The sequence below is a fragment of the Acinetobacter sp. 70_2 genome (assembly GCF_056736115.1).
Genome location: NZ_JBWZIP010000002.1, coordinates 57,672 through 172,210 on the forward strand (window position 1 = coordinate 57,672; position 114,539 = coordinate 172,210).

Consider the following 114,539-nt stretch of genomic DNA (forward strand, 5'->3'; position numbering starts at 1 on the left):
AGTCGCCGTCCCATGCAATACCCATATCTGCTTTATGCTCAAGAACAGCATTTCGAGTACTGTCACGGTTTTCAATTAAAATTGGGTTAGGAATGCCATTTGGGAAAGTACCATCTGCTTCATGGTGAATTTTAATAAATTCAACAGGTACGTTAAGCGCCTTAAATTTTTCTTCGATTGCATCAATCACGTGACCAGCTGCACCATTACCCGCGTTTACCACTAATTTTAGTGGACGGATTTTTGCTGGTTCAATATAGGTGATTAGGTGATCAACGAACTCAGGCAAAATGTTATAACTTTGAGTTGTACCTTTTTGACTAACTTCTTCAAAGTTATTGGTTTCTGCTAAAGCCTGAATTTCTTTTAAACCCGTATCGGCACTAATTGGACGAGCATTTTCTCGAACCAATTTCATGCCGTTATAGTCCATTGGGTTGTGGCTCGCAGTAACTTCGATACCACCTTGCACATCTAAATGGAAAGCGGCGAAGTAAACTTCTTCAGTTCCCGTCATGCCTAAATCAAGAACATTGACACCCGCATCATTTAACCCGCGGATGGTTGCTTGTTTTAAATCCTCACTGCTTAGACGAATATCACAACCTACAACCACAGTCTTTGGTTTATAGATTTGTCCGTAAGCGCGGCCAATTTTATAGGCGATTTCTTCATTCAATTCGGTGCCGAGTTTGCCTCGGATATCATAAGCTTTAAAACACGTTAAAGTAGTCATTATTCAATTCAATACATGTGGTTTGAGTTGTGTGCACATTATACATAGATCATGAATCAGGTATGTTTATAGTTTTATATTCAAATTTTTCACTTCATTTTGTTAGTTCATATCTAAATTTATAAGAAAGATTTTTACGACTTTAGTCTAATAAATAAATTTATAAATTAGGAATTACTTGATTTTACTTAATCATATTGGTCATACCAATTATAGTGATTATTTAATTATTGATCTTACCAATATCTGTGTTTATGATGCGATCTGCGGTTTAAGGAACAGCATTTGCACTTAAATTTTAATTGGTCATACCAATTGTGTTAAATGTTTAAAGATTTAAGGTACAAAAATTTCGCCCCGGCATTTCAAGGAGATGACAATGCTCAATATGTGGCAACAACTTTATGACCCTTTGAATAATATTTGGCTGTCTAGCGCGGTTGCATTAATCCCGATTATTTTCTTCTTTTTGGCGTTGGCTGTTTTTCGTTTAAAAGGCAGTATCGCGGGTACGGGCACAGTCATTATTGCATTATTGATTGCTCTCTTTTTCTATCAAATGCCGGGTCAAATGGCCTTTGCGTCAATCATTTATGGTTTCTTCTACGGTCTATGGCCAATTTCATGGATCATTATTGGGGCAGTTTTTCTATATAAAATTTCGGTAAAAACAGGCCAGTTTGAAGTTATCCGCTCAAGCATTTTGTCGATTACTGAAGACCAACGTCTGCAAATGTTATTGGTTGGTTTTGCCTTTGGTACTTTTTTAGAAGGGGCTGCAGGTTTTGGTGCTCCTGTCGCAATTACGGCTGCACTTCTTGTAGGTTTAGGCTTTAAACCTCTTTACGCAGCTGGTTTATGTTTAATTGTAAATACAGCACCAGTTGCATTTGGTGCAATGGGTATTCCAATTATTGTGGCGGGGCAGGTGTCAGGCGTAGACACTATGGAAATTAGCCAGATGGTGGGTCGTCAGTTGCCGTTTTTAACGCTGATCGTACTGTTCTGGATTATGGCGATTATGGATGGTTGGCGTGGTGTTAAGGAAACTTGGCCTGCGGTGTTGGTTGGTGGTGGTTCTTTTGCGATTGCCCAATATCTTACATCTAACTTTATTGGCCCTGAGTTACCTGACATTACCGCAGCAATTGCGTCATTGGTGAGCTTAACTTTGCTGTTCCGTGTTTGGCAACCAAAGCATATTTTCCGCTTTGAACCTGAAGCTGGTCAGACTTTGGCTCAGCAACCTACTACGGTTCAACGTTACAGTATGGGGAAAATTGCTAAGGCGTGGTCTCCATTTGCAATCTTAACGGTCATGGTGACGATCTGGAGTGTTAAACCGTTTAAAGCATTATTTGCAAAAGATGGTGCTCTTGAACACTGGATTTTTAAACTTGAAGTACCGTATTTGCATAAGTTAGTCGAAAAAATGCCACCGATTGTGGCAGAGATGAAGCCATATGAAGCGATTTATAAGTTTGACTGGTTCTCTGCAACAGGTACGGCAATTTTTATTGCTGCAATCATCACCGCTATTTTCTTAAAAATGAAAGCAAGTGAGGCAGTAACGACTTTTGGTGAAACACTCAATGAGTTGAAAACACCGATTTACTCGATTGGTATGGTGTTGGCGTTTGCTTTTATTGCGAACTATTCAGGTTTATCTGCAACTTTAGCTTTGGCTCTATCGCATACAGGTCATGCGTTTACTTTCTTCTCGCCATTTTTGGGCTGGCTTGGTGTGTTCCTTACGGGTTCAGATACCTCCTCAAACGCTTTGTTTTCGGCATTACAGGCGACTACAGCACAGCAAATTGGTATTCCAGAAGTGTTATTGGTTGCTGCGAATACCAGTGGTGGCGTGACAGGTAAGATGATTTCTCCACAGTCGATTGCGATTGCCTGTGCAGCGGTAGGCTTAGTTGGAAAAGAGTCTGACTTGTTCCGTTTCACGGTAAAACATAGCATCATATTCACTGTCTTTGTTGGCATCATTATTACGGTTCAGGCTTATCTGGTTCCGTGGATGATTCCATAACTCCAGTGAAGGAAACGCGATGAGAATCTCCGATCAAGTGGTCATGAAATTGCAGGCATTAATTGAAGAGCGTCACATGAAAAAAGGTGACCGTTTGCCTGCCGAACGCCAGCTTGCAACTAGCTTAGGGGTTTCTCGTCCGTCTTTGCGTGAAGCAATTCAACAGCTCAATAGTCAAGGGGTGCTCAGTAGCCGCCGTGGCGATGGGACTTATATTCAGCAGTTACCTGAACAGTGGCCACAGCAATTGATTGTGAACCCAATTAGTAACCTGATTGAAGAAGATCCTCTGTACCGTTTTGATGTGCAAGAGGCGCGGTTATTACTTGAAGGTGGCACGGCATGGTATGCCGCATTGCGCTCAACGCCCGAAGATCGAGCCAAAATTCATTATTATTTTAATGAAATTAGTCGCCACCAAAATGCGGGTGACTCAGCACAGGCCGCGGTGGCTGATGCTGAATTCCACTTAGCGATTGCAGAGGCATCTCATAATGTGGTGCTGATTCAAATGATGCGTAGTCTATTTGATTTGTTGCAATACAACGTCTTGTTGGGACGTAAAAAAGTTTATAACGACCCCATAAATGGTGACTTGCTAAGCGAGCAGCATTTTCAGGTGATGGATGCTATTGATCGTAAAGATCCCGAGGCCGCACGCCAAGCTGTTTGCGGTCATATTGAATTTGTGATTAATCATGTACGTTCTCTGAATGAAGACGAAGCTCGTCAGAAACGTGCGAACCGTTTAAATAGAGTTGATTCAAAATGATTATTTCTTCTGGCAATGATTACCGTGCTGCGGCACAACGTCGCTTACCTCCATTTTTATTTCATTACATTGATGGTGGAGCGTATTCGGAATATACCTTAAAGCGTAACGTACAAGATTTGTCAGAAATTGCATTGCGTCAACGTGTGCTCAACGACATGTCAGCGTTAAGTTTAGAGACAAAACTGTTTAACGAAACGCTGTCGATGCCGGTTGCATTGGCACCTGTAGGTTTAACAGGTATGTATGCACGCCGTGGTGAAGTGCAAGCCGCGATGGCAGCCGACAAAAAGGGCATTCCATTTACGCTTTCAACGGTTTCTGTTTGTCCGATTGAAGAAGTTGCACCTGCGATTAACCGCCCGATGTGGTTCCAGCTTTATGTATTACGTGACCGTGGTTTTATGCGTAATGCTTTGGAACGAGCAAAAGCAGCTGGCTGTTCAACACTTGTGTTTACTGTAGATATGCCTGTACCAGGTGCACGTTACCGTGATGCCCATTCGGGGATGAGTGGACCAAATGCTGCGATGCGTCGTTATATGCAGTCTATGTTCCATCCACATTGGTCGTGGAATGTCGGCTTAATGGGGCGTCCGCATGACTTGGGTAATATCTCTAAATATTTAGGTAAACCAACTGGGCTTGAAGATTATATTGGCTGGTTAGGCTCGAACTTCGACCCATCCATTTCATGGAAAGACCTTGAGTGGATTCGTGAGTTTTGGGATGGCCCAATGGTGATTAAGGGTATTTTAGACCCTGAAGATGCCAAAGATGCTGTGCGTTTTGGTGCTGACGGTATTGTGGTATCGAATCACGGTGGTCGTCAGTTAGATGGTGTGATGTCGTCTGCTCGTGCATTGCCTGCAATTGCTGATGCGGTAAAAGGTGAATTGGCGATTTTGGCCGACTCAGGCATTCGTAATGGTTTAGATGTGGTGCGGATGTTGGCGCTCGGTGCCGATACGGTTTTACTTGGTCGTGCGTTTGTGTATGCCTTGGCAGCAGCAGGTGGACAAGGTGTATCAAACTTGCTTGATTTGATTGATAAAGAAATGCGTGTTGCGATGACGCTTACGGGTGCTAAATCGATTTCTGATATTAATGCGGATTGTTTAGTACAGGCGATGAAGCTCTAATATTTTCGTATTAACTTTAATGATATTGGCACGACGGAGTCTTATTGGAAAAGGTTCAATGTAAGTAGCTAATTGACGTTACTTTTTTTAAAAAGTAACCAAAAACCTTTGTTTTGATGACGGTACGTCCTTGCTACCGCATCGAAACGGCGGCATCCCTGCCGCCAACCGCGATAGTAAATATAGGGCTGATTCGAATTAGAGAATGAGCTAATTAAATATAAATTAGAAACGGTAAGACTCCATCGTGTTGGTCTAATTTGATAAATGGATGACCAAAAGGAAACCATCATGCAAACATTTTCTCCTCAAGCAGTGATCGAACGCCTACAAAACATTGTTGGGCGTTCGCATGTTTTGACCGATGACCAAAGTACGCGTCAGTACCGCCAAGGTCGTCGTTTTGGTGAGGGGAAAGTGCTTGCTGTGGTGGTGCCGGGCACATTGCTAGAGCAATGGCAGGTGCTTCAAGCTGCTATTGAGGCAGACTGTATTGTGATTATGCAGGCGGCCAATACAGGACTTACTGGTGGTTCGACCCCATATGGCGATGATTATGACCGTCCTGTTTTAGTCATGAGTACGCGCCGTTTAAAGGGAATTCAAGTCATTCATGATGGTAAGCAAGTGATTTGTTTACCAGGTGCGACCTTAGATAATTTAGAGCAAATTTTAAAAGGTTATGACCGTGAGCCACATTCGGTAATTGGTTCATCTTGTATTGGGGCGTCGGTACTTGGTGGTGTGTGTAATAACTCAGGCGGTGCTTTGGTACGCCGTGGTCCTGCATATACTGAGCTGGCGTTATATGCTCAGGTGAATGTTGCTGGACAGTTAGAACTGGTGAACCACTTAGGGGTGAATTTAGGTTCGACTCCTGAAGAAATTTTGACTCGTTTAGAGAAACAGCAATACCAAACCTTAGATATTTTAGATGATAGTGAAAAACAGGCATCTGACCATCGCTATGCCCACGATGTGACGCAAGTGGATGAGGATACGCCTGCTCGTTTTAATGCAGACCCGTCACGTTTGTTTGAGGCATCGGGTTCGGCAGGTAAAGTCTGTGTGTTTGCGGTACGTCTTGATACTTATGAAAAAGTAGAAAGTAATGTTTTTTATATTGGTACGAATGATGCCGATGATTTAACAGCGATTCGTCGTTATTTACTGACCTCATTGCCAAGTTTGCCAATTGCAGGTGAATATATTCACCGAGATGCTTATTTGATTGGTGAAAAGTACGGAAAAGACACCTTCTTATTTATTGAGAAATTTGGTACAGCCAATGTTCCAAAAGCCTTTGCGATGAAAGATAAAGTTGATGGCTTCTTAGAAAGATTTAAAATTAAAGGCTTAACAGACCATATTTTACAGGCGATTACCTTCTTTTTACCGAGTCATTTGCCGAAGCGTATGACCGAATATCGAGATCGTTATGAGCACCATTTAGTTTTACGTGTTGAAAATAATTCAAAAGCTCAGACCGAGCAGTTTTTAAAAGAATATTTTGCAGTACATCAGTCAGGTAACTATTTCGTATGTAGTGAAGAAGAAGGTCGAAAGGCGTTCTTACACCGTTTTGCGATTGCAGGGGCGGCAATTCGTTATCGTGATACGCACCGTAGTGAAGTTGAAGATATTGTAGCGCTTGATATTGCGTTACGTCGTAATGACCGCGAATGGGTAGAGCAACTACCAGCCGAGATGGAAAAGAAAATCATCCATAAACTCTATTATGGGCATTTCTTTTGTCATGTGTTCCATCAGGACTATATTCTTAAAAAGGGTAATGATCCGTTAGAAATGGAACATCAAATGTGGAAGTTGCTGGATGCGCGCCGTGCTGAATATCCGGCAGAGCATAATGTTGGGCATCTTTACATTGCCAAACCTGCATTAGCCAATTTCTATCAAAAACTCGACCCAACCAATAGCTTTAATGTGGGTATTGGCCATACCTCAAAACTGAAATATTGGGGTAAGGCTAAATCTTAATATCGAGACATAAAAAAAGGCGCCGAAGCGCCTTTTTTTATAGATGTCTTATGCTGCTTCTACTGATTTAGCAAGCACTTCAGCCATTGCTTTAGCAACAGTGTAAACATTGTTCATGTTTAAACCTGCTACACAAATACGGCCACTACGTACTAAGTAGATTGCATATTCTTCACGCAAGATATCAACCTGCTCAGCAGTTAAACCTGTGTAACTGAACATACCTTTTTGGTTTACAAGGTAGCTAAAGTCACGGTCTGGTAACGCTTTAGTGAGTTCGTCTTTCAAGATGCTACGCATTTTAATAATACGCTCACGCATCTCTTTCACTTCACCTTGCCATTGTTGGTTAAGTTCAGCGTCATTTAACACTTCATCAACCAACCATGCACCTGTTGTAGGTGGGCTAGAGTAAATACGACGTACTGTTGCTTTTAACTGACCGAATGTGCACTGAGCAGCTTCTGCATCGTCACATACGAAAGTTAAGCCGCCAACGCGCTCGCCATATAAAGAGAAGATTTTAGAGAACGAGTTGCTCACAATGAAGTTTAGACCCGCTTGGTCTAAAGCACGGATTGCGTACGCATCTTCTTCCATACCATCGCCAAAACCTTGGTAAGCGATGTCTAGGAATGGAATAAGGTTACGGTCTTTTAATACTGCAATTACTTGGTCCCACTGCGCTGGGTTTAAGTCAGCACCCGTTGGGTTGTGGCAGCATGGGTGCAACAACACAATGCTTTGCTCAGGCAAAGTTTTAAGTGTAGAAAGCATACCGTCAAAATCTACACCACGTGTTTCGTTATCGAAATATGGGTAGAAATGAGTCTTGATGCCAGCGCCGTTGAAAATCGCAACGTGGTTGTCCCAAGTTGGTTGGCTTACCCAAACGTCTGAATTTGGGAAATAAGTTTTTAAGAAATCTGCACCAACTTTCAATGCACCTGAACCACCAAGCGTTTGGATGGTTACAGCACGGCCAGCTTTAACTGCTGGGCTGTTTGCACCAAATAAAAGTGCTTGAATTGCTTCACGGTAAGGTTTGAAGCCTTCCATTGGCAAATAAAGTTTGGTTTTACCGTTTTTAGGCTCAATACGCTTTTGCGCCTCGATAATGGTCTCTAACTGAGGAACAATACTGTCTTCGTTATAATAAAGACCAATACTCAAGTTCACTTTTCCAGAACGAGTATCAGCATTGAACTGTTCCATTAAAGAGAGAATTGGATCGCCTGCGTATGGGGGGATATGTTGAAACATCAAAAAAGTCCTTTCATTCAACAATATGCATAGTGCTGGGTTTTTTCTGTCTCGAAAAATACGCCACAACTATGTCGATGTTCAATAATGTATCAATAAAGCTACCGTGAAGCACCTGATAATTTCACTAATATCGATATTTTCTGGCTGAAAATAATAAAAAGTTTTAAAAGAAATTACGGTAAATAGATACTAATTTATAACTCATGCTTTCATTCAAGCAGATTGTCTACAATCTTGCTGTAATACATTGGTTGTAGACTAAAGTTTGAAACAAAAGTTTAATGACTACAAAGTAACTAAGAAAGAGTCATAAAACTATAGATAAATTGAAGCTAAATTATTGTTTTATAGATATTAAATTGCAGTTGGTTTAATGGTTTAAATATAAGGTGATATAAACGGTCAGACTATAAAAATTGACCTGATGCGTTCTGTAAAGTGTCAACAATCACCTTGATTTTTTTCATTCATACCGCTATAAAAGCCATAATTGATTAAAAATTGTCGACAATATGCAAGATTTGACCTTCGCACCAGAGCCACTACAAAGTCAGGGAAGAACACTGACCGAGAATGTATTTAAACAAATACAGACGGCGATTGTTTTGGGTCAAATTCCGGCAGGTAGCAAAATTTCTGAGCCTGAACTGGCACGGACTTATGGTATTAGCCGTGGACCTTTGCGTGAAGCGATTCATCGCCTTGAAGGGCAACGTTTGGTTGAGCGCACAGCTCATGTGGGCGCGCGCGTGGTTTCGCTCTCACTGCAACAGTTCAAAGAGCTTTACCAAATTCGTGCGTCTTTAGAAGGTTTGGCCTGTAATCTTGCTGCACAGCATATTGATAAAAAGCAAATCTTGGCACTACGTGATGTTTTGCGTATGCATGCTGAAGATGAAAACTTTAAAGCAGGTAAAGGATATTATTTGCAAGAAGGGCAGGACGATTTTCACTACTGCATTATCAAAAGTAGTGGCAATAAAACCCTAGAAAAAATGCTATGCGATGAGCTTTATCACCTTATCCGTATGTACCGAATTCAGTTTTCAAATACACCCGATCGTCCGAGCAAAGCTTGGGACGAACACATCCGTATTTTAGATGCAATTGCAGAAGGCGATGGTGAACTTGCCGAGCTGCTGATGCATCGACATATCAATGCTTCTTACAAAATTATTGAGCAAACACTGCTACAAGCACAAGGAGAACATAACAATGGCTAAACAATCCGCAGGTCAGCTATTTCGCGATGCAGTAGCCCAAGAAAAGCCATTACAAGTGGTTGGAACCATTAACGCCAATCATGCACTTTTGGCAAAACGTGCAGGTTATAAAGCGATTTACTTATCAGGTGGTGGTGTGGCCGCTGGTTCTTTAGGTTTACCTGATTTGGGAATTAGTAACCTTGATGATGTGTTGACAGACGTACGCCGTATTACCGATGTATGTGATCTTCCATTATTGGTCGATGCCGACACAGGTTTTGGTGCTTCTGCATTTAACATTGCTCGTACGACAAAAGCACTCATCAAGTTTGGTGCTGCGGCAATGCACATTGAAGACCAAGTGGGCGCAAAACGTTGTGGTCACCGTCCGAACAAAGCCATTGTGACTCAAGAAGAAATGGTTGACCGTATTAAAGCTGCGGTTGACGCGCGTGGTGATGACAGCTTCGTAATTATGGCACGTACCGATGCATTGGCAGTAGATGGCTTACAAGCTGCTATTGACCGTGCGGGCGCTTACATTGAAGCGGGCGCAGACATGTTGTTCCCTGAAGCAATTACTGAGCTTGATATGTACAAGCAATTTGCTCAGAAGACTGGCGCACCAATTTTGGCGAACATTACCGAGTTTGGTTCTACACCACTGTTTACCACTGAAGAATTGGCATCTGCCGATGTAAGCCTTGCGCTTTATCCGCTTTCTGCTTTCCGTGCCATGAACAAAGCAGCCGAAACTGTGTATGAAACCTTACGTAAAGAAGGTACACAAAAGAACGTGGTTGATATTATGCAAACGCGTAAAGAGTTATATGAACGCATTAACTACTATGCGTTTGAAGACTACTTGGACAACGCATTTGCTAAAAAGAAGTAATAAATTAAAAAGTTGATTAATTGGAATCTGATACTCGGAGGCGTCATCTGCAACTGTTTGAGACAGGGCTACATTTTTTAAAATTGGTTCTGCGATAGATAGGATATTTGATGGTTGTGGACGAGTTTTGCAGATGACAATGGTTTTGCCTACTTTTCCCGAAAGAAAAGTAGGTCGAACCGAAGGTTAATCCTGAAATAAGAAGTGAAAATGGTACGACTCCGTCGTGCTTAATAAATAAATTCAGATAGATAGGAAAGGACAATCTTATGAGCTCAAATGAAACAACAACAGGCTTCAAACCAAAAAAATCAGTTGCACTTAGTGGACAAGTTGCAGGCAACACAGCACTTTGTACCGTAGGACGTAGCGGTAACGACTTGCACTATCGTGGCTATGACATTCTTGACCTTGCAGCGGGTAGCCAGTTTGAAGAAGTTGCTCACTTGCTCGTACATGGCAAATTACCAAACAAAGCTGAACTCAAAGCGTATAAAGCAAAATTAAAAGCACTTCGTGGCTTACCAGCAGCACTTAAAACTGCTCTTGAGCAATTACCACCGTCTGCACACCCAATGGATGTGATGCGTACAGGTGTATCAGTGTTAGGTTGCTTAACGCCAGAACACGAAGACCACAACGAAGCTGGCGCAAAAGACATTGCTGATAAATTAATGGCAAGCCTAGGCTCAATGCTGCTTTATTGGTACCACTTCAGCAACAACGGTCGTCGTATTGAAGTTGAAACTGATGACGACTCAATTGCAGCGCATTTCTTACATTTACTTCATGGCGAAAAACCATCTGAAGAATGGATTCAAGCAATGCATACATCGCTTATTTTGTATGCTGAGCACGAGTTCAACGCGTCTACATTTACGTCACGTGTGGTTGCAGGTACAGGCTCTGACATGTACTCGGCAATTACTGGTGGTATTGGTGCGCTTCGCGGACCTAAGCACGGTGGTGCGAACGAAGTTGCATTCGTGATTCAACAACGTTACGACAACGCTGATGAAGCTGAAGCTGACATCCGTAAGCGTGTTGAAAATAAAGAAGTCGTAATCGGTTTTGGTCACCCTGTATATACAGTTTCTGACCCACGTAACGAAGTCATCAAGAAAGTTGCGCATGACTTGGCTGAAGCACAAGAGAACACCAAAATGTACCTCATCGCTGAGCGCTTAGAAGCAGTGATGAAAGAAGTGAAAAACATGTTCCCGAACCTCGACTGGTTCAGTGCGGTGAGCTACCACTTAATGGGTGTTCCAACTGCAATGTTCACACCATTGTTCGTCATTGCACGTACAGCAGGTTGGTCAGCGCACGTGATTGAACAACGTCAAGACGGCAAAATCATTCGTCCAAGCGCGAACTACACAGGCCCTGAAAACCTCGAATTTAAACCATTGGCGGAGCGTGGTTAATGAACACAAAATACCGTAAACCGCTGGCAGGAACCCAGCTTGAATATTACGACGTGCGTCAAGCCGTTGAAGATATTCAGCCAGGCGCATACGAAAAACTGCCTTACACCTCTAAAGTACTCGCAGAGCAATTGGTACGCCGTGCCGATGCCGAGAACTTAACTGCTTATTTAACGCAGTTAATTGAACGCCGTCAGGACCTGGACTTTCCTTGGTACCCTGCGCGCGTGGTGTGTCATGACATCTTGGGTCAAACTGCATTGGTTGACCTTGCAGGTTTGCGTGACGCGATTGCTGAGAAGGGCGGCGACCCATCTAAAGTTAACCCAGTCGTACCAACACAGCTCATTGTCGACCACTCTTTGGCAGTGGAATATGGTGGTGCTGACCCAGACGCTTTTGCAAAAAACCGTGCTGTTGAAGACCGTCGTAACGAAGACCGTTTCCACTTTATTGAGTGGACCAAAACTGCATTTAAAAATGTCGATGTGATCCCTGCGGGGAACGGCATTATGCACCAGATTAACCTAGAGAAAATGTCTCCGGTGATTCAGGCGCGTGATGGCGTAGCATTCCCAGACACATGTGTCGGTACAGACTCACATACACCACATACAGACGCTTTGGGCGTAATTTCTGTGGGTGTTGGTGGCTTAGAAGCTGAAAACGTAATGTTGGGCCGTGCATCTTGGATGCGTCTGCCAGACATTATTGGTGTTGAGTTTGTAGGTCAGCGTCAGGCAGGCATTACAGCAACAGATATCGTACTTGCCTTAACTGAGTTCTTGCGTAAAGAGCGCGTAGTCGGTGCATACCTTGAGTTCTTTGGTGAAGGTGCTGACAGCATGTCTGTGGGCGACCGTGCAACCATTTCGAACATGACACCAGAATATGGCGCTACGGCTGCGATGTTCTACATCGACCAAAACACGATTGATTACTTACGCTTAACAGGCCGTGAAGATGCTCAAGTGGCATTGGTTGAACAGTACGCAAAAGAAATCGGCCTTTGGGCATCTGACATGACCAAAGCAGAGTACCCTCGTGTACTACGTTTTGACCTGTCGACAGTAACACGTAACATTGCTGGTCCATCAAACCCACATGCACGTGTTTCAACTGCGGACCTAAAAGAAAAAGGCATTGCGGGCGTTGTTGAAAACCGCTCTGACGGCTTAATGCCAGATGGCGCAATCATTATTGCTGCCATTACTTCATGTACCAATACTTCTAACCCACGTAACACCGTGGCGGCAGGTTTGTTGGCACGTAAGGCAAATGAGCTAGGTTTAGTCCGTAAACCTTGGGTGAAATCATCATTTGCACCGGGTTCAAAAGCGGCTGCACTTTACCTCGAAGAAGCAGGTGTTCTAAAAGATTTAGAGCAACTTGGTTTTGGTATTGTGGCTTATGCTTGTACCACTTGTAACGGTATGTCTGGTGCATTAGATCCGGTCATTCAGCAAGAAATTATTGACCGTGACTTGTACGCAACAGCAGTACTCTCTGGTAACCGTAACTTCGATGGCCGTATCCATCCTTATGCAAAACAAGCGTTCTTGGCATCTCCACCACTTGTTGTGGCGTATGCAATTGCGGGTACGATCCGTTTTGACATCGAAAAAGATGCGTTAGGTCATGACAAAGAAGGTAAGCCGATTTACCTCAAAGACATCTGGCCATCTGACGCTGAAATTGATGCATTAGTAAAAGAAGCTGTGAAGCCTGAACAGTTCCGTAAAGTCTACATTCCAATGTTTGACTTGGGCGAAGTTGAACAAGCGAAGAGCCCACTTTACGACTGGCGTCCACAAAGTACTTACATCCGCCGTCCACCATATTGGGAAGGGGCATTGGCTGCACCACGTACTTTGGCAAACATGCGTCCGCTTGCGATTTTGGGTGACAACATCACTACTGACCACTTGTCGCCTTCAAACGCGATTTTGATGGACTCGGCTGCGGGTGAATACCTTCACAAAATGGGCGTACCAGAAGAAGATTTCAACTCATACGCAACCCACCGTGGTGACCACTTGACTGCACAACGTGCAACATTTGCCAACCCGAAACTCTATAACGAAATGGTGGTTCGTTCAGACGGTACCATTAAGCAAGGTTCAAAAGCGCGTGTAGAGCCAGAAGGCGAAGTGATGCGTATGTGGGAAGCGATTGAAACCTACATGAACCGTAAGCAACCGTTAATCATTATCGCGGGTGCTGACTACGGTCAGGGTTCAAGCCGTGACTGGGCTGCAAAAGGTGTACGCCTTGCGGGTGTTGAAGCGATTGTGGCCGAAGGTTTTGAGCGTATTCACCGTACGAACTTGGTGGGTATGGGCGTGTTACCGCTTGAGTTTAAACCGGGCGCAAACCGCAAGACTTTAAAACTAGATGGTACAGAGCTTTATAGCGTGATTGGTAATATTGCGCCGCGTTCGACTTTAACTTTAGTGATTGAACGTGCCACAGCGGATGGTAAAGAAGAGATTCTTGAAGTGCCTGTGACTTGCCGTTTAGATACAGAAGAAGAAGTTTCTGTATATGAAGCGGGCGGTGTATTACAGCGTTTTGCGCAAGACTTTTTAGAAGGCCAAGTGGCTTGATAGTTTAGTTAAATATTATTGATATTGTTAAAAAAACCCTATCTTGATGATGGGGTTTTTAAATTAAATATTAGAAGAATTGTATTTATCACAATTCCTTTTTATATAAAAAGTTAGTTGGGTATAGCAATATTTTTAATTAATAGTAACGGGAATTTTATGCCAGCAAATGGTTGTGTTTATATTCAAAGAGATGGAGTGGATTTACGAGAAGTTTTTGATCATGTAGAACGTGATAAAGGCTTGGAAGAAAATGCTTCTTATTATGATGTTGTATTGGGTAAGGATACTGTACGTTTTTATGTAATGCCTTCTCAAGAGATTCCAAATCATTTACAAGGTTTTCTGCGTTATATAGCTTCTTTAGATCACGATCAAAAACGCAAGGATGATACCTCTTACGCAATTAGTCATACAAAGGTAGTATTAGGACTTGTTACTGACAAAGAGTTTGATGAGAACCCTGCTATTTGGCAAAGTTTATTTAAGATAGCAGATAAATATGATGGCCTTATTTTTACATATGATAGTGTTTTACTCCCAAGTGGTACAATTCTTGTTGGTCCGCTATTAAATAATAAATAAAATAGCCATTTAAGCACCATAAAACATTTTGTATAACTAATAAAAAAGCCCGACATCCTGTCGGGCTTTTTGGTATTTGGTTGCTAGATATGACTCCTGTCGTATCTCACGCTCCTGATGCTTGAACCTATTATTGTTGTTTTATGTTCCGGAACATCCTGTTCCTGTATGAGTTCATCTTAGAAAAAAAGCAGGGGACAGCCAATCCGCTAAATCCCTAAATCTGTGTAAGATAAATCGTACAAATAACATTTTTTGCATTTATGCCATCATCATCGGGCGAAATGGACAATTGACATTCACTCTAACTGGGTTATATTCCTGTTTAATATATATACGATTATAGGAATGTAATCATGGTAACAGCTGGCGAAAAACCCGGAACAGGCTTCTATTTCTGTGCTCAGTGCGGACATAGAGTGTTTTTAGAAATTAATACCGACCCTTTACCACCGTGCACTAAATGCTACTGCACACAATTTAAACGTTAAGAATAAAATAATATTTGCGTTCGCATTTAACAAAAAGCCCTGTCACCCGATGGGGCTTTTTGTTAGTTTAAAAATAAGACTTACATAACAAGACCCGTGATGGGCATGAAAGGAAACCGTTATGGAAACAATATTAGGTTTATGTATTGGTGTGGGCCTGAGCGCTGCCTGCGGTTTTCGCGTGTTTGTGCCACTACTGGTCATGAGCATTGCCACCATGATGGGATGGTTTGAGCCATCGAAAGGTTTTGAGTGGTTAGCTCTGCCATCGGTGTGTTTGGCTTTAAGCGTGGCAACGGTATGTGAAATTGCAGCCTACTATATTCCGTGGGTCGATAACGCCTTAGACACAGTCGCAACTCCTGCGGCCATGATTGCGGGTACGCTCACCACAATGGCCGTGAGTAGTGGAGAAATGTCTCAGTTTGCTACTTGGGCCGCAGCCATTATTGTGGGCGGTGGTACGGCTGGTGTGGTGCAAATGAGTACCGTTGCTGCACGTGGTGTTTCAACTGCAACTACGGGTGGCTTGGGTAATTTTATAGTTGCGACAGGTGAGTGGATTGGCGCAATCTTACTTTCGGTTTCAGCAATGTTAGTGCCTGCGCTTGTGGCAATAGTGGTGCTGATTGCAGTTATTTGGGTGGTACGTTGGATACGCCAGAAAAAGCAAGAAAATATCAGTCATTCAACATCGTGAGTTTTTAAATTTAGTTGAATAAGAAAACTTAGACGTAATTTTATAATCTAAGTTTTCCATGTATATCACTACTTCACACGTTTTAATAAAATATCTTTATACATAGTAAAATCGCAGGTGAGGCCAAAGAACGGCTATTTAAAGGTTGCAGGTTTATTATGCTTATAAAAGATGGGCTTTTCAGCTCAAGTCCATTTCACCCAAACTTTACGCCGTATGGTGGATTTTGCGCCGTCGATGTTTAGAGCTAATACTAGTTTTATCAGCGATCGCTCTACAGAAAAATAAACCAAGCATTGAGGCAGTACGGTCAAAGTATTTCTAAGATTCGATGCTAAGCTTTTTATGAGTACTCAAAAGAATTACATATATGAAAATCGTTGCCATTCAGCCTGCATTACAGTTAGGAAAGGTTGAAGCAAATTTAAAAAAACTTGAACAATTGATTTTAGCTGCACATCAAGAGCATACGCCTGATGTGATCGTACTTCCTGAGTCGATGACTTCTCCAAACGTCTATTCACCACAGGCGTTGCTTACACCACAACCTTTAGAGGGCAAGCCCTTACAGCTTTTAATCCGCTTAGCTAAGCAATTAAATGTGGTGATCACAGGTGGATTTGTAGCGATACGTGATGGGCATACTTATGGCAGTTATGTCATGGTGGAGCGTAATGGCGATTATCATCTGCATGACAAAGATATTCCAACTGCATGGGAGCAAAACTTTTATCGTGGTGGTTCGGACGATGGGAAGGTGGATTCGACAAGCTTAAACTGTAAAGTTGCTTTGCTGTCGGGCTGGGAATGGGCAAGATTTCGCACAGCTAAACGTGTGCGAGAACAGCAAGCACAGTTGATTTTAGGCGGAATGTGTTGGTACTCCATGCCGATTAATTGGTATGGGTTTTTGGGTACATGGATGCGTCGTGAACATGAAATATATAAACATCAAAGTGAAGCACTGCCTGCACAAATGGCACGTTTAACAGGTATTCCAGTGGTACATGCTGCCCATGTCGGAGAAATCCTGAGTGATATGCCGATGTTACCTTACGTCAAATGGTTAACGGAAATGGTGGGTGAAACACAAATCTGTGATGCTACTGGAAATGTGTTGGCACGTATGAGTTTAGCGGATGGTGAAGGGTATATCGCCGCAGAGATTGAATTGGCTGAACCTAAACCTGTCTTACCCTTACAATCACGTTATTGGATTCCTGATATGACCCTGACTTCAAAATTAGCATGGCATGTCGGCAACCTGCATGGCGGATTGATGTATCGCGTGAGACATCGACTGAAAAAGTTTCCTTGGCAAAATTAGTTGAAGTAAAAATAGATTCCAATTAAACAAATAGTGATTAACAGGTCGTGAAGATGCTCACGTGGTATTGATTGAACAGTACGCTTTAGGGTAATGAAATTATTGGTGCATCGAACTTGCGCCTTAAACTCAATGAACAGATTCAATATTGTGGTGGACATATTGGGTTAGGTATTCGTCCTTCTAAACGGAAACAAAATTTTGGTTCAAAATTGTTGGAGCTTACAATTCAGGAGGCATGGAAGCTGGGCCTAACTGAGTTACATATACATTGTTATAAATCTAATTTTGCTTCTGCAAAACTTATTGAAGCAAACAAGGGCCGTCTTCATTCCGAAATTACCCTCGAACAAGTAGTTCAAAGATATATAGTGAATAAAACAATATGAAAATTTTCTTTCAAAGCATTTTTAAACAGCAATAAAAAAAGCCCAAAATCCTGTTGGGCCTTTTCGTATTTGGGTACTAGATATGACTCCTGTCGTATCTCACGATCCTGATGCATGAACCTATTATTGTTGTTTTGTGTTCCGGAACATCCTGTTCCTGTATAACTTCATATTAAGAAAAAAGCGGGGAGTCGCCAATCCGCAAAAACCTTAAAAGCTTGTAAGAAAAATCTTACATTGAAGAATGATTCAGCCGTTTAAACCCTAAAATTTTCTCTAAATATTCAGATATAAAAAAAGCCCAACATCCTGTTGGGCTTTTTCGTATTTGGGTACTAGATATGACTCCTGTCGTATCTCACAATCCTGATGCATGAACCTATTATTGTTGTTTTATGTTCCGGAACATCCTGTTCCTGTATGACTTCATATTAGGAAAAAAGCAGGATGTCGCCAATCCGCAAAAACCTTAAAAGTTTGTAGGTTAAAACGTACAAGCTACTATTCATTTTGAGGTAAAGGCCAAAGAATATCTTTATTTTTCTTGAATTTTTTGTACCAATATTGGCTTATCAGCGCTTTGTCATCTCTATCGAAATGATAAACGAATATATCTAAAGCTTCATTTAGGTCGAGGTCATAGCGAAACTTGGCAGTAGCTAAATGATCTTGTATTTCATATAACTGATTAAATATAGGCAAAGAATCTTCATAAGCTAACAATTGAATTTGTTGAAGAAGTTTTTTTATTTAAAGCTCATACGCATCTAAAACTCTTGTAAGATCAATCCTTACATCTCTATAGGTGATAAGTCTTTGCTCAAATTCATCCCATGTGTAGTTCATTCTAATAAATGTTTAAAAGTTGAATGTAAGCACAGCATAACTGGATTGGTCATAAAGTTAATGTGATTTTTCAAAATGCTAATTCGGCAAATCAAACAATTTAGGCCCCTATGCCACAACAGACTTTAATTTTTTGCGCTGATTTAAAGTAAAACACCATTGCGACACAGAGATAAAGCGCTAAGCCAACGCTTAGCCCAGACTACTTTTGTCACAACGCTGCATGACGCTGAAAAAAGTAGGGGCAAAGTCCTGTGGGAGAACAGGACTTTGCAAACTGACATATTCAAGGCGCTGCATGAGCTTAGGCGAGTAAACTTGCTCAAGTCGCTGGTAAATGCAGTCACAACTCGATTCGCTATGCCCACCTGACAGGCAAATTTTTTCAAACTCCTGATGAGTCTCTGGGTCGTAAACCGAAACGCCGTAGCTACCGACTATGAAACTTAAAGCCAAAAGCGGTTTATAAATTTTCATATTATTCTCATGATTATTTATGCGTATAACTAAAATAAAAATATAATGACTTTGAGATTTAAAATAATTTTTTAAATAATAATTAATCCTCCTAAAAGCACAGGAAAATAAAATAATTAAAATTTTAAAATAAAAATAGTTTATAAATTTAAAAAAATAAGGCGTGAAAACCCAAATTTTAAATCAATAAAATAGTTAAATAAGAGAGAAAACGAGATTAAAAAATGTCATGGTCAACTCCTTAAAAAATGGAGTCCTACCACCAGATTACCGCGAATTAATTTGGGTGGTAGAACGGAAAGGGGTTGACAGACTGGCCTCGTAGAACCAGCACGCGCGGGGCGTCCCCCTCCCGTCCTACCGCAAAGAAAGGGGACGCAAGGGTCTAACGATTTATAGATTGTACTATAAACCGCTACGAGGTTACGGTCTGTCAAAACCGTCTGGCAATGTAGGCCAGCAACGAAATAATAATCGGTGATTTTAAATACGTCAATTTAATATTTAAAATATTTTTGATTTAATAATAAAACTAAATAGATTTTAAAATAAAAATATTATTATTAACTTTTTATTTATATTCGATGAGAAAAAATAATAAATATAGAAATATTTTGCCAGTTCCAAAAAAGAACTTGGTTGTTAAGATCTATTTTTGTCGTTTTTATAGAGATAAGAATGGAACGAGTTGTCATCACAGGTATGGGAATTAATTCTTGTATTGGAAATACATTAGAGACAGTAACCGAGTCCTTAAAAGCAGGCCGCTCAGGCATTCGCTATAACGAAGTCTATGCAAAATTGAACTTTCGAAGTCATGTGAGCGCCACTGCCGAAATGAATTTTGAAAACATTGATCCAGAATTAAAAAAACACATAGGCGTTTGCGCGATGTATGCCTACAACTCGGCACTCGATGCTTTACAACACGCCGAGCTTAACGCAAGTGACATTGCCAACAACTCAAAATATGGCGTGATTGGGGGAACAGGCGGCACTTCAACAGCGTCTATCATCGACATGCTGCACACCTTAAAAGAAAAAGGCGCAAGCGAGGTATCACCCGATTTAGCGCCACGCTACCTAACAAATACCATTAGCTCTAATCTGTCACGTGCTTTTAACCTAAAAGGCGTATCTCAATCGATTGCGAGTGCCTGTGCGACTTCAGCCGATGCAATCGGTTATGCATATCACCTTATTGCCGCTGGTAAACAAGACCTCATGCTGGCAGGTGGCGGCGAAGAAGACCATTGGTCGCAAACTGCAATATTCGATGCAATGGGCGCATTATGCTCTAAATATAACGATGCACCAGAAACCGCTTCACGCCCATATTCAGTAGATAACGACGGCTTTGTAATCGCTGGCGGCGGTGGTATGGTGGTTTTGGAGTCTTTAAGCCATGCCCAAAAACGCGGAGCAAAAATTTTGGCAGAAGTGGTTGGCTATGCTGCCAATAGTGACGGTGTTGATATGGTGGCTCCAAGCGGTGAAGGCGCGACTCGTTGCATCAAACTCGCACTCGCAGAAGCCAAGCAAAACGGCTCTGAAACCATCGATTATATCAACACGCATGGCACTTCAACGCCAGCAGGCGATATTCCCGAACTATTAGCCATAGAAAGAGCTTTTGGCAGTGAAAAAGTACCGCCGCTCAGTTCAACCAAGTCGATGACTGGGCATAGCTTGGGGGCAGCAGGCGTACACGAAGCCATTTATTCTATTTTAATGCTGCAAAATAACTTTATCGCGCCGAGCATTAATATTACCGAACTACGCGAAGAAGCGAAAAAGTTCGATATTGTTCAAACAAGCCGAGAAACCGAGCTAAAAACCGTCATGAGTAATAGCTTTGGTTTTGGTGGGGTAAATACATGTCTGGTTTTTAGAAAATGGGAAGGGTAATTTAAAACTCGAAATATATGGGCGTGAGAAAAAGAATAAAATAGGTGGCCCATACAGTTTTATAACTAATGGAAATTTATGGTTAAATTGGTTTATATTTATTTTCTTTAAATAAAAAATTAATAGAATTATGAAAAAGCTTTTGGTTTTAGTCATGGCTGTCTTAAGTTCACAAGTTGGTTGTGCCCAAAAAACTGACAATAAAACCGAAATGAGTATTCAAAACTCTAACTCTATTGTGATTCAGCAATTAGAACAGTTTAAAACACAAGATCATTTTGCTGGAGATGGACAGCTATATACGGGTGTTCAAGAGCCTGCATTAGCTATAAGTTTAAATCGCAAAGTTGCTGATACTGCGCAAGCTTTTATTGCTCTCTATCAACAAAAGAATGAACCAACTAAAGCAGAACTTTTACATGTCCTTGCTCATGGAATCAGTCAAATCGATCCTGATACGCTTGATACAGAAGATCGAGAACAAGTGGCAACAACATTTGAAAGTTTTCTTGATATTGTAGGTCTAGAAAGTTCAGAAGGTATTTTAAATAAATGGGTATATGGTGAAGAAATTGGTAAGTTATTAGAGCAGGATAAACATTAAGTTTTAATACTTTATTCTAAATTTTAAGCATTTTTTTAGTATCTGAATCACCTACATTGACAGTTTGTTGGAACCATTTTTTGCAATTGTATGTCTTTCTAAGTAATTTCTCTATTTAAATATATTTATGAATTTCATTAATTTGAAAATTGGTTTTATTTTGTTGATTTTTAATAATAAATTTAAATTATATTCCGGTGTTTTATAGCAATTAAAAATAGTTTGGATTTACTGTTTAAATACTCATTTAATAAGTAGGTAACGTAAAAATAGCATATTTAGACTAGTTACATTTTGAAAATGAGTATATATAGACAGATTAGTCTTTTTTTAATTAAAATAGGGCTTAAATATAAGTTTGATTGATAATAAAAATGCAGATGAGTGTGTCGAGTATATTGGAACGTCTAGGCCTTGTTTCACAAAATCGTGCTGTTCATATCCAATTCTCAAATCAGTCTTTAAATCAGCAAGTCTTCTTGCAACGTATTGAAGGCGAACATACCCTTAATCAGGGTAGCGTTGCTGAATTATTGTGCCTGTCTACAAATGCGCATATTGCATTAAAACAATTTATTGGCTGTCAGGTTGCCATTGATCAGGTCACTGACATGGGCCAATTTTTTAGAACGACAGGTATTATTACCGAAGCGAGCCAAGGTCAAAGTGACGGCTCACTCACCATTTATAATTTAACTTTAAAAGACCCAACTGCACTCTGGCATAAACGCCGCAATAGCCGCGTATTTATGAATAAAAGCGTGCGCGATATTAGCGAAATTTTGTTTAAAGAATGGCAAGGCAAAAGTCCGTTATTTGCTTCAAGCTTAACCCTTGATACATCTGGCTTAACCAAAGACTACGATGTGCGTCCATTTGTGATGCAGTCTAACGAAAGCGATTATGACTTTTTAACCCGTTTGTGGCGTAGTGAAGGCATCAACTGGCTGGTCGATGAATCACAGCTTTTAATTGCTGACCCGAATGCGTCCATTCAGCCACAAGTGCTACGTTTGATTGATGAAAATCAAAACTATAAAGCCCTTGAGCGCCGTAGCCTACGTTACCAACGCAGCAGTGCCACAGAACAGTTCGATACCATTACCCAAGTTAAGGCAGAGCGAAGCTTGCAGCCAACGTCGGTACATATTCAACGTTGGCAAGCCGATGCATTACAACAAGAAGAAGGCAGTGGCAGCGTACAAGGCACCCAAAAGCACAGTGAACACTATGACAATGCTAGTCTAAACCTTGAAGATGCATGGCACGTTAGCCCCGCGTGGATGCAGGACTTAAAAGGCGAAGATCAAGCCACCGCTTCAGGCAATAACCAGATTGAACGGTTCAATCAGAACATCAATGCTTACCATCATCTGACTTCTAAACAATTTACCGTTTCAGGTAATGTCCGCGATGCACAGGTGGGTTACTGGTTTGAACTCAATGACCATCCGGAACTCGACCAGCATGACAGTGCCGATAAAGAGTTCTTGATCTTAAGCAAGCACTACTACAACCAGAATAATTTACCTAAAGAATTACAACAGCAAATCGAACGCCTATTACCACAAAACAAACTCAAGGCAACTGAACTCGACACGCAAAATCCTGAGCAGCGCCACTTTGCTGAGCTGAATGTCGTTCGACGCAACATTAAAGCTGTGCCTGAATATAACCCGCTAGAACACCGACCAGCAGCTTACCCACAGCGAGCTAAAGTGGTGGGACTAGAAGGCGAAAGCATTCATGTTGACCAGTGGGGACGTATTAAAGTCCGCTTCCTGTTTACCCGAGCTGACGACCATAGCCATGATGGTGGAGCCGGTAGTAACGACAATGACACCGATTCGGCTTGGGTGGATGTGCTGACCCCATGGGCGGGTGCAGGCTATGGAGCACGCTTCTTGCCACGTGTTGGTGAGATTGTGGTAATCGACTTCTTTGATGGCAACATTGATCGCCCATTTGTGGTGGGACGCATTCACGAAGCTGAACGCCATCCAACCCAGTTCGACCAGAAAGGTCAATTACCTGACACTAAAAAGCTTAGCGGCATCCGCTCAGAAGAAGTCGATGGCAAAGGCTTTAACCAGCTACGTTTTGATGACACGACAGGTCAAATCAGTGCCCAGCTACAAAGCAGCCATGCGGCCAGTCAGCTCAACTTGGGTAACTTAAGCCATCCAAAAGACAAGGCGGAAAGCGACGGTCGTGGAGAAGGTTTTGAACTTAGAACTGACCAGTGGGGCGCGGTACGAGCTGGCAGTGGTTTACTTATTAGTACCCATAAACAAGACCAAGCTCAAGGCGTACATCTAGACGCGGCTGAGGCCAAACAACAAATCGAAGGTGGGCTTAGCAATGCCAAGGCACTCAGTGGAGTTGCTAAAAATCAGCAAACTGACCCCTTAGAACATTTAGAAAACCTAAAATCGTTTATTGAAAAACTTGAGCAGCAAGACAACGCAAAAGCTAAAACTTTCAAAGATGCGATTATGCTGCTAGCAAGCCCAAATAGTGTCGCGGTCGCGAGTAATGAAGACATTCACTTAAGTGCAGATGGGCAGCTCAACCAAACTGCGGGCGATAGCATCAACCTATCTACACAAAAAAACCTGATTGCACATGCCCAAAACAAAATCAGTCTTTTTGCAGCGCAAGAAGGGGCAAGGTTGTATGCAGGTAAAGGTAAAGTCGAGATACAAGCGCAAGGCGATGGAGCAGATTTAATTGCCCGTAAAGCTGTTCAGGTGATTTCGACTGAAGACAAAATCGAAGCGACCGCATCCAAGGAAATTGTGCTCACCGCAGGTGGCTCTCAAGTCAGAATTACTGGTTCGGGTATTTTTATGACTACAGGTGGCAAGTTTGAGGTGAAGGCTGGGCAGCATAAATTTATGGGGGGCGGGAGTGTGAATAGTTCATTACCGTATTTACCTGAACAAGGAAAACAAAAATATGGTGTATGGTTTGATGTAATGGATAAACAAGGAAATAAACTGAAACCAGGTACGGGATATATTATTTTTGATGAAAATGATAAAGAAATTGAGCGCGGTAAGTTAGATAGAACAGGTTTGGTTAAGTTGGAAACTGAAGAGCCGAATAAGCAATATAAAATACATGTGGTGATAAACGATGGGCAATGAAGCACAAGCTTATGCTAATTTGGTTAAGACAACAATGGGAACGGTTAATCCTGTGCCAGCGATTGTACCAGTTAAACTTACAGTTTATACTCAAAGTTTTACAGCATTTATTGGTGGGGCTGCTGATAAATACCCTTTTATATATGGAGATGTAAAACTACCAGGTGTGGGAGATGCTTTAGGGCCTACAGAAATTGTTGGTAATTATGCAAAAAATTTTAATACGGGAAATACAAAAAATTTAAAACAATATTATGGCTATGAGGAGGCTTATAATAATAGAAAAGTAACTATTCCTGTAGCTTCCGGTAAAAGAAATGCTTTTAAAGATATTCTTGAGGTTTATACGAAAAATCCACAAACTCAAATTAATATTATAGGTCATAGTTTGGGTGGTTGGAATTCATCTGGTTTAGTTACAGAACTGAATAAAGCAGGGGTACCAGTCAATTTATTAATTACTATTGACCCTGTTGGAGTTTTATTATCAAAAACCACTCCTCCAAATATATTAACTACTCCAGCAGTAAGAGCCCAAATTTATTTACTAGCACCAGAACCTGTTGCAAATAATTGGATAAATGTTTTTTGTAAACCAAATAATAATGTTGTCAACGATATAAAGAATACGGTGGGATGGGAAGGCTATAAACCAAAATGGAAAGGGTATCATCCTAGCCCTACGAGTTATACAACAGATGATGCAATTGCTGATGCTGGAGGGCAATGGGATAGTTATCCAAAAGAACACAGCAATACATTTCATGAAACTAAATTTAGTCACGCTTGGTTTAGCAAAATGATGCGTGAAACAATACCTAGTATATCTAAATCACCAGAGCAAATATTGCAAGCCGAATTAAAAAAGGTTCAAGTAAAATGAAATTTTTATCATGTATATGGATATTTTTATTATTTGGTTGTACTTCTAAAAATATAAATTATCAATCTACCGATATTAATTTTGGAAAATTTAAGTATTTCCAATCTATGTATAGTGGAGAAAAAACATACCAAGGTTTTGTTACAAGCTCCTCTTCTTTAAAAGAAATTTCTGAAAAAAATGCATTTCCTATTTCTAAGCTAAATTGTTTGGAAAATCAATTTATGGTAAGAGGTGGAGTAGACTTAGATTCAGAAGAAATTAATAATAAATTATATAAATACATCGCACATGTCGAAATATGTAAAAATGATGATTGTTCAGTCGATATTAAAAAAGCAAAAATTGATACTGAATGCAGAATTGAATTAAGAAAAAATTACTCAAATGATGCTTATCAATCAAATAAAGCAAAGTTGACGAATGCTAATTTTGAATAAAATCAAGTGTTGGTGCTAAAGTTGATCTGTAATTTATTAAGTTGAGAACTAGAAATGTAATAAACCCACCAAAGCGGGTTCATTTACATGTTCGGGTAGTTTTGGATCACTGCCGCCCTAAATATTTCAACAGAATTTTATTGTGGTGGTGATGGTAAATTTAAAAAGGAATATACTTGCAAATTTGATTCTAAATAAAAATTTTTTACAGATTGATAAATAGTTTATGAGAAATGTTGTAATAATTATATCAACTCTATCATTGTTAGGTTGTAATCCTTTAGCCAAAAATGAGAAAGAAAATTTTAAGGATATAACTCTTAAGAATTTAACTTACTCACGTCTGGATGGTATGAGTGGTGATATTTTTAAATTTAATTTAGAAATAAATGATGATTTAAATAAGATTTATCAAGAGAATAATTATAAATCTTCAAATTTTAAATGCGATAATATTAAAAATTATCTTATTGTAGGCGCTATCTCGCTCGAGGGAGAGAAGTTAAAAAATGGAAAATATACTTCATCTGGGTACTTCAAAGTCTGCGAAGATGAATCCATGAATGTATGTATCGATAAGAATCAATTGGAAAAATTGTTAACTAGCAATATTTCTTGTAGAGTAGTTTTTGGGGGCTTATTACAAACTAGTAAAGTTGTAGCAGATAATATTTTAATATCAAAAGAAGCTATAAGAAAATCCAATTTCCAATAGAGTTTTTAATGAAAAAATTTCTTTACCTATTAGGGCTAATTTTTTTAAGTGGATGTAGTGAAAAAATTTCAAATTTCACAATAGAACATACTAGGAAAAGTAGTGAAAAATTAAACTTTGCTATGAAAATTAAAGATAAGGAAGTTCTAAATAAAATAAAAGAATCATCATCAAAAAAGTTTATTTGTGAAAATATGATTGATCATCAGCAAACATTAGATGCGGATATCGATAGATTTGAGAGTAACCAAATTGATGTATCTGTAGAATTCTGCTCAAATAATGATAATAGAAGCTGTGAACCTGTAGATATCAGTTCAGTTAAAAAAATTAATTTAGAATGCCAAGCCATTTTTTCTGCAATGATTGGTAATGTGTCTAAATCAGAAAAATTTTCAATTGTATGGGAAGAAAAATAACTTGTTTAAAAATCTGGAACTTAAATTAGTAACTTTGGGTGTGCTATTGTTAGTTATGACAGGGTGTGGTCACGAATATACAATTGAGCCTGAAAGGCTTCCAGTAGCGTATGTAGGAAAGGCATATAATCAGCAATTAAACATATCAGGTGGTAGAGTGATACCATATTCTTTTGAAGTTGAAACTAATTTCCCTAGTGATATGAATATCTCTATTAGCCCAATAGATAAAAATGAAGCGGATGCTTATAATAATTTAAAAATTTCTGGAGTTCCAAAATATAAGGGAACTTTTACTATTAATATATACGCTAGTTTTTATGCTGGGGGTGATGGGGAACTGGATAAGACCTATGAATTTGTAGTTAAAGAATAAAAGATATTTTTAATAAGAAGTGGATATGAAAAAGAATTTATTAATTACCGTACTAATTTTACTTTTTATCATACAGTCTTTATTGAATTATTACTTCTGGAGTCGTACAAAAGCACCCGAAATTCATGTTCTAGAGAAACCTCTACGAATAGCATCAAATTTCGATAACTATTCATCATATACAATCCTTCCTGCAGGCACAGTTCTATATGATGATAGTGACTCTCTAAATCGAAGAGTTATGGTCTATTTTAACTTACAAGGTGTAGATTTTAAGTTTGAAAAACAAGATCCAGATATTTTGAAACAACCTAGTGAAGTCAGTGCTATAAGGTCAGCAGACTTACCAGATTTACTAAAAGAAGTTCCTCTGACTAAAAAAGATATTTATTTAATTATTAAGCATGATGAAGAAATAAATGATTCTGTACGTTCTATTTTATTTAAAAAATATAAAATTGATCCTTCAGAGTATGAAAAAATTAAAGAATTCTAAAATATACAAACATAAATTTAAAAACGAGAAGAAGCCTAATTGATTACGCTTCTTCTCTCATCAGAAATAGTTTAAGCAGCTTGAATGGCTTCTCCACAAAGAGAAACTGTTTCTTGTTTATGCTGGTGTAAGTACCAGAATTGATCTGCAACTGTTTCAGGGTGTACCGCGTAGGTTTTATCCTTCGCTTCAGGGGTTCCATCTACAAAGCCATTTACAATCACTTGGCTCACATAAACATTTGAGTCAGCAAGACTATGGGCAAGCAAATTGGTGGCTTTATATTGAGCGGCAGCAGTAGTTGCTAACGATGAGTACTCTTTGGCAACCAAGTCGATGCCCACTGCATCGAAAGCAAAAATTCCATTTGTCGATAAAATACTACCGTGGTTCTTTTCTAAATCACCTAAGCAAGCTTGTACCGTCGCAATATAGCTCGAAACACGAATATGAAAGCTTTTAGTAAACTCTAGTGGAGGGGTTTTTAAGATATTGCCTTCAATATCATGGAAAGCGTTCCAATGAATATTTTTAATCTCTCCTAATTGATCTTTAATGCGTTTAATTAGGTTTGGTATATCTTCAAGAACTGCTAAATCACATGTAAAAGCGTAAGCTTCAATACCTTGTGTTTTAAGTTCTAAAATGGCTTTTTCGAGTTTTTCAGCATTACGCGCCACTAAACCGATTTTATAGCCTTCTTTACCAAACTTATGTGCTACGGCTTTGGAAATACCTGTTCCATAACCAAAAATTATAATATTGTTGTTCATTATAAAGTTCCAAAAAACCAATTATTTGGTTAGAAATAGTTTATAATATGTTTTTATAATGTATTCAAGCGAAAAAATTAAATCTAAAAATAATGCAGAAAGAACAAGACAAAAATATGAAAAACATTAATTAAGTCAGTTGGTTTTGAATGGGCTGGATGGGATACTTATTTAGGAAATAAAAGGATGAAAAATTTATATTTTTTCACTATAGCTAAAAGTAAGGTTAAGAATATTGTGAATGTAGGTGTTTGTAAATGAGGATTATTTTCTTATATTTTTTATTGGTTGTTCCTAGTCTTTCTTTTGGTAATACTGTGAGTGAATTTTTTTTAAAGTTTCAAGAAAAGAATAATTATTATATTTATAAGGATAAACCAGAGAAATGGATCTATGAGTGTGCGGTGGAGGTGAATAAGAAAGAAAGCTCTACGAATATTAATTCTGTAAGTTTTGATCAAAAGAATCAGTCCATTAAATTCTCATTTGATACCCCTGATCAACCATTTTATAAAGTAACTAAAATTTTGAAAATTAAGCCTAATGAGTATGAGGTGTATTTCCAAGATAAGAATATGGGAAGTAATTTTAACTTTGAGGTTATTTTAAAAAGTAATGGTATTTCAGAATGGATTTTTCATACACCTAATGAAGATACAGAAAACTTCATCGATAGAAGCTTTACCTTAGTGAGTTTCTATGAATCTCCAAAGTTTAATATAACGAACAAGTGTAAATAGCAGGAATGAAAAGTAGAGTTCTCTTGTGGTCTAAGCGCAAGAGATTCTACATAGACAAATCATACTTCACTGGCGTTAGATTCTTTTTATAGACTGGTGCCTAATTTCTCAAAATAGTTAATGAGTTGGTAAAATAAACCGTAAAATACAAATAAAGTGGAATTTAAATTTAACTAATTATGGTGAAATGGGAATAAATTCTTTTTAATTTACTTAATGGCGTAAAAATTTCCAAAAATAGTTAAAATTAGCTGTTCTTAGAAAAACAATCCCGCAGGGTGCTGGCTAAACTATATCTCAAGGGTGTGATAGGGATCGAAAAGAGTAGCATGCACCAAAACGTATAACGTTAGTGTGTACTCACCCAAAAGGTCTCGATTCGGCTTAGGACGCTATAGATCAAAAGTTTATAGGCATAAGGTTCTAACTTACAAAGTTATAATTGTTGAAGTAAACCATAGATGTTTTCCCTTGACACCCTAAAAAATTCTCTATAATAAAAACGATACTTTACAAGAATATAATTTATGAATAAGCCTTATCTTTCTGCCTTGCCGCATGACAGCCAAATCTCATCTCAATTGAACAATGCTTACTTCCACGACTCGTGGAGTATTGTGCTGGGTCAGCCCGACCTGAATGTATTTGGGCAGCTCATTAAATTGTTCCGGCATACTCCGCAGTGGATAGAGTGGAGCATGAATGTGCGTAATAAAATTACTTCTAAGATTGGCCTTAAAGATTTAGGAAGTTTTAAGCAGATTGATGCGCATAAAAAAGAAAATGAATATGTCGCAGGTGACCGAATTGGAATTTTTACCTTACGGCAACGTACCGAAAATGAGTTAGTGATTGGAGACGATGACAAGCACTTAAATGTGACTTTATCTGTTTATAAAAATGAAGATAGCCAAGTGCTTACAGTGACTACAGTGGTACATATTAAAAATTGGCTTGGAAGACTGTACATGGTGCCTGTGATTCCTGCCCACCGAAAAATAGTGCCAGCAACTTTACAGATATTGGGTTAGAGCACTATTTTTATTTACGATGTGTTAGGCCGAAATCGTTTATATACTAATCTTATTATCATAATAATGGGCTGAATAATATGGACAATAAAAATCAGTATCGCCAATGCGCCGTATGCGGAAAGAGTTTTCCCTTGAAAGATCTGGTCTCTGGTGAAGTCATTCGAGATGTCATTGGTGAAGAAATCTTGAAAGATTACCCAGAGTGGTCTTTTTCAACTTTTATTTGTCGTGCTGATTTGGCGGACTACCGTATTAAATATGTGCAGTCCCTATTGCGTTCAGAAAAGGGGGAGCTAACCACTTTGGAGAATGAAGTAATTGGTAGTATGCAACGGCATGAACTCATTACTCGTAATACAGAGACAGAGTTCGATCAGAATTGGACTTTGGGTGAAAAGTTAGCAGATAAAATAGCTTCATTTGGTGGAAGTTGGGTCTTTTTAACTTGTTTTGGGCTGTTTTTAGTGGCTTGGATCCTTTTTAATACCGTAGTGATGGTGGTGCATCCTGTTGATCCTTATCCATTTATTTTGCTTAACCTGATTTTGTCATGTTTGGCTGCAATTCAGGCACCTGTCATTATGATGAGTCAGAACCGTCAAGAAGCCAAAGATCGCTTACGTTCGCAACATGACTATCAAATTAATTTAAAAGCTGAGCTTGAGATTCGTCATTTACATGAAAAAATGGATCATCTTTTATCGCATCAGTGGGAAAGGCTTGCGCATATTCAAGAAATTCAGCTCGATCTTTTAGCTGAAATGAATAAAAAACGATAAAGCTTTCCCGAGTTTCACGTGGAACATGATGAGAGTTTATAGATTGTTTTGCGGTAGGTCTGAAATTTCTTTATGATTTGCCGCCATGCTCCATTGCTGTTTCTACGACCATGCCTTTAAACGACAACTTTGTTTATGCTCCGCCACAAGATCCGCTTTCAATTTTATTTGAAGATGACGATTTGATTGTGGTTGATAAACCTGCGGGTCTATTGTCGGTTATGGGGCGTTTGCCTGAACATCATGACAGTGCTTATTTAAGGGTGCTAGAAAAGTTCCCTTTGGCTAAAGTGACGCATCGTTTAGATATGGCGACGTCGGGCTTACTTATGTTTGCCAAGCACCGTGATGCAGAAGTCGCGGTAAGTAAAATGTTTCAGGCCAGAACAGTCAAAAAACATTATATTGCTTTGGTGCAAGGCCAAGTCACAGAAGAGGGCAGTGTTGAAGTTCCTCTCATTACTGACTGGGAAAATCGCCCAAGACAAATTGTACATTTTGAATTAGGCAAGCATGCTAAAACCTTGTTTCAACCGCTCGTTTATGACGAAAAAGTCGATCAAACTCGAGTGTTACTTGAGCCAGTCACAGGGCGTTCACATCAGCTACGTGTGCACATGATGCATATTGGACACCCAATTATGGGTGACAAGTTATATCATCCTGAGCCTAAACGTTTTCATTTAAGCCGTATGGCTTTACATGCTGCGTATCTGGCTTTTCAGCATCCATTGAAAGGCACAGATGTAGTCATTCAATCCCAAGTGCCTTTTTAAAATTTACATACAATTAAAAATTCAATTTGATGCAATTGGGAACGGAATATATACCCAAACTGCAATAAAAGTCGGGTATTCTAAGTCCGAATAATATTAATACTGCGACAACAACAAGGATCATTTTATGACTCGTGACTACGAACAATTTCCAGATGACGATAACGGCAATGTACTTTGGCAAATGGCTGAAGATGGGGATGATTTAACCGAGCTGCATGAAATTGAATTTTCTATTGCTTTTCAAGATCAAAAGAATGCAGAGCAATGTGCGCTGTATTTGCTTTACCAAGAACAAAAAGTTTCACTTTTCCAAGATGACTCTGTTGAGCCAAACGAATGGGTAATTACCATTTTCGTCAACATGGAACCTGAGTATTCAGATATTGTTGATTTGGAACAATGGTTTGCTAGCATCGCTGAAAAATTTCAAGGCGAATATGATGGATGGGGCTGTATGGCCTATGTCTTTGAGGAAGAAAGTGAAGAAGACGACCTCTTACAGTAAGGTCTAAAAAGAGTAGGAGATACTCATGCACTTATCTCAAAAACAAATTGCGGTACGGTTTTTAGAACTTGCCGCAGCAGGCGAAGTTGATGAAGCCTACAGCAATTACACTGCGCCTAACTTCAAGCATCACAATCCTTATTATGCGGGTGATGCAACTTCGTTGAAGGAAGGTATGCGTGAAAGCGCGGTTAAAAATCCCAACAAAGTCTTTGATGTTCAGCATGTCATTGAAGATGGGACTTTAGTCGCCGTACATTCGAAACTTGAAATGCAAATGAACGGCAAAGCCACCATTTTGGCTGTGGTTCATATTTGCCGTTTTGAAAATGGAAAAATTGCTGAGCTTTGGGATATCGGGCAAATGCAGCCTGAACCGCTTGTGAATGAAAATGGCATGTTCTAATAAAAAAGCCCGAAATAATTCGGGCTTTTTTATTTCATAGATGAATTAAAACTTCCACTGTGCCGAGATTGAAGCATTCAGTGGCTCACCCGGTTGAACCCATAAATCGCTGTAGCTTGAAACATAGTAAGTTTTATCAAACAGATTGTTTACGTTCAGCTGATAACGTAAGCGGTCCGATGGAGCATAGTAAGCATTTAAGTTCACGAGGGTATAGCTTGGTAAATTAAAGCCATTATCAAGGTTATGTCCGCTACGTTCGCCCACATAAGTAAGGTTGGCACCTACACCTGCTTTTGTTGAGCCTTCTTGTAGAAATTCATAATTGGTGCTTACCGCACCTTGGTGTTTTGGAACATTGCTTAAACGGGCACCTTTTGGCAAGTCTTGGTCTTTTTCAATTTGAGCATCGGTATAACTATAGTTGGCATTGACGAACCAGCGGTCAGTGATTTGGCTATTTAAGTCAAACTCAATTCCTTTACTGCTCACTTCGCCTGCGGCGGTTTGAAAGTTACTGTCGATCGGGTCTGTTGTGAGTACATTTCGTTTTTTCATTTTAAACAAAGCGAGACTCAGCACACTTTGGTCATTCACTTTATATTTGGTGCCGACCTCGTAGCTTTCGCCTTTTTCAGGGGCAAAAGTCTGACCGTTTCGGTTCATACCACTATTCATGGCAAATGAGCGGCCATAGTTGCTATAAAACGCCCATTGCTCAGAGGCTTTAAAATTTACTCCGAAACGCGGACTATTCTGGTGAAGCGTCTGGTTGCTTTCCGTCTGAGTCAGATGATTTTTAAAGTCTTGTTCGACCTGATCAAAACGGTTACCAAATAGTACACTCCACTGATCATTAAAAAAGATCTGGTCTTGAATGTTGAGTGCAAAGTAACGCTGCTGTTCTTTGGTATTAGTAAACGGAGCTAAGTTCGGTAAATATTTGCCATATTCAGGTTGGTAAATATCAATTGTGTTAGGCATGTTAGCACTGTGATTACGACGAAGCTGGTTTTGTTTATAGTCGAGTTGACCAAGCTCGGTTGAAAGTAAAATTTCATGGCGCGCCCACGAAGTATCAACCTTGCCAAGTAACTCTGTCTGAGCCAGCACATCTTGACTTGTATAATCACGATAGCGACGTTGACGCTCTAAAGTACGGCCATCGGCTTGCATACGACGAGGTTCGGTTGCAAAGCCGACCATTTTGGCATCTTTATAGCTGACTGCACTATTTAGCTTCCAGTCAGGGTTAAATTCGTGACTCAGACGTAATTGGTAAAAGTAATCTTTTATTTTCAAATCGCCGTCGTCAGGTTCACCTGTAAAGGTTTTCGGGTCCATCACAAACTGGTGATTGACTGTGCTGACACCACGGTCAAAGGTTCCTTTATGTTCTGTAAATTCACTGTCAAAGTCGAGTTGTGTCTGGTCTGAAATTTTCCATGTGAGCTGCGGTGAAAAGAACCAGCGTTCACTACTGACATGATCACGGAAGCTTTGATTATCTTCATGAGCCACTGCTACACGATAGGCCAGTTCATCGTTAATAGGCGCCGTGTGTTCCAGACTAATGCGATATTGTTCTTGGGTATTGGCACGTAGGTTAAGTTCACTTTCGCTTTCCCACTGTGGCTTTTTACTGTTGAGGTTAAGCAAACCACCAGTTTCGCCGCGACCATATAGAGCAGCCATTGGCCCTTTTAAAAACTCTAAAGATTCAATATTTACGACATCTTTTGGCGCATTAATCCCTCGGTTGACACTCAAGCCGTTTCGAATCATAGAAGCACCTAAATTGGGATCGGTACTAAAACCACGGAAAGAGTAGTTATCCCAAAAGCCGCCACCAAAACTGTTTTGATGAAAAACCCCACTCACCAAGCTTAATGCGTCATCAATCCGTTGAACGTCTTGTTGTTCCATCATTTGTTTTGAAACATAAGCACGGTTAAAAGGGACATCTAAAACATCGTGAGAAAATTTAGTCGCCGAGCTATTTTGGCTCACACCTTCTTGGGTACTTTCAGCCTGAACGCGTATGGTCTCAAGTACTGTTGAGGTTTCGTCTCCCCAAGAGAATGTTGATATAAAAGATAACCCTAACGAAGACAACAATCCTAATTTGTGTTGCATAAATAATCAGCCATGAAAGACAAAAGAACTATAATGTAATAGTATAACGTTACATTATTTTGTTTATTACCGCTATGCCTATAGAAAAAAATATTGAACGTTTACAGTCGATTGATGCATTGCGTGGTTTGGTCATTCTGATTATGTTGCTCGACCATGTGCGAGAAACTTTCTATTTACATAAACAGGTTACCGACCCAATGGACGTAACAGTAACAGAACCAGCATTATTTGGCAGTCGATTATTGGCACATATTTGCGCTCCGGTTTTTGTACTTTTAACGGGTATTTCTGCATTTTTATTTCAGTCCAAAAAACAGGACTTACAGCAAACACGTGCTTTTTTATTAAAGCGTGGCTTATTTTTAATTGTGTTAGAGCTCACGCTGGTGAACTTTGCATGGACTGCAACTTTTCCACCCGAAGTCATTTACTTACAGGTAATTTGGGCGATCGGTATTAGTATGGTGGTGCTGGCTTGCTGTGTAAGTTTGCCTTTGCCAGTACTTGCTGGTGTAGCGTTAGTCATTATTTTTAGGCACAACTTATTAGATTCTGTGCACTTCTCACAAGGCATCCTGCAGAATATATGGTTCGTTTTACATGAACGTGGCTGGCTTGAGTTTGCGGGTATTAAGCTTCGTACAAGTTACCCTGTTTTACCTTGGATAGGGGTAATTTTATTAGGCTACGTTTTAGGTCAGTTCTTTAGTTCTAAATATTCAGCCGAGCAAAGAGGCCGTGCTTTACTCAACCTTGGTTTAGCAAGTATTGGACTATTTGTTTTATTGCGTTTTATCAACGTCTATGGTGACCAACCGTGGCAGCATTTTGAGTCATTACAACTGACGTTAATGAGCTTTTTTAATCTCACCAAATATCCACCGTCTTTGTTATTTATTTTGCTAAATGTTGGGATCGGTTTGATTGTGCTCGTTGCTTTTGAACGTATGCAGCAATATTCATTTTTAAAACCATTGGTGGTATTTGGCTCGGTGCCTATGTTCTTTTACTTATTGCATTTATATGTGCTGAAACTGATGTATGTGTTTGCACTCAGTATAAGGGGAGCTAACTATGGAAGTTATTTGTCGGTCAGCCATGTGTGGATGCTGTGGTTAATGACAATTGTGCTGTCTTTTGCACTCTGTCCAGCAGTTAAATGGTTCTCTAAGTTCAAGCACCAAAACAAGCATATTTCGATTTTAAAATATTTCTAATTTTCAAACGTGAGTAAAGCAAGTTTAGAGAGAACTCGCTTTACTTACTCACATCTAGATATAGAGTTTCTTTAACTTCTTCCATGACCACATAACTGTGTGACGATGCCGAAGCGGGAAGTTTCTTTAATAGATCTCCCAATAAGCGGCGGTATGCGCTCATTTCCTTTAAGCGCGCTTTTACAAGGTAGTCAAACTCACCTGAAATAAGATGACATTCGAGTACTTCAGGAATCTCAACGAGGTCTCTGGCCACTTGGTCAAATACATCGCCTGATTTGGCAGATAACTTAATTTCTAAAAAGACGAGAAGGTTACGGTCTACGTAAGCTGGGTTTAGACGGGCGTAATAACCCATGATAATGCCATCGCGTTCAAGGCGTTTTACACGCTCTGAACAGGGGGTGGTAGAGAGGTTAACTCTCGATGCCAATTCACTAATCGCAATTCGTCCTTCACGCTGCAAAATGTCCAGAATCATGCGATCTATACGATCTAGGGGGCGCATAGATATTTCCTCTTTTTTTAAAATTCTCGTGAGAAAAACATAAATTTACCTAGATTATAGCCTGAAAAACAGTGAAATAAACTATTGAAGCAGAAATATACTAGTGAAATAAACTGGTGTGCGTGAGGGAATGGAAATGCGCGTAATTGTTTTAGGTAGCGGCGTTATTGGAGTGGCAAGTGCCTATTATCTAGCTCAACAAGGAGCTGAGGTCACTGTTCTTGATCGCCAGTCAGGTCCTGCTGAAGAAACAAGTTTTGGTAATGCAGGTCAAATTTCGCCTGGGTATTCGACTCCTTGGGCAGCACCAGGAATTCCTTTTAAAGCTGTAAAATGGATGTTCCAACACCATGCACCGCTTGCGATTAATTTAGATGGCAGCATGTGGCAGTTACAGTGGATGGCGCAAATGCTGAAAAACTGTAATCCACAAAGTTATGCGGTGAACAAAGAACGTATGATGCGCGTGGCTGAATACAGCCGTGACTGCTTACGTGAACTTAGAAAAGATACGGGCATTAACTACGAAAACCGTGCGAAGGGTACTTTGCAGTTATTCCGTAAAGAAGCACAAATGGAAGCGGTTCAACGCGACATTAGTGTGCTACAAGAGTGCGGCGTAAGCTACGAATTATTAAATGGCAACGAACTTGGTCGTGTAGAACCAGCGTTGGCAAATGCACAAGATAAACTCGTTGGTGGTTTACATTTACCAAATGACGAAACAGGTGACTGTTATTTATTTACCAATGCTTTAGCTCAAATTGCTAAAGAGTTGGGTGTTAACTTCCAGTTTAACCAAAACGTAGAAAAGTTGATTGTTGAAGGCGATCAAATTAAGGGCGTTCAGGTCAATGGTAAGGTCTTAACTGCAGATCGTTATGTCCTAGCGTTTGGTAGTTATTCACGTGATTTCTTGAAACCACTTGATCTACAGTTGCCTGTATATCCTGTGAAAGGTTACTCGTTGACGATTCCTATTGTTGACCCTGCTTTTGCTCCGCAATCTACAGTGCTTGATGAAACCTACAAAATTGCGATTACCCGTTTTGACCAACGTATTCGCGTAGGTGGAATGGCAGAGTTAAGTGGTTTCAATTTAGGTCTAAACGAAGACCGCCGTGCAACCTTGCAAATGGTGACTCAGGACTTGTTCCCGGGTGGTGATATGGCACAGGCGTCTTTTTGGACGGGCTTACGTCCAATGACTCCAGACAGTACCCCAATTATTGGTGCGACTCGCTTTAAAAATCTGTTCTTGAATACAGGTCACGGTACTTTAGGTTGGACCATGGCATGTGGTTCAGGAAAATTAATCAGTGACATCGTATTGAATCATAAGACTGATATCAGTACCGATGGTCTTTCAATTCAGCGTTATTCACACGCGCATGCTGCATAACGGACGTTAGGAAAGTAATCATGCCTCGTCCTATTACCGCAGTGATCCACCGTCAAGCCTTACAAAATAACTTGGCGGTGGTACGCAAGGCTATGCCAAACAGTAAGGTCTTTGCCGTTGTAAAAGCCAATGCTTATGGACATGGCATTGAACGTGTTTATGAAGCATTTAAAGCAGCAGATGGCTTTGCCTTACTTGATCTTGATGAAGCAAAACGAATTCGTGCTCTAGGTTGGACAGGTCCAATTTTATTGCTCGAAGGAGTTTTTTCTCCTCAAGATTTATTTGATTGTGTGCAGTATCAACTCAGTTTCACCATTCATAGTGAAGCGCAAATCGAGTGGGTAGAAAAGCATCCTTATCCAGCTCAATTTGATGTTTGCCTAAAAATGAACAGTGGTATGAACCGTCTTGGTTTTAAACCACAGCACTATGTTCAGGCTTGGGAACGTTTAAACAACTTGGCGAACGTATCCAAGATTACGCACATGATGCATTTTTCAGATGCAGATGGTGATCGATTTGGACAGCAGGGTATTGATTATCAAATTACTGCCTTTGAAGAAATTGTAAAAGATTTACCGGGTGAAAGGTCGGTAAGTAATAGTGCGGCAATTCTGCGTTATCAAGACCAGCTCAAATCAGATTATGCCCGTAGCGGCATCATGCTTTATGGCAGCTCGCCGGACTACCCGACCCATAGTATTGCGGATTGGGGCTTACAACCGACCATGAGCTTACGCAGTGAAATTATTTCCGTTCAGCATTTAGAGCCGAATGAAAGCGTAGGTTATGGCTCAAACTTTGTGGCAGAACAACCCATGACGATTGGGATTGTCGCTTGCGGCTATGCCGATGGTTATCAACGTATTTCACCCACAGGCACGCCTGTTTTAGTGGACTCAGTACGCACTCGTACAATTGGCCGTGTCAGCATGGATATGTTGGCAGTTGATTTAACAGGCATTGAGAGCGCCAAAGTCGGCAGTGAAGTTGTACTTTGGGGCCAATCAAGTACAGGCGTCGTTTTACCTATTGATGATGTCGCTGTTTCATCCGGTACGGTGGGTTATGAACTGATGTGTGCTGTCACTGCCCGTGTTCAATTTATTAATCAGGTATAAGGAAATCCGAATGTCTAATTCAGATATACAAAAGATTAACACTAACGAAGTCATGAGCGCCGTGACTGTTTTTAACAAAGTGGTTTATTTGTCAGGTCAGGTACCTAAAAATACCGAGCAAGACGTGGCAGGCCAAACTCGTGAAATTCTTGCAACGATTGATGAACTTTTGGCACTTGCTGATACCGATAAATCTCGTTTGCTTTCTGCGCAGCTCTATTTAAAAAATCTTTCTGACTTTTCAACCGTAAATGCAATTTGGGTTGACTGGTTAAAAGGGTGTGTTGCTCCATCGCGTGCCACAATTCAGGCTGATTTGGTCAATCCAAATTGGTTAATTGAAATTGCCGTGACGGCAGCACAAAAGTAATTCGTTTTTACTCCAAAAATGATGATGTATCTAACAGAAGGAAGATAGATACGGTTTATCCAGTCATTTTTTGGTGAACAGATTCAGTGACCTATGGCATACGGTTCGATTTTCGCCATAGGTTGCTGATCTTAACAAAGGAATTCAAAAAGGAATTTTAATATGACAACGGCTCGTCATTCAGATGCAGAAAATTCTCCTGATCATCTGCAACGAAAACTGTCTAACCGTCATTTACAACTGATTGCTATTGGCGGTGCAATTGGAACCGGCCTATTTATGGGCTCGGGCAAAACAATCTCCCTCGCAGGTCCTTCAATTCTTTTGATCTATATGATTATTGGAGGCATGTTCTTTTTCTTAATGCGTGCAATGGGTGAGTTACTCCTTGCAAATCTGCATTACAAATCTTTTGTTGATATGGCTCATGACCTGATTGGTCCTTGGGCGGGTTACTATTTGGGTTGGACTTATTGGTTAGGCTGGGTGCTGGTGGGTATTGCGGACCTTTCAGCGGTCATTAACTATTTGAGTTTCTGGTTGCCCGATGGTGCAAGTTTTTCCCCAATACAGCAGGCCATGATTAGTGCAGGTTGTGTGTTATTTGTGATGGGGCTTAACCTCCTAACAGTACGACTATTTGGTGAAATTGAATTCTGGTTTGCACTTATTAAGATTCTGGCAATTATTGGCCTGATCGGAGTAGGCGGCTATATGATTTTCAGCCATTTCCAAGCTCCACAAGGTGCTGTTGCCAGTATTAGTAATGTTTGGGCGCATGGTGGTTTATTCCCAAAAGGCACGGAAGGCTTTTTGGCAGGATTCCAGATTGCTGTATTTGCTTTTGTCGGGGTAGAACTGGTAGGTACAACTGCTGCTGAAACCAAAGACCCAGAAAAGAACCTACCGAAAGCAATTAATGCGATTCCGGTACGTATTATCCTGTTCTATGTACTGGCACTCTTTATTGTGATGTCAGTAACCCCGTGGGATCACATTCGTGCAGATAAAAGCCCGTTTGTTGAGTTATTCTTAAATGCGGGTATCCCAGTTTCTGCCATCATCATGAACTTGGTGGTGCTGTCTTCAGTGATGTCATCAATGAACAGCGGTGTGTTTTCAACCAGTCGTATGTTGTTTGGTTTATCGAAAGATGGTCAGGCACCAGGTGCATTTGGTCGTTTATCAAAACGCGCAGTTCCTTCAAATGGTTTAATTTTCTCTTGTACTTTTATTATGGGCGGAGCAGTGCTTCAGTACTTTGTTCCAAACACCATGGAGGCATTTACGTTAGCAAGTTCACTTTGTGTGATTCTATTCATTAGCGTTTGGAGTCTCATTATGGTGTGTTATTTACGCTATCGTAAATTACGTCCTGAATTACATGAAAAATCTACTTTCAAAATGCCGGGTGGCGTTTGGATGAGTTATGTGGTTTTGGCATTCATGCTTTTTACTTTGGTTATCTTGGCGCTAGAGCCAGATACTTTGAAAGCTTTATATGTGAGCCCAGTATGGTTAGTCATCTTGGGTGTGACCTATCATGTGTTATATAAACCACGCATGAAAAAGCTAGGACGTGAACTCGTTAACGATCATTAAGTTTTATTAAAAAGCCAATCGAACATGATTGGCTTTTTTTATTTTCTTTCTATTTTTTATCGGAATAATGTTGTTTATTTTTGAATCAATAGCACAGTTTAGAGGGGGGAAGAAAAGCGACATCAAGCATTATCGCATGCTACACTTCGGCTCATCTGGTGAATCGAGATTGGATAATTAAAATTGCCGTGAAGGCAGTACATAAATAATGCAATTTAAAAAAACAGGGATAAAAGATAGTTCAATTAAGGAAAAAATATACTTGAACATATTGTCCCGATGTATAGACTCAGCAACCCATGATATACGGTTCATTTTCTCCCTATATGTTGCTGATTGAAATTAAGCAAATATAAAAAGGACTTCTAATATGACAATGGTTCATCATCCCGATGAGGCAAGCTCCCCTGATCATTTACAACGGAAATTAAATAATCGCCATCTACAAATGATTGCAATTGGCGGTGCAATTGGAACCGGCCTATTTATGGGCTCGGGCAAAACCATCTCCCTCGCAGGTCCTTCAATCCTCGTGATTTACATGATAATTGGTGGTATGTTCTTTTTTCTGATGCGTGCATTGGGTGAACTACTGCTTGCCAACTTACATTACAAATCATTTGTTGATATGGCATATGATTTGATTGGACCATGGGCTGGCTACTACATAGGCTGGACCTATTGGTTAGGCTGGGTACTGGTCGGTATTGCTGATTTGTCTGCGGTCATTAACTATTTAAGTTTCTGGTTGCCCGAAGGCGCCAGTTTCTCACCAATGCAACAGGCCATGATCAGTACAGGCTGTGTACTATTCATTTTAGGGCTTAACCTTCTTACGGTGAAGTTGTTTGGTGAAGTTGAATTTTGGTTCGCACTCATTAAGATTTTGGCCATTATTGGCCTGATTGGAGTCGGTGGCTACATGCTCCTTACTCATTTTCAAGCTCCGCATGGTGAGGTTGTGAGTGTAAGTAATGTGTGGTCGCATGGTGGCATATTTCCAAAAGGCGTAAGCGGATTTTTGGCAGGTTTCCAGATTGCCGTGTTTGCCTTTATTGGCGTCGAATTGATTGGTACAACAGCCGCTGAAACCAAAGATCCAGAGAAAAATCTGCCTAAGGCAATTAACGCGATTCCTGTACGTATTATTCTATTCTATGTGTTGGCACTCTTTGTGGTGATGTCAGTAACACCTTGGGATCACATTCGTGCAGATAAAAGCCCATTTGTTGAGTTGTTCTTAAATGCGGGTATTCCTGTTTCAGCCATCATCATGAACTTGGTCGTACTGTCTTCAGTGATGTCTTCAATGAACAGCGGTGTGTTTTCAACCAGTCGTATGCTGTTTGGTTTATCGAAAGATGGTCAGGCGCCAAGTGCATTGGGGCGTTTATCAAAACGTGCCGTACCTTCAAATGGTTTAATCTTCTCATGTATTTTCATTATGGGTGGAGCAGTGCTTCAGTACTTTGTTCCAAACACTATGGAAGCATTTACTTTGGCAAGTTCACTCTGTGTGATTCTCTTTATTAGTGTATGGCTTCTGATCATGGCATGCTATTTACGTTACCGTAAGTTGAGTCCAGAGTTACATGCTAAATCGACCTTTAAAATGCCGGGCGGGGTGTTGATGGCTTATGTTGTCATTGCATTCTTCTTGTTTACTTTAGTGATTTTGGCACTAGAGCCAGATACATTGAAAGCACTCTACGTTAGCCCAGTATGGTTAGTGGTTTTAAGCGTAACTTACTATGCGTTCTATAAGCCGCGTATGAAAAAACTAGGCCGTGAAGTCTTTTAATTATCCTTTCTCGATTTACCAAAAAAGCCAATCATAATTGATTGGCTTTTTTATTGAGGTGTCTAATCGACCAGTAGGTGCTGATATTTATCGGCTTGTTTACGCAAATAATCCCAGACCAGTTTAATGCGCGGTTCATGTTGTAAATCCACAAAGGTCAGCATCCAGAAGGTATGGGTAAAACGAACTTGTTGCTCTAACACTTCTTCGAGTTCAGGTTTATCGTCTGCTAGAAACTTGGGCAAAATCGCAAGCCCTGCACCCGCACTGACCGCAATTTGCTGGGCCAAAATACTGCTGCTACGGAAGTTAGCATTGAGCTTCAAAGGTAACCGTTCTAAACAGTACAGCTCAGGGCTATACACCAGATCATCAATATAGTTCACAAAACGATGTTGTGTTAAATCTTCTAAACCGCGAATAGGTGGGTTTTGCGCTAGATAGTTTTGGCTGCCATAAATTTTCAAGCAGTAGTCTGATAACCGCGTAATGATGTAGGGCCCAGAAGTTGGGCGTTCAATTGATACTACAATGTCCGCTTCACGGTGTGAGAGCTTAATCATTTTTGGTACTGGAATTAGATCGATGGTCAGCAGTGGATACTGAATTGAGAACTCAGCCAGTAAGCGTGCTAAAAATGCAGTTCCAAAACCTTCAGGTGTGCCAATTCGCACACGACCTTGCAAAGGTTGATGTGGTTTTTCAATTTGTAAGAAGGCCTGTTCCATTTGCTCAACTCGAGGAACCAGTGCCATTCCTTCGAGCGTCAGCTCATAGCCCGTTGCCTCACGCTTAAACAAGGTTGTACCCAAAGCAAGTTCTAGAGCCTGAATTCGTCTAGCCACCGTACTATGCTCGACACCAATAATACGTGCAGCATTAGTTAAGGTTTTAGTGCGTGCTAAAACCAGAAAAAACTGTAGATGATCCCAATCCACTTTCATTTTTGTTATTGTCCCTGTGCATATTTGCACAACAATCGTGCATGAATTTGCGTTGGTGGTCAAAGCTTTCTTTGTTAGTCTCAAATGAAACCTGAATAAAGAAAATACATAGATCAGTATTTTCTAATAACTGAACACAATAAAAATATGGCCTACGGAGAGGTTATGAACACAATCCAAAAAATCGAATTGGACACCGCTAAATTACTCATTAACGGACAGTTTATCGAATCTAAAACACAGGAATGGCAAGACATTGTTAACCCTGCCACTCAGGAAGTGATTGGTCGCGTACCATTTGCAACGGTTCAAGAAGTTGACGCTGCTATTCAAGCCGCACAAGATGCTTTTGCTTCTTGGCGTCAAACCCCAATTCAGGCACGTATGCGCATCATGCTTAAGTTACAAGACTTAATCCGTGCCAACATGAAGGAAATTGCACAAGTACTAACGGCGGAACAAGGCAAAACCTTGGCAGATGCCGAAGGCGATATTCAACGTGGTCTAGAAGTGGTTGAACATGCCTGTTCGATCGGCACTTTGCAAATGGGTGAATATGTTGAAGGTGTAGCACGTGGTGTAGACACCTATACCTTGCAGCAACCTTTGGGTGTCTGTGCGGGTATTACGCCGTTTAATTTCCCTGCCATGATTCCACTTTGGATGTTCCCAATGGCAATCGTGTGCGGCAATACCTTCGTTTTAAAACCATCAGAACAAGATCCTTTATCGACCATGATGTTGGTTGAACTTGCGATTCAAGCAGGTATTCCGGCAGGTGTCTTAAACGTTGTGCATGGCGGCAAAGAAGTGGTTGACCGCTTGTGTACCCATAAAGACATTAAAGCGATTTCATTTGTAGGCTCAACTGCGGTTGGCACACATGTTTATAACCTTGCAGGGCAACATGGCAAACGCGTGCAATCAATGATGGGTGCAAAAAACCATGTGGTTGTGATGCCAGATGCCAATAAAGAACAAACGCTAAATGCCTTAGTCGGTGCAGCATTTGGTGCTGCTGGGCAACGCTGTATGGCATTGTCTGTCGCAGTCATGGTGGGTGAAAGTAAACAGTGGATTCAAGAGTTAGTCGAAAAAGCGAAAACCTTAAAAGTAAACGCAGGCCATGAGCCAAATACTGACATTGGCCCAGTCATTTCAAAACGTGCTAAAGCGCGTGTAATTGACTTGATTAATAGCGGTGTTGAGCAAGGGGCAGAGTTGTTACTCGATGGCCGTGATGTTCAAGTTCAAGGCTATGAATCGGGCAACTTTGTAGGTGCAACGATTTTTAGCGGCGTAAATACCGACATGCGTATTTATAAAGAAGAAATCTTTGGCCCGGTACTTTCAATTATTTGTGTAGATACACTCGATGAAGCGATTGCTTTGATTAATGCCAACCCATTTGGTAATGGTGTAGGCCTATTCACACAAAGCGGTGCCATTGCACGTACTTTCCAAAACCTGATTGATATTGGTCAAGTGGGTATCAACATTCCAATTCCTGTACCAGTGCCTTTCTTTAGTTTTACGGGTTCAAGAGGTTCGAAACTTGGTGACTTGGGGCCATACGGCAAACAGGCTGTCCAGTTCTATACCCAAACTAAAACGATTACCAGTCGCTGGTTTGAAGATAGCCATGAAGTTGGCAGTGTAAATACAACCATTAGTTTACGTTAAGGGGATCACGGATGAATATCGCCTTTATCGGACTAGGAAATATGGGCGGCAAAATGGCCCAAAACCTACTAAAAGCCGGGCTCAAAGTTTATGGTTACGACCTCAGTGAAATCGCAATTCAGCACTTCGCCGAGGCAGGTGGTGTGGTTTGCGACAGCCCACAGGACGCAGCTAAACAAGCAGATGTAGTCATTACCATGTTGCCTGCGGCGAAGCATGTTAAAGAGGTTTACTTAGGTGAAAATGGTGTATTGGAAGTGCTAAAAGCAGGTAGCTTATGCATTGATAGCAGCACCATTGACCCGCAAACCATTAAAGACATTGCTGCTGTTGCACATAGCAAAAATATTAAAATTTGTGATGCACCAGTCTCTGGTGGAACCATTGGTGCTCAAGCAGGAACCTTAACCTTCATGGTCGGTGCTGATGAACAAACCTTTAATGAGGTGAAACCTGTGCTCAGCCACATGGGCAAAAATATTGTTCATTGTGGTGATGTGGGTGCAGGTCAAATTGCCAAAATTTGCAATAACCTGATTTTAGGTATTTCAATGGCTGCGGTGGCAGAAGGCATGGCGTTGGGTGTGAAACTCGGCATTGACCCACAAGCATTGGCAGGCGTCATTAACACCTCAAGCGGTCGTTGTTGGAGTTCGGATGTATGTAACCCGTGGCCGCATATTAATGAAAATGCGCCAGCATCTCGAGGTTACCAAGACGGTTTTGCGACTCAGCTGATGCTAAAAGATTTAGGACTCGCTGTAGAAGCCGCGGGCCAAGTCAAACAGCCAGTTGTATTAGGTGGCATGGTACAGCAGCTCTATCAGCAAATGTGTATGCGCGGTAATGCCAATCTCGATTTTTCGAGCATTATTCAGCAATACCTGCCACAAGAGGCATAACGGTAAAGCCAAAGGATGGCTTTAAACCAATAAATCAAACCCTGTCGTGAATAACAACAAATCCGGACTGAGGGAAAAGATATGATGGATTATCAAAATGCTGCACAGGCTTTCGATTTGGAAAGTACTGCAAAACAGATGTTGTCAGGTTCACTTGATGCACTTAACGCATGTTATGAATGCTGTGATCGACATGCAAATGGCGACAAAATCGCGCTGTATTGGCAAGGAAAAGACGGACGAAAAGAGCAATATACCTTCCGTGAATTAAAAGAGTGGTCAAGTCAGTTTGCTAACTTTCTAAAATCACAAGGTGTAAAAGCAGGCGACCGTATTTCAGGTCTATTACCAAGAACACCTGAATTGATCGTGACTATTTTTGCAGCTTGGCGAATTGGTGCAGTCTATCAACCACTCTTTACTGCGTTTGGCCCAAAAGCGATTGAGCACCGTATTCAGCTTGCACAAAGTAAGCTGGTGGTGACCGATATGGGCAACCGTAGCAAGCTTGATGAAATTGAAAATTGCCCTGCAATTGTGACGGTGGCTGACGCACAAGGCACTCAGCTTAAAGCAGGTGATTTTAATTTCTGGGATGAAGTGAAGCAGCAGTCCGATCAATGTGATCTGGTGATGCGTAGCATCCAAGATCCTTTCTTGCTTATGTTTACTTCAGGCACTACAGGACCAGCGAAACCATTGGAAGTGCCACTAAAAGCATTGATTGCCTTTGGGCGATATATGCAAGATGCCATTGGTTTAACCGAAGAAGATTCATTTTGGAATATTGCCGACCCGGGTTGGGCGTATGGTTTGTACTATGCGATTACTGGGCCATTATTCTTGGGCCACGCTACTTTGTTTTATGAAGGTGGGTTCAGCACAGATAGCCTATGCCAAATTGTGAAAGATTATAAAGTTAACAACTTGGCAGGCGCACCAACTGCTTACCGCATGATGATGGCAGCTGATCCAGCGCAAATGGCGCCGTTAAAAGGGCAGTTCCGTGTGGTGAGTAGTGCCGGTGAACCGCTGAATCCAGAAGTCATTCGCTGGTTTAAACAAGTCCTTGATGCTCCAATTTATGACCACTATGGGCAAACCGAAGTGGGTATGGTGGTGTGTAATCATCATGGTTTAAAACATGAAATTCATGCTGGTTCAGCAGGTTTTCCAAGTCCGGGCTACCGTGTTGCGATTGTTAATGAACAAGGTGAAGAACTTCCGCCTGACACACCGGGAATTTTAGCAGTCGACATTAGCCAGTCTCCAATGATGTGGTTTGGTGGCTATAAAGAAAGCCGAAAATCACCTTTTGTTGGTCATTACTACTTAACGGGCGATACTGCAGAACTTCATGCCGATGGCAGTATGAGTTTTGTCGGCCGTAGCGATGATGTAATCACCACATCGGGTTATCGGATTGGGCCTTTCGATGTAGAAAGTGCTTTGCTTGAACATGATGCAGTGGTTGAGGCAGCAGTGATTGGTGTGCCTGACCCAGACCGTACCGAAGTGGTTAAGGCTTTCGTGATTTTATCCGCGACTACTCAACCATCAGAAACACTTGCTGAAGAACTCAGCCAGTTTGTTAAAAGACGACTTTCTGCTCATGCTTACCCACGTTTAGTTGAATTTGTGAGTGAATTACCTAAAACTCCAAGTGGCAAAATTCAGCGCTTTTTATTGCGTAATCAAGAAATTGCTAAACAACAAGCTAAAGCAGGGTAAAGGAAATAATAATGCAATTTACCGAAGAACAATTACTTATCCGTGACATGGCGAAAAGTTTCGCCCAAGAACAAATCAAGCCTTATGCCAGCGATTGGGATCGGGACGGAACTTTCCCGAAAGATACCTTGGCTCAAATGGGGCAACTTGGCTTTATGGGTATGCTTGTTTCAGAGCAATGGGGTGGCTCAGATACAGGTAACTTAGCCTATGTACTAGCACTCGAAGAAGTAGCCGCAGCAGATGGCGCAACTTCGACCATCATGAGTGTACATAACTCGGTTGGTTGTGTACCTATTTTAAAGTTTGGTACTGATGAGCAAAAAGAACGTTTCTTAAAGCCGTTGGCGCAAGGTGAAATGATCGGCGCTTTTGCCTTAACCGAACCGCATACAGGTTCAGATGCGGGAGCCATTAAAACCCGAGCGGTGAAAGATGGCGATGATTACATCTTAAATGGTGCTAAGCAGTTTATTACCTCGGGTAATAATGCCGGTGTCATTATTGTGTTTGCCGTGACCGATCCTAGCGCGGGCAAAAAAGGTATTAGTGCCTTTTTAGTCCCACGCGAAACACCGGGCTATGAAGTGATTCGTGTTGAAGAAAAACTCGGTCTGCATGCTTCAGATACCTGCCAAATTGCTCTGACCGATGTGCGCATTCATAAAAGTCTCATGCTAGGCAAAGAAGGTGAGGGCTTGAAAATCGCACTTGCCAATTTAGAAGGTGGCCGTATTGGTATTGCGGCGCAAGCAGTCGGTTTAGCACGTGCGGCACTCGAAGAAGCGACCCGTTATGCCAAAGAACGTATTACTTTTGGAAAACCAATTTTCGAGCATCAAACCATCGCTTTTCGTCTTGCCAGTATGGCAACTGAAATTGAAGCAGCGAGACAACTGGTTCACTACGCTGCGCGCTTAAAAGAAGCAGGTCAACCATGTCTCAACGAAGCTTCAATGGCCAAGTTATTTGCTTCAGAAATGACTGAACGCGTGTGTTCAAGCGCCTTACAAGTGTTTGGTGGCTATGGCTACCTGAGAGACTTCCCAATTGAACGCATTTATCGTGATGCGCGTATTTGTCAAATTTACGAAGGCACCAGTGATATCCAACGTTTAGTGATTGCACGTAGTCTATAAAATCAGAACAAGGAATAAATAATGCAGTGGCAAAGTATTTTATTAGAAAAGCGTAATGGGGTTGGACTGATTACCTTAAATCGCCCTCAAGCGCTCAATGCTTTAAACAGTGAATTAATTAGTGAAATTAATCAGGCATTAGATCAGTTCGAAAAAGACCGTGAAATTGGTTGCATCGTATTGGCAGGTTCTGAAAAGGCTTTTGCCGCAGGTGCCGACATTAAAGAAATGGCTGATTTGGCATTTCCTGATATTTATTTAGATGACTTTTTTCATCTTGCAGACCGTATTGCGCAGCGCCGCAAACCCTTAATCGCTGCGGTGAGTGGCTATGCATTGGGTGGTGGCTGCGAATTAGCTCTGATGTGTGACTTTATTTATTGTGCTGATAACGCCAAGTTTGGTTTACCCGAAGTCACTTTAGGTGTGATTCCTGGTATTGGTGGCACACAACGCTTAACCCATGCGATTGGTAAAGCCAAAGCAATGGAAATGTGCCTTACCGCTCGTCAAATGGGCGCTGTAGAAGCAGAACAAAGTGGTTTAGTCGCACGTGTGTTTAGCAAAGAAGAATTACTTGAACAAACCTTGCAAGCCGCTGAAAAAATCGCGGCACGCTCTTTAACAGCAAATATGATGCTTAAAGAAACCATCAACCGAGCTTTTGAAGTAAACCTTACTGAAGGCTTGCGTTTTGAAAGACGTATGTTCCATTCAATATTTGCAACATTTGACCAAAAAGAAGGAATGCAGGCATTCGTTGAAAAACGAAAGCCAAATTTTAAAAATCAATAAGAGATCAATAAAATGAATACAGAAAATCACTTAATGATTGAGCGACAAGGTAAGCTTGGCGTGATTACCTTAGACCGTGTGACTCATCTCAATGCATTGTCGCTAGATATGATCAAAAGTATTGGTGCCCAATTGGAACTGTGGCGAAATGATGCTGCTATTCAGGCAGTTTTAATCAAATCAAATAGCCCAAAAGCCTTCTGTGCAGGTGGTGATATTCGCTATCTCTATGACAGTTATAAAAATGGCACGGCCGACTACAAAGGGTACTTTAGTGCCGAATATAAAATGCTGAATGTACTGCGTGAATATGCAAAGCCAGTCATTGTTATGCTTGATGGCTATGTTTTAGGTGGCGGTTTTGGCTTGGCTCAGGCTTGTCACATTGTGGTAAGCAGCGAAAAGTCTAGATTTGCCATGCCTGAAACAGCGATTGGTTTCTTCCCAGACGTTGGTGCAACACACTTCCTGTCTCGCCTTGATGATATCGGTGTTTATATGGCCATTACGGGTGAGCAGATCAGCAGTAGCGATGCGCTTTACCTCGATTTAATTGACTACCATGTGCCAAGTGAGCAGTTACAAGCGTTGCAAGATGCTCTCGTTGAAGCGCCAAGTTTAACTAAAGAGGGAATTGAACACATCATTACCCGATTTATTACTCGTCCTGCTGAAAGTGAGCTCAAACAGTTGGCAGAAGGTATTCGTAAACACTTCGGATATCAGCATTTAGATGAAATCGAGCAAAGTCTTGAAAATGAACAAGATGAAAGCTTAAAAGCTTGGGCAAGTAAGATGCTTAGTATTCTGCAGCAGCGCTCATTTATAGCCAAACAAACCAGTTTGAAACTGCAACATTTAGGCCGTGGGCTTTCTTTACCGCAGTGTATGCAGCTTGAACGTGATTTACAGGATATCTGGTTTGAGCATGGTGACTTTATTGAAGGTGTCCGTGCTCTCATTGTCGATAAAGACAAACAACCGCAGTGGCAAGAACGTAATTCGAAATTTGAGCCAATTTTAGAAAAATTGAGCTAAACCGCATTACAAAAACATAAAAAGCTTAAGGAGATAAAGCGAGACCTGAAAATGCTTATGGTCAGGGCTGGTCATAAGCATAAAAAAGATAAAACAAGAAAATCTAAAAAGGATATTACGATGCAAACAGTACATGGAAACGGTTCAAATGCTAAAAAGTCGTCACATCGATTAGCAGGCATCTCTAGCATGGTCGGCACCACCATTGAGTGGTATGACTTTTTTGTTTATGGTGCGGCAGCAGCCCTCATTTTTAACAAGTTATTTTTCCCTAATCTGGACCCACTTACAGGTGTACTTGCGGCATTTGCAACCTATGCCGTTGGGTTTATTGGGCGGCCTTTAGGAGGTCTGGTCTTTGGTCATTTTGGTGACAAGATTGGCCGTAAGTCGATGTTGTTGTTGACACTTATGCTCATGGGGATTCCAACTGTACTGATTGGCTTATTACCTACTTATGAATCAATTGGTTATTGGGCTGCAATTGGTCTGGTCATCTTGCGATTTATTCAAGGGATGGCAATGGGTGGTGAGTGGGGCGGCGCTGTGCTTATGGCCGTTGAACATGCACCCGAAGGTGGTAAAGGTTTTTGGGGAAGCTTACCTCAAGCCAGTACCGGTGGTGGCTTAATGCTCGCCTCAATCGCACTAGGACTAGTGTCATTATTACCTGAACAAGCACTTTTTAGCTGGGGTTGGCGTTTACCATTTCTTGCCAGCATTATTTTATTGGCAGTGGGTTGGTATATTCGTGTAAAAGTACCTGAATCACCAGATTTCGAAAAAGTAAAACAGCAGTCTGAAGAAGTCAAAGTTCCTGCCTTACAGGTTTTTAAAAATCATCCAAAGCAACTTATCACCATTATTTTGGCACGTGCTGCCGAGAACGCATGGTTCTATATTGCTTCAACATTTACCTTGGCTTATACCACTGCACAACTTGGGATCCCACGCCAAGACATTTTGTTTGCTACCATTTGCGGGGCAGCCGTTATTTTATTTATGACGCCGCTATGCGGACATTTGTCAGATAAAGTCGGTCAACGCAATATGTTTATGTTTGGCCTATGCGTACTGGCACTTTACTGCTATCCATTCTTTACCATGCTCAACACAAAAGATCCGGTACTCGTCTGGACAGCAATTGTGTTAGCAATTGGTGTTGTATTCCCAATTATGTATGCACCACAAGCTCAGCTTTTTGCTCGTCAATTTCCTGTGGAAATTCGCTACAGCGGAATCTCTATTTCGGTACAGTTGGCTGGTGTATTAGGCGGTGGTTTAGCACCGATGATTGCCACTAAACTGCTTAGTGTTGGGCAGGGCAATCCATATTTAATTATGCTTTATATTGGAAGTATGGCTATCGTTGCCATTATATCGACCTCCTTTATGCCGCGTGATTGGACGACTAAAACGGATGAGGATTATCATAAAAAAGTAAACTTAAATTTAAAAACCAAGACTGATTAATACGCGTTATTTTTGTCTTGGTGGTATGTGTATTTCTTGGTTATAGAAAATAGGTTAACTCATGCTAAAGCAGCAAGAGTTAACCTTTAAACAATTAGACATCAATTAAACATGCAAACATAGAATATCCATCAATCGTCATTGGTGGGCCTGCACGATGGGCACGAAACCCAGCAGCACGTAGTAACCGCTCTACCCCAAGAGGAGAGGTGGTAATAAGTTGTTTGGCACCTTGTTCTCTTGCAAAGTTAATTGCTTCTTGCAGAATGGCAATCGAAACAGGTGATGATACTGCTTGAGTCGCTGTGGTAGGTGGATTCGAGAAATCTACGGCAGAAAACCTTGAGAGTTCCCAAATTTCTGGTGAGCAGGGAATAGGCATTCCATTGAGTAATTGAGGAAATATTTCACCTAATAAATAGGGTTGAGTCGTAGGTAATAGTCTGGCACAGCCAATAATATTGGACTCTCTATCTTGAGCAACCACATAAGCTGTATCGATTTTATCAAATTGATCTAGTTCTTCATTATGTGGGCAATTTAACTCCCATCCCAAATGTTCAACAAATACCCTATAACGGTAACTTTTAAATTTGGTATATAAGCCTTCTGAAAAATTGTTTTGAAATCCAGCAATAATGTTCATTACAAGTGCTTCCACTTATTTTTGATGTGACTTTACTGAACAGCTGGGAAGGCGGTAACTGTAAAAATTTACAGGTTTCTAAGAGAAAGTCAGACTTAATTTAGACTTTGTTAATGTTGCATTGATTTGAGCATAAATGAACTGTTCCCAAAACAGAGTATCTATTTTTCTTTCAATTAGTGTTTCAGTAACATCAAATCCAATATCTGTACCAGACACATCAACAATCATGATATTGCTTCTGGGTAGGCCAATTCGTTTTAAGCTAGCAAAACCATTTTGCTCTACGAACTCCCAGTCCCATCCGGTACTTAAAGCTGGGGTCTTTAATGTGGCCCATTCAGTAAAACCATAATAGATAATTTGAGACTCTTTAATGTGTGTAGACTCAATAATAGATATGACGTGTTGGAAAGGGTAATTCATAAGCTGGTTTTCATTCATGCGAATAAAACCATCTGTTGAGATTGGAAAATGAGGGGGGATGCTGGCCATGCTACCTGTTCAAGCAACCTGAATTAGGAATCTATTGATAAATAACATAAATTATTGCCAATTAAATACTGTTATGTTTAACAGGTTAGATATAATTTGATACCTTACACCGTTAAGCTTTTCTTATTAGAGACTTGTTTAAGTATTAAGGTTTGCTTATGTAAAATTGAAAATTTTGTAGCTTTAATATGAAAATTACTTTTAAAAAATGCTCCATAGGCTTAGTTTGTTATAAATTTTGTAAATAGCATCTATTCTCATTATTAAAATAATAATTATAACTAAGAGAAGTCATAACCTAATTATTTGATTTGCTAGATCATTATGGATGTTTTTAGTTTCAATATATAATAAGTGGTAAAATTATATCACTTGGACCATTAGTGGGAGATATTATTTAATTAAATTAATAAAAATATACTCACAAGAATAAATAATAAGCTGCTTTCATTAATTTAAAAATAGTTGTTTTTTGGAATAAAATGCATCCTGTAAAATTTAAATTTTCAAGCATAATCTGCACACGGATATAACAACCTTAAAAGCTTTCAGAAATTTAGTTTATCTGAATAATTTGCAACCATATCAGGCTTGAAAGTGTTGTTAATTGGATGATGAATTCAAAATCTGCAATTGAGAAATCAAGAAAAGAAGATTAGGTATTGAACATATTTTTGGAACCTAAAATCTTTTAGATTCTTGCAGAGCTTTATTGAAATAAAGGTAAAAATTAGGCCTACGCTTCAATTTGATCACTTGAATTCACAAGATGCAACTGACAAAAATGATTTGTGAATGGAGTCTAATGAGCGCAAATGGAAAGTTGGCAAGAGGATTTATTATCAGCATTTCTGATCGTACAAGATGAAGATGAGCTGTTTGAAGTAGTTAAATCTACAGCTTTAAAGCTTGGATTTGATTATTGTGCTTATGGTATGCAGTCACCCTTATCTATTGCTGAACCAAAAACGATTATGTTGAATAATTACCCTCAAGCATGGCAGAAGCGTTATGTAGAGCAATGCTATGTGAAGGTGGACCCAACCGTGCAGCATTGTATGGTCTCACTTCAACCTCTTGTATGGTCCAGCCAATGTGCAAAGACACAAGAAGAAAAAGAGTTCTGGGAGGAGGCACGTTCTTATGGTTTAAATGTTGGTTGGGCTCAGTCAAGCCGTGATTTTATTGGGACGAGAGGAATGTTAACACTCGCAAGATCTGCCGACCAATTATCAGAAAAAGAGCAAAAAGCACAATATACAAATATGTACTGGTTGACCCAAACAGTGCATTCCAGCATTGCTAAAATTGTAAATGATGTAGAGTTCTCTCAGTTTAATCTTTATTTAACGAACCGAGAAAAAGAGGCACTACGTTGGACGGCTGAGGGTAAAACGTCAGCAGAGATCGCGCAGATTCTTGGGGTGACGGAAAGGACGGTAAATTTCCATCTCTGTAATTCGATGCAAAAGTTAAATGTGAACAATAAAATCTCAGCGGCTATTCGGGCTGTAATGCTTGGGCTTTTATAGAGATAAATAATAAAAAATTAATATTAAAATTTAAAAATAATTAGTTATAGTGTTTTATTTTAAATTAGGTTAATTAAATATTTAAAATAGTTTTAAACTTAAGATAAATTAATAATTAAAATATTTTTAAATTAAATAAAGTGTAAGGTTTTATTTTAAATTTTGGTTATTAAAAAATAATAAAATTTATTTTTTAGAGAGAAGTTATTTATATTAGGATTCCTGCTATAAGCTTCTAATGATTTATAAATAATCATATAAATTAAATAGATTAATTGCGGAACTTGTATCTTGGTTGCACATGAGATGCTTTTCAATCAATAAAATGCTGATTAGATGATTTCAATTTAATACTTGACCCTTGAAAATAAAGGGGAACGAGAGAGTAGGTACTTTATACTTGAATAACCTGTCATCATAAAAATGATGAATTATGTCACATATAACCATCTAAAATTAAAAGTTAGGTAAGAGAAGAGTTACAATTGAGCACAGATTTTAAGATTAAAAAAACATCAAAATTTTAGCTTTGTAATATCTAAATTAAGAGTAAAGATTGAGTATAAAGTTTAATTAATACAAGAATTAAAAATATATAACTGAATAAAAAATGATTTGTGAAAGCGGTCTGGCTTCTTAATTTTTGATAAATCACATCCAACCTGTAAACACTTACAGGTGTAATAAAAAACACTCGCACATAAAATATAATGTGAATTTATATTTTAAACAAAAAGTATATTCATTTTTTATTTAAAAACCCAGCTAGAAATTTAATTTCTGAATGAGCAGGTTTTAAGGGTTAATTATAATTAATCGGAGTAAGTTATGGCTGTAATGTGTACGGATAATATCATTGCAACTTTGGAATCCCATGCAAATTTACAGGGAGGTAAAACTGCTTTCGAGTATTTGGGACGCCAATCTGGTGGTATTCAATCTCTAACGTATGCAGATCTGAACGAGCGAGTTCAACACCAAGCTCAGATATTAATGAACCTTGTGGACAGTGGTGAGCGTGCAGTGTTGCTGTTCGAGCCTGGGCTAGACTTTATCGTATCGTTCTTTGCTTGTCTGAAAGCTAAAATTATCGCAGTACCAGTTAGCTTGCCGTTTAATCGTAATGGTTTTTCTAATATTTTGAATATTATGAATGACTGTGAACCAAAGATAGTACTCACAACAAAAAAAATTCTTGAGCTATCAGGTCTAATCACATTAAAAGCTCAAAATGAAAGTTTAATACTACATGCGGTTGACGCTGAATTTCAGCGTGATGTGATGGAAAAAGATTTTCCATATATTGATGCAGATGACGTTTGCTTCCTTCAATACACGTCAGGATCAACAGGTTGGCCTAAAGGTGTAATTGTCACCCACAAAAATATTATGGCAAATGAAGCCATGATTGCTGAAGCTTTTTGTACACAACCTGATGATATTGGCCTGACATGGCTGCCTGTTTATCACGACATGGGGTTAATTGGCTCAGTTTTGCAGACCGTATATGTTGGTTTGACCTGCTATGTGATGTCGCCACTAGACTTCATTCGAAAACCTCTTAAATGGCTACAATTCATTAGTGAAAAAGGCGTCACGATCAGTGGCGGACCAAATTTTGCGTATGAATTGTGCTTGCATCGCATCTCGGATGAAGATGCAGCAGCGCTTGATCTAAGCCATGTGCGTGTGCTGTTTAACGGTGCAGAGCCAATCAAGGCGCACGTCATGCAGCGTTTCATGGAGAAGTTCAATACTCAATCGAATTTGAAACTGGATACTTTCTTGCCATGCTATGGCTTGGCAGAGGTGACGCTCTTAGTCAGTGGTGTAACTGGTCCACTCAATGCAATTTCGCTTGATCGTGACAAGTTAAATGCTCACTTGGTACAGACCAGTCAGGATCAGACCGCGGTGCAAGTGGTGAGTTGTGGCAAGATCTCGGCACACATTGATTGCCGCATCGTCAATCCGCATACCCGTAAAGAAGTAGCAGCTCATGAAGTCGGTGAAATCTGGCTAGCAGGAGAGAGTGTTACAGCAGGCTACTGGCAGAAGCCAGAGGTCAATCAGGAAACCTTTGAAGCAACTATCCTTGATGAAGCAGGTCAGCCGAGTAAAGAGTATTACTTAAGAACGGGTGATATGGGCTTTATTAAAGATGGAGACTTGTATGTAACTGGCCGTCTTAAGGATGTGATTATTATCCGTGGTAAGAACTATTACCCGCAAGACATCGAGTGCTCTGTTGAAACGGCACACCCTGCTGTTCGTAAAGGCTGTGTTGCAGCAGTAAATTTTGCTGACTCTGATGGTGTTACAGTTGTACTTGAGATCAAAAAGAAGTCATTAGATAAAACTCTTAATTTTGAAACCATCAGAACTCAGGTCAAAGAACAAGTGGCGGCTGACATTGGCTTGCCTGTAGACAGTGTCTATTTACTACATCAAGGCCGAATAAATAAGACCACGAGCGGCAAAATCAGAAGAAGAAAAATTAAAGAGCAGATCGAACGCGGTCAACTGGTCTGTTTAACCCATCCAAACCGTAGAACGGTGATTGCTCGAAACTATGTCAAGAACGGCTTAGAAGTCATCCGTGATCGTGAGCAGCGGGGGCAGCTGATTCGTTATAGCTCCAATCTACTCAACTCAATGATCAAGGAACGTGAAGTGCGCACGTTGATTTTTAATCGTCTGAAAAGTGCTTTGTTTTAATCCTTACCCTTTAATCATTTTGAGTGAAAATCCATGTCACTTACGTCCAATTTGCGGCAGTTTCAATCTGCCGCTCGTCTGGAGCAAATTTTAGGCTCCGTACATGATACTAATAATGATTTTTCTTGGTCCGCAGCTATCGAGCGTGATGAGAAAGAGCAATATCCCCAGCGAGCTGTTGATTTTCTAAATGCGGTGGGTATGAACCGTTTCTATGTGCCTTCAGAGCTTGGAGGTCGCATGGAAATTGGTGAAGAGTTGTTATATCTACATCGTGTGTTGGCACGACGTGATCTAACCATCAATTCGACCTATAGCACGAATGCTTGGTCTGTGATCGTATGGATTGGTGGTAATGCGAACCAATGCCAAAATATTGCTAGTCGAATTTTGAGTGGCGCTGCTCCAGCGTTGGCTTATAGCGAGAAAGCCCATGGTGCCGATCTGCTATCTAGTGAAGTAACTGCACAATCTGCCGATAGCAAGTATGTCTTAAATGGCGAAAAATGGTCGATCAACCGTGCCACTTTAGGTGACTCTTTAAGTCTGATTGCTAAAACATCGAATGATCGTGGACCACGTAGTTTAAGTGCTTTCTGGCTCGATAAGCGTCATATGGCTTCTAAAGGAACGTATAGCCTGAACCGCCTGCCAACAGTGGGTATGCGTGGGCTAGATATCAGTGGTATTGGCTTTAACAATGCTGAAATTCACAAAGATGCTTTGATCGGTGAAGAAGGCCAAGGGTTAGAGCTTGGTCTTAAGACCCTACAGGTAACACGTGCATATTGCAGTAGCTTCTCTCTTGGTGCTGGCGATACCATGCTACGTATCGCGACCGAGTTTGCTATTGAGCGCGAGTTATATAACAAAAAAGTAATAAGCATTCCGTTGGTGCGTGAGCAACTCGCGACAGCCTATGCCTACCTTTTAGCTGCTGAGGTGTTATCACTCGTTGGTGCGCGTGGGTTACACGTTTGTATCAATCAGTTCAGTACATGGTCACCAATCGTCAAAGTACTCGTACCTGAGTATGTAGAGTCACTCGCCAAGATCACTTCTTCAGTGCTTGGGTCGCGTTTTTTCTTAAGAAATGCATATGCGGATGGTATGTATCAGAAAGCATTCAGAGACCATCTAATTGTTAGTGTGTTTGACGGCAGTAGCACCGTCTGTCTAGACAGCCTGAGTTTCCAGCTCAAATCTGCCAATAAAGGTCGTAGCAAAAAAGCTGACCATCTCAACCAAGCCGAAGCTAAAGCACGCTATCGCCAGTTGTATGACTTGCAGGTAGAGACAGGTGCTATTGATTTCCGCGAGCTTGAAATTTTCAACCGAGATGGTGACTTGGTGATGGAATCACTAGGGACAATCATCGAAATGCTCAACGATGCCGATGTCACAGCAGGATTGTCTGCTGAGACACTCACCACGCTACGTGAACAAGCAAACCAACTTTTGGTTGAGCAGCATTCGTTGGATCAAAAAATTCAGGATTACTTCTCAAATTCTGAGCAAAGCAAAGAGTTTGAAACCTTGCGCTTTAGTCTTGCGCGTAGTTATGCAGAGTTGTTTGCTCGCATTGCTGTGCTGGGTTTCTGGGTCTTCAACCGTCATGGCTTAAGGCCTGCTTTACAGGATGGTGCATGGCTGATCATTTTCTTAAATACCGCTGAAGGGCAGACCGCTCCTCCAATGACGTCATTACGTGAAAGCACATTAGCAGACTTGCTAGACCGAATTTCAACCAACCATATGTTATCTGTCATCGATTTTGCACTGGCACCACGTGATGCCAAACCGGTTAAAGAGGAAATTACCCCATGAATAAAGATAAAGCTTACTGGAGCGCAATCATTCGTACGCTAGTAGCCAAAGAAATGCGCGTAGATCCTGAGACGATTGATCCAGACCAAAAGTTTACCAGTTACGGTCTTGATTCGATCGTTGCTTTGTCTGTGTCTGGGGATTTAGAAGATCTGACAAAACTGGAGCTTGAGCCGACACTATTATGGGATTACCCAACTATCAATGCGTTGGCTGAATATCTTGTTTCTGAGTTGCAACAGGGAGTTGCTTCATGAACAACCTTGCACGACTAGAACCGGAAGTTCTGTCTCGTCATGCGATTTCTGCGGAACAGCTTGGTATTTGGTACATCCAACGTCTAGAGCCAACTTGCAGTGCCTACAATATGGTGGTGGCCTTTGATGTGAAGGTTAACCAACCATTAGGCAATAAGCCGATGGAGATTCTGGAAGCGGTAATGCATGATTATCCGCTGTTGCGTGTCAGCATGCCTGCCAATGATCAGGGGATTGAACAACTGATCTGGGATCGCGTGTATCCGAATATCATCTTTTCTGATGCTCGTCATATTGAAGCTTCTGATTTGACGCAATTGGTTGAACAGGATACCAAGCAGCCATTTGATCTGACTCAGCCACCATTGTGGCGTGTTCATTGTTATGAGCGTGGACAAAATCACTATGTGATTGCTGTTGTGATTCATCATGCGCTCATGGATTTTTGGTCAATTGGTCTGTTGCTACGAGACGTCAGCAAACGTTTTGGACTCGTTGCAGAGTCGGATACAGTGAACGGAATTGAGTTTGCACAGTATGCCGATAAGCAGCAGAGCAGCGTAATCGATGATGCTGATGAAAGTTTAATTTTCTGGAAAAATGCACTGAAGCATGCACCACATGTGCATAGCATTCCACTTGATTATCCTCGTCCAGCTGTACAGCAGCATAAGGGTAGCTCACTGGCTTTCCGTGTACCTGAATCAGTGTCATCTGGTCTTGTAAACTTGGCGAAAGATTATGAGATCACATTGTTCGGACTTGTGCTATCGGGGTTCTATATCCTGCTGCACAAATTATCTAATGAAAATAATCTAGTCATTGCCACACCTGTAGCTGGTCGACTTGAACGCTCTTTGCGTAATGCATTGGGGCAGTTCGTCAACACAATAGCTATCCAGATGGACATCGATGCTGATCAGACTTTACGTCAATTTACACAGCAGGTGCAGGAACAATTAAGACAAAGTCTCAAGCATCAAAAAGTTGCCTTTTCCAGAGTGGTTGAGGCTGTTTCACCAAAGCGTGATGGCAGTATTAATCCATTGGCGCAGGTGGGAATGTTCTGGGAACGTCTAGGTGGTATGGATGAGTTTAAAGAATTACTCTTGCCAATCCAGACTCCAGCAACTTTGGTTGGTCAAGACCTGACGTTAGGAAGTTTTCCAGTTCGCCAGCAAGAAGGTCAATTGGATCTTACGCTGGAAATGGGCGGTGAATATCAAGGTGAACTTGTTGGTGTATTGAAATATAACACTGAGTTATTTTCTGCGCAGTCTGCCGAAAATATGGTACAGCTGCTGCAAGCTGTACTATCCGAGATGGTGGCTCACCCTGAACGTAAGATCGTTGAGTTAGATATCGCACCTGATTATAAAGATGGTATCCAGTTCGAGGCCCTCCGTGGAAAGGCGACTGATTATGCTCAGCATGATCTATTCGCAATGATTCTCAAGCAGATTGATGAGCGTGGTGATCATCATGCTTTGACCTCGAACGATCATGCGGTTAGCTACCGTGAGTTAGGTCAACATATTGCTGGTATTGCTGAATATTTGCGTGAACACGGCATTACACGTGGCGATCGTGTAGGTCTCATGTTAGACCGCACAGCATTATTGCCAGCAGCAATACTTGGAATCTGGGCGGCAGGGGCAGCTTATGTGCCACTGGATCCTAACTTCCCAACTGAACGTCTACAAAACATCATTGAAGATGCCGAACCTAAAGTCATCTTGACTCAAACCGAGTTAATGGATGCTCTTAACAGTTCTGTGCCTCGCTTAGATATCAATCAAGCTGGTGTTGTGGCACTTGAGAAAGTGCGCGAGACGCTTGCCTTTGGTGACATAGCTTATGTGATGTACACATCAGGTTCGACAGGTAAACCTAAAGGTGTTCGTATTGGGCATCCTTCAATTATCAATTTCTTGCTATCTATGAATGATAGATTGCAAGTAACGACTGAAACTCAGTTGTTAGCAATCACCACGTATGCATTTGATATTTCAATTCTTGAATTACTCATTCCGCTGATGTACGGCGGTGTGGTGCATGTTTGCCCACGAGAAGTATCACAAGATGGCAATCAACTCGTAGATTATCTAAATGCTAAGTCTATCAATGTTCTGCAGGCAACACCGGCTTCTTGGAAAATGCTCTTAGACAGCGAGTGGAGCGGCAATGCGGGATTGACAGCACTCTGTGGAGGCGAAGCGTTAGATACTATTCTGGCAGAAAAACTGCTGGGTAAAGTCGGTTGCCTATGGAATGTCTATGGTCCGACCGAAACTACAGTGTGGTCTAGTGCAGCTCGTATCACCGATGCAAAGTGTATTGATTTAGGTGAACCACTGGCGAACACCCAGCTTTATGTCCTTGATGAGCAGCAGCGTTTAGTTCCACCAGGCGTTATGGGTGAGCTTTGGATTGGCGGTGATGGTCTGGCAGTTGATTACTGGCATCGACCTGAATTGACAGATGCACAATTTACAACTTTGCCATCTCTACCAAATGCTGGTCGACTCTACCGAACAGGGGACAAAGTCTGTCTGCGTACAGATGGACGCTTGACTCATCATGGACGTCTAGACTTTCAAGTCAAAATCCGTGGATTCCGTATCGAATTAGGTGAAATCGAGAATGTTCTCAAACAGATCGACGGTATCACAGATGCAGTAGTGCTGGTTAAGACTACAGCTGGCAATGACCAGAAATTGGTGGCATATGTAACTGGACAAGAGCTTGATATTGCCGGTTTGAAAAAGACCATGCAAATCCATCTTCCAGCTTATATGGTGCCAAGTGCGTTTATCCGATTGGATGAATTTCCAATGACGGCCAACAATAAGTTGGATCGTAAGGCATTTCCTGAGCCAGTGTTTGAGCAGAGCAATGATTATGTTGCACCGCGTGATCCGATCGAAATCGAGCTGTGTACTACCTTTGAACAGATCTTGTCGGTCAAGCGAGTTGGTATACATGATGATTTCTTCGAACTAGGTGGGCATTCACTATTAGCTGTGAAGCTTGTTAACCATCTTAAAAAGGCTTTCGGTACCGAACTGTCAGTTGCTTTGTTGGCACAGTACTCCACTGTGGAGCGTCTGGGTGAGATCATTCGCGAAAATAAAGAAATTAAGCCATCCATCGTAATTGAACTACGCCGTGGAACCTATGAACAACCGCTGTGGCTGTTCCATCCAATTGGTGGCAGTACCTTCTGTTATATGGAGCTTTCGCGTCATCTCAATCCGAACCGTACCTTACGTGCTATTCAGTCTCCTGGACTGATTGAAGCCGATGCTGCGGAAGTGGCGATTGAAGAAATGGCGACGCTCTATATTGCTGAAATGCAAAAGATGCAGCCTCAAGGACCTTATTTCCTCGGTGGCTGGTGTTTTGGTGGTGCGATTGCATATGAGATCAGTCATCAGTTGCGTCAAATGGGGCAACAGGTCACAGGTATTGTCATGATCGATACTCGTGCTCCAATTCCAGAAAATGTGCCTGAAGATGCCGACGATGCCATGCTTTTGTCTTGGTTCGCCCGTGATTTGGCTGCACCTTATGGCAAAAAGTTAACGATCCCAGCGCAATATTTGCGTGAATTGAGTCCAGATCAAATGTTTGATCATGTACTTAAAGAAGCTAAAGCCATTAATGTTCTGCCTCTCGATGCTGATCCATCAGATTTCCGACTTTACTTTGATACCTATTTGGCGAATGGCATCGCACTCCAAACCTATTTCCCAGACCCTGAAGATTTTCCAATTCTTTTGGTTAAGGCCAAAGATGAGCAGGAAGACTTTGGAGAAAGTCTAGGTTGGGATCAACTGGTCAAAGAAACGTTTACACAAGTGGATTTGCCTGGTGACCATTCATCAATTATGTACGCTGAGAATGTCGTGGCTGTAGCCCAGACAATTGATCAGATGTACCCAATTCCTGCATAAGAAATACAAGAAGGTAGAACCACTATGGTGACCATAGAACATGCTTTCCTCATACCGGCCGATATTGACAAGGTTTTCAACTACCTTGCAAACCCGGCCAATGATGCAGGTTGGCAATTGTCGTGTAAGCATTCTGAGCTGCTAGACAGTACTCCGCGTGTGGGTAGTAAGTACGAAATTGGTTTTAGCTTTATTGGGCGTGAAATGTCCTTTAAAGGTGAAATTACACATCTAGTACCGAACGAATTGTATGCGTTTAAAGTAGTGGAAGGACCCTTTCACTACACCGGTACTTACCGTTTCAAGCCACATCCGGAAGGTACGTGGATTGAATGGGTGTTTGAGGCAGAACCAGGTAGCTTTTTTGGTGTATTGCCGCCAGCGCTGCTAAAAAAGATGGTGCTCGCTCAGTTCAAGAAAGATGTTGATAATCTTCAAGCATTGGCTCAGAAGGGTGAAGCCTATGAGTCGGTTGGCAATGAAAATAAACCAACTATCGAGACCAATAAACCACCTCGTAAGACTCAACAAATGATGGAGAAATACGCGCGTTGGATTCTTAGCCATCGTCGTATTGTCTTGACTGTGGTGATGCTCTTAACACTTGCTCTAGCGTATCTGGCATCTGGTGTAAAAATTATTATTGACCCAGATGCACTTGCGCCTAAAGGGCATCCTTATATCACCTCGACCAAGCTGATTGAAAAGAAATTCGGCTCCAAATATATGGTTGTGATCGGTATTACACCGAAGCAGGGTGATATTTATCAGCCGCAGGTGTTGGAGAAAGTCAAACGCATTACCGAAGAAGTTGATAATGCACCGGGCGTAGTCCGTTCCACTATGATGAGTCTGGCTGCACGTCAGGCGAAAGGTATCGAGGCGAATGCAGAAGGGTTCGATGCCAAGAAACTATTGCCGAGTAGTTCAGTCACTCAGGAGGATATTGATCACCTGAAAAAACTACTGGCACTGAATCCAACCTATATGAATTCAGTGGTATCTAAAGATCAACGAACTGCTGCGATTTTGCTTGAGCTTGAGGAAAGTCCAGAGGGCTTCCAGAAAATGATGGGCCCAATCAACAAAATCGTAGAGAGTGAACAATCTAAAGATATGACCATCAGTGTCGGTGGTAATCCTGTGTATCTGGATAAAGCTGAAGACTACTCTAAGCGTATCAATATCTTGTTCCCGATTGCCGTACTGGTGATTGGTTTATTGCACTTTGAAGCATTCCGCAGCAAGCAAGGTTTGATTCTGCCACTCGTTACAGCTTTGTTGGCTGTGGCATGGGGTATGGGCATGATGGGCTTGTTCAAACAGCCAATGGATATCTTTAACTCGCCTACACCAATTCTGATTCTGGCCATTGCAGCAGGGCACGCTGTGCAGTTGCTCAAGCGCTACTATGAAGATTTTGATCGTCTGATTGCTCAAGGAATGGAGCCTAAAGCTGCAAATAGCGAAGCTGTAGTGCAGTCTTTGGTTCGTGTTGGTCCAGTTATGGTGCTGGCTGGTGGTATTGCAGCAGCTGGATTCTTCTCTCTGTTGACTTTCAACATTCCAACTATTCGTTCATTCGGTATTTTTACAGGGATCGGGATCATCAGTACGCTGGTGATTGAGATGACTTTTATTCCGGCACTCCGCTCAATGTTGCCACCACCTTCGGTTGTGAAGGTTAAACGCAAAGGCTTGCCAATTTGGGATTGGATTCCAAACCGTATTGGTGATGTCATTTTGTCAGTTCGTCCACGAATGATGTTAATGACTGCGATTGCGGCAATGGGCGTCTTACTTGCTATCGGCACGAGCCGTATTGTGGTAGACAACGATAGCCGTAATTTCTTCTCTCGCGACTTACCAATGCAACAAGACGACAGATTCTTAAATCAGTCTCTTGGTGGCACAAACAGCCTTTACATTATGGTTGATACCAAAGTTCGTGATGGTATTGAAAACCCTGAAATCTTAAAAGCGATTGATAATACTGAAAAGTTCGCGAACTCAATTCCAGAGGTCGGTAAAACCATCTCTATCGTGGACTATATCAAACGAATGAATCAGGCAATGAATGCTGATCAACCACAGGCATTTCAGGTTCCTGCAACCAAAGACGTTGTTGCTCAGTATCTGCTGTTGTATTCAATGTCTGGTGAGCCGACTGATTTTGATTCATACATTGATACCACTCAGCGCTATGCCAAGATCACGATTCTTCTGAAAACTGGCAGTAATCATCGCATTAAAGAAATCCTAGAGTCGCTAAAAACGTATATGGCGGGTCAATTGGGCGATAAAGCGGTAGTAAGTTTTGGTGGTGATGTGACGCAAACCATTGCTTTGACTGAAACGATGGTTCACGGCAAGCTTATGAATATTCTACAAATTTCATTTGCCGTATTCTTTATTTCAGCATTGGTTTTCCGCTCGATTTCAGCGGGACTCATTGTCCTGACTCCACTTCTGTTCTCAATTCTTGCCATCTTTGGGGTGATGGGCTGGCTCGACATTCCGCTCAATATTCCGAACTCTCTCATCTCGGCCATGGCTGTAGGTATTGGTGCGGATTATGCCATCTACTTCCTCTACCGCTTGCGTGAAATCTTGCGTGAAGAAGGCGGCGATATCAAAGACGCTATTCGTAAAACTTTAAGTACTGCTGGTAAGGCATCTCTTTTTGTCGCGACTGCAGTTGCTGGTGGGTATGGCGTATTGTCCTTATCACAAGGCTTCCACGTCCATCAATGGCTCGCAATGTTTATTGTGATTGCGATGCTTTTCAGTGTATTTGCAACCTTAATTATGGTACCTACAATGATTCTGATGTTGAAACCTCGTTTTATCTTTTCTTCAAATAAGAAGAGCGTTCCTGTTGCACAAACTGTTGTGACAAGCCTGTTGTTAGGTACGGCGCTTACAATGTCGATGCCTAAAACATCTCATGCAGATGAAGTTCAAGACATTGTTAATCGTAGTGATGATGCCTCTAAGTTCTTGTCTTCAACAGCTAGCGCCAAATTTATTTTGACCTCTAAAAATGGCGAGCAACGTGTACGTTTAACTAAAAACATGACCAAGCTTGCTGGAAATACTCAGAACAACATGCGTTTGACTGAGTTCATCTCGCCAGCAGATGTCCAAGGAACCACGACGCTGTTAATTGAAAATGCAAAAGGCAGCGATAGCATGTTTGTCTATTTGCCTGCATTGAAAAAAGTACGCCGTCTTGCATCAGCGAATAAGGGCGATGCCTTTATTGGTACGGACTTTAGTTATGGTGATGTCCTTGGCTATAAGCTTAGTGACTGGAAGTACACGAAACTTGCAGATGGCAAATTTAATGGCAAAGATTGCTACATGATTGAAGCAACACCAATTAATAATACGGTGAAGAGTGACTTTGGTTATAGCAAACGTCGTATGTGCATCCTCAAAGATAACTTTGTTACGGCAACTATCGACATTTGGGATACAGCAGGTAAGCCATTAAAACACATTGAATTCACCGATATCCGTCCTTACGGCAAAGTCAAACCAAGATGGCAAGCCATGAAATCTATGGCGAAAAATCTGCAAACTCAACATATGACACAAGTGATCGTCAATGATTTTGCGGCAGAAAAAACCTTATCCGATAAGCTTTTCTCACCACAGAGTCTTGAAAAATGACGCAAGGTGCCTATTGGGTATTTGCATGCTGCAGTAGCTTTATGCTACTGCAGCATGCTTATGCAGATGACAGCGAAATTAGTTTTGTGAGCCAGAACTCAGCCAGACTCGATGTGTGGTCATCAGATCGTGATTTAAGTTCGTCAAAAAACATTGGACAGGCAAGTTTCTGGTCCAATGGTACGCTCAAGTTTAACCCTGCATTTAAGCTGCATTACGACATCGTGGTTGGAGACGAAACGGACCATACTGTGAACCCAGATCAAGTGAGTAAGGTAAACCGTAACTTACGTGAGTTATATGCCTCTTATAACTGGGATCAGACAGTTTATGTTGATGTTGGTCGTCAGATTGTCATCTGGGGAAGGGCTGATGGGATTAACCCAACGGATAATCTCTCGCCTCGTGACTATACGCGTCTAGTACCAGATGAGACAGATCAACGTCTTGGAAATGATGCACTCAAATTGACGTATATTCCTGAATCTGGAACTAATAAATGGACCGCATTGTGGTATCCGCGTAGTCGTTCAGATGTAATTCCATTGCGTCAGATTGCTGGTGTTCAGTACGACATAGACCGTAAGAGCCGTCCTATGTTTGCAATACGATGGGATTATTCTGTAGATGGTCTAGATGTCGGGGCATCGTATTTTTCAGGTTTAGATCATATGCCGGATCTATCACTACAATCGTTATCTCCAACAGGAGCAACATTACAACTGAAAAATAATCCTATGTCTGTGTATGGATTAGATTTCAGTTATAACCATAACGATATCGTATGGAGAGGTGAAGCTGCCTATACAAAAACTGACTCGGATGGCAGTGAAGATATTACCCATAAGAAAAATAATTTAACTGTGGTCATGGGACCAGAATTGTCATTAAAAAATTCCACGCTGAGTTTAATGGGTGTGTACAAACATACGGAGGATGTAAGGTCTGCCGATAGCTTAACAGATCCATTATTGAGAGAAGTTTACCGTTATCAGCAAACGATCAGTGACCAGTATCAACAGAATCAGTATGGGGCTATGCTGCGTTATGCACTTAACCTAATGAATGACAACCTAAAGTTAGAATTTACAGGATTCTATTTTGCACCAGAGCCTAATGAATTGTTGAGAGTACGTATTAACTACAACCTCAATGATCACTGGCAGTTGAATGCAGGCGGAGATCGCTTCTGGGGCAGAAATGATACAGTGTTAGGACAATTTAGAGATAACAGTCTGGTATATGCCCAGATTCGATATAACTTTTAAGATAATTCGCTCCAAAACAATGCTGGAGTGCCCAGTCCCTAATAAGGTGATTTATGGATAATTTAAATAACGCAAAAAAAGATAATTTTTCACGGAAGACCATATTAGTAACAGGTGCAGCAGGTTTTATTGGCAGCAGGCTGATTGTTGATCTTCTACGGGAAGGTCATCAGGTAATTGCTGCGCTGCGTAATGCCGCAACCAAGAAAGATAAGCTGTTAGGTTTTATCGCAACAGAAGGACTAGCCGATCCGTCTATTTCGTTTGTTGAATATGATTTAAGCCGTGATTTTAAGCTGGACTCTTTACTAGCAGATGCTCAGACAAAGATCCATGTAATTTATCATCTCGCAGCATCATTTAATTGGGGCATTAGCAAAGCTGAAGCTGAGCGTACGAATATTAAGTCAGGACTTGCCTTAATTGAATGGGCTGCAACATTGAAGCAGCTTGAGCGATTTATCTGGATTGGCGGGTATCGTGTGGCTGCACCGCCGCAAGAATCGGCTGATGAGTTGTATTGCAAACATGGTGGCTATGAAGCTTCAAAAATTTTGGGTTATCAAGCTTTTATTGAGGCCTGTAAGCGTTTAAATGTGCCATGGACTGCAATAAATCCAGCAACAGTCATTGATGGTTTTTATAACTATGGCGATATGCAGTATATCGGTATTGCTGACATGATTGATAAGCTCTATCAGGGACGTCTACTGGCATTGCCAGGTGGCCGTGACACATTCCTACCACTATGTAATATGCAGTATATCGTGAGCTTTTTGATCCGAACGATGTCTTATCCTGAGACCATTGCTCAGGAGTATATGCTGCTTGATCCTGCGACGCCGAAATTTCATCGCTTAGTTCACCTCGCTGCTGAGCACCTAGGAGTGAGCACTCCACATTTACAAGTACCCAAAGGTCTATTAGAGAAATTACCTGAGGTATTACTTGATGGCTCTAAAGAACAACTCTCTTTCATTTCTACCGAGCACTATCATGTTGCTGAGGCAGAGGCGATGGCGGCGAAGATGGGCATCGCAGACCTGATCAATATCACTCCTTATTTTTCTCGTTGGATTGATCGTTTGGTGCTTACACGCTTTGGTCGTATGCAAGTACCAACACCTAGTCATTTCAGCTATCAGAATCGATATTGGACAGAAATCTATACTAAACAGCCGATTAGTTCTGACACATCATCTGCATTATTTTTACATGGCATTCCATTCGATAGTGCATGCTGGTCTCCAATCATCAATAAAATCATATATGATCAGGTCGCTATGATGGACTTACCCGGACTTGGGCATTCGGGTAGTTATGAGGTGATGGAGGATAACAATCATCATTTTATTGACACTGCTGCAGAGCTGTTAGCGCCAAATAGTGTTGTGATTGCCCACTCGTTAGGGTGCCTCTTTGCATTAAACCTTGCAAAGAAATATCCAGAAAAAGTTGCACGTCTTATTCTCATATCGCCTTATTTTGTTCAGGCACAGGCTGCTAAAATGTTTCAGATACAAGCCATATCGAAACTCATTTTCCGTTTTGTGCCAAAAGATGTGATTGCTAAAGATCTGCATCCAGATGGACAACAAAATCTGTCAGTAAGATATGCGATGGACTCACTACGCCGCTTATCAGTGTCTAAGCATATTAGTGAGTACATGCACCACATTAATTTGCCGCAGCAGCGCGCTACACAGACAGCTTTACTCACTGAACTTCGCTCTAAAATCGAGATTATTGTTGGGGAAAACGATCCAATTGTTACCACAATCAGTCCTGAGATTCCTGTACATATCATCGCTGGTGCAGGCCATAATCCGCACGTTACCCATGTAGAAGCGGTTTATGATTACCTCAAACCAGTTCTGACGAAGTACATCAGCACTACAGCACAGCTTAGTGATGTCTGATATAGCCCAAGTACAGGTTTTTGTTTGCCCAGTTTCACGGGTACCACAAGATCACGTGATATTGAGTCATTATCTCAGCTTTCTCAATGCAGCAGAAAAGTTGAGATATGATCAATATCTTCCTCAAGCAGCACGTCTTTTCTTAATTTCTCGTGTGTTAACGAAGTCTGTTTTAGCAGATAAGCTGGGTATCTCACCCCATGAAGTTAATATTCAATTACAACCGAATGGCAAACCTTTTGTACAAGGCAGTAAGGCTATTTATTTTAATCTTAGTCACTCAGCGGACGTTATTGTCCTTGCTGTGACTGAAGAAGGAGAAATAGGTGTTGATGTTGAACGAGTGAATCGAGAGTTCGAATGGAGGCGTGTCGACAGTGTATTAGACCTAAGCGAAATTGAGTGGATTCAGGAAAATGAACCGATTGACCCATTTAGCGTATATCAACGGTTTTTTCAAATATGGACCTTAAAGGAATCCTATATTAAATGTACTGGGCATGGAATGAGCAGCCATTTAAAGAAGCTTAACTTTCATATCTTGTCTGAACATATACGGTTTCTTGATGCAACTAAGGATACTCAAGAAACAGAGCAATATCATTTTCAAAGCTATATTTATGATTGTAATTTTATATTTTCTATATGTTTGCAACAGAGTCACAATATAGGGCGCTTTAACTTGGAGTGTTTTCAATTATTGCCACGTATATCTATGCATCAAATTACTCCAGTACTTTGCAAATATAATTAGATGAGTTCGTTATAACTGACGATTTAAAAATATGAATTTAGTAGGAAGTAGAAAGTCTTTAGTTGGACTTGAACCGAGTTTTTCTCAATAAGTTGTGTGGTAAATCGATAGAGTATAAAAATTATGAATCGATAAAAGAAAAAAGCCCCAGTCTTTCGACTAGGGCCTTTTAAATTTGGAGCGGGAAACGAGACTCGAACTCGCGACCCCAACCTTGGCAAGGTTATGCTCTACCAACTGAGCTATTCCCGCATATATGAGCAGTTTTTACTAAAACTTTCTCAAAAAAAACCAATTTGGAGCGGGAAACGAGACTCGAACTCGCGACCCCAACCTTGGCAAGGTTATGCTCTACCAACTGAGCTATTCCCGCGTGCCGCTTATAATACATTAAGCAAAACAAGGGTCAACAACTTTATGCAAATAATTATGCTGATTGCATAAAATAAAAACAGAAATGAGCATTTAAAGCTATTTTTATCGATAAGTTGCCGAATAAATAGACATTTTGTTTGAAATCAACGCATACAAGAGCAACTTTTGTTTGTGCGCAGACAGGGTATACTAGGTCCAAATATACGAATAATCGTAAAAGGAAAAGCTATGAGCCTTGAACAACAGTTGATTGAACGGTTACAAACCCTTGCACCTAGCCATTTGGAAGTTATTAATGAGTCTGCCGGCCACGGTGGTTATTTCCCTGGTAAAGAATCACATTTTAAAGTGATTGTGGTAAGTGAAGAGTTTAACGGGTTGCGTTTGGTTCAACGTCATCAAAAAGTTTATGCCTTGGCTTCTGATTTAATGAATCCGGGACAAATCCATGCTTTAGCAATCCATGCCTATTTGCCAAGTGAGTGGCAAGGACAAGCGCCAGCGAGCCCAGAATGTGCACATGCACCTAAAAGCTAAGGGCTGATTTATGGACGCACATTTAATCACTAAAATTATTCATATGACTGCGGTGGCTGCCGCACTTATGGTATTTGTTTTACGCGCTTCTACACTGTTCATTGGTGTACAAGATCAACAACCTAACCCAGCAGGGCGTAAAGTATTAGTTGCTTTGCAGCATTTGTCATTTACTGTGGTTTTTATTACGGGTGCAATTTTACTGGTAATGAAGAACTTTCAGGTCCAGCCATGGTTTTACGCGAAAATTATTTTATTTTTAGTGCTGTTATCATCACTAATGAAAGCCTTTAAAAAGGATGACACTATTTTATTGGCGCAGCGCCGTGCAGGTTTAGCTATTAGTGCAGTCGCATTTATTGCCATTATTATTTTGGTGATCGTGAAACCAGTTTTTGCTTAATTGTTCTACATTCTTTGCCTTTTTGCTTAAGCTCTAGGTTAAACTGCATACAATAAAAAAATATGTAGAGGGAAGCATGCTAACTCGTGTGGTGTTTAACCAAAAAGGCGGTGTAGGGAAATCAAGTATTACTGTAAATTTGGCTGCGATTAGTGCCAAACATGGCTTCAGGACCTTGGTTATCGATCTTGATCCTCAAGCCAACTCTAGCCAATACCTTTTAGGCGAAGAAGCAACATACGCTGCTGATAAAGCCGTTTTAGAACCAAATATTGAAAACTTCTTTGAAGATGTGCTGGGGAATAATCAACAAAAAGGCTTAATTGGTAATGCACTAGGCTCAATTTTAAAAGCGCCTCGTAACAAAGATCTCGACAGTTTTGTGCACTCTACATCTTTTGCAAAATTAGATGTACTTCCAGCAAGTCCTACGCTTGGCGCACTTGAGCACGCGCTTGAAAGCAAGCATAAAATTTATAAGTTGCGTGATTCTATTCAAAGCTTAATTGGACGCTATGACCGTATTTATATCGATACACCGCCGGCCTTTAACTTTTTCACGTTGTCTGCCTTAATTGCAGCAGATAAGGTCCTGATTCCTTTCGACTGTGATGTGTTTTCAAAGCGTGCGTTACAAACATTGATTGAAAATGTTCTCGAAACGCAAGATGATCATAATGATCGCTTGGAAATTGAAGGAATTGTGGTGAATCAGTTCCAATCCCAAGCAAAATTACCGCGGGAAGTGGTTCAGCAGTTAAAAGATGAAGGCTTACCTGTGCTTAATAGCATGTTACCGCCTTCGATTTTAATGAAAGAATCACATCAGAAAAATTTACCTTTGGCTCACTTGGCGCCAGAACATAAATTGACTCAGTCTTATGAGGCATTGTTCAGCGAAATTGAACCAAAAAGATAAGAGAAAAATGATGAAAGGCTTATATATTGTGCCTTTGGCAGCAGCCACTTTACTATTGGGCGCTTGTGCCACGACGGTAAAACCGACTTATGTGTCTCCGACACAGTATCAATCTTTGAGTTGTCAACAACTGCAAAGTGAATATAACCGCATTCAACAATATATCGACAATGGTGTACAGACTCCAAAAAGTACAGGTATGGGTGTTGGCGTTGGACTTGGTGGTGGCTGGGGACGCGGCGGTTGGGGTTTTGGTCCATCCATCTCTGTCAACATGGGGCAATCTTCTTCAACCAAGAACACCGAACTTTCACGTGTAATGGGTCAACAAGAAGCCATTGTTCAGGCTGCTCAGTTTAAAAATTGTCCAATTATTGTTCGTAAAAAGGCGAATTAATAATCAATTTTGCATCACAATATGCTAGTCAAAGCATATTGTGATGATTAAAGTTTAGCAAAATGTTTCATAATAAAATAAATATAAATCAATCGCTTGTTGAAAATAAAACTCTAAATTAGCTGTGTTTTTTATAGTCAAAAATACTCTCTAAACTTGCTATATTTTGCCTATTTCGTTTAAGGTGGCCGCATCTTTACCAATGTGGAAACTTTATGATTGAAAGCTGGTTTTTTGTATTAGCAATGTTGGCTGTGTTGCTTATCCCGGGTCCGACAAATGCACTACTTGCAACCGCTGCTCACTCACAAGGTTTATCTAAAACATTCTGGCTTATTCCAATGCAATGGTTGGGTTATGCCTATGGGATTAGCTTTTGGGCTGTCTTTATTCATTTAGCAGCTCCAGTTTGGCCTGCGCTACTGCTCATTTTGCATATTACCAGTGTGTTGTATGTGTTCTGGATGGCATTTCGTTTATGGAAAACTACGCATTTACAGCAGTTTAGTCAGAACCACCGTAATATTCGCCCACGTCAGTTATTCTTCTCTACTTTAAAAAATCCTAAGTCCTTACTGTTTGCAGCTGGTATTTTTCCTGCCGAAACATGGAATTCGCCTGAAAATTTTCTTATGGTCTTTGCGGCTTTTACTTTGACGCTTATTCCTGCAGCGAGTTTCTGGATGGTTTTTGGACGTGCTTTATTGACAGGTTCAATGCAAAAAATAAAAGCCGATCATTTATATAAAGGATCGGCTATGTTACTCATTTTATGTATGCTTCCAGTGGTATTCCGTTTCTTCTGAATGAAGCTTTAAACGTTGGCTTTACGGTTTTTTAACTTCTCACGTATAAAGCCGATAATACCCGGTAGAACACTAATAATAATGATGCCGAAAATAAGGTGGGTAAAGTTATCTTTAACGATTGGCATATTTCCAAATAGATAACCTAGGGTTACAAAAGAAGCTACCCAACAGAGTGCCCCAATCAAGTTATAAGTTAGGAAAAACTTATAATTCATACTACCGGCGCCAGCAACAAAAGGGGCGAAGGTACGGGCAAATGGAATGAATCGAGCAAAAATAATTGTTTTGCCACCATGGCGGGCAAAGAATTCTTGAGTTTTCGTTAAATGCTGTTTGTTAATGAGACGGGAATTCATTTCAAACACACGTGGACCGATAAAACGTCCAATATGATAGTTCACTGTGTCGCCTAGAACAGCTGCAAGGAAGAGTAGAGTACCCAACAACCATGGATCCATCTTACCTGTAGACGCGGCTAAAGCACCTGCTGCAAATAATAAACTATCGCCCGGCAAGAACGGCATAACCACTAGACCAGTTTCGACAAAAATAATTAAAAATAAAATGCCATAAATCCAGGTCCCGTAATTTGTAATAAATTCGGCCAGATGCTGGTCAACGTGTAGAATAAAATCAAGAAGTTCCATGAGATAACTAAGTGGTAAACCGTGCTCAAATCGTAGCAGTGAGCCTATAGAAAGTCAGTATAAAACATCAAAAATATACAAATTGATCATTCTATTTGTGCAACGATATATATGGATTTTGTATATTTAATTATCAATGTCCCAAACCTAGAATAAGTTCATCAACAAATAAGCATTTAAATAAAGGTGGCTGTATGTTTAATCCAAATGTGGTGGTCAAAAATATCGTAACGCAACCAGGCGCGGACAGTTTTATTAGCCTTGTTGCTCGTGTACTTATTGCGTATATCTTCCTTGTTGCTGGCTGGGGGAAAATTACTGGTTATGCAGCAACTGTAGGGTATATGGAAGCGATGGGTGTTCCAGGTGGAATTCTACCATTAGTCATTTTGGTTGAGTTCGGTGGTGGTTTAGCATTGTTATTTGGTTTCCAAGCGCGTTTTGCAGCTTTTGGTCTTGGGATCTTTAGCATCTTAACTGCGTTCTTATTTCACCAAGGTGGGGCTGATGCAGCAGCACAATATAACAATGGCATCCACTTTATGAAAAATCTTGCAATGGCAGGTGGTTTATTCTTCTTGATGCTTCACGGTGCTGGACGTATTAGCCTCGACCATGCAATTGAAAAATAATATCTAAAGCAAAATAAAAACCGGATGATCAATTCATCCGGTTTTTTTATATTTAAAAATTAGAGCATAAACTGGATTTGTAATTCCCCAACAACAAAACCAAGTACTGCACCTACTGCAATGAGTGCCCACTCATCTTCTTTGAACGCAGGACGTAACATGCCTTCAAATTCGGATGGTGTTAATTTTTGCATACGTTCAATTAAAGTACTGCGAATATTCATCGCATCTTCTGCATAAGACTCGACATATTTCATGGTCTCTGGTAGCTGTTGCATAATACGTTCTGCAACCTGTGTTTTCATATTCTGGTATTTTTCTCCACCAATTGCATAAACAACAAGTGGGCGAATCACACCTGCTTGCATATCAATTTCCTGTTTAACATGGCGGTTAACCAACTCAATTACACGTGCAGAGTGAGTACCAGAAAACAACTCTTCCATCATATGACGTGAAGTTAAAAGCTGTTTGGAAATTAAGGCTGCATAGTCAGCTGCTACTTCATTTTGACGTTTAATAAATAGACCTTGCCATGTGTAGCCCAATATCTTTTTCGGATAGAGTGGTCTAAACATCATTTGTAGCGCAATCCAGTCACTAAAGAATCCTACAAATCCGCCAAACATCGGCAGCATCCAAGGGTATTTGCCTTGCGTGATAATCCAGCACAACATTTGGATTACACCAATACCAAAACCGAATACAAAGCCAACATTACTGAAAAATTTGAATTCTTGTTTGCCTACACGTTTAAAAATATTGTTGAGTAGACGTTTGTCTTTAAGCAAGTTGCTAATCACTAAATGCTTAATATCAAAATATCGATTTACGTCACGTTGCACTTCACTCATGATGTGCTCGACTATTTCCGGTGCTTTTGATTGCACTCTACGGATCAATCTTTGACGGGCAAACTCAGGCATACCTTCCCATAAACCGGGTTGATACTCTTGCGCGACTTCACGCGTAATATCTTCTGCTGCTGCCATTAATGGTTTTTCAATTTCTTTGGCAATACGCTTTGGGTCAAGACGAGCAAAAATTTCTTCGGGCTTAATCAGCTTGGCTGTCATGAGTTCAACAGCAATGGTTGCCATTTTTTCAGCTTTACGAGGCACGATACCTTGCCAGCCAAAAAACGGTTTAATACCTTTAAATTCAAGTGGTGAGAACATCATTTGAATGGCAATCACTTTAGTGACATAGCCAATTAAACCACTCATGAAAGGAATAGAGACATACAACCAAAAATGTTGCTGGAAATCTGCAATCATACTTTGAAGCATTGTTGTTCCTTAGATTTCTATTGATTTTGATATGGGGCAACAAGCCATAAAAACGGATAACTGTTTAAGGACAGACAAATATCGCTAATGGTATTTACCTTTCCATGGTAATGCCTGTTTTATCGGGTCATCTTAACATCAAATTCACAACGATGTTGCATAGAATGTGATGAATTTATCAATGTGTATGAAGTTTTTAAGGGGTATGCAGTATGTTGATAAATATCAATAAATTTTAATTTATATTGATCAATCCCAATATAGAAATGATTCTGATATGAAAAAAATAAGATATATGATGATTTGCGGTGCGCCGAAGCGTGAAAAATGTTAAAATGGCGCGCTTAATTCTTTTGCCATTTAGTGGTTTGTCATGACTACCAATACTCAAATTACTGAAGATCGTATCCTGATCCTGGATTTCGGCTCTCAATATAGTCAGCTCATTGCACGTCGTGTACGTGAAGCTGGTGTTTACTCTGAAATGTATGCCTTTGATATGTCTGAAGAAGACATTCGTGCTTTTAAGCCAAACGGTATCATTTTATCAGGTGGACCTGAGAGTGTGCATGAAGAGGGCAGCCCACGAGCACCGCAAGTGGTGTTTGAATTAGGCGTTCCAGTATTGGGTATTTGCTATGGTTTACAAACCATGTCTGAACAGTTAGGCGGTAAAGTTGAGCCGGGTACTGTACATGAGTTTGGTTATGCTGAAGTTGATATCGTTAAACGTGACCAACTTATTGGCAACTTACAAGATCGCGAAAACCAGTTACACGTTTGGATGAGCCACGGCGACAAAGTGAGCAAGATTCCAGAAGGTTTTACGATTACTGCAAGCACACCAAGCTGTCCAGTTGCTGCTGTAAGTGATGAAACGCGTCGTTTCTATGGCGTGCAATTCCACCCAGAAGTAACGCACACGGCAAAAGGTGAAGAGTTACTTGCAAACTTCGTTCATAAAATTTGTGGATGTGGTGGCCTTTGGACACCTGAACACATCATCGATTTACGTGTAGAACAATTACGCGAACAAATCGGTAATGAAAAAGTTCTTTTAGGTCTTTCAGGTGGTGTTGACTCATCTGTTGTTGCTGCGCTTTTACACAAAGCAATTGGCGACCAGTTAACATGTGTATTTGTTGATAACGGTTTACTTCGTTTAAACGAAGGTGACCAAGTGATGCAAATGTTTGCTGAAAACATGGGTATCCGTGTTATCCGTGCAGATGCTGAACAACGTTTCTTAACTGCATTGGCTGGTGAAGTTGATCCAGAGAAAAAGCGTAAAATCATTGGTCGTGAATTCATCGAAGTATTTGCTGAAGAAGCACGTAAACTTGATGGCGTGAAATTCTTGGCACAAGGTACGATTTACCCAGACGTAATCGAATCTGCTGCAAGCAAACAAGGTAAAGCACACGTTATTAAATCTCACCACAACGTAGGTGGTTTACCAGAAGATTTAGCATTTGAATTGGTAGAGCCTTTACGTGACTTGTTTAAAGACGAAGTACGTAAATTAGGTACTACACTTGGTTTGCCACACAGCATGATCTACCGTCATCCATTCCCGGGCCCTGGTTTAGGCGTTCGTATTTTGGGTGAAGTGAAAAAAGAGTATGCAGATATTCTTCGTCTTGCTGATGATATCTTTATGCAAGAGCTTCGCGACAGCGGGTGGTATGACAAAACAGCTCAAGCATTTGCTGTGTTCCAACCTGTTAAGTCAGTTGGTGTAGTAGGTGATGGTCGTCGTTATGCATGGGTGATTGCACTTCGTGCGGTTGAAACAGTTGACTTTATGACAGCTCGTTTTGCACATTTACCATACGAACTAGTTGATAAAATCTCAACCCGTATTATGAATGAAATTAAAGATGTATCACGTGTTGTATATGACGTGTCATCTAAACCACCAGCAACGATTGAGTGGGAATAATTAAATGAAAAGGCAGGATTTAATCCTGCCTTTTTTATGTCTATTGATAAAAGCATTATTTATGTTTATCGATATACTGGTGACTAGTAATAAAAAAAATACTTTGATTTGAACCAAAACGTTCTACTGATTTCTCAAAAACCATTCCAACACGTTCTAGTAATTTGATTGATGCTTTGTTCTGTGTTTGAGTTTCAGCTATTACTTTCTTAAGATTTAACTCATTAAATGAATAATTTAAAACAAATTCAAGTGCTTGAGTTGCATATCCATATCCCATATATTCTGGCAGCAATTCATACGATACTTCGATATCTGAGCCGTCATGATGAGTATCCAGAGATATAATTCCTAGAAAATTATGATCAGTAGAAGATCGAATTGCCCAAATAGGTAATTTACTTGGAGTATTAATATCAGTATGTGCTCGCGTTTGAGCTAGAGATACTTCCAGGGGTCCACCTAAATACTTTCTAGTCGTATCATTTGTATAAAGTCTAACTAAATTAGAGACATCTGCTAATGTTAAATCGCTTAAATAACACAAGTGCATATTATTTATGATTAAAAAGAAAAATTAACATATTACATTTTATAAGAAATTCATCCTAAATATTATTTTCTTTTGTCAGCTTAAACTTCTTCTCAGAAAACGAGCTAGTAAGATGCTTAAGCACTCTTTTTTATTGCTTAACTTTTAAAGCTAAAAATTAATCCTAATAAATATTAATACAATAGTTCGTATTCTATTACTTATACTTGATAAAAGATATATTAAGATATATCTTAATATGCATAAATTAAACATATTAGAGAATCTTTAAAGATGAAACAACAATCAGAACATCATCATACTGAGCACAATGAACATCACCACGGACATCACCGTTCAGGACGCCGTGGAAGACTTTTTGAAGCGGGACGTATGAAACTTCTGGTACTCCACCTTATTCAGCAAAGCCCTAAGCATGGTTATGAAATTATTAAAGAAATCAGTGATTTGGTGGGCGATGGCTATACACCAAGTGCGGGAACAATCTATCCGACTTTAACCAGTCTGGAAGAAATGAACCTCATTAACTTGTTAGACGTAGAGCGTAAGCAATATCAAATCACAGAATTTGGGAAAGCTTACTTAACTGAACAACAGGACAAACTAAGTGGGCTGTTAGAGAAATTGCGCTTAAGACGTGAAATTCACAGTAATGATCAATTAATTGAAATTCACCGCGCCATGGAAAACTTAAAGACGGCATTACGTTTGAAACTCAATACAACTGATTTGCAGCAAGACCAGATCTATCAAATTGCTGAAAAAATTGATCAGGCTGCGGTTGCAATCGGACGCCTATAAGTTGAGATACAACATGTTAGAGCTACAGCAAAAAATCAAAGAGGCGGGCCTAAAAGTTACTCATCCAAGACTTGCTGTTTTGTCTTTAATTCAGCAGCAAGCGGAAGATCTAACGGTCAAACAGATTTATCAAAAGCTATATACCCAAAAACAGAAGTTGAGTTTGGCGACGGTTTATCGGGTTGTCAGTGATTTGGTAGGAGCAGGTCTAATCTCAAATACTCAATTTCAACGAGGTGAAGCCAAATTTAATTTATCTGGCTTAGCCAACAATCAACTCCTACAAATTCATTGTGCAGAACTGACAGACGCCAAACAAGAACAATTTTTAGCCTGTTTGCAATCGGTATTTACTCAATTTCAAGTTGACTTGAAGCAGGTTGAAATTATCCAAAATCATTAATTTTTAATAGAGAATTTATATATGAAACAACATCAATATCACGTTACGGTACAGCATTTAAAAAATGCCAAAGGCGAAGTTTCTACCTATACGGAAAGACTTGAGTTCTATACTGGTAATCATGATGATATTTTTGAGATTGTTGAAAAGTTAAAGAATGCAGAATTTTTCGATGATCAAACCACAAAATCTTTTGCCGTTGGTTTAAAGTTATTTAGTGAAGTCATGTTGGAAAATCGGGACCATCCACTATTTGAAGAGTTCTTGCCACAATTTGGACAATTTATGAAAAACTTAAAACAACTTGTTAAAACTCAATCTTCTTAAAAAGTTATGTTATATACCTTTAATCATTTTCTATAAATAAAAAGTCGATTGTCTCATTGATAGCACCCTGTGTATTACTAAAAGACTATATTGAATAATGAGTGTATTGTTAAGATCAGTATAACGACTCATTGCAAAAGCATAGGTAAAAGAGAGTAATATCATGAGCAATAATAATGATTACGATATTTCTGATTCAAAGGATTGTGAGAAATTTGCCAATCAATTTATTCAGGAATTTCCAATTCGCTCTGCTGAAATTGGACAGGGGACAGTCATTAAGCGGGCTTTACCTAGCCGTCAAAAGCGTATGATTGGAGCATGGTGCTTTCTAGACCATGCAGGCCCAGTAACGTTTCCTGCAGGTAATGGTTTAGATGTAGGCCCACACCCGCATATTGGTTTGCAAACCTTCACGTGGATGATTGAAGGTACCATGATGCATACCGATAGTTTAGGTTCAAAGCAGTTAATTCGTCCTAAGCAAGTCAACTTGATGACAGCAGGGCATGGTATTTCTCATACTGAAGTTGCGCCTGATACAGAAACTCAAATGCACGCTGCACAGCTCTGGATTGCTTTACCTGACCATAAGCGCAATATGGATCCGAAATTTGAACATTATCCTGAGTTGCCTGTTGTTGAAAAAGACGGTTTAGAATTTACCGTGCTCGTGGGTGAATACTTGGCAACGACTTCTCCAGTTGTGGTGCATACACCGTTAGTAGGTGTGGACCTTATTGCTACCCAGGATACTAAGACACGTATTCCACTAAATCCTGAGTTTGAATATGGCTTCATGGCATTAGATGGCGTTGCTCATGTGAATGGTCATGAACTCACTGCTGACAATATGGTTGTATTGGATACTGGATTGAGTGAAATTGAGATTGAAATCAAAAAAGGTAACCGTGTGCTGTTAATTGGCGGTGAACCGTTTGAAACTCCAATTTTGCTATGGTGGAACTTTGTTGCACGTACTATGGATGATTTAAAAGAAGCACGTGAACAGTGGATTAATCATGATGTACGTTTTGGTGAAATTCCAGATTATGTTGGTGCACGTTTAGAGGCCCCAGTTCTTCCAGATCAAATGAGAGCATCAAAATGACAGTAGTAATCGCGAGTAGTAAGGCAAAACCTCTTGCTGAACAGTGGAAAGGTGAAATTACCAGTGGCCGTCATCAATATTTTTGTGATGAACCGGAAAAGTTAGAAGGTCATGATCAGGGGCCCGCACCCTATGATTTGCTGACTGGAAGTCTGGCAGCTTGCACACTCATTACATTAAGAATGTATGCAAAGCATAAAGAATATGATTTTGGTGAGTTCTCGGTTGAAATTGATTTTCATACCAATCGTGAGCATGAAGAACATATCGAGCGTCGTATTGTTTTTAAAGAGTTGCCAAACGAAGAGCTTCAACAGAAAATTTTAACGGTATGTAGTAAAACGCCAGTAACTAAAACTTTGTTACGTAGTTTAGACATTCATACTGTGCTTGTTACAGCATAAAAATGCTATTTTGTTGAGGTGGATGACTTTATATCCATCCCACAAATGGAATAAAACAGCATGTTCACATGCTGTTTTTTATGTAAAAAAGAAAAATAAAAGTAGGCAATAACATGATTAGTGTACACCACCTGGAATGTTCGCGATCGTTTCGGATTTTATGGGCTTTAGAAGAGTTAGGCTTAGATTATGATATTCATTATTATCAACGCTTACCCAACTACTCAGCACCGGAAACGCTGAAATGTATCCATCCGCTCGGTAAGGCGCCGATTTTGACAGATGATGAGCAAGTCATTGCAGAATCCGCTGTCATTTTAGAGTATTTGCAGCAGCGCTATGATCAAAAACAGCAATTTAAACCTAAGCAAGCTCAGGATTTACAGCAGTATATTTACTGGATGCACTATGCTGAAGGTTCACTTATGCCGTTATTAGTGATGACTTTGGTCATGAATAACGTGAACAAACATGTACCTTGGTTAATCCAACCTGTAGCAAAAAAAATCACAGAAGGGGTTAAAGCAAGTTTTGTTCGTCCACGTATGAAAGATCATATTAGTTTTTTAGAAAACTACTTGTCCGAACATGAATATTTTGCAGGGGATTTTTCATTTGCTGATATTCAAATGAGCTTTCCACTAGAAGCTCTTCAGTCCCGTTTACAAGGTAAATATCCGCATATTCAAGCCTTTTTACATCGTATTCAGCAGCGGCCAGCTTTTCAAAAAGCAAAACAAAAGAGTTTGGGTTCAAACGAAAGAAATTGTGCTGACATATAAAAGAAAAGGAACAAATATTTGTTCCTTTTTTATCACTCTTGCTTTATTTGCGTTTAATTACGATAGAGTCAATACCACTATGTTGTAATGTTTGCTGGGCTGCAAGCGCAGCATCTTGAGTATCATATGGACCAGAAATAACACGATACCAAGTCTTACCATTTTCAGAACTTTTGACTACATCGGCAGATAAGCCATTTAAAATAATTTCTGCACGACGAGCATCTGCTTGATCGGGATCTGTATAGCTACGGACTTGTAAAATGTAATTTGGTTGTTGAGGGGCAGCAGCTGTAGAGTCATCGCTATCAGTAGTAGCAACAGACTCAGATGCAGCAGGTTGTGCTGTACTAGGCGCCTCTACAATCATTGCTGTACCCTGATTTTTACTTTCAGGGATTGCTTGTTCCGGAATAGGTGTTACTTGTTGTTGAGGCAATAGATCATAAAAGCGATAGTCTTTATTGGTCTCTTCTTCTTTATAGTGATCAGACGTAATCTGATTTTTTGAAGAAACAGGTTGCCAAGGTTTCCACAGCATGAGCATTACCGCAATGCATAAGACGACTAAAATAGCGACAAGTGTCCCTAGCCATTTAGGGATTAAAGGCTTTTTAGGCTTATTAGGTCTTTCAGATACACCGCGTTGCGTTTTGCCAAACACGTGGATTATTCCTCTGTCTTTTGATTGTTTTCTTTCGAGTTTACTTTAAAACATCGCTCTGTAAGGTTTATATCATCACAAAGCGATGTCTTTTACAGCATGGCTGGATATGTAGTTCTACCAAATATCCAGCATTTATTTACATGGCTTCAGGTGCCGAAACACCAAGTAATTCTAAGCCATTACGCAATACTTGTTGTACATTGATTGAAAGTAATAAGCGTGCTTGTGTAAGTTCAGCATCATCACTTAAAACTTTGTGTTCATTGTACCAACCGTGGAATAGCGCAGCTAATTCCTTTAAGTAGTTACCTACTTGGTGTGGTTCATATGCATTAGCAGCACGTAATACAACGTCTGGATATGCAGCAAGTTTAGCAAGAATTTCAGTTTCTGCATCAAGTGATAAACGAGCAGCATGCGAACGAGCAGCATCTACTTCAAACTGTAAGCCAGTGCTTGCTGCTTTTTCTAACATACGGCAGATACGTGCATGAGCGTATTGAATATAATAAACCGCATTGTCTTTGCTTTGTGATACAGCAAGATCTAAGTCAAAGTCAATGTGTTGTTCGCTCTTACGCATTACATAGTAAAAACGAGCAGCATCGTTACCAACTTCTTTACGTAAGTCGCGTAAAGTTACGAATTGACCTGAACGAGATGACATTTGAACCATCTCACCACCGCGCCACAAACTTACGAACTGAACTAAAAGAACAGTCAATTTTTTCGAGTCATAACCCATCGCATCAATCGCAGCTTTTACGCGAGAGATATAGCCGTGGTGGTCAGAACCCCAAATATCAACAAGGTCAGTATAACCACGTTGTAATTTATTTAAGTGGTAAGCAATGTCAGAGGCAAAGTAAGTCGTTTGACCATTACGGCGCTTAACAACACGGTCTTTTTCATCGCCAAACTCAGTCGATTTAAACCAGATGTTGCCATCTTTTTCATAAAGGAAGCCACGTTGATCAAGTGTTTCTAAAGCTTCATCAATTTTTGCGCTAAGAGATGCTTCACTGAACCATTGATTGAAAGTTACGCCAAAGTCAGCAAGGTCATCTTTAATGTCATCTAAAATCGCATGAAGAGCGGCTTGATGGAAAACACGGTAGCCTTCACCTAATAATTGTTGTGAGTTGGCAATAAGACCATCAATGTGCTTTTCTTTGTCACCAGACAATACAACTTTATTGCCTTCGCTATCGAGTTCATCTGCATATTGCACGTCTTCTGGCACATCTTTATAGACGTCTGCTACATCACGAACATATGCATTGTTATCTTTGTCGATAATGCTTTGGGCAATCTCTTTAACGTAGTCGCCTTGATAAGCATTTTTTGGAAATACAAGGTCTTGGCCCAATAATTCTAAATAACGTAAATAGGTAGAAGTCGCCAAAATATCCATTTGACGGCCAGCATCATTTACATAGTATTCGCGATCAACTTTAGCACCTGTTGCTTCAAGCAAGTTTGCAACAGTCATACCATAAGCAGCACCACGGCCATGACCTACGTGTAGGCTAGATGTCGGGTTTGCAGAAACGAATTCAACTTGAATCTTTTTCGCTGCATTTGATTGGCTGCGGCCAAAGATTTCTTTTTGAGCTTGAATTTGATCAAGAATCGCAAAACGCTGGTCAGCATTTAAAAAGAAATTGATAAAACCAGGACCTGCGATTTCAGCTTTGCTGATATCTGCAACTTCTGGTAGAGCCGCAAGAATTTTTTCGGCTAAATCACGTGGTTTCATACCAGCAGCTTTAGAGCCGATCATGGCAATATTAGAAGCAAAGTCGCCATGGCTTCGGTCTTTGGTGCGCGTTAAATTGCTTGAATTATTCCAATCCGAAGGAAGCACGCCTTCTTGCTGAAGGGTTTGCACTGCATGGTCGAGAGCTGCTTGTATTGCCGTATTCATATCAATCGAAAATAGATGTCGCAGAAAAACGTCAAATATAGCAAATTTCCTATGAGTTGGGGGAGTGCATTTAACGCTTTCACTGAATTTCTTTCTTTTCATTCCCTGCAACTATTTTTTTTGTAAATATTGAAAAATAAGCCTAAGTAAATTCTCAAAGCACGTAAATATAGGCTTTTTAGACAATATTTTCTAAATTATAAGCTAGTAAAACACTTGGTATTTTTTATAAAAATGTAAGAGGCTGAAAAATTATAAGCTTCTAAGCCAAGTATAGTGTTAATAAAGAATGATTTTAAAAAACTTGTAAATCATAAGTAATTAATTTTTAATATTTATTTTATATTATATATTTACTAAATAGTCTTTAATTTTAATATCACAGTTTAAAATACCTATTTCGTCTCAAATAGTCTTAAGCTTACACATACAACGAGCTTTAGAGAGTGCTGAAACTGTACTTTTCGGAGTTCTAAGCTGGAAAATGAGATAGGCAATGATATCAGGACACCCAAGTAAACACCCACTTTATATCCCTTATGCAGGCTATACACTTTTAGAGTTACCCCTTTTAAATAAAGGATCTGCTTTCACTCAAGAAGAAAGAAGTAACTTTAACTTACATGGGTTACTTCCACATATTATTGAAACTATTGAAGAGCAAAGCCAACGCTCTTATCAGCAATATTGTGCTTTTAATGATGATATAAATAAGCACATCTATTTACGTAATATCCAAGATACCAACGAAACTCTTTTTTATCACTTAATCGAAAATCATCTTGAAGAAATGATGCCGATTATTTACACCCCAACTGTGGGTGAGGCGTGCCAACGTTTTTCTGATATCTATCGCCGTCATCGTGGTATTTTTATTTCATATCCAGATCGTGATGTGATTGATGATATTTTGCAAAACGTTAATAAAAACAATGTCAAAGTCATCGTGATTACTGATGGTGAGCGTATCTTGGGTCTTGGTGACCAAGGTATTGGTGGTATGGGTATTCCAATTGGGAAACTCTCACTTTATACAGCATGTGGTGGTATTAGCCCTGCTTACACATTGCCAATCACAATTGATGTAGGGACGAATAACCCTCAATTATTAAATGACCCGATTTATATGGGATGGCGTCAACCACGTATTAGTGGTGATGAGTATTATGACTTTGTAGATATGGTGATTGAAGCCGTAAAACGTCGTTGGCCAAAAGCACTCATTCAATTTGAAGATTTCGCACAAAAAAATGCGATGCCATTATTAGAAAAATATCGCGACAAGATTTGTTGTTTTAATGATGATATTCAAGGAACAGCGGCGGTATCTGTCGGTAGTTTGATTGCTGCAAGCCGTGCAGCAGGTAAACAGTTAAAAGACCAAACAATTGCTTTCTTAGGTGCAGGTTCCGCTGGCTGTGGTATTGCAGAGCAAATCGTTGCACAAATGATTGCAGAAGGTTTAACCGATGCTGAAGCGCGTGCTCGCGTGTACATGGTAGACCGCTTTGGTTTGATCACTGAAAATCAGCCAAACCTATTAGACTTCCAACGTAAGTTAGCTCAAAAAGCTGAAGTGGTAGACCAATGGGGCAACATTGAAGAAGTGATTTCACTGCTTGATGTTGTCAAGAATGCTAAACCTACAGTTTTAATCGGTGTTTCTGGCCAACCAGGTCTATTCACTGAAGAAATTATTAAGACTATGGCTGCTAATTGTGAGCGACCAATTGTGATGCCGTTGTCTAACCCTACTTCACGTGTTGAAGCTGTACCGGCTGATATTGTGGAATGGACTGAAGGTAAAGCATTAATTGCAACGGGTAGTCCGTTTGCACCTGTAAATCATCATGGCAAACTTTACAATATTTCGCAGTGTAACAACTCATACATCTTTCCTGGTATTGGTTTGGGTGTAGTGGCATCAGGGGCTAAACGTGTTACAGAAAACATGCTTATGGCATCAAGTAGTGCATTAGCAGACTGTTCACCATTGTTGAAAGATCCACAAGCTGACTTATTGCCACCTTTGGGCGAAATTCAACAAGTGTCTAAAGTGATTGCATTTGAAGTGGCAAAAGCTGCAATGGCAGACGGTGTGGCTGTAACCATTAGCGATGATTTACTTAAACAGAAGATTGAACAATCATTCTGGAAACCAGAATACCGTAAATATAAGCGTATTCCTTTCTAGAATATTAGACGTCTAAAAAAGGGAGTAAAGTACTCCCTTTTTTATTAACTTAACTTGGCTACAGAGGCTTTTAAATCTTCTAAAAATAAAATAGATGATTCACTTTTATAAAATATTACTAATCTAAAATGATAAGTTATTTGTAAGTTTTGCTTTAGTTAATATTAGATATACTTACTAGGTAATGGCTTTAATTAAGATCAGTTTTTAAATAACACATAATTATGAGTACTTTGTCATGAAAAATATTTATATTTTAATTTTTATAGGCGCTTTAATGGCGTGTAGCGATAAAAGTCCAGATAAAGCCCAACATGATGCTAGTCATAAGTCAGATGTGGTGCGGACGGATAAAAATCAATCAGGCTCTGCTGTAAGTGAAAAGAAAGAGAGTGCGGATAAAGTAGTTAAAGCCGCTGATCAAGTAGGGGAAAACTCTTGTTCAAATCCAAATATTACGCGATGGTATGGTTTTAATGAGAGTGTTGCTGAGCCTAAATGTGAAGTGGTAAAAAACTTTCAACTGTCAGCTTATAAATGTGATATTTCTAAAAATGCCTTTGGTGAAAATAAAGATGCCATTTTGCTAGAAAATCAAGATAAACGAATTTTTGTTTATTCAACTTCCAAAGACTGTAATGAAATGCTTGAAATAAGAAATGCGAATGGGCCTTAAGTTTTTATTTAAGAGTGATTTTTATTAATTTATAAAAGTAAAGATAATATCTTTGTAAAATGTCAAAGTCCTTGTTCTTTGGTTTTAAATAAAAAAGTAGCTGCCGTGGTGATAGCTACTTTTTAAAAAACTTAATTCTCTAAAACTTCTTCTAGTAACTCTTCACTTGGTGCAAAGTAATATGCGCCGTCTAGTGGTGTTACAAAATGCAAGAGGCGGTCATGAATGCCATCGCCACTTGTGCCAAACATACGCTTCAACATAGCATCAATAATGTTCAGGTCTTTAGTGTAAGCAATGAAGAATAAGCCTTGATCACCTTTACCATCGCCATAAGGTAAGCTGTGACGTAAAATTTCCATTTCTTCACCTTCATCATCTTCAACGACAGTACGAGCAACGTGAGCATTGTCTGGCTTAACGTCATCATCTAATTCAATAGATTCAAGTTTAGTACGTCCCATGACATTTTCTTGCGCATCGACTTTAAGTTTTTTCCATTTTTCCAAGTCATGTGCATAGCGCTGTGCAAATATGAAACTACCATCTGCAAATACTCCAGCACTTTCTGGAAGCAGGGCGGTTTCTGCGCGATCGTCTGGAAATTGAGGGTTTTCGGTACCATCTATAAACCCAGTCATATCTCGACCATCGAAATAACGGAAACAAACACGTTCATCCAGAACTTCAACTTTATCTTTAATACCTTCGAAAAATGCTTGGCTTAATGCAAAACAAATATCTGAACGCATACTGGCAATGTGAATAAGCACATCAGCTGGTACGGCAGGCATATTGAATGCACCATTTTCTGGTTCAAGTTGTTTAAAGCCAGCAGGAGATTGACTGTAAAGCTGTTTCCAGAGTTCTGGACCAAAAGCGACTGCTGTTTTGATTTGCGCGTCTGAATGCTGAGTAATGAGACGGTCACGTGTTTCGAATAAAGCTTCGAGTTGTTCTTTTAATTCAGCAATTGTTAGATCTTTTAAGCGAAGAACAATAAAACGGGCATGATCAGATGGTAATGGCAAAATGACAGATTGAGCAGTCATTGGAAGGTATCTCCTCAATTATAATTTAGTATGAGCTTCAATTATTGTGCCTGATGCGAAGAGCTGTTAGTAGTCTATTTATTGATTTTATTGTTTGAATTATCGCCGCGATAGTTTTATAAAACGGTATAATTCCACTTTTATTGTTTATTTCACTATGTCTTTGCAAATTTGGTTTGCTTATATGCTGGCCTGTTGGGTTATTAGTATTTCTCCTGGAGCGGGCGCGATTGCTTCTATGTCGAGTGGTCTAAACTATGGTTTTAGACATGGTTACTGGAATGCGATTGGTTTGCAAATTGCTTTGTTAATTCAAATCATGATTGTAGCGGCGGGCGTAGGCGTTTTATTCGCGACGACGCCGTTGGCTTTTCAAATGGTTAAATGGTTTGGGGTAGCTTATTTATTGTATTTAGCCTATTTGCAGTGGACAGCACCTATAAAAGACATCGAAATTCAACATGAAAAAAAGAATAAGTCTATTTCAGCGCTGCTATTGAATGGCTTTGTGGTCAATATCAGTAACCCAAAAGCGATTGTATTTTTATTGGCGGTTTTGCCTCAGTTCTTAGATTTAAGCAAACCTCAATGGATACAATATCTGATTATGGCAGCTACTATGATTACGATTGATTTAATTGTAATGGCTGGATATACAGGGCTGGCGTCAAAGGTTTTAAGATTACTTCGCTCACCTAAACAACAAAAATATTTAAATCGTGGTTTTGCTGTTATGTTTAGTTGCGCGGCGTTATTACTCAGTACAGTTCATCAAGCAGCCTGATTTAGGCTGCTTGAGTTTGGTTTTTAATTTTTTGAACCATGAAAATAAGAGCAAAACCCAAAGCCATACATAAAACAATACTGAGGCCAGTTGAGATATTTAGCGCTGCGCTTGACCATAGGCCGACACTGACACCAAGTTGAGCTAAAACAAAAGCCCAAACAACCATTTGCTTTGGTGAATGAGCGAGTAGTCGAGCGCTCAACGCAGGAATAACCAGTAAAGCACCCATTAAAAGTGAACCTACTGCACGTAAAGCTAATACTGTAAATAACGCTAGCAGTAACATAAAAATGAGACGCTGCCATTTCGCATTTACGCCTTCACTAATTGCAATGTCTGGATCAATGGCAATTTGAATTTGAGGTTGCCAAAAACGATAAAGAATTGCTAGTGATACAGCAATAATTAATGTGAAAACAGGTAAATCGTGCCAGTCGATACTCAGTAAGTCACCGAATAAATAACTTAAAAGCTCTGGTCTTAAACTTGGAACATGTTGAATAAATAGAAGACCACTACATAGTAATGTTGCTGAGCATAAGGCAAGTAGGGCATCGTTTGGCAAACGATTGTCATGCAATGCCCATAAAATAGCGACTAATAAAATAGCCGTACCTGCCACGCCAAGCCAGAGAGGGAGGCTTAAGGCACCAGCAATTGCTACCCCAAGTAAGGTTCCGTGTGCCATCGTGTCTGCAAAAAAAGACATACGTCTCCATAACATGAGACAACCAAGTGGTGCGGTCAAAAAGACCAATAAGGTTCCCATAATCCATGCGGGCAACAATAATTGTAACCATTCCATCATGGCTTAAGCTTCCGGTTCTGGGTGAATGTGTGGTCGACTATTGTGAGGGCAGGGGTGTGCTGCATCACCATGCGCACAGTGGTCATGATGGTGTTGATAAAATACTCGCTGAGTGCCAAATATTGCCTGATACTCAGGATGCTGTTGAATATTTTCAGGTAAACCGCTGCAACATATATGTTTATTTAAACAAACAACTCTATGCGTCCCTTGCATCACCCACTGTAAATCGTGGGAAACAATTAAAATGGCACATCCATAACGCTCTGGCAGACTACGCACATACTCATAAAGCTCAGCTTCAGATTGAATATCTAGACCTTGCATCGGTTCATCAAGAACGAGAATGTCTGGCTTTCTAAGTAAAGCACGTGCGAGCAGCACACGTTGGCGCTCTCCACCAGAAAGCTGCTGTACTTTCGATTGTTGTAGCTTTGCAATGCCAGTATCTTGAATAATTTCTTGGCGAAGGGCAGGGCTACATTTTTCAAGATCTAATAAATCTTGAACACGTAAAGGAAGGCTATGAGAAGGATTAAACTTTTGAGGAACATAAGCCATTTTTAGTTTTTTGTTGCTTATGACGCGTCCGCTACTTGGCTTTAAAATTCCAAGTAGAACTTTAATTAAAGTCGACTTACCCGCACCATTTGGACCAATTAAGGTCACAATTTCATTTTGATGCAGATCAAAATCGACTTTTTTTAATATATCCCGATCATCACGGTGAACAGAAACCTGTTCAAGTTGAATCAATACAGGATTTAGCGAGCTGTGCGGCACTGCTGGCATTTCCCTGAAATTTCAATAATGCTGTGTTGTGCTGTGAAATCATCTAAAGCTGCAAGTTGGTCGAGTTGTTGAGTCAGACCTTGTGAAGATGCTTCTTTAACAGTGTGACATTCGGTACAAATTAAGAATGCAGCTTGATGTCCTTCACGTGGATGACAGCATGGAATATAAGCATTAATAGATGTTAAGCGATGAATTAGACCTTTTTCTAATAAAAAGTCTAAAGTTCTATAAACAGTAGGAGGAGCGGCAGGGCGATCTGTTTGACTTTTAATACGTGCTAATAAGTCATACGCACCCATTGGACCTGAAGCATTTAAAATGAGTTCAAGAACTTCTTTACGTAAAGGCGTAAGACGTGCACCAACCGCAGAACATAAAGTTTCTGCTTCAGCTAAACGACTTGCGACATTATGGTGATCATGCACACCATGCAAAGAATCATGATGTTCATGCGTGCAAGAACTCATAGACATAACCTCAAATTTTTAATGGAATATTAGCATGAAGCGATGCTTCATTCGATTAATCTTAGGTATTTTTGTAACTTTGTTATATTATAACATGCTTCGAGCTATTACTAATTGATGGTCTGTCATGTTCCGCGTTTTTGTTTTCAGTATGTTCTCTCTAATGAGTACGCTAGGTTGGAGTCAGGGTTTGGTTGTCTCTACACACCCAATCTATTTGATTGCAAAAGAAATTACTAAAGGTGTTGAAGAACCTCAGTTATTGCTACAAGGGCAAAGTGGGCATGACGTTCAATTGACCCCAGCACATCGTAAAGCAATCAATGATGCTTCTTTGGTAATTTGGTTAGGAAAGGCCCATGAAGCTCCTTTAAACAAATTGCTGAGTAACAATAAGAAAGCAATTTCTTTATTAGACAGTGGTATTCTTACTGTTTTGCCACAGCGTAATACGCGTGGCGTTGCTTTACCAAATACTGTAGATACACATGTCTGGTTAGAACCAAACAATGCAGTGCGGATTGGCTTTTTTATTGCGGCTTTGCGTTCGCAGCAGCATCCTGAAAGTAAAGCGAAATATTGGAATAATGCTAATGCATTTGCTCGGAATATGTTGCAGGCAGCTCAAGCTTACGATAGCTCAAGTAATGGTAAACCTTATTGGTCTTATCATGATGCTTATCAGTATTTGGAACGCTCGCTTAATTTAAAGTTTGCAGGTGCTTTAACGGATGACCCGCATGTTGCGCCTACAGCGGCTCAAATTAAGTATCTTAATGATAATCGACCAAAACCTCAGATGTGTTTACTTGCAGAAAGTTTCACAACAAAAGGTCAATATCAGAAACTGGGCAGTATTACCTTCCAACCCGTTGATGAAAGTATGAATAATGAGGACGATTTTGTAACAGCATGGAAGAAACTGGCTATAAAAACCGATAAATGCGTATTAAATACGCAAAAGTAAGATAAAAAGTAAACAAAGGCTGACTGTAGCGTCAGCACCACCTGTCACGAAAAACCCCGACTAAAGTCGGGAAAAGATTGCATGTTCAGGGGTGTAACTCTATAATGCCTGCGATTAAAAGCGATCATCAGCTAAACTTGTCAAGCATTTATGCTGTGAGTGGATAAATAATGAGCCAAACTAGTCGCTTGATTGACCGACGATTAGCAAAAGCTTTGGTCTTCTTACAAGCATGCATGATCCCTGTTTCCGCACTTGTGGCGTGGAGCATAAAAGACATGACAGCAGCATTAAGTGCGGCACTTGGTGCATTGGTCTGCTGGCTTGCTACCAGTTATTTTGCGTGGCAATCCTTCAGAACAGCAGGTGCGAGAGCATCGAAACAAGTGCTGTCTAACATGTATAGGGGCATGTTAGGCAAATTTGCAATCATGATCGTTGGATTTATTTTGATTTTGAGCAATGTTAAACCTTTATCACCGTTAGCATTGCTGTTTGGTTTTATCCTCGTTCAAATGATGTCGTGGGTTGCTCCTTTTTGGGTTTCACGTCTACAAAAACGAGTATAGAAACAAGAAGAATTGAAGATTTTTTGGAGGGTGGCGAGATATCGACAGTACGCCGATGTTCGTTTCCCTTCTTTTTAGTAATTGACATTGACCAGGTGTGATTTATGGCTGCTGAAGAACATGCCCTCACTTCGACAGAGTATATCAAGCATCACTTGACCAATATGACCTATGGCAAAATGCCAGATGGTACATGGAAATTGGCTGAGACTGCTGAAGAAGCTCATTCGATGGGGTTCACTGCAATTCACTTGGATTCAATGGGTTGGTCAATTGGCCTTGGTGTGATTTTCTGTTTGTTATTTTGGATGGTTGCGAAAACTGCGAAAGCTGGTGTTCCAACAAAATTCCAATCTGCAATTGAAATGATCATTGAGTTTGTTGACTCAAGTGTCCGTGATACTTTTCATGGCAAATCACGTTTAATCGCTCCACTTGCACTCACTATTTTCGTGTGGATTTTCCTCATGAACTTAATGGACTTGATCCCAGTTGACTGGATTCCTCAAGTAGCTGCATTTATTGGTGCTAACGTATTTGGTATGAACCCTCACCACGTTTACTTCAAGATCGTTCCATCTACAGATCCAAACATTACCCTTGGTATGTCTTTATCTGTATTTGTACTTATCTTGTTCTACAGCATCCGTGAGAAGGGTGTTGGCGGTTTCGTAGGCGAGTTGGCACTTAACCCATTTAACCCAAGTAATCCAGTTGCAAAAGCGTTGCTTATTCCAGTGAACTTGATTTTGGAATTGGTAACATTCCTTGCTCGTCCTATTTCATTGGCTCTCCGACTGTTCGGTAACATGTATGCCGGTGAGTTAATCTTTATCCTGATTGCATTATTGCCGTTTTGGATTCAATGGGCGTTATCTGTGCCTTGGGCGATCTTCCACATTCTTGTAATCACGTTGCAGGCATTCATCTTTATGATGCTTACCATCGTTTACTTGAGCATGGCAAGCGAAAAACATTAATGGTATTGCCTAACTATCAAATGATGGTTGGGCTGAATTTTTTTAATTTAATTTGGTAATAACCTAACCTCTGAGGAATTTTTCATGGAACTCACTTTAGGTCTAGTTGCAATTGCATCTGCTATCTTGATCGCTTTCGGTGCTTTGGGTACTGCGATTGGTTTTGGTCTTTTGGGTGGTCGCTTTTTAGAAGCTGTAGCTCGTCAACCAGAATTAGCTCCACAACTTCAAACTCGTATGTTCTTAATCGCGGGTCTTCTTGATGCTGTGCCTATGATCGGTGTTGGTATTGGCTTGTTCTTCATCTTCGCTAATCCATTTGTAGGTTAATCAGCTTAATTCCTAAATCCACTATTTGAGGAATTGCAATGAATATCAACCTCACATTGATTGGTCAAGCGATTGCGTTTGCGTTTTTTGTCGCATTCTGCATGAAGTTTGTTTGGCCACCACTAATCAATGCGATTAGTGAGCGTCAGCGTAAAATCGCTGATGGCTTAAATGCAGCAGAAAAAGCGAAAGCTGACCTTGCCGATGCACAAGCGCAAGTGAAGCAAGAACTTGATGCAGCTAAAGCACAAGCGGCTCAATTGATCGAACAAGCGAACCGTCGTGCAGCGCAATTGATCGAAGAAGCTCGTACTCAAGCTGCGGCTGAAGGTGAGCGTATTCGTCAACAAGCTAAAGAAGTTGTTGATCAAGAGATCAATTCTGCTCGCGAAGAATTACGTCAACAAGTAGCTGCCTTGGCAGTAACTGGTGCAGAAAAGATCCTGAACCAACAAGTTGATGCAGAAGCTCATAACGCCATGCTGTCTCAGCTGGCTGCTAAACTTTAAGCGAGGCGAATTATGGCTGAACTCTTGACGTTGGCACGTCCGTATGCCAAAGCAGCATTTGCTTATGCTTCTGAGCAAGGTGCAACAGACAATTGGTCGAATGCGTTACAAGTGCTCAGTGCTGCGGTGCAAGACGAAGCATTTTCCGCTTATTTAAATCGCCCTGAACTTACTCCTGCGGAGCAAGTGAAGCTTTTTGCTAAAGTTTTAGGTGAAGATCAATCTCAAGCAGTGTCTAACTTTTTGACACTTCTTGCAGATAACGATCGATTAGTGTTGTTACCTGAAATTGCAGCAGAATATGAACAGCTTAAATCACAGAATAACAATACGGTTGATGTCGTGATTGAATCGGCGTTTCCGTTAACTTCTGTTCAGGAACAATTGCTTGCACATGCGTTAGAAAAACGCTTCAAGGCAGCAGTTAATGTTTCTGTAGAAGTTAATCCTGCTTTGATTGCAGGTGTGGTTATTCGTGCAGGCGATCAAGTGATAGATGATTCTGCGCTTAACAAGCTTGAAAAAATGCGTACTCGTCTTCTTGCATAATGCAAATGATGAAGACTGAACTAATAAAAGATTGAGGAATAGCGCAATGCAACAACTGAATCCATCCGAGATCAGTGCGCTCATTAAACAGCGTATCGGAGATCTGGACACCAGCGCGACCGCTAAAAACGAAGGTACCATTGTTATGGTATCCGACGGTATCGTGCGTATTCACGGTCTTGCTGATGCAATGTACGGTGAAATGATCGAATTCGACGGCGGCTTATTTGGTATGGCACTGAACCTAGAACAGGATTCAGTGGGTGCCGTTGTTTTAGGTAACTACCTAAGCCTTCAAGAAGGTCAAAAAGCTCGTTGTACAGGTCGTGTTTTAGAAGTTCCAGTTGGTCCTGAACTTCTTGGCCGTGTAGTAGATGCTTTGGGTAACCCAATTGATGGTAAAGGCCCAATTGATGCAAAATTAACTGATGCTGTTGAAAAAGTAGCACCAGGCGTAATTTGGCGTCAATCTGTAGACGAGCCTGTTCAAACTGGTTATAAATCAGTTGATACCATGATTCCTGTGGGTCGTGGTCAGCGTGAGTTGATTATTGGTGACCGTCAAACTGGTAAAACAGCAATGGCGATCGATGCGATCATCGCTCAGAAAAACTCTGGCATTAAATGTGTATACGTTGCGATTGGTCAAAAACAATCAACAATTGCAAACGTTGTGCGTAAGCTAGAAGAAACTGGCGCTATGGCGTATACAACTGTTGTCGCTGCTGCGGCTGCTGATCCTGCTGCAATGCAGTATTTAGCTCCGTACTCTGGCTGTACAATGGGTGAATACTTCCGTGACCGCGGTGAAGACGCTCTTATCATTTATGATGATTTGTCTAAGCAAGCTGTTGCTTACCGTCAAATTTCATTGCTTTTACGTCGTCCACCAGGTCGTGAAGCGTATCCGGGTGACGTATTCTATCTTCACTCACGTCTTCTTGAACGTGCTTCACGTGTATCTGCTGACTACGTTGAGAAATTCACTAATGGCGCAGTAACTGGTCAAACTGGTTCTTTAACTGCATTGCCAATTATTGAAACTCAAGCGGGTGACGTATCTGCATTCGTACCAACGAACGTAATTTCGATTACTGACGGTCAGATCTTCTTAGAAACATCATTATTCAACGCAGGTATCCGTCCTGCTGTGAACGCGGGTATCTCTGTATCTCGTGTTGGTGGTTCTGCTCAAACTAAGATCATCAAAAAATTGTCTGGTGGTATCCGTACCGCTTTAGCACAATACCGTGAATTGGCTGCGTTTGCTCAGTTCGCTTCTGACCTTGATGAAGCAACTCGTAAGCAACTTGAACATGGTCAACGTGTAACTGAGTTAATGAAGCAAAAACAATATGCTCCTTACTCAATTGCTGACCAAGCTGTTTCTGTTTATGCATCTAACGAAGGCTATATGGCTGACGTAGAAGTTAAGAAAATCGTAGACTTTGATGCTGCGTTAATTGCTTACTTCCGTTCTGAATATGCTCCGTTGATGAAACAAATCGATGAAACTGGTGATTACAACAAAGACATCGAAGCAGCAATCAAAGCAGGTATTGAAAGCTTTAAAGCGACTCAAACTTACTAAGTTCAGTTTTAGTTAAGTTTGGTTCACGGATCAACCTTCGGAAGCTCGAAAGGGCTTTCGAATACTAGGTTAAGCGTATGGCAAATTTAAAAGAAATTCGCGCCAAAGTAGCTAGTATCAAGAGCACGCAAAAGATTACTCGCGCGATGCAAATGGTAGCTGCTTCTAAAATGCGTCGTGCGCAAGAGCGCATGGCTCAGGGCCGTCCGTATGCCGATAATATGCGCCGTGTAATTGCTCACTTGGTACAAGCAAACCCTGAATACAAACACCGTTATATGGTTGACCGCCCAGTTAAGCGTGTTGGCTATATCGTAGTGTCTTCAGATCGTGGTTTGGCAGGTGGCTTGAACATTAACTTGTTCAAGAAAGTTGTGCAGCATGTCAAAGCACAACAACAGCAGTCAATTGAAGTTGAATTTGCTTTAATTGGTCAAAAAGCGGTTTCGTTTTTTAAGAATTACGGCGGTAAAGTGCTTGGTGCAACTACCCAACTTGGCGATGCGCCGAGTTTGGAACAGTTAACTGGCTCAGTGCAGGTTATGCTTGATGCATTTGATAAAGGCGAATTAGATCGTATCTACCTCGTATCAAATGGCTTCGTTAATGCAATGACTCAGCAGCCTAAAGTAGAACAACTTGTTCCTTTAGCACCAGCAGAAGAAGGCGATGATCTCAACCGTACTTATGGTTGGGACTATATCTACGAACCAGAAGCAGAAGAATTGTTAAATGGTTTGTTGGTTCGCTATATCGAGTCTATGGTTTATCAAGGTGTGATTGAGAACGTTGCATGTGAGCAGTCAGCTCGTATGGTCGCGATGAAAGCAGCGACAGACAACGCAGGACAATTGATTAAAGACCTACAACTCATTTACAACAAGCTGCGTCAAGCCGCGATTACTCAGGAAATTTCCGAGATCGTTGGCGGTGCCGCTGCCGTTTAACATTATTAAGTTTGAATTGAGGAGACAGCAATGAGTAGCGGTCGTATCATTCAGATCATCGGCGCGGTTATCGACGTCGAGTTTGAGCGCACAAGCGTTCCTAAGATCTATGACGCTCTCCAAGTTGACGGTACTGAAACTACTTTAGAAGTTCAGCAACAACTTGGTGATGGTGTTGTTCGTACCATCGCAATGGGTTCTACAGAAGGTCTTAAACGTGGCCTTAATGTAACTAGCACAAACGCACCGATCTCTGTTCCAGTGGGTCCAGCTACGCTTGGCCGTATCATGGACGTTTTGGGTCGTCCTATCGATGAAGCAGGTCCTGTTGCGACTGAAGAACGTTTGCCGATTCACCGTCAAGCGCCTTCTTATGCTGAACAAGCAGCTTCTACTGACCTTTTAGAAACTGGTATTAAAGTAATTGACTTACTTTGCCCGTTTGCAAAAGGTGGTAAAGTTGGTTTATTCGGTGGTGCGGGTGTTGGTAAAACCGTTAACATGATGGAATTGATCAACAACATCGCAAAAGCACACTCAGGTTTATCTGTGTTTGCTGGTGTTGGTGAGCGTACTCGTGAAGGTAACGACTTCTATCACGAAATGAAAGATTCTAACGTTCTTGACAAAGTAGCAATGGTCTACGGTCAGATGAACGAGCCACCAGGTAACCGTTTACGCGTAGCGTTAACTGGTTTGACTATGGCTGAATACTTCCGTGATCAAAAAGACGAAAATGGTAAAGGTCGTGACGTATTATTATTCGTCGACAACATCTACCGTTATACACTTGCGGGTACTGAAGTATCAGCATTGTTAGGTCGTATGCCATCTGCGGTAGGTTACCAACCTACACTTGCAGAAGAAATGGGTGTTCTTCAAGAGCGTATTACATCTACTAAATCTGGTTCGATCACATCGATCCAAGCAGTATATGTACCTGCCGATGACTTAACAGACCCATCGCCTGCAACTACCTTTGCTCACTTAGATGCAACAGTAGTATTGAGCCGTGACATCGCATCTTCTGGTATTTACCCAGCGATCGATCCACTTGACTCAACTTCACGTCAGTTAGACCCATTAGTTGTTGGTCAAGAGCACTATGAAATTGCGCGCGCAGTACAAAACGTATTGCAACGCTATAAAGAGCTTAAAGACATCATTGCAATCTTGGGTATGGATGAATTGGCAGAAGAAGATAAATTGGTTGTTTACCGTGCGCGTAAAATCCAACGTTTCTTCTCTCAACCATTCCACGTAGCTGAAGTATTTACTGGTGCTCCTGGTAAATTAGTACCACTTAAAGAAACGATTCGTGGCTTTAAAGGTCTATTAGCTGGTGAATACGATCACATCCCAGAACAAGCGTTCTATATGGTTGGTGGTATTGACGAAGTGATTGCTAAAGCTGAGAAACTCTAATTTAAGGAGATCATCTCATGGCGACTATGCAATGTGATATCGTAAGTGTCAAAGAGTCTATTTACTCTGGCGCAGTATCGATGTTAATCGCGAAAGGTGCAGGTGGTGAGCTTGGTATTTTGCCAGGACACGCTCCACTTGTTACTTTGCTTCAACCGGGCCCGATTCGTGTTCAGTTGGAAAATGGTACAGAAGAAATCGTCTATGTATCTGGCGGTGTTTTAGAAGTTCAACCTCATGTTGTAACGGTTCTTGCAGATACTGCTATCCGTGCTGACAATTTGGATGAAGCAGCAATTTTAGAAGCACGTAAAAATGCTGAACAATTGCTTGCAAACCAAAAGAGTGATTTGGACTCAGCTGCTGCTTTAGCATCTCTTTCAGAGATTGCAGGTCAGCTTGAAACAATCCGTAAAATCAAAAACCGCGCTCAATAAGACGCGGTTTGAGATTGAAAAAGCCACCTTACGGTGGCTTTTTTTATTGCTAAAAAGAAAATTAAGAATCAGTTTTTGAATCTGATTTGTCATCTCCTGCCACAATTAGTGCAGCAAGTTTGACCATATCCATTTGGATTGTATTGAGCTGTTTCTCAATTTGGTCGAAATCGATTTGTTCTAATTTTCCATTTAATAAAGGCATGCTTAAAACTTGTTGATTTGCTTGTAATAAGTTTTGACGAATATTTTCAACTTCCTGACTTTTAATATCTAAACTAAGTAGTGCTTGATTTAAGCCTTTTAACTGCTGTTTTAGTGTCGTTACAGTTGTTTTTAGCTCTTGCTGATCTTTATCTTGAATGGCTTGCTCAACATCAAGTTGAGTGTCCTTAAGTTTTTCAATATAGTCACCGGCTTTGAGCTGTAAGTTCGCAGCATCTCGAACAATATAAAAAACATTCCCATTTTTTAATTCATTTTTATTATTTTTAGGCAGAGTTTCTTCTTGAGAATTATCAGTTTGATCTAGTGTTTGTTCAGTAGCTTGAGCAGAGTCTTGATCTTTTGCACGATCTTGTGCCTGATCACATCCAAGTAATAGCATACCTGAAGCAAAAATCACAAAAGGAAGAAATGCACCTTGTAAAACTTTTTTCATAACTACAAACAATACCAACTAAAGCAAGTGCGTACTATATGCATAAAATATGTAGAAATAAGGTATTGTTGCAAATGAACAACATTTTGACCAGACAATAAAAAAAGAGTGCTGTAGCACTCTTTTTTTTAAATCGCTATAAAAATTATTTAGCGAGTTCTGCTTCAACTGCTTTTACAATTTGTTCGTCGTCTGCTGTTAAGTTCGGTGCAAAACGAGCAACAACTTCACCATTTTTATTCACTAAGAATTTTTCAAAGTTCCATAAAACTTCTGGTGCTGGGTTAGTTGGAATACCTAGGCCTTCTAAACGCTCACGGAAAGGACCTTCACCAACGCGTTCTGGTTGAGCTGTTGTGAGTGCTTGATAAAGTGGGTGTTTATCTTCACCTGCTACAGAAATTTTAGAAAAGAGTGGGAAATGAACATCGTAGTTTAATGAACAGAATTGTTGAATTTCTTCATCTGAACCAGGTTCTTGTTCTTTAAAGTTGTTTGCAGGAAAACCTAAGATTTCAAGACCTTGATCTTTCTTTGCTTGATAAAGTTTCTCTAAGCCTTCGTATTGTGGAGTTAAACCACATTTAGATGCTGTGTTTACGATTAATAAAACCTTACCTTTATATTGGTCAAGGTCAACCGCTTCACCTGAAATGGCTTTTACTGGAATGTGATATACAGATTGAGTCATGAGTCTTTCCTGAAGATTGTAATTGATATCAAGTAACGCATTTGTTTTAACTGCTATTGTTGAGGAGTGCAATAATATTCGTGTTCAAAAAATAAAAAGAGAAGAAAAAGCAATCTATGAGCTAATTGTTTCTGATTTGAACAGGGGTCTGGCCTGTATATCTCTTAAAAAATTCAATAAAACTGGAACTGTGTTGATAACCTAAATCATATGCTAAACGTTTAATAGGCATGCCTTGTCGAATTTGATGAATGGCATAAACAATTTTGGCTCTATTACGCCATTCGGATAAAGAAAGTTGTAACTCTTGTTGGCTTAAACGCAATAAATGACGATCACTGACTGAAAAATTCTGAAGTAATTGCTGTAAAGAGTGATTAAAAAATAATGGGTCTGAAAGTTTTTCTAAAATTGGTAGTAAAACTGGATGACGTGTTTGGGGTAAGTAATGAGAATATGCTGTGGCTTGTTGTAACTGATCAAATAGAACTTGCAAAAGATGTTCTAAATATTCAGGTTTTCCATTTTGTTTTTGCTGCTCCAAAATTTGTAAAACCAGAGTTCGAAAGAAAGGCTGAATACTAAAGCATTTACAGGCATCACCTAAAATAGAACAGAGGCTAGGGTGTAGTCGAATACAGATATAGTGAATTTCATGATCGATATGAGTAGATTGATGGACTGTTTGAGGTGGAATCCAAAGTCCATAGCTTGGAGGAGATAAGTAGATTTGTTCTTCTACTTGCATTTCCAAAATGCCATTCAAACTGAAATTAAAATCTCCCCAAAGTGAAGCATGAGGACGAACAATATCTTCTTTTTCATATAGAAATTCATGAACTTCTATATTGTTCAATAAGGAAAATTGTTGGTCCTCATTTTTCATCTATTTACTCTGAATAATATTTTAATTTTCACAAGTCGCTTTAGGATTATTTAAGCCTTTGGCAAAGGTAAATGTACTAATTAATGCTAAAGCAACGAAGCTTAATACACCATAAATTAAAGTATTTTCATTGAAATGATCAACTACATAGCCACCTAATAATGAGCCTGTCGCAATCATGACTTGGAACATACCAACAAAGAGCGGCATGCCTTTTTCCACTGCATGAGGTGCGTGTACAAACATCCATATATTGGCAGAGGTAGGAAAGGCACCGAATGCAAAGCCCCATAGTGCAGTCAAAACGATGGCACCAAATTCATGAATAGCAAAGATAGGAAAGCCGAAAAACACGATTGCAAAACATGTTCCAACGAAGGCTAGAGTGTAACGGACGTTTAAGTTGCCGCTATATCCTGCAAATGCATTTCCAAAAATACCAGCAATTCCGTAAAGCAATAGTAATGAACTAATAGTGGTACCGTTGAATCCTGCAATATTCTTAAAGAAAGGTGCTAAATAACTATAAGCACAGAAGTGAGCAAGACCAATTAATAAAACAATTAACATGCCACTACGTGCCTTAGGAGTGCGTAATAGTGCTGGTAAATCTCTTATGTGAATTGCTGAGTCTGGTACAAGTTTAGGCAAGAAAATAAGTTGAAGTACGAGTACAACAAGACCGATCGCAGCGGTAATACCAAATGCACTACGCCATCCATAAAACTCACTTAGCCATGTTCCAATCGGGACTCCTAGTACAGTGGCAAACGTTACACCAGCCATGACTACAGCAGTTGCTTTAGCAATAGGTAAATGTGCAGGTGCGAGCTTGCCGCTTAATGCAATAGCTGTGGCCCAGAAACCGCCAATTGAGATGCCTAAAATTAAGCGGCTCAGTAATAAAACATGGAAGTTTTCTGCAAAAGCAGTAATGGTATTGGCAATCACCATAATTGCGGTCAGTAAAATAAGAACATAACGACGGTCAAGTTGTTTTACTGAAACAGGTAATAGTGGGGCCGCAATCGCTGCCATAATGCCGGGTACGGTAATAATAAGACCAGCTGTACCCACAGAAATATGTAAATCAGCTGCAACGCTATTTAAAACACCAACAGGTAAAAATTCACTTGTTACTAATGCAAATGCTGCAATGGCAACGGCCAAAATGGCAAACCAGCTCCCTTGAGTGGAGGTCATGGGTCGCGGTTTAGAGGTAGTAGATTGGTCCATAATAAATCCTGACTTGGCTAAATTTGGAGTGAAGAAAGGCAATTTTTTAATTAACTAACGATCATTATGAAAATAAAATAGTTGATAAAAAATCGAACGTCAATTAATTTAATAACGATTGTTATAAAAATAGATGTGATCTTTATGACAAATAGGCATGAAACAGATCTTGCTGTTAACGAAGACACGCTAAAAAAGAAGCGTGGACGCCCTAAATGCTTTGATGAGCAACAAGTGTTAGAAAAAGCAATGTTACTTTTTTGGGAACATGGCTATGAAGCAACGTCTATTAGTGACTTGACGCAGGCTTTAGAAATTACAGCACCGAGTTTATACAGTACTTTTGGTGATAAGGCAGGCTTGTTTTATAAAAGCATTGATTACTACTTAGCTCATGAAGCATGTCCTATTGAAACAATCTTTTTAGAAGCAAAAACTGCAAAAATTGCTTTTGAGTTATATCTTTATGACAATGTGAAACGACTGGTTCAACCCAATAAACCAGCAGGTTGTATGTTGGTCGTTGCGGCGATGAATTGCTCTGATGCAACTCAAGATGTACAGCAAAATTTATTAGATAAACGTATAAAGACCAAAGAAAAATTATTAAAACGTCTAGAACAAGGTGTAGAGCAGGGCGACTTATCTGCTAATGCTCCTCTACAAGAAATGACTGATTTTTATGCCACCGTTATTCAAGGGTTGACTATTCAGGCGAGAGATGGCGCGAGTACTGAGCAACTACATAAAGTGGTAGAACATGCCATGAAAGCTTGGGCATTATTTTAAAAAATTAATGATGTCCTAAGTTCAATATCAATGTCGGAAATACGATATTTCAATTTATTAAGACATTCTTCAGAATAAAATCTCTTTTGTAGATGGTGTATTACTATGAGTCAGGTCATGAAATATCACAAATGGGCATTTATTTTTCCCATTCTGGCAGTACTGATTTGGTCTTTAAATATTGTAGTCACCCGCTATGTCTCAGATTATATTTCTCCTGTCAGCATTAGTTTTTATCGGTGGTTAATCGCCTTTATTATTTTAACGCCATTTATGCTTTTACCAGTTTGGAGACAACGACAGCTGGTAAAAATGTATTTGCCTAAGCTTGCAGTATTGAGTGCATTTGGGATGGTGCTTTATCAAGGTCTTGCCTATACAGCGGCTCATTATACTAGTGCGACCAATATGGGAATTGTGAATGCCTTTATTCCGATCTTCACTATTTTTGTTTCGCTTGCCATTTTAAAAGATGTGCCTAATCGATTTGCAGTCTTTGGCAGTATTTTGTCTTTTGCAGGCTTGCTATATGTCATGTGTCAGGGCGACATTAACCAGTTGTTAAGTGCTGGCGGTCATCTTGGTGATGCACTCATGATTGTTGCTGTGTTCTTCTATGCATTTTATGGGGTTTTCCTTAAAAAATGGCAGCTTCCACTTCCAATCATGACAAACTTATACGTTCAGATTGGTTTTTCTGTATTGTTCCACCTTCCTTTGATTTTCTGGTTTGGTCTTGATGGCTTGAATGCACAAAATGCGCCAAGTGCAATTTATGCAGGTGTATTTGCGTCTTTAATTGCGCCGTTAGTTTGGATGTTAGCAGTACAACAACTTGGGCCAAATAGAACAAGTATATTTATGAACTTGGTCCCTGTCTTTACAGCAGTTATAGCAAGCGTTTGGTTATCTGAGCAATGGACGATCTATCATACCTTCGGCGGAATTATGATTCTGGTAGGTATTATTATGGCTCAAAAGAAGGTTAATTCTAAAAAATCGGATCTATTACCGGAGCAAAACTAAAGTCATTGAAAAAACTATGGCATATTTTGAAAAAAACTGATGAAAATATGCCATATTTTTCTTAGTTAAAGTTTTTCTATATGATTTATAAATAGATTATAAAAACAAGTTGAAATATAAATATTAAAAAAGACGAGTAAAAATATTAATATAATTTTAACTTATAAGCGAAAAATTCTAAATTCCCTACACTTTTCATGCTTTTTTTAGAGAAATAATATATTTCTCTCCTCTAGCCTCTTACCACATAATAGCGACCACTACGAAAGACGCTATTTTAAGCAATTTTTCTTTCGTTCCAGAGATATCCAAACCCTCTGGATGTGGTATATACCCATCCTTTTTTATGCTCAGTTATCCCTATATAACTGAGCTTTTTTTTGTCTAAAATTATGGGCGAATGACTTCACCAGTTAAGGCATTAATGATTCGACTTGGTTGCTGACTTTGCCCTAAGTCACCATTAAGATAGTTTAATTGTGAACCAAAGTATTGGCAGGCATCTTGTAATGAATGAGCCGGTTCTTGTCCACTCGGGTTTGCACTCGTCGATACAATGAAGCCATGAAAAGCATTACATAAAGCGACACATAAAGGATGGGTTGTTACTCGTACAGCAACAAGCGGGTGTTCGCCCTTAATCCATGAAGGAATATGTTGATCGGCTGGCAATAGCCAGGTCGTGGCTCTTTCTGATGGTTGATGGTTAGACCAGCAATCAATAATTTCTTGTTGAGTCGTTTGCGGTAATGAAGTCAGTAAATGCTCGACTTGACTAATGTGTCCAGCTAATAAAATGACGCCCTTTTCAATAGGGCGCTGCTTCAATTCAAGAATTTTTTGAAAAGCTTGTTCATTAAATGGATCACAGCCTAATCCCCAGACTGCCTCAGTTGGATATGCCAAAACTTGACCTTGTTGTAAACATTCGGCTGCTTCGGTCACTGAGGTCGTAATCATGGTAATACTTTCCTTTTAATCAAACAGAATCGTTATTGTGCGCCCTAATACTAAGAACGACAACGTAAATACAGCCCTGATTGTTGCATACATAAACCGAGTAGTTCTAGTTCCATCAGTGAAGAGGTCAGTTCAGAAACTGCAACATTATGATGAATAACAAGCTGGTCAATATTCTGACCTACCCAGTCTAAAGATTGATAAAGGTCAATTAAATGCTCAGGAATTTCTGGGGTATTTACATTAACTTCTTCAGTTTGACTTTGTTGCTGGCTTTGCCATTGGGTTGGTAACGCCAGATCTTCAATAATCTGTTCAGGATGATCGACTAAAATTGCGCCTTCACGGATAAGTTGATGGCATCCTTGATGAAACTCACTATAAATATGGCCCGGAATGGCAAATACGGTTTTGCCTTGTTCAGCAGCTTTATTGGCCGTGATGAGTGAGCCACTTTTTAAAGTCGCTTCCACAACTAATACGCCTAAACTCAGACCGCTAACAATTCGGTTTCTACGTGGGAAATGTTGCTGTAAGGGCGGTGTCCCCGGTAAAAACTCAGTAATAATGGCGCCGTTCTGAGCCAAAATATGTTCTGCCAGTTTTTTATTTTGAGCTGGATAAGTACTATCTAAGCCCGTACCAGTGACTGCGATTGTACGTTGATGGGCGGATGCACCTTGGTGGGCTGCTTCATCAATGCCATAAGCCAGACCACTACTAATAAAAAAGCCCTTTTCACTTAAGTAATAGGCAAAATCATAAGCTACCTGACGACCATGTGGGCTTGGTTTTCTGCTACCGACAATCGCGATTTGCGGTTGCAATAAAGCTTGAGCTTGGCCTTTCCCGAAAATAATAGGTGGATGATCTGTATAAGGAAGTAATTGAGTAGGGTAGCCAGAATCATCTGGCGTCAAAATAAAATCAGTATGCTGATGAACTTGTTGTACAAGCTGTTCGAACTGAGCTTGACCTTGAGCGGTTTGAAACTCAGCTACGCGTTTTAAATGATTAGCATGTAGCCCAAGAGAGGGCCATTCTGCTAATCCATGAGGTTGAGTTGCTTTTTCACAGTTTCCAAAATAATCAATAATTTTTTTAAAACTGACTAATGAGTGCTGCACCAAATACCACACTTTAAGCGTGTGGTAATGGTGTGAAGTAAGTTGGGTGAGCATTGTAAAAGGTTACATCCAGCATTAATCGTTAAAGCGAGGTGGCTGAATGCTTGAACCGACTTTAATAGGCAAATCGCTTTCTAGGACATAAGCATAGCTAAGCTGATCAAAAGTTCTAAAAACCATCAGACTACCAATCTGTTGACCAGGAAGTTGAATCGCCTCTTTGGTTTTAGGATCGCGAATCGTCTCGCCTTGTTGGTCAATGTCAAAAACTTGACCTACCTGAACACCTTGCGCTGTACCACGGTCCAACGTCACGACACTATTTTTTGCAGCTCTACCAATTGAACCCATGACACGAATGATTTTGCCGCCGTCAGTCACTTGTTTTGCATCTACGGGGTAAAACAATGTTGGTAAATTAGCTTGTTCTTCAGGCATAACACGATCGCCACGACGTACTTCACCATCATAGCTATCTGTAAGTTCTAATGTAGTGATGTCTTTTTCAGTAGACATTGCAACACCCGAAGCAACCTGTGACAGCTCTATGCCTAAACTATGCTTTTTACCTTTACTGTCCGTGAAATAGTAAGGTTCACCTTCGCGATAAACTGCATAGCGTTGACCATGAACTAAGCCTTGTCCTCGTGCATAAATAGTTTGACCTTTTCCTGCAAGTACACGTTGATCAGCTGTACCAACAACATAAGGTGTGTTGCTAATTGAGTCAGCTGGTAAAATAGTACTGTTCTCTAACCACTGCTTAATATGTTCAAGTGGAATAACAGGAACACTATTATTTAATGCTTCGACGCGAACTTGTGGCTGCAGGTTTGTGGTTTGACCTGTGTAGCGGCGGATAATACCGACACAGCCGTCGCCTTCGTCTTTCCCGACTAGGGGGCGTCCATCTAGGCTACATAATAGTAATCGGTCACCCGGATAGATCCAGTGCGGATTTTTTACATGTTGATTACTTGCCCAGATTTCAGGCCAGCGCCATGGTTTATTTAGAAAATGTCCCGAAATATCCCATAGTGTATCCCCGCGTTTTACAATGTACACATTGGGTGCATTGCTTTTAAGAGAAGGTGGATTATGGTTTGGGCTGGCAGCATGAACCTCCGCTACCGTACCAAGTGCAACTCCTGTACAGAGTGCTAAAGCAAGTAAATGCTTTTTTATCCCCAAAGCATGAAATTGAACCATGCCGTCAAAAACCTTTTTCATTATGATAATTCCTAAAAATTATGCGTGCAGATGCGTTATAATAGGCGGCTAACACACAATTTTTCGATGAAGTATTTCCTTCATTTGGTTTTTCAATCAATGGCATAAGTGAGGACGTCAGTATGGCCTTATTACCTATTTTAAGTTTTCCTGATCCCCGTCTTCGTACCATTGCTAAGCCTGTTGAAGAAGTTACTGATGAAATTCGTCAACTTGCAGCAGATATGCTTGAAACCATGTATGCGGCACCAGGTATTGGTTTAGCAGCTTCTCAGGTCGATCGTCATATTCAGCTTATCGTCATAGATTTGTCTGAATCTAAAGATGAACCTTTGGTTTTCATTAACCCCAAAATAACTCCACTGACTGAAGAGACGCAGCCGTACGAAGAAGGCTGTCTATCAGTGCCACAAATATACGACAAAGTTGACCGCCCGTCACGTGTGAAAATCGAGGCAATTAACCTTGAAGGTCAAGCATTTGAGATAGAAGCTGACGGACTTCTCGCTGTTTGTATCCAACATGAAATGGATCACTTAAAAGGCAAATTGTTTGTGGATTATTTGTCGCCACTTAAACGTCAGCGTGCACGCGAAAAAGTCGAAAAGATTGTTCGTCAACGCGAGCGTGAAAAAGTTGCGGTAAAACGTTAAAAGTTTTTCAAACATTGTAGTGTGGATGTGATTTTTGGTTTTTCGTAGTGGTCTGTTGCTTGCATGTGCAGCAGTGTTTTTACAGATTGCGGTATTTCTACAGCCGCTATTACCGAAGCAATATCAAATTGCTCCGGTCTGTGAAACTATTACCCGTGCTTTGCTTAAGCCCAAGGCACAGACGGAAACCATGTCACATGCCATGCATCATTCACATCACGAACACCATATCGAACAGGCACAAGTACCTGAACATCATGACCACCATGATGCAAATCACCAGTGCCAATATTGTACCGTCTATGCCAATCTCGTTTTACCACCTGAATTTGGCGTAAAAGAGGTACTCGTTCGTATACAAGTTCGCTTAGTCGCTTATCAACAAGCATTTCGACATGTTTATTTTGCGCTACAGCGACTCTTCTTACTCCCGCAAGGGCGAGCGCCGCCTCTATTTGCATAAATAAAAGCAATTTTTTGTTGGGGTCTTGATTGACTTCAATATCACTTTATTTATGTTTTAGAGCGTATAAAAATGCCACATTCTAAATTTTTACTACAACCTTTATGGGTTGCGATGCTTGCTGTCTCTCATTCGGGACTCGTTTTTGCTGATTCAGAAAAAAATGATGCCGATACCAAAACACTTCACTCATTAGCACCTATTGTTGTTACAGCACAGCAAGGTAATGATGCAAATGGCTTGATCGTACATGCAGACCCAAAACAGCCAATTCAGCCAGTACCTGCTACAGATGGGGCAGACTATCTACAAAGTATTATGGGTTTTAACTCAATACAAAGCGGTGGAACCAATGGTGATGTGACATTCCGAGGCATGTTTGGTTCACGCATCAAAATTCTAACGGATGGCACAGAGAACTTAGGTGCATGCCCAAACCGTATGGATGCTCCAACTTCTTATATTTCACCAGAAAGTTATGATCGTATTTCTGTCATTAAAGGTCCGCAAACTGTTCAATATGCCAATACAGGTTCGGCAGCAACAGTCCTTTTTGAACGTCAACCTGAGAAACTCACCTCTGAAAAACCTTATCGTGGACAAGCGAGTGTCTTATTAGGTTCATATGGGCGTATTGACCATAATGTTGAGGCGGCAATTGGCGATGAAAAAAAATATATTCGTTTAAATGCCAACCGTTCAGAGTCTAATAGTTATCAAGACGGTGATGGAAATACCGTGCCTTCAGCATGGAAAAAGTGGAATGCTGATGTAGCACTTGGCTTTACTCCAGATGAAGACACATGGATTGAACTCACAGGTGGAAAATCTGATGGTGAGTCGCTTTATGCCGGGCGTTCTATGGATGGTTCTCAGTTTGCACGTGAAAGCTTAGGGCTACGTTTTGAAAAGAAAAATATCACTGATGTTATTAAGAAAATCGAAGGGCAGGTGAACTACAGCTATAACGACCATATTATGGATAACTTTAGCTTGCGCACACCGCCATTAGTTGAAATGAACCATGGTGGTATGACCATGCTCATGCCAAACGCGATGGTAATGGAAGTGACACGTCGTACACTAAACTCGCGTTTAGCCATGACCTCTGAATGGAATAAGTGGAGCCTAATCACAGGTGTAAATTCTCAATTTAATAAACATGGCGGTAGCATGTCATCGCCAAATATGCCTTCAATGAATATTCCATACCGTCAAGATATGCGTTTTCAATCATACGGTGCTTTTGGTGAACTTGGTTATCAATGGAACGATCTCAACAAATTGGTTACAGGTGCACGTTTAGATCGAGTCACAGTTGAAGATGAACGTGCCGACTCTAAAGCAAAAGGCTTTAATACTAAACTTGAAAAGACTTTACCGAGTGCATTTGTTCGCTGGGAAAATCAACATCCTGAACATGACCTAAAAAGCTATATCGGTTTAGGTTATGTAGAGCGTATGCCTGATTATTGGGAGCTTTTCTCGCCTAAACATGGGAACGCTGGCTCAACCAATACCTTTAACGGTGTCAATCCTGAGAAAACATTACAGTTGGATATGGGCTTCCAGCAGCAACATGGCGCTTTAAACACATGGGCTTCTGCTTATGCAGGCTTAGTAGATGACTACATTTTAATGAGCTACCACCATCATCCAAGTATGGGAATGGATGGGCATGATATGAGTCATGATATTACTGCGGGTGCAAAAAATGTCGATGCAACGATTGCTGGTGCAGAAGCGGGTATTGGATATCAATTTGCCGATCATATTCAGGCAGATTTGAGTGCTATGTATACGTGGGGTAAAAACACCACAGATGATAAACCACTACCTCAAATTTCACCTTTAGAAGGCCGCTTAAATATTCGCTATGTAGCTGACAAATATAATTTAGGTCTGTTGTGGCGTGCTGTTGCTGAGCAAAACCGTGTGAGTCTACATCAAGGTAATATCGTGGGATATGACCTAAAACCAAGTAAAGGTTTTTCAACCCTTTCTTTAAACGGAAGTTACAACCTTCGTAAAGATATTGATGTATCTGTTGGCATTGACAACGTATTAGATAAAACCTACACCGAACACTTAAATAAAGCGGGAAGTGCAGGCTTTGGATTTGCGAGTGAGGAACAGTTCAATAATATCGGAAGAAATTACTGGGTTCGTATGAGCATGAAATTTTAATCAGCTTAACGAATTAAATGAACTGAAAGAATTAATTTAAAGAGAGAAATGAAATGACAAATAAATTATCGCCTGAACAATCTTGGTGGGGATGGAAGTTACTTATTGTGGCTTCTATCTTGGCTTTACTATTTATGATCATTTTTTACTGGGCAATCAACAATGAGCCTGACTATATGCCTAGTCAAAAAAATAAGCAGATGATGGAGACACATGAGCAAATGAATCAAGCTGAAATGCACATGCACAGTTCATCAGCTCAATAAGTTCTTTAAAATTTGGAAAAGGAAGTCTGGTTAACAGGCTTCCTTTTTTATTTTTAGGTTTTAAAAATTATTGATGTATTCTCGCTAAGATTTTTGCCTTATTTCGATTCTGATAAAGCCTATTGCGGATAGAGCATAGGACTTCGAAAAGTACAGCATAAATCCTTTGTAAGTATGAATAATGTGCTTTTTACCATGATACGTTATGAGATGCAGAACAATTTTCTTATATCAGAACAACAACTTAAACGCGAATTATCGAACATGATACTGGCTTGTTTAAGTAAAAAATAAATAATCAAAATAATTATCGTTATAAAACAATATCTTAACTTGATCTTTGATTTAAAAGTAAACGCTCAAGTCATAAGTTTCTAATTTTCGCTTGCAAAGGGTTCTTAATCCTCTATAATGCACATCCATCGGCGGTGATGCAGATAGAAACTTGTTGAAAAACAGTTACTTGAGATTAAGTTGGTTGCTTTAAGTGATGAATTTGATGTTAAGTTGGTTTTGAGAATAAGTTTTAAAA

The 114,539-nt window shown here is 40.4% G+C and carries 106 protein-coding genes, 2 tRNA genes and 6 pseudogenes (1 of these 114 only partly in view); 84 read left to right on the forward strand and 30 right to left on the reverse strand.

All coding sequences use genetic code 11. The annotated features are described in order from the left end of the window. Window positions 1-736, reverse strand: the 5' portion of a protein-coding gene (locus tag AC1PJ9_RS01265) for a phosphohexomutase domain-containing protein (protein WP_311086689.1). It extends 635 nt beyond the left edge of the window; only the first 736 of its 1,371 coding nucleotides appear in the window; it begins with the start codon at window positions 734-736; the stop codon falls past the left edge of the window. A 373-nt stretch (window positions 737-1,109) separates the two neighbouring features. Between AC1PJ9_RS01265 and lldP the strand changes: the two genes are divergently transcribed. The 4 genes from lldP (at window position 1,110) to dld (ending at window position 6,689) form a co-directional block, all read left to right on the forward strand. Beyond that, window positions 1,110-2,777, forward strand: coding sequence for an L-lactate permease (lldP, locus tag AC1PJ9_RS01270; RefSeq protein WP_240062218.1), 1,668 nt, complete (start codon window positions 1,110-1,112; stop codon window positions 2,775-2,777). A 19-nt stretch (window positions 2,778-2,796) separates the two neighbouring features. Next, window positions 2,797-3,549 (forward strand): transcriptional regulator LldR, encoded by a 753-nt coding sequence (gene lldR, locus AC1PJ9_RS01275; protein ID WP_311086690.1) that lies wholly within the window; start codon window positions 2,797-2,799, stop codon window positions 3,547-3,549. Next, window positions 3,546-4,691 carry an FMN-dependent L-lactate dehydrogenase LldD gene (gene lldD, locus AC1PJ9_RS01280; protein WP_311086691.1) on the forward strand — a complete coding sequence of 382 codons (1,146 nt, stop codon included), beginning with the start codon at window positions 3,546-3,548 and terminating at the stop codon, window positions 4,689-4,691. The genes lldR and lldD overlap by 4 nt, the downstream gene beginning before the upstream one ends. A gap of 291 nt (window positions 4,692-4,982) precedes the next feature. After that, window positions 4,983-6,689 (forward strand): D-lactate dehydrogenase, encoded by a 1,707-nt coding sequence (gene dld, locus AC1PJ9_RS01285; protein WP_311086692.1) that lies wholly within the window; start codon window positions 4,983-4,985, stop codon window positions 6,687-6,689. Window positions 6,690-6,737: 48 nt separating this feature from the next. On the opposite strand, the gene AC1PJ9_RS01290 is transcribed toward dld, so the two are convergent. After that, complete coding sequence (locus AC1PJ9_RS01290) at window positions 6,738-7,952, reverse strand: amino acid aminotransferase (RefSeq protein ID WP_016142558.1); 1,215 nt, start codon at window positions 7,950-7,952, stop codon at window positions 6,738-6,740. 335 nt (window positions 7,953-8,287) lie between these two features. After that, window positions 8,288-8,422, reverse strand: a pseudogene (locus AC1PJ9_RS01295) (hypothetical protein). 45 nt (window positions 8,423-8,467) lie between these two features. On the opposite strand from AC1PJ9_RS01295, the gene AC1PJ9_RS01300 reads away from it, so the two are divergent. The 7 genes from AC1PJ9_RS01300 to AC1PJ9_RS01330 all read left to right on the forward strand — a co-directional run bounded on the left by AC1PJ9_RS01300 (window position 8,468) and on the right by AC1PJ9_RS01330 (window position 15,864). Next, window positions 8,468-9,178: a GntR family transcriptional regulator gene (locus AC1PJ9_RS01300; protein WP_016139645.1), complete on the forward strand. Its 711-nt coding sequence runs from the start codon at window positions 8,468-8,470 to the stop codon at window positions 9,176-9,178. After that, window positions 9,171-10,055, forward strand: coding sequence for a methylisocitrate lyase (prpB, locus tag AC1PJ9_RS01305; RefSeq protein ID WP_004706036.1), 885 nt, complete (start codon window positions 9,171-9,173; stop codon window positions 10,053-10,055). The genes AC1PJ9_RS01300 and prpB overlap by 8 nt, the downstream gene beginning before the upstream one ends. 269 nt (window positions 10,056-10,324) lie before the next feature. Continuing rightward, window positions 10,325-11,482, forward strand: a complete 1,158-nt coding sequence (gene prpC / locus AC1PJ9_RS01310) for a bifunctional 2-methylcitrate synthase/citrate synthase (protein WP_004795430.1) — start codon at window positions 10,325-10,327, stop codon at window positions 11,480-11,482. Next, window positions 11,482-14,088 (forward strand): Fe/S-dependent 2-methylisocitrate dehydratase AcnD, encoded by a 2,607-nt coding sequence (gene acnD, locus AC1PJ9_RS01315; protein ID WP_311086693.1) that lies wholly within the window; start codon window positions 11,482-11,484, stop codon window positions 14,086-14,088. The genes prpC and acnD overlap by 1 nt, the downstream gene beginning before the upstream one ends. A 159-nt stretch (window positions 14,089-14,247) precedes the next feature. Beyond that, a complete protein-coding gene (locus AC1PJ9_RS01320) occupies window positions 14,248-14,673 on the forward strand; it encodes a hypothetical protein (protein ID WP_100192158.1) in 426 nt (141 codons plus the stop codon). Window positions 14,674-15,029: 356 nt separating this feature from the next. Next, window positions 15,030-15,164, forward strand: coding sequence for a zinc ribbon-containing protein (locus AC1PJ9_RS01325; RefSeq protein ID WP_001983336.1), 135 nt, complete (start codon window positions 15,030-15,032; stop codon window positions 15,162-15,164). 121 nt (window positions 15,165-15,285) lie between these two features. Continuing rightward, window positions 15,286-15,864, forward strand: a complete 579-nt coding sequence (locus AC1PJ9_RS01330; protein WP_263612667.1) for a DUF4126 domain-containing protein — start codon at window positions 15,286-15,288, stop codon at window positions 15,862-15,864. Between the two features lie 68 nt (window positions 15,865-15,932). On the opposite strand, the pseudogene AC1PJ9_RS01335 reads toward AC1PJ9_RS01330, so the two are convergent. Then, a pseudogene (locus tag AC1PJ9_RS01335) lies at window positions 15,933-16,034 on the reverse strand (Mpo1-like protein); the annotation flags it as partial. A 4-nt stretch (window positions 16,035-16,038) separates the two neighbouring features. On the opposite strand from AC1PJ9_RS01335, the pseudogene AC1PJ9_RS01340 reads away from it, so the two are divergent. The 3 genes and pseudogenes from AC1PJ9_RS01340 to AC1PJ9_RS01350 all read left to right on the forward strand — a co-directional run. After that, window positions 16,039-16,152, forward strand: a pseudogene (locus AC1PJ9_RS01340) (AraC family transcriptional regulator); the annotation flags it as partial. A gap of 82 nt (window positions 16,153-16,234) precedes the next feature. Further along, window positions 16,235-17,191: a carbon-nitrogen hydrolase family protein gene (locus AC1PJ9_RS01345; RefSeq protein WP_263612668.1), complete on the forward strand. Its 957-nt coding sequence runs from the start codon at window positions 16,235-16,237 to the stop codon at window positions 17,189-17,191. A gap of 89 nt (window positions 17,192-17,280) precedes the next feature. Beyond that, window positions 17,281-17,580, forward strand: a pseudogene (locus AC1PJ9_RS01350) (GNAT family N-acetyltransferase); the annotation flags it as partial. Window positions 17,581-18,081: 501 nt separating this feature from the next. On the opposite strand, the pseudogene AC1PJ9_RS01355 reads toward AC1PJ9_RS01350, so the two are convergent. After that, a pseudogene (locus AC1PJ9_RS01355) lies at window positions 18,082-18,426 on the reverse strand (hypothetical protein). Between the two features lie 192 nt (window positions 18,427-18,618). Next, complete coding sequence (locus tag AC1PJ9_RS01360; protein ID WP_191103168.1) at window positions 18,619-18,903, reverse strand: hypothetical protein; 285 nt, start codon at window positions 18,901-18,903, stop codon at window positions 18,619-18,621. 678 nt (window positions 18,904-19,581) lie between these two features. On the opposite strand from AC1PJ9_RS01360, the gene AC1PJ9_RS01365 reads away from it, so the two are divergent. The 9 genes from AC1PJ9_RS01365 (at window position 19,582) to AC1PJ9_RS01405 (ending at window position 27,893) form a co-directional block, all read left to right on the forward strand. After that, a complete protein-coding gene (locus tag AC1PJ9_RS01365; protein ID WP_311086694.1) occupies window positions 19,582-20,811 on the forward strand; it encodes a beta-ketoacyl synthase N-terminal-like domain-containing protein in 1,230 nt (409 codons plus the stop codon). A 130-nt stretch (window positions 20,812-20,941) separates the two neighbouring features. Next, window positions 20,942-21,415, forward strand: coding sequence for a DUF4844 domain-containing protein (locus tag AC1PJ9_RS01370; protein WP_311086695.1), 474 nt, complete (start codon window positions 20,942-20,944; stop codon window positions 21,413-21,415). A gap of 374 nt (window positions 21,416-21,789) precedes the next feature. Next, window positions 21,790-24,564: a type VI secretion system Vgr family protein gene (locus AC1PJ9_RS01375; protein WP_311086696.1), complete on the forward strand. Its 2,775-nt coding sequence runs from the start codon at window positions 21,790-21,792 to the stop codon at window positions 24,562-24,564. Beyond that, window positions 24,554-25,447, forward strand: coding sequence for a hypothetical protein (locus AC1PJ9_RS01380; RefSeq protein WP_311086697.1), 894 nt, complete (start codon window positions 24,554-24,556; stop codon window positions 25,445-25,447). The genes AC1PJ9_RS01375 and AC1PJ9_RS01380 overlap by 11 nt, the downstream gene beginning before the upstream one ends. Further along, window positions 25,444-25,887: a hypothetical protein gene (locus AC1PJ9_RS01385; protein WP_311086698.1), complete on the forward strand. Its 444-nt coding sequence runs from the start codon at window positions 25,444-25,446 to the stop codon at window positions 25,885-25,887. The genes AC1PJ9_RS01380 and AC1PJ9_RS01385 overlap by 4 nt, the downstream gene beginning before the upstream one ends. A 226-nt stretch (window positions 25,888-26,113) precedes the next feature. Next, on the forward strand, window positions 26,114-26,602 hold the full coding sequence (locus AC1PJ9_RS01390) for a hypothetical protein (RefSeq protein WP_311086699.1): 489 nt from the start codon (window positions 26,114-26,116) through the stop codon (window positions 26,600-26,602). A gap of 8 nt (window positions 26,603-26,610) precedes the next feature. Next, window positions 26,611-27,021, forward strand: coding sequence for a hypothetical protein (locus tag AC1PJ9_RS01395; RefSeq protein WP_311086700.1), 411 nt, complete (start codon window positions 26,611-26,613; stop codon window positions 27,019-27,021). Next, window positions 26,975-27,397 carry a hypothetical protein gene (locus tag AC1PJ9_RS01400; RefSeq protein ID WP_311086701.1) on the forward strand — a complete coding sequence of 141 codons (423 nt, stop codon included), beginning with the start codon at window positions 26,975-26,977 and terminating at the stop codon, window positions 27,395-27,397. Before AC1PJ9_RS01395 ends, AC1PJ9_RS01400 begins: the two co-directional genes overlap by 47 nt. Before the next feature lie 25 nt (window positions 27,398-27,422). Then, a complete protein-coding gene (locus AC1PJ9_RS01405; protein WP_311086702.1) occupies window positions 27,423-27,893 on the forward strand; it encodes a hypothetical protein in 471 nt (156 codons plus the stop codon). Window positions 27,894-27,964: 71 nt separating this feature from the next. Here AC1PJ9_RS01405 and AC1PJ9_RS01410 read toward each other — a convergent pair whose 3' ends face one another. Then, window positions 27,965-28,666 (reverse strand): SDR family NAD(P)-dependent oxidoreductase, encoded by a 702-nt coding sequence (locus AC1PJ9_RS01410; protein WP_311086703.1) that lies wholly within the window; start codon window positions 28,664-28,666, stop codon window positions 27,965-27,967. 257 nt (window positions 28,667-28,923) lie between these two features. Here AC1PJ9_RS01410 and AC1PJ9_RS01415 point away from each other — a divergent pair, with 257 nt between their 5' ends. The 6 genes from AC1PJ9_RS01415 (at window position 28,924) to AC1PJ9_RS01440 (ending at window position 32,909) form a co-directional block, all read left to right on the forward strand. Continuing rightward, window positions 28,924-29,406, forward strand: coding sequence for a hypothetical protein (locus AC1PJ9_RS01415; RefSeq protein WP_311086704.1), 483 nt, complete (start codon window positions 28,924-28,926; stop codon window positions 29,404-29,406). A 527-nt stretch (window positions 29,407-29,933) separates the two neighbouring features. Continuing rightward, window positions 29,934-30,437, forward strand: coding sequence for a DUF2867 domain-containing protein (locus AC1PJ9_RS01420; protein WP_311086705.1), 504 nt, complete (start codon window positions 29,934-29,936; stop codon window positions 30,435-30,437). A gap of 80 nt (window positions 30,438-30,517) precedes the next feature. Next, a complete protein-coding gene (locus tag AC1PJ9_RS01425; protein ID WP_023274344.1) occupies window positions 30,518-31,219 on the forward strand; it encodes a DUF1003 domain-containing protein in 702 nt (233 codons plus the stop codon). A gap of 110 nt (window positions 31,220-31,329) precedes the next feature. Then, complete coding sequence (locus AC1PJ9_RS01430) at window positions 31,330-31,995, forward strand: RluA family pseudouridine synthase (RefSeq protein WP_151749901.1); 666 nt, start codon at window positions 31,330-31,332, stop codon at window positions 31,993-31,995. Window positions 31,996-32,122: 127 nt separating this feature from the next. Beyond that, complete coding sequence (locus tag AC1PJ9_RS01435; RefSeq protein WP_004706008.1) at window positions 32,123-32,503, forward strand: ribonuclease E inhibitor RraB; 381 nt, start codon at window positions 32,123-32,125, stop codon at window positions 32,501-32,503. Window positions 32,504-32,528: 25 nt separating this feature from the next. Continuing rightward, window positions 32,529-32,909, forward strand: a complete 381-nt coding sequence (locus AC1PJ9_RS01440; RefSeq protein ID WP_311086706.1) for a nuclear transport factor 2 family protein — start codon at window positions 32,529-32,531, stop codon at window positions 32,907-32,909. Window positions 32,910-32,954: 45 nt separating this feature from the next. On the opposite strand, the gene AC1PJ9_RS01445 is transcribed toward AC1PJ9_RS01440, so the two are convergent. After that, window positions 32,955-35,045 (reverse strand): TonB-dependent receptor, encoded by a 2,091-nt coding sequence (locus AC1PJ9_RS01445; RefSeq protein WP_311086707.1) that lies wholly within the window; start codon window positions 35,043-35,045, stop codon window positions 32,955-32,957. Window positions 35,046-35,119: 74 nt separating this feature from the next. On the opposite strand from AC1PJ9_RS01445, the gene AC1PJ9_RS01450 reads away from it, so the two are divergent. Continuing rightward, window positions 35,120-36,265 carry an acetyltransferase domain-containing protein gene (locus tag AC1PJ9_RS01450; protein ID WP_311086708.1) on the forward strand — a complete coding sequence of 382 codons (1,146 nt, stop codon included), beginning with the start codon at window positions 35,120-35,122 and terminating at the stop codon, window positions 36,263-36,265. Between the two features lie 40 nt (window positions 36,266-36,305). Here AC1PJ9_RS01450 and AC1PJ9_RS01455 read toward each other — a convergent pair whose 3' ends face one another. Then, on the reverse strand, window positions 36,306-36,773 hold the full coding sequence (locus AC1PJ9_RS01455; protein ID WP_001247568.1) for an Lrp/AsnC ligand binding domain-containing protein: 468 nt from the start codon (window positions 36,771-36,773) through the stop codon (window positions 36,306-36,308). 136 nt (window positions 36,774-36,909) lie between these two features. On the opposite strand from AC1PJ9_RS01455, the gene AC1PJ9_RS01460 reads away from it, so the two are divergent. The 5 genes from AC1PJ9_RS01460 (at window position 36,910) to AC1PJ9_RS01480 (ending at window position 43,072) form a co-directional block, all read left to right on the forward strand. Next, window positions 36,910-38,175, forward strand: a complete 1,266-nt coding sequence (locus AC1PJ9_RS01460; protein WP_049064659.1) for a D-amino acid dehydrogenase — start codon at window positions 36,910-36,912, stop codon at window positions 38,173-38,175. Window positions 38,176-38,195: 20 nt separating this feature from the next. Continuing rightward, window positions 38,196-39,299, forward strand: coding sequence for an alanine racemase (alr, locus tag AC1PJ9_RS01465; protein ID WP_100192144.1), 1,104 nt, complete (start codon window positions 38,196-38,198; stop codon window positions 39,297-39,299). Between the two features lie 10 nt (window positions 39,300-39,309). After that, window positions 39,310-39,669: a RidA family protein gene (locus AC1PJ9_RS01470; RefSeq protein WP_049064657.1), complete on the forward strand. Its 360-nt coding sequence runs from the start codon at window positions 39,310-39,312 to the stop codon at window positions 39,667-39,669. Window positions 39,670-39,831: 162 nt separating this feature from the next. Continuing rightward, window positions 39,832-41,271 carry an amino acid permease gene (locus tag AC1PJ9_RS01475; RefSeq protein WP_311086709.1) on the forward strand — a complete coding sequence of 480 codons (1,440 nt, stop codon included), beginning with the start codon at window positions 39,832-39,834 and terminating at the stop codon, window positions 41,269-41,271. A gap of 376 nt (window positions 41,272-41,647) precedes the next feature. Then, the gene (locus AC1PJ9_RS01480) at window positions 41,648-43,072 is read left to right on the forward strand and encodes an amino acid permease (protein WP_174735435.1); all 1,425 of its coding nucleotides are present in this window, start codon (window positions 41,648-41,650) and stop codon (window positions 43,070-43,072) included. A 62-nt stretch (window positions 43,073-43,134) separates the two neighbouring features. Here AC1PJ9_RS01480 and AC1PJ9_RS01485 read toward each other — a convergent pair whose 3' ends face one another. Then, complete coding sequence (locus tag AC1PJ9_RS01485; RefSeq protein ID WP_032010330.1) at window positions 43,135-44,016, reverse strand: LysR family transcriptional regulator; 882 nt, start codon at window positions 44,014-44,016, stop codon at window positions 43,135-43,137. Between the two features lie 165 nt (window positions 44,017-44,181). On the opposite strand from AC1PJ9_RS01485, the gene AC1PJ9_RS01490 reads away from it, so the two are divergent. The 7 genes from AC1PJ9_RS01490 to AC1PJ9_RS01520 all read left to right on the forward strand — a co-directional run bounded on the left by AC1PJ9_RS01490 (window position 44,182) and on the right by AC1PJ9_RS01520 (window position 52,777). Further along, window positions 44,182-45,699 (forward strand): CoA-acylating methylmalonate-semialdehyde dehydrogenase, encoded by a 1,518-nt coding sequence (locus AC1PJ9_RS01490; RefSeq protein WP_311086710.1) that lies wholly within the window; start codon window positions 44,182-44,184, stop codon window positions 45,697-45,699. Window positions 45,700-45,710: 11 nt separating this feature from the next. Beyond that, window positions 45,711-46,601 (forward strand): 3-hydroxyisobutyrate dehydrogenase, encoded by an 891-nt coding sequence (gene mmsB, locus AC1PJ9_RS01495; protein WP_311086711.1) that lies wholly within the window; start codon window positions 45,711-45,713, stop codon window positions 46,599-46,601. An 81-nt stretch (window positions 46,602-46,682) separates the two neighbouring features. Further along, window positions 46,683-48,332: an AMP-binding protein gene (locus AC1PJ9_RS01500; RefSeq protein ID WP_311086712.1), complete on the forward strand. Its 1,650-nt coding sequence runs from the start codon at window positions 46,683-46,685 to the stop codon at window positions 48,330-48,332. Between the two features lie 11 nt (window positions 48,333-48,343). Further along, window positions 48,344-49,471 (forward strand): acyl-CoA dehydrogenase family protein, encoded by a 1,128-nt coding sequence (locus tag AC1PJ9_RS01505; RefSeq protein ID WP_311086713.1) that lies wholly within the window; start codon window positions 48,344-48,346, stop codon window positions 49,469-49,471. Window positions 49,472-49,492: 21 nt separating this feature from the next. Next, entirely contained in the window at window positions 49,493-50,266 is a 774-nt protein-coding gene (locus AC1PJ9_RS01510) for an enoyl-CoA hydratase (protein ID WP_311086714.1), read from the forward strand. A gap of 12 nt (window positions 50,267-50,278) precedes the next feature. Next, window positions 50,279-51,304 (forward strand): enoyl-CoA hydratase/isomerase family protein, encoded by a 1,026-nt coding sequence (locus tag AC1PJ9_RS01515; RefSeq protein ID WP_125739922.1) that lies wholly within the window; start codon window positions 50,279-50,281, stop codon window positions 51,302-51,304. Window positions 51,305-51,424: 120 nt separating this feature from the next. Then, the gene (locus tag AC1PJ9_RS01520; protein ID WP_311086715.1) at window positions 51,425-52,777 is read left to right on the forward strand and encodes an MFS transporter; all 1,353 of its coding nucleotides are present in this window, start codon (window positions 51,425-51,427) and stop codon (window positions 52,775-52,777) included. A gap of 94 nt (window positions 52,778-52,871) precedes the next feature. Here AC1PJ9_RS01520 and abaI read toward each other — a convergent pair whose 3' ends face one another. Together abaI and AC1PJ9_RS01530 are read right to left on the reverse strand one after the other, a co-directional pair. After that, on the reverse strand, window positions 52,872-53,438 hold the full coding sequence (gene abaI / locus AC1PJ9_RS01525) for an acyl-homoserine-lactone synthase AbaI (RefSeq protein ID WP_311086716.1): 567 nt from the start codon (window positions 53,436-53,438) through the stop codon (window positions 52,872-52,874). A gap of 63 nt (window positions 53,439-53,501) precedes the next feature. Then, on the reverse strand, window positions 53,502-53,918 hold the full coding sequence (locus AC1PJ9_RS01530) for a DUF4902 domain-containing protein (protein WP_311086717.1): 417 nt from the start codon (window positions 53,916-53,918) through the stop codon (window positions 53,502-53,504). An 815-nt stretch (window positions 53,919-54,733) separates the two neighbouring features. On the opposite strand from AC1PJ9_RS01530, the gene abaR reads away from it, so the two are divergent. From abaR to AC1PJ9_RS01575, 9 genes are all read left to right on the forward strand, one after another. Continuing rightward, complete coding sequence (gene abaR, locus AC1PJ9_RS01535; protein WP_311086718.1) at window positions 54,734-55,450, forward strand: LuxR family transcriptional regulator AbaR; 717 nt, start codon at window positions 54,734-54,736, stop codon at window positions 55,448-55,450. An 828-nt stretch (window positions 55,451-56,278) separates the two neighbouring features. Next, window positions 56,279-58,168 carry a fatty acyl-AMP ligase gene (locus tag AC1PJ9_RS01540; protein WP_311086719.1) on the forward strand — a complete coding sequence of 630 codons (1,890 nt, stop codon included), beginning with the start codon at window positions 56,279-56,281 and terminating at the stop codon, window positions 58,166-58,168. Between the two features lie 51 nt (window positions 58,169-58,219). Beyond that, complete coding sequence (locus tag AC1PJ9_RS01545) at window positions 58,220-59,995, forward strand: acyl-CoA dehydrogenase family protein (RefSeq protein WP_311086727.1); 1,776 nt, start codon at window positions 58,220-58,222, stop codon at window positions 59,993-59,995. Then, window positions 59,992-60,252, forward strand: coding sequence for an acyl carrier protein (locus AC1PJ9_RS01550; RefSeq protein WP_311086720.1), 261 nt, complete (start codon window positions 59,992-59,994; stop codon window positions 60,250-60,252). The genes AC1PJ9_RS01545 and AC1PJ9_RS01550 overlap by 4 nt, the downstream gene beginning before the upstream one ends. Next, entirely contained in the window at window positions 60,249-64,208 is a 3,960-nt protein-coding gene (locus AC1PJ9_RS01555; RefSeq protein WP_311086721.1) for a non-ribosomal peptide synthetase, read from the forward strand. Before AC1PJ9_RS01550 ends, AC1PJ9_RS01555 begins: the two co-directional genes overlap by 4 nt. 24 nt (window positions 64,209-64,232) lie before the next feature. Beyond that, window positions 64,233-67,883: an outer membrane lipoprotein-sorting protein gene (locus tag AC1PJ9_RS01560; RefSeq protein ID WP_311086722.1), complete on the forward strand. Its 3,651-nt coding sequence runs from the start codon at window positions 64,233-64,235 to the stop codon at window positions 67,881-67,883. Beyond that, complete coding sequence (locus AC1PJ9_RS01565; protein ID WP_311086723.1) at window positions 67,880-69,151, forward strand: DUF1302 family protein; 1,272 nt, start codon at window positions 67,880-67,882, stop codon at window positions 69,149-69,151. The genes AC1PJ9_RS01560 and AC1PJ9_RS01565 overlap by 4 nt, the downstream gene beginning before the upstream one ends. A gap of 53 nt (window positions 69,152-69,204) precedes the next feature. After that, window positions 69,205-71,070 (forward strand): alpha/beta fold hydrolase, encoded by a 1,866-nt coding sequence (locus AC1PJ9_RS01570; RefSeq protein ID WP_311086724.1) that lies wholly within the window; start codon window positions 69,205-69,207, stop codon window positions 71,068-71,070. Beyond that, window positions 71,063-71,824 (forward strand): 4'-phosphopantetheinyl transferase family protein, encoded by a 762-nt coding sequence (locus AC1PJ9_RS01575; RefSeq protein WP_311086725.1) that lies wholly within the window; start codon window positions 71,063-71,065, stop codon window positions 71,822-71,824. Before AC1PJ9_RS01570 ends, AC1PJ9_RS01575 begins: the two co-directional genes overlap by 8 nt. 176 nt (window positions 71,825-72,000) lie before the next feature. Here the strand turns inward: AC1PJ9_RS01575 and AC1PJ9_RS01580 are convergent. Next, window positions 72,001-72,076, reverse strand: a tRNA-Gly gene (locus AC1PJ9_RS01580). Between the two features lie 45 nt (window positions 72,077-72,121). After that, a tRNA-Gly gene (locus tag AC1PJ9_RS01585) sits at window positions 72,122-72,197 on the reverse strand. 230 nt (window positions 72,198-72,427) lie between these two features. Between AC1PJ9_RS01585 and AC1PJ9_RS01590 the strand changes: the two genes are divergently transcribed. The 5 genes from AC1PJ9_RS01590 (at window position 72,428) to AC1PJ9_RS01610 (ending at window position 75,261) form a co-directional block, all read left to right on the forward strand. Continuing rightward, window positions 72,428-72,736, forward strand: a complete 309-nt coding sequence (locus tag AC1PJ9_RS01590; protein ID WP_000051228.1) for a BolA family protein — start codon at window positions 72,428-72,430, stop codon at window positions 72,734-72,736. A 10-nt stretch (window positions 72,737-72,746) separates the two neighbouring features. Further along, window positions 72,747-73,139 carry a SirB2 family protein gene (locus AC1PJ9_RS01595; RefSeq protein ID WP_311087040.1) on the forward strand — a complete coding sequence of 131 codons (393 nt, stop codon included), beginning with the start codon at window positions 72,747-72,749 and terminating at the stop codon, window positions 73,137-73,139. A gap of 76 nt (window positions 73,140-73,215) precedes the next feature. After that, entirely contained in the window at window positions 73,216-74,058 is an 843-nt protein-coding gene (locus tag AC1PJ9_RS01600; protein ID WP_308965596.1) for a ParA family protein, read from the forward strand. A 10-nt stretch (window positions 74,059-74,068) separates the two neighbouring features. Beyond that, window positions 74,069-74,455, forward strand: coding sequence for a hypothetical protein (locus AC1PJ9_RS01605; protein ID WP_193329928.1), 387 nt, complete (start codon window positions 74,069-74,071; stop codon window positions 74,453-74,455). Between the two features lie 215 nt (window positions 74,456-74,670). Then, complete coding sequence (locus tag AC1PJ9_RS01610; protein WP_004705961.1) at window positions 74,671-75,261, forward strand: LysE family translocator; 591 nt, start codon at window positions 74,671-74,673, stop codon at window positions 75,259-75,261. Between the two features lie 8 nt (window positions 75,262-75,269). Here AC1PJ9_RS01610 and AC1PJ9_RS01615 read toward each other — a convergent pair whose 3' ends face one another. After that, window positions 75,270-75,911, reverse strand: a complete 642-nt coding sequence (locus tag AC1PJ9_RS01615; protein WP_311087041.1) for a DedA family protein — start codon at window positions 75,909-75,911, stop codon at window positions 75,270-75,272. Between the two features lie 194 nt (window positions 75,912-76,105). On the opposite strand from AC1PJ9_RS01615, the gene AC1PJ9_RS01620 reads away from it, so the two are divergent. Beyond that, window positions 76,106-76,543 carry a DoxX family protein gene (locus tag AC1PJ9_RS01620; protein ID WP_311087042.1) on the forward strand — a complete coding sequence of 146 codons (438 nt, stop codon included), beginning with the start codon at window positions 76,106-76,108 and terminating at the stop codon, window positions 76,541-76,543. 59 nt (window positions 76,544-76,602) lie between these two features. On the opposite strand, the gene AC1PJ9_RS01625 is transcribed toward AC1PJ9_RS01620, so the two are convergent. After that, window positions 76,603-77,820 (reverse strand): DUF445 domain-containing protein, encoded by a 1,218-nt coding sequence (locus AC1PJ9_RS01625; protein ID WP_171057494.1) that lies wholly within the window; start codon window positions 77,818-77,820, stop codon window positions 76,603-76,605. A 385-nt stretch (window positions 77,821-78,205) separates the two neighbouring features. On the opposite strand from AC1PJ9_RS01625, the gene guaA reads away from it, so the two are divergent. Continuing rightward, on the forward strand, window positions 78,206-79,774 hold the full coding sequence (gene guaA, locus AC1PJ9_RS01630) for a glutamine-hydrolyzing GMP synthase (RefSeq protein WP_263612691.1): 1,569 nt from the start codon (window positions 78,206-78,208) through the stop codon (window positions 79,772-79,774). 55 nt (window positions 79,775-79,829) lie between these two features. On the opposite strand, the gene AC1PJ9_RS01635 is transcribed toward guaA, so the two are convergent. After that, window positions 79,830-80,327, reverse strand: coding sequence for a GNAT family N-acetyltransferase (locus AC1PJ9_RS01635; RefSeq protein ID WP_031982545.1), 498 nt, complete (start codon window positions 80,325-80,327; stop codon window positions 79,830-79,832). A 273-nt stretch (window positions 80,328-80,600) separates the two neighbouring features. Here AC1PJ9_RS01635 and AC1PJ9_RS01640 point away from each other — a divergent pair, with 273 nt between their 5' ends. From AC1PJ9_RS01640 to AC1PJ9_RS01665, 6 genes are all read left to right on the forward strand, one after another. After that, a complete protein-coding gene (locus AC1PJ9_RS01640; protein WP_311087043.1) occupies window positions 80,601-81,128 on the forward strand; it encodes a PadR family transcriptional regulator in 528 nt (175 codons plus the stop codon). Between the two features lie 13 nt (window positions 81,129-81,141). Then, on the forward strand, window positions 81,142-81,531 hold the full coding sequence (locus AC1PJ9_RS01645) for a Fur family transcriptional regulator (RefSeq protein WP_215902375.1): 390 nt from the start codon (window positions 81,142-81,144) through the stop codon (window positions 81,529-81,531). 21 nt (window positions 81,532-81,552) lie between these two features. Continuing rightward, entirely contained in the window at window positions 81,553-81,858 is a 306-nt protein-coding gene (locus AC1PJ9_RS01650) for a DUF3861 domain-containing protein (protein WP_215902374.1), read from the forward strand. 163 nt (window positions 81,859-82,021) lie between these two features. Beyond that, window positions 82,022-82,969 (forward strand): pirin family protein, encoded by a 948-nt coding sequence (locus tag AC1PJ9_RS01655; RefSeq protein ID WP_022574375.1) that lies wholly within the window; start codon window positions 82,022-82,024, stop codon window positions 82,967-82,969. Then, window positions 82,966-83,373 carry an OsmC family protein gene (locus AC1PJ9_RS01660; protein ID WP_022574376.1) on the forward strand — a complete coding sequence of 136 codons (408 nt, stop codon included), beginning with the start codon at window positions 82,966-82,968 and terminating at the stop codon, window positions 83,371-83,373. Before AC1PJ9_RS01655 ends, AC1PJ9_RS01660 begins: the two co-directional genes overlap by 4 nt. A gap of 113 nt (window positions 83,374-83,486) precedes the next feature. Beyond that, window positions 83,487-84,155: a glutathione S-transferase gene (locus tag AC1PJ9_RS01665; RefSeq protein WP_311087044.1), complete on the forward strand. Its 669-nt coding sequence runs from the start codon at window positions 83,487-83,489 to the stop codon at window positions 84,153-84,155. A gap of 43 nt (window positions 84,156-84,198) precedes the next feature. Here AC1PJ9_RS01665 and AC1PJ9_RS01670 read toward each other — a convergent pair whose 3' ends face one another. Both AC1PJ9_RS01670 and argS read right to left on the reverse strand, forming a co-directional pair. Continuing rightward, window positions 84,199-84,819, reverse strand: a complete 621-nt coding sequence (locus tag AC1PJ9_RS01670) for an SPOR domain-containing protein (RefSeq protein ID WP_004705949.1) — start codon at window positions 84,817-84,819, stop codon at window positions 84,199-84,201. 139 nt (window positions 84,820-84,958) lie between these two features. Beyond that, a complete protein-coding gene (gene argS / locus AC1PJ9_RS01675) occupies window positions 84,959-86,749 on the reverse strand; it encodes an arginine--tRNA ligase (RefSeq protein ID WP_004705948.1) in 1,791 nt (596 codons plus the stop codon). 496 nt (window positions 86,750-87,245) lie between these two features. On the opposite strand from argS, the gene AC1PJ9_RS01680 reads away from it, so the two are divergent. Next, window positions 87,246-88,943, forward strand: a complete 1,698-nt coding sequence (locus AC1PJ9_RS01680; protein WP_086496021.1) for an NAD-dependent malic enzyme — start codon at window positions 87,246-87,248, stop codon at window positions 88,941-88,943. A gap of 238 nt (window positions 88,944-89,181) precedes the next feature. After that, window positions 89,182-89,619, forward strand: coding sequence for a hypothetical protein (locus AC1PJ9_RS01685; protein ID WP_311087045.1), 438 nt, complete (start codon window positions 89,182-89,184; stop codon window positions 89,617-89,619). 131 nt (window positions 89,620-89,750) lie between these two features. On the opposite strand, the gene AC1PJ9_RS01690 is transcribed toward AC1PJ9_RS01685, so the two are convergent. Beyond that, window positions 89,751-90,671, reverse strand: a complete 921-nt coding sequence (locus AC1PJ9_RS01690; protein WP_311087046.1) for a Dyp-type peroxidase — start codon at window positions 90,669-90,671, stop codon at window positions 89,751-89,753. Between the two features lie 157 nt (window positions 90,672-90,828). Between AC1PJ9_RS01690 and AC1PJ9_RS01695 the strand changes: the two genes are divergently transcribed. Further along, complete coding sequence (locus AC1PJ9_RS01695) at window positions 90,829-91,455, forward strand: LysE family transporter (RefSeq protein ID WP_004705944.1); 627 nt, start codon at window positions 90,829-90,831, stop codon at window positions 91,453-91,455. Window position 91,456: 1 nt separating this feature from the next. On the opposite strand, the gene znuB is transcribed toward AC1PJ9_RS01695, so the two are convergent. The 3 genes from znuB to AC1PJ9_RS01710 are packed head-to-tail and all read right to left on the reverse strand — an operon-like array spanning window position 91,457 to window position 93,528. Further along, the gene (gene znuB, locus AC1PJ9_RS01700; protein ID WP_019457995.1) at window positions 91,457-92,266 is read right to left on the reverse strand and encodes a zinc ABC transporter permease subunit ZnuB; all 810 of its coding nucleotides are present in this window, start codon (window positions 92,264-92,266) and stop codon (window positions 91,457-91,459) included. A 3-nt stretch (window positions 92,267-92,269) separates the two neighbouring features. Continuing rightward, a complete protein-coding gene (gene znuC / locus AC1PJ9_RS01705) occupies window positions 92,270-93,058 on the reverse strand; it encodes a zinc ABC transporter ATP-binding protein ZnuC (protein WP_270893503.1) in 789 nt (262 codons plus the stop codon). Then, window positions 93,031-93,528, reverse strand: coding sequence for a transcriptional repressor (locus tag AC1PJ9_RS01710; protein WP_002054239.1), 498 nt, complete (start codon window positions 93,526-93,528; stop codon window positions 93,031-93,033). The genes znuC and AC1PJ9_RS01710 overlap by 28 nt, the downstream gene beginning before the upstream one ends. Window positions 93,529-93,655: 127 nt before the next feature. Here AC1PJ9_RS01710 and AC1PJ9_RS01715 point away from each other — a divergent pair, with 127 nt between their 5' ends. From AC1PJ9_RS01715 to AC1PJ9_RS01760, 10 genes are all read left to right on the forward strand, one after another. Then, window positions 93,656-94,495, forward strand: a complete 840-nt coding sequence (locus tag AC1PJ9_RS01715) for a metal ABC transporter solute-binding protein, Zn/Mn family (RefSeq protein ID WP_004705941.1) — start codon at window positions 93,656-93,658, stop codon at window positions 94,493-94,495. 170 nt (window positions 94,496-94,665) lie between these two features. After that, window positions 94,666-95,064 (forward strand): ATP synthase subunit I, encoded by a 399-nt coding sequence (locus AC1PJ9_RS01720; RefSeq protein WP_004705940.1) that lies wholly within the window; start codon window positions 94,666-94,668, stop codon window positions 95,062-95,064. Between the two features lie 104 nt (window positions 95,065-95,168). Continuing rightward, window positions 95,169-96,044 carry a F0F1 ATP synthase subunit A gene (atpB, locus tag AC1PJ9_RS01725; RefSeq protein WP_004705939.1) on the forward strand — a complete coding sequence of 292 codons (876 nt, stop codon included), beginning with the start codon at window positions 95,169-95,171 and terminating at the stop codon, window positions 96,042-96,044. A gap of 84 nt (window positions 96,045-96,128) precedes the next feature. Further along, window positions 96,129-96,374 carry a F0F1 ATP synthase subunit C gene (gene atpE, locus AC1PJ9_RS01730; protein WP_000424060.1) on the forward strand — a complete coding sequence of 82 codons (246 nt, stop codon included), beginning with the start codon at window positions 96,129-96,131 and terminating at the stop codon, window positions 96,372-96,374. A 38-nt stretch (window positions 96,375-96,412) separates the two neighbouring features. After that, window positions 96,413-96,883 carry a F0F1 ATP synthase subunit B gene (locus tag AC1PJ9_RS01735; protein ID WP_002054137.1) on the forward strand — a complete coding sequence of 157 codons (471 nt, stop codon included), beginning with the start codon at window positions 96,413-96,415 and terminating at the stop codon, window positions 96,881-96,883. 12 nt (window positions 96,884-96,895) lie between these two features. Next, window positions 96,896-97,432 carry a F0F1 ATP synthase subunit delta gene (locus AC1PJ9_RS01740; RefSeq protein WP_004705938.1) on the forward strand — a complete coding sequence of 179 codons (537 nt, stop codon included), beginning with the start codon at window positions 96,896-96,898 and terminating at the stop codon, window positions 97,430-97,432. A 46-nt stretch (window positions 97,433-97,478) separates the two neighbouring features. Next, window positions 97,479-99,023 carry a F0F1 ATP synthase subunit alpha gene (atpA, locus tag AC1PJ9_RS01745; protein WP_004705937.1) on the forward strand — a complete coding sequence of 515 codons (1,545 nt, stop codon included), beginning with the start codon at window positions 97,479-97,481 and terminating at the stop codon, window positions 99,021-99,023. Window positions 99,024-99,100: 77 nt separating this feature from the next. Further along, on the forward strand, window positions 99,101-99,970 hold the full coding sequence (atpG, locus tag AC1PJ9_RS01750) for a F0F1 ATP synthase subunit gamma (RefSeq protein ID WP_002114131.1): 870 nt from the start codon (window positions 99,101-99,103) through the stop codon (window positions 99,968-99,970). Between the two features lie 30 nt (window positions 99,971-100,000). Continuing rightward, window positions 100,001-101,395, forward strand: a complete 1,395-nt coding sequence (atpD, locus tag AC1PJ9_RS01755) for a F0F1 ATP synthase subunit beta (RefSeq protein WP_004705936.1) — start codon at window positions 100,001-100,003, stop codon at window positions 101,393-101,395. Window positions 101,396-101,412: 17 nt separating this feature from the next. Continuing rightward, the gene (locus AC1PJ9_RS01760) at window positions 101,413-101,832 is read left to right on the forward strand and encodes a F0F1 ATP synthase subunit epsilon (RefSeq protein WP_004705935.1); all 420 of its coding nucleotides are present in this window, start codon (window positions 101,413-101,415) and stop codon (window positions 101,830-101,832) included. A gap of 61 nt (window positions 101,833-101,893) precedes the next feature. On the opposite strand, the gene AC1PJ9_RS01765 is transcribed toward AC1PJ9_RS01760, so the two are convergent. From AC1PJ9_RS01765 to AC1PJ9_RS01780, 4 genes are all read right to left on the reverse strand, one after another. Continuing rightward, window positions 101,894-102,493, reverse strand: coding sequence for a hypothetical protein (locus AC1PJ9_RS01765; protein ID WP_004705934.1), 600 nt, complete (start codon window positions 102,491-102,493; stop codon window positions 101,894-101,896). Window positions 102,494-102,638: 145 nt separating this feature from the next. Next, the gene (locus AC1PJ9_RS01770) at window positions 102,639-103,184 is read right to left on the reverse strand and encodes a glutathione peroxidase (protein ID WP_004705933.1); all 546 of its coding nucleotides are present in this window, start codon (window positions 103,182-103,184) and stop codon (window positions 102,639-102,641) included. Window positions 103,185-103,305: 121 nt separating this feature from the next. Next, window positions 103,306-104,070 (reverse strand): AraC family transcriptional regulator, encoded by a 765-nt coding sequence (locus tag AC1PJ9_RS01775; RefSeq protein ID WP_311070393.1) that lies wholly within the window; start codon window positions 104,068-104,070, stop codon window positions 103,306-103,308. A gap of 21 nt (window positions 104,071-104,091) precedes the next feature. Next, a complete protein-coding gene (locus AC1PJ9_RS01780; RefSeq protein WP_311070395.1) occupies window positions 104,092-105,306 on the reverse strand; it encodes an MFS transporter in 1,215 nt (404 codons plus the stop codon). Window positions 105,307-105,441: 135 nt separating this feature from the next. Here AC1PJ9_RS01780 and AC1PJ9_RS01785 point away from each other — a divergent pair, with 135 nt between their 5' ends. Together AC1PJ9_RS01785 and AC1PJ9_RS01790 are read left to right on the forward strand one after the other, a co-directional pair. After that, window positions 105,442-106,095, forward strand: coding sequence for a TetR/AcrR family transcriptional regulator (locus AC1PJ9_RS01785; protein WP_079744781.1), 654 nt, complete (start codon window positions 105,442-105,444; stop codon window positions 106,093-106,095). Between the two features lie 105 nt (window positions 106,096-106,200). Next, window positions 106,201-107,121 (forward strand): DMT family transporter, encoded by a 921-nt coding sequence (locus AC1PJ9_RS01790; protein ID WP_311087047.1) that lies wholly within the window; start codon window positions 106,201-106,203, stop codon window positions 107,119-107,121. Between the two features lie 390 nt (window positions 107,122-107,511). Here the strand turns inward: AC1PJ9_RS01790 and tsaC are convergent, their stop codons facing one another. From tsaC to AC1PJ9_RS01805, 3 genes are read right to left on the reverse strand one after another with little or no spacing between them, the layout of a single operon-like run. Continuing rightward, window positions 107,512-108,081, reverse strand: a complete 570-nt coding sequence (gene tsaC / locus AC1PJ9_RS01795; RefSeq protein ID WP_019458003.1) for an L-threonylcarbamoyladenylate synthase type 1 TsaC — start codon at window positions 108,079-108,081, stop codon at window positions 107,512-107,514. 50 nt (window positions 108,082-108,131) lie between these two features. Then, on the reverse strand, window positions 108,132-109,262 hold the full coding sequence (gene dprA / locus AC1PJ9_RS01800) for a DNA-processing protein DprA (protein ID WP_311087048.1): 1,131 nt from the start codon (window positions 109,260-109,262) through the stop codon (window positions 108,132-108,134). Window positions 109,263-109,283: 21 nt separating this feature from the next. Then, window positions 109,284-110,438, reverse strand: coding sequence for a LysM peptidoglycan-binding domain-containing protein (locus AC1PJ9_RS01805; RefSeq protein ID WP_311087049.1), 1,155 nt, complete (start codon window positions 110,436-110,438; stop codon window positions 109,284-109,286). A gap of 122 nt (window positions 110,439-110,560) precedes the next feature. Here AC1PJ9_RS01805 and def point away from each other — a divergent pair, with 122 nt between their 5' ends. The 5 genes and pseudogenes from def to AC1PJ9_RS01830 form a co-directional block, all read left to right on the forward strand. Further along, the gene (gene def, locus AC1PJ9_RS01810; RefSeq protein ID WP_004705924.1) at window positions 110,561-111,091 is read left to right on the forward strand and encodes a peptide deformylase; all 531 of its coding nucleotides are present in this window, start codon (window positions 110,561-110,563) and stop codon (window positions 111,089-111,091) included. 34 nt (window positions 111,092-111,125) lie between these two features. Next, window positions 111,126-111,554, forward strand: coding sequence for a DUF2946 family protein (locus AC1PJ9_RS01815; protein WP_039252946.1), 429 nt, complete (start codon window positions 111,126-111,128; stop codon window positions 111,552-111,554). 72 nt (window positions 111,555-111,626) lie between these two features. After that, on the forward strand, window positions 111,627-113,741 hold the full coding sequence (locus AC1PJ9_RS01820) for a TonB-dependent copper receptor (protein ID WP_311087050.1): 2,115 nt from the start codon (window positions 111,627-111,629) through the stop codon (window positions 113,739-113,741). Between the two features lie 53 nt (window positions 113,742-113,794). Further along, on the forward strand, window positions 113,795-114,007 hold the full coding sequence (locus AC1PJ9_RS01825) for a hypothetical protein (protein ID WP_174741075.1): 213 nt from the start codon (window positions 113,795-113,797) through the stop codon (window positions 114,005-114,007). A gap of 147 nt (window positions 114,008-114,154) precedes the next feature. Then, window positions 114,155-114,301: pseudogene (locus AC1PJ9_RS01830) on the forward strand (TetR/AcrR family transcriptional regulator); the annotation flags it as partial. Between the last annotated feature and the right edge of the window lie 238 nt (window positions 114,302-114,539).

Coding starts and splice junctions, on each gene's coding strand:
- AC1PJ9_RS01490 (WP_311086710.1), top strand. CDS start 44,182: ATGAACACAATCCAAAAAATCGAATTGGACACCGCTAAATTACTCATT.
- AC1PJ9_RS01405 (WP_311086702.1), top strand. CDS start 27,423: ATGAAAAAGAATTTATTAATTACCGTACTAATTTTACTTTTTATCATA.
- AC1PJ9_RS01540 (WP_311086719.1), top strand. CDS start 56,279: ATGGCTGTAATGTGTACGGATAATATCATTGCAACTTTGGAATCCCAT.
- AC1PJ9_RS01600 (WP_308965596.1), top strand. CDS start 73,216: ATGCTAACTCGTGTGGTGTTTAACCAAAAAGGCGGTGTAGGGAAATCA.
- AC1PJ9_RS01395 (WP_311086700.1), top strand. CDS start 26,611: ATGAAAAAATTTCTTTACCTATTAGGGCTAATTTTTTTAAGTGGATGT.
- AC1PJ9_RS01455 (WP_001247568.1), bottom strand. CDS start 36,773: ATGCGCCCCCTAGATCGTATAGATCGCATGATTCTGGACATTTTGCAG.
- AC1PJ9_RS01320 (WP_100192158.1), top strand. CDS start 14,248: ATGCCAGCAAATGGTTGTGTTTATATTCAAAGAGATGGAGTGGATTTA.
- AC1PJ9_RS01370 (WP_311086695.1), top strand. CDS start 20,942: ATGAAAAAGCTTTTGGTTTTAGTCATGGCTGTCTTAAGTTCACAAGTT.
- AC1PJ9_RS01635 (WP_031982545.1), bottom strand. CDS start 80,327: ATGCACTTGTGTTATTTAAGCGATTTAACATTAGCAGATGTCTCTAAT.
- AC1PJ9_RS01345 (WP_263612668.1), top strand. CDS start 16,235: ATGAAAATCGTTGCCATTCAGCCTGCATTACAGTTAGGAAAGGTTGAA.
- AC1PJ9_RS01385 (WP_311086698.1), top strand. CDS start 25,444: ATGAAATTTTTATCATGTATATGGATATTTTTATTATTTGGTTGTACT.
- AC1PJ9_RS01615 (WP_311087041.1), bottom strand. CDS start 75,911: ATGGAACTTCTTGATTTTATTCTACACGTTGACCAGCATCTGGCCGAA.
- AC1PJ9_RS01325 (WP_001983336.1), top strand. CDS start 15,030: ATGGTAACAGCTGGCGAAAAACCCGGAACAGGCTTCTATTTCTGTGCT.
- AC1PJ9_RS01685 (WP_311087045.1), top strand. CDS start 89,182: ATGAAAAATATTTATATTTTAATTTTTATAGGCGCTTTAATGGCGTGT.
- alr (WP_100192144.1), top strand. CDS start 38,196: ATGCCTCGTCCTATTACCGCAGTGATCCACCGTCAAGCCTTACAAAAT.
- AC1PJ9_RS01625 (WP_171057494.1), bottom strand. CDS start 77,820: ATGATTGCAGATTTCCAGCAACATTTTTGGTTGTATGTCTCTATTCCT.
- atpD (WP_004705936.1), top strand. CDS start 100,001: ATGAGTAGCGGTCGTATCATTCAGATCATCGGCGCGGTTATCGACGTC.
- AC1PJ9_RS01770 (WP_004705933.1), bottom strand. CDS start 103,184: ATGACTCAATCTGTATATCACATTCCAGTAAAAGCCATTTCAGGTGAA.
- AC1PJ9_RS01695 (WP_004705944.1), top strand. CDS start 90,829: ATGTCTTTGCAAATTTGGTTTGCTTATATGCTGGCCTGTTGGGTTATT.
- lldR (WP_311086690.1), top strand. CDS start 2,797: ATGAGAATCTCCGATCAAGTGGTCATGAAATTGCAGGCATTAATTGAA.
- AC1PJ9_RS01790 (WP_311087047.1), top strand. CDS start 106,201: ATGAGTCAGGTCATGAAATATCACAAATGGGCATTTATTTTTCCCATT.
- prpB (WP_004706036.1), top strand. CDS start 9,171: ATGGCTAAACAATCCGCAGGTCAGCTATTTCGCGATGCAGTAGCCCAA.
- AC1PJ9_RS01330 (WP_263612667.1), top strand. CDS start 15,286: ATGGAAACAATATTAGGTTTATGTATTGGTGTGGGCCTGAGCGCTGCC.
- AC1PJ9_RS01825 (WP_174741075.1), top strand. CDS start 113,795: ATGACAAATAAATTATCGCCTGAACAATCTTGGTGGGGATGGAAGTTA.
- AC1PJ9_RS01710 (WP_002054239.1), bottom strand. CDS start 93,528: ATGAGTTCTTGCACGCATGAACATCATGATTCTTTGCATGGTGTGCAT.
- AC1PJ9_RS01650 (WP_215902374.1), top strand. CDS start 81,553: ATGAAACAACATCAATATCACGTTACGGTACAGCATTTAAAAAATGCC.
- AC1PJ9_RS01415 (WP_311086704.1), top strand. CDS start 28,924: ATGAGGATTATTTTCTTATATTTTTTATTGGTTGTTCCTAGTCTTTCT.
- AC1PJ9_RS01360 (WP_191103168.1), bottom strand. CDS start 18,903: ATGAAAATTTATAAACCGCTTTTGGCTTTAAGTTTCATAGTCGGTAGC.
- AC1PJ9_RS01500 (WP_311086712.1), top strand. CDS start 46,683: ATGATGGATTATCAAAATGCTGCACAGGCTTTCGATTTGGAAAGTACT.
- AC1PJ9_RS01610 (WP_004705961.1), top strand. CDS start 74,671: ATGATTGAAAGCTGGTTTTTTGTATTAGCAATGTTGGCTGTGTTGCTT.
- AC1PJ9_RS01520 (WP_311086715.1), top strand. CDS start 51,425: ATGCAAACAGTACATGGAAACGGTTCAAATGCTAAAAAGTCGTCACAT.
- znuB (WP_019457995.1), bottom strand. CDS start 92,266: ATGATGGAATGGTTACAATTATTGTTGCCCGCATGGATTATGGGAACC.
- AC1PJ9_RS01290 (WP_016142558.1), bottom strand. CDS start 7,952: ATGTTTCAACATATCCCCCCATACGCAGGCGATCCAATTCTCTCTTTA.
- AC1PJ9_RS01590 (WP_000051228.1), top strand. CDS start 72,428: ATGAGCCTTGAACAACAGTTGATTGAACGGTTACAAACCCTTGCACCT.
- AC1PJ9_RS01450 (WP_311086708.1), top strand. CDS start 35,120: ATGCCTATAGAAAAAAATATTGAACGTTTACAGTCGATTGATGCATTG.
- AC1PJ9_RS01300 (WP_016139645.1), top strand. CDS start 8,468: ATGCAAGATTTGACCTTCGCACCAGAGCCACTACAAAGTCAGGGAAGA.
- argS (WP_004705948.1), bottom strand. CDS start 86,749: ATGAATACGGCAATACAAGCAGCTCTCGACCATGCAGTGCAAACCCTT.
- AC1PJ9_RS01575 (WP_311086725.1), top strand. CDS start 71,063: ATGTCTGATATAGCCCAAGTACAGGTTTTTGTTTGCCCAGTTTCACGG.
- AC1PJ9_RS01475 (WP_311086709.1), top strand. CDS start 39,832: ATGACAACGGCTCGTCATTCAGATGCAGAAAATTCTCCTGATCATCTG.
- AC1PJ9_RS01690 (WP_311087046.1), bottom strand. CDS start 90,671: ATGACTGCTCAATCTGTCATTTTGCCATTACCATCTGATCATGCCCGT.
- lldP (WP_240062218.1), top strand. CDS start 1,110: ATGACAATGCTCAATATGTGGCAACAACTTTATGACCCTTTGAATAAT.
- AC1PJ9_RS01620 (WP_311087042.1), top strand. CDS start 76,106: ATGTTTAATCCAAATGTGGTGGTCAAAAATATCGTAACGCAACCAGGC.
- prpC (WP_004795430.1), top strand. CDS start 10,325: ATGAGCTCAAATGAAACAACAACAGGCTTCAAACCAAAAAAATCAGTT.
- AC1PJ9_RS01760 (WP_004705935.1), top strand. CDS start 101,413: ATGGCGACTATGCAATGTGATATCGTAAGTGTCAAAGAGTCTATTTAC.
- AC1PJ9_RS01365 (WP_311086694.1), top strand. CDS start 19,582: ATGGAACGAGTTGTCATCACAGGTATGGGAATTAATTCTTGTATTGGA.
- atpA (WP_004705937.1), top strand. CDS start 97,479: ATGCAACAACTGAATCCATCCGAGATCAGTGCGCTCATTAAACAGCGT.
- atpG (WP_002114131.1), top strand. CDS start 99,101: ATGGCAAATTTAAAAGAAATTCGCGCCAAAGTAGCTAGTATCAAGAGC.
- AC1PJ9_RS01665 (WP_311087044.1), top strand. CDS start 83,487: ATGATTAGTGTACACCACCTGGAATGTTCGCGATCGTTTCGGATTTTA.
- AC1PJ9_RS01375 (WP_311086696.1), top strand. CDS start 21,790: ATGCAGATGAGTGTGTCGAGTATATTGGAACGTCTAGGCCTTGTTTCA.
- AC1PJ9_RS01445 (WP_311086707.1), bottom strand. CDS start 35,045: ATGCAACACAAATTAGGATTGTTGTCTTCGTTAGGGTTATCTTTTATA.
- tsaC (WP_019458003.1), bottom strand. CDS start 108,081: ATGATTACGACCTCAGTGACCGAAGCAGCCGAATGTTTACAACAAGGT.
- AC1PJ9_RS01560 (WP_311086722.1), top strand. CDS start 64,233: ATGGTGACCATAGAACATGCTTTCCTCATACCGGCCGATATTGACAAG.
- AC1PJ9_RS01515 (WP_125739922.1), top strand. CDS start 50,279: ATGAATACAGAAAATCACTTAATGATTGAGCGACAAGGTAAGCTTGGC.
- AC1PJ9_RS01400 (WP_311086701.1), top strand. CDS start 26,975: ATGTGTCTAAATCAGAAAAATTTTCAATTGTATGGGAAGAAAAATAAC.
- AC1PJ9_RS01680 (WP_086496021.1), top strand. CDS start 87,246: ATGATATCAGGACACCCAAGTAAACACCCACTTTATATCCCTTATGCA.
- AC1PJ9_RS01565 (WP_311086723.1), top strand. CDS start 67,880: ATGACGCAAGGTGCCTATTGGGTATTTGCATGCTGCAGTAGCTTTATG.
- AC1PJ9_RS01780 (WP_311070395.1), bottom strand. CDS start 105,306: ATGGACCAATCTACTACCTCTAAACCGCGACCCATGACCTCCACTCAA.
- AC1PJ9_RS01470 (WP_049064657.1), top strand. CDS start 39,310: ATGTCTAATTCAGATATACAAAAGATTAACACTAACGAAGTCATGAGC.
- AC1PJ9_RS01555 (WP_311086721.1), top strand. CDS start 60,249: ATGAACAACCTTGCACGACTAGAACCGGAAGTTCTGTCTCGTCATGCG.
- atpE (WP_000424060.1), top strand. CDS start 96,129: ATGGAACTCACTTTAGGTCTAGTTGCAATTGCATCTGCTATCTTGATC.
- AC1PJ9_RS01775 (WP_311070393.1), bottom strand. CDS start 104,070: ATGAAAAATGAGGACCAACAATTTTCCTTATTGAACAATATAGAAGTT.
- AC1PJ9_RS01380 (WP_311086697.1), top strand. CDS start 24,554: ATGGGCAATGAAGCACAAGCTTATGCTAATTTGGTTAAGACAACAATG.
- AC1PJ9_RS01505 (WP_311086713.1), top strand. CDS start 48,344: ATGCAATTTACCGAAGAACAATTACTTATCCGTGACATGGCGAAAAGT.
- abaR (WP_311086718.1), top strand. CDS start 54,734: ATGGAAAGTTGGCAAGAGGATTTATTATCAGCATTTCTGATCGTACAA.
- AC1PJ9_RS01735 (WP_002054137.1), top strand. CDS start 96,413: ATGAATATCAACCTCACATTGATTGGTCAAGCGATTGCGTTTGCGTTT.
- AC1PJ9_RS01820 (WP_311087050.1), top strand. CDS start 111,627: ATGCCACATTCTAAATTTTTACTACAACCTTTATGGGTTGCGATGCTT.
- AC1PJ9_RS01435 (WP_004706008.1), top strand. CDS start 32,123: ATGACTCGTGACTACGAACAATTTCCAGATGACGATAACGGCAATGTA.
- acnD (WP_311086693.1), top strand. CDS start 11,482: ATGAACACAAAATACCGTAAACCGCTGGCAGGAACCCAGCTTGAATAT.
- AC1PJ9_RS01430 (WP_151749901.1), top strand. CDS start 31,330: ATGCCTTTAAACGACAACTTTGTTTATGCTCCGCCACAAGATCCGCTT.
- AC1PJ9_RS01530 (WP_311086717.1), bottom strand. CDS start 53,918: ATGGCCAGCATCCCCCCTCATTTTCCAATCTCAACAGATGGTTTTATT.
- AC1PJ9_RS01440 (WP_311086706.1), top strand. CDS start 32,529: ATGCACTTATCTCAAAAACAAATTGCGGTACGGTTTTTAGAACTTGCC.
- AC1PJ9_RS01645 (WP_215902375.1), top strand. CDS start 81,142: ATGTTAGAGCTACAGCAAAAAATCAAAGAGGCGGGCCTAAAAGTTACT.
- dld (WP_311086692.1), top strand. CDS start 4,983: ATGCAAACATTTTCTCCTCAAGCAGTGATCGAACGCCTACAAAACATT.
- znuC (WP_270893503.1), bottom strand. CDS start 93,058: ATGCCAGCAGTGCCGCACAGCTCGCTAAATCCTGTATTGATTCAACTT.
- AC1PJ9_RS01655 (WP_022574375.1), top strand. CDS start 82,022: ATGAGCAATAATAATGATTACGATATTTCTGATTCAAAGGATTGTGAG.
- AC1PJ9_RS01570 (WP_311086724.1), top strand. CDS start 69,205: ATGGATAATTTAAATAACGCAAAAAAAGATAATTTTTCACGGAAGACC.
- AC1PJ9_RS01410 (WP_311086703.1), bottom strand. CDS start 28,666: ATGAACAACAATATTATAATTTTTGGTTATGGAACAGGTATTTCCAAA.
- AC1PJ9_RS01740 (WP_004705938.1), top strand. CDS start 96,896: ATGGCTGAACTCTTGACGTTGGCACGTCCGTATGCCAAAGCAGCATTT.
- def (WP_004705924.1), top strand. CDS start 110,561: ATGGCCTTATTACCTATTTTAAGTTTTCCTGATCCCCGTCTTCGTACC.
- AC1PJ9_RS01420 (WP_311086705.1), top strand. CDS start 29,934: ATGAATAAGCCTTATCTTTCTGCCTTGCCGCATGACAGCCAAATCTCA.
- guaA (WP_263612691.1), top strand. CDS start 78,206: ATGACTACCAATACTCAAATTACTGAAGATCGTATCCTGATCCTGGAT.
- mmsB (WP_311086711.1), top strand. CDS start 45,711: ATGAATATCGCCTTTATCGGACTAGGAAATATGGGCGGCAAAATGGCC.
- AC1PJ9_RS01605 (WP_193329928.1), top strand. CDS start 74,069: ATGAAAGGCTTATATATTGTGCCTTTGGCAGCAGCCACTTTACTATTG.
- AC1PJ9_RS01720 (WP_004705940.1), top strand. CDS start 94,666: ATGAGCCAAACTAGTCGCTTGATTGACCGACGATTAGCAAAAGCTTTG.
- AC1PJ9_RS01425 (WP_023274344.1), top strand. CDS start 30,518: ATGGACAATAAAAATCAGTATCGCCAATGCGCCGTATGCGGAAAGAGT.
- AC1PJ9_RS01460 (WP_049064659.1), top strand. CDS start 36,910: ATGCGCGTAATTGTTTTAGGTAGCGGCGTTATTGGAGTGGCAAGTGCC.
- AC1PJ9_RS01510 (WP_311086714.1), top strand. CDS start 49,493: ATGCAGTGGCAAAGTATTTTATTAGAAAAGCGTAATGGGGTTGGACTG.
- AC1PJ9_RS01485 (WP_032010330.1), bottom strand. CDS start 44,016: ATGAAAGTGGATTGGGATCATCTACAGTTTTTTCTGGTTTTAGCACGC.
- AC1PJ9_RS01480 (WP_174735435.1), top strand. CDS start 41,648: ATGGTTCATCATCCCGATGAGGCAAGCTCCCCTGATCATTTACAACGG.
- AC1PJ9_RS01765 (WP_004705934.1), bottom strand. CDS start 102,493: ATGAAAAAAGTTTTACAAGGTGCATTTCTTCCTTTTGTGATTTTTGCT.
- dprA (WP_311087048.1), bottom strand. CDS start 109,262: ATGCTCACCCAACTTACTTCACACCATTACCACACGCTTAAAGTGTGG.
- AC1PJ9_RS01805 (WP_311087049.1), bottom strand. CDS start 110,438: ATGAAAAAGGTTTTTGACGGCATGGTTCAATTTCATGCTTTGGGGATA.
- AC1PJ9_RS01660 (WP_022574376.1), top strand. CDS start 82,966: ATGACAGTAGTAATCGCGAGTAGTAAGGCAAAACCTCTTGCTGAACAG.
- AC1PJ9_RS01595 (WP_311087040.1), top strand. CDS start 72,747: ATGGACGCACATTTAATCACTAAAATTATTCATATGACTGCGGTGGCT.
- lldD (WP_311086691.1), top strand. CDS start 3,546: ATGATTATTTCTTCTGGCAATGATTACCGTGCTGCGGCACAACGTCGC.
- AC1PJ9_RS01390 (WP_311086699.1), top strand. CDS start 26,114: ATGAGAAATGTTGTAATAATTATATCAACTCTATCATTGTTAGGTTGT.
- AC1PJ9_RS01550 (WP_311086720.1), top strand. CDS start 59,992: ATGAATAAAGATAAAGCTTACTGGAGCGCAATCATTCGTACGCTAGTA.
- atpB (WP_004705939.1), top strand. CDS start 95,169: ATGGCTGCTGAAGAACATGCCCTCACTTCGACAGAGTATATCAAGCAT.
- AC1PJ9_RS01640 (WP_311087043.1), top strand. CDS start 80,601: ATGAAACAACAATCAGAACATCATCATACTGAGCACAATGAACATCAC.
- AC1PJ9_RS01715 (WP_004705941.1), top strand. CDS start 93,656: ATGTTCCGCGTTTTTGTTTTCAGTATGTTCTCTCTAATGAGTACGCTA.